The 110,766-nt window shown below is 71.9% G+C and carries 96 protein-coding genes and 7 pseudogenes (1 of these 103 running past the window's edge); 57 read left to right on the forward strand and 46 right to left on the reverse strand.

Going from position 1 to position 110,766, the window contains the following annotated elements:
• Positions 1-931, reverse strand: the 5' portion of a protein-coding gene (locus IE239_RS16270) for an expansin EXLX1 family cellulose-binding protein (protein ID WP_190150035.1). 83 nt of this gene lie to the left of the window's left edge; only the first 931 of its 1,014 coding nucleotides appear in the window; it begins with the start codon at positions 929-931; the stop codon falls past the left edge of the window.
• Positions 932-1,237: 306 nt separating this feature from the next.
• Positions 1,238-2,434 carry a thiolase C-terminal domain-containing protein gene (locus tag IE239_RS16275; RefSeq protein WP_373308109.1) on the reverse strand — a complete coding sequence of 399 codons (1,197 nt, stop codon included), beginning with the start codon at positions 2,432-2,434 and terminating at the stop codon, positions 1,238-1,240.
• Positions 2,435-2,489: 55 nt separating this feature from the next.
• On the opposite strand from IE239_RS16275, the gene IE239_RS16280 reads away from it, so the two are divergent.
• Together IE239_RS16280 and IE239_RS16285 are read left to right on the forward strand one after the other, a co-directional pair.
• Positions 2,490-3,674, forward strand: coding sequence for an acyl-CoA dehydrogenase family protein (locus IE239_RS16280; RefSeq protein WP_190150037.1), 1,185 nt, complete (start codon positions 2,490-2,492; stop codon positions 3,672-3,674).
• Positions 3,671-4,183 (forward strand): nitroreductase family deazaflavin-dependent oxidoreductase, encoded by a 513-nt coding sequence (locus IE239_RS16285; protein ID WP_190150038.1) that lies wholly within the window; start codon positions 3,671-3,673, stop codon positions 4,181-4,183. Before IE239_RS16280 ends, IE239_RS16285 begins: the two co-directional genes overlap by 4 nt.
• A gap of 323 nt (positions 4,184-4,506) precedes the next feature.
• Here the strand turns inward: IE239_RS16285 and IE239_RS16290 are convergent, their stop codons facing one another.
• On the reverse strand, positions 4,507-5,142 hold the full coding sequence (locus IE239_RS16290; protein WP_190150125.1) for a TetR family transcriptional regulator: 636 nt from the start codon (positions 5,140-5,142) through the stop codon (positions 4,507-4,509).
• Between the two features lie 134 nt (positions 5,143-5,276).
• Here IE239_RS16290 and kbpA point away from each other — a divergent pair, with 134 nt between their 5' ends.
• The 3 genes from kbpA to IE239_RS16305 all read left to right on the forward strand — a co-directional run bounded on the left by kbpA (position 5,277) and on the right by IE239_RS16305 (position 9,232).
• Positions 5,277-6,008, forward strand: a complete 732-nt coding sequence (gene kbpA, locus IE239_RS16295) for an AfsK-binding protein KbpA (RefSeq protein ID WP_190150039.1) — start codon at positions 5,277-5,279, stop codon at positions 6,006-6,008.
• A 221-nt stretch (positions 6,009-6,229) separates the two neighbouring features.
• A complete protein-coding gene (gene afsK, locus IE239_RS16300; RefSeq protein ID WP_190150040.1) occupies positions 6,230-8,608 on the forward strand; it encodes a protein serine/threonine kinase AfsK in 2,379 nt (792 codons plus the stop codon).
• Between the two features lie 135 nt (positions 8,609-8,743).
• On the forward strand, positions 8,744-9,232 hold the full coding sequence (locus IE239_RS16305; protein ID WP_229878114.1) for a hypothetical protein: 489 nt from the start codon (positions 8,744-8,746) through the stop codon (positions 9,230-9,232).
• Between the two features lie 11 nt (positions 9,233-9,243).
• On the opposite strand, the gene IE239_RS16310 is transcribed toward IE239_RS16305, so the two are convergent.
• Entirely contained in the window at positions 9,244-9,747 is a 504-nt protein-coding gene (locus IE239_RS16310; RefSeq protein ID WP_229878115.1) for an ATP-binding protein, read from the reverse strand.
• A 189-nt stretch (positions 9,748-9,936) separates the two neighbouring features.
• Between IE239_RS16310 and IE239_RS16315 the strand changes: the two genes are divergently transcribed.
• Positions 9,937-10,851: a helix-turn-helix domain-containing protein gene (locus tag IE239_RS16315; protein WP_190150126.1), complete on the forward strand. Its 915-nt coding sequence runs from the start codon at positions 9,937-9,939 to the stop codon at positions 10,849-10,851.
• A complete protein-coding gene (locus tag IE239_RS42085) occupies positions 10,814-10,945 on the forward strand; it encodes a DUF397 domain-containing protein (protein ID WP_229878116.1) in 132 nt (43 codons plus the stop codon). Before IE239_RS16315 ends, IE239_RS42085 begins: the two co-directional genes overlap by 38 nt.
• Positions 10,946-11,124: 179 nt before the next feature.
• On the opposite strand, the gene IE239_RS16320 is transcribed toward IE239_RS42085, so the two are convergent.
• A complete protein-coding gene (locus tag IE239_RS16320; RefSeq protein ID WP_190150043.1) occupies positions 11,125-11,544 on the reverse strand; it encodes a PIN domain-containing protein in 420 nt (139 codons plus the stop codon).
• Positions 11,541-11,762 (reverse strand): type II toxin-antitoxin system VapB family antitoxin, encoded by a 222-nt coding sequence (locus IE239_RS16325; RefSeq protein WP_190150044.1) that lies wholly within the window; start codon positions 11,760-11,762, stop codon positions 11,541-11,543. Before IE239_RS16325 ends, IE239_RS16320 begins: the two co-directional genes overlap by 4 nt.
• Positions 11,763-12,125: 363 nt before the next feature.
• Here IE239_RS16325 and IE239_RS16330 point away from each other — a divergent pair, with 363 nt between their 5' ends.
• On the forward strand, positions 12,126-12,272 hold the full coding sequence (locus IE239_RS16330; protein WP_229878117.1) for a DUF433 domain-containing protein: 147 nt from the start codon (positions 12,126-12,128) through the stop codon (positions 12,270-12,272).
• A 31-nt stretch (positions 12,273-12,303) separates the two neighbouring features.
• Positions 12,304-12,381: pseudogene (locus IE239_RS42095) on the forward strand (toxin-antitoxin system, toxin component, PIN family protein); the annotation flags it as partial.
• 65 nt (positions 12,382-12,446) lie between these two features.
• Here the strand turns inward: IE239_RS42095 and IE239_RS16340 are convergent.
• From IE239_RS16340 to IE239_RS16355, 4 genes are all read right to left on the reverse strand, one after another.
• Positions 12,447-12,752: a helix-turn-helix domain-containing protein gene (locus IE239_RS16340; RefSeq protein WP_190150045.1), complete on the reverse strand. Its 306-nt coding sequence runs from the start codon at positions 12,750-12,752 to the stop codon at positions 12,447-12,449.
• Positions 12,749-13,108, reverse strand: a complete 360-nt coding sequence (locus tag IE239_RS16345) for a type II toxin-antitoxin system RelE/ParE family toxin (RefSeq protein WP_229878118.1) — start codon at positions 13,106-13,108, stop codon at positions 12,749-12,751. Before IE239_RS16345 ends, IE239_RS16340 begins: the two co-directional genes overlap by 4 nt.
• 159 nt (positions 13,109-13,267) lie before the next feature.
• The gene (locus tag IE239_RS16350; RefSeq protein ID WP_229878119.1) at positions 13,268-14,572 is read right to left on the reverse strand and encodes a sensor histidine kinase; all 1,305 of its coding nucleotides are present in this window, start codon (positions 14,570-14,572) and stop codon (positions 13,268-13,270) included.
• Positions 14,569-15,240, reverse strand: coding sequence for a response regulator transcription factor (locus tag IE239_RS16355; protein WP_190150046.1), 672 nt, complete (start codon positions 15,238-15,240; stop codon positions 14,569-14,571). The genes IE239_RS16350 and IE239_RS16355 overlap by 4 nt, the downstream gene beginning before the upstream one ends.
• An 86-nt stretch (positions 15,241-15,326) precedes the next feature.
• On the opposite strand from IE239_RS16355, the gene IE239_RS16360 reads away from it, so the two are divergent.
• Positions 15,327-16,244, forward strand: a complete 918-nt coding sequence (locus IE239_RS16360; RefSeq protein ID WP_190150047.1) for a hypothetical protein — start codon at positions 15,327-15,329, stop codon at positions 16,242-16,244.
• 135 nt (positions 16,245-16,379) lie between these two features.
• On the opposite strand, the gene IE239_RS16365 is transcribed toward IE239_RS16360, so the two are convergent.
• The 3 genes from IE239_RS16365 to IE239_RS16375 are packed head-to-tail and all read right to left on the reverse strand — an operon-like array spanning position 16,380 to position 18,735.
• The gene (locus IE239_RS16365; RefSeq protein WP_190150048.1) at positions 16,380-17,153 is read right to left on the reverse strand and encodes an enoyl-CoA hydratase/isomerase family protein; all 774 of its coding nucleotides are present in this window, start codon (positions 17,151-17,153) and stop codon (positions 16,380-16,382) included.
• A complete protein-coding gene (locus IE239_RS42965; RefSeq protein WP_190150049.1) occupies positions 17,150-17,566 on the reverse strand; it encodes a Zn-ribbon domain-containing OB-fold protein in 417 nt (138 codons plus the stop codon). Before IE239_RS42965 ends, IE239_RS16365 begins: the two co-directional genes overlap by 4 nt.
• A gap of 23 nt (positions 17,567-17,589) precedes the next feature.
• Positions 17,590-18,735, reverse strand: a complete 1,146-nt coding sequence (locus IE239_RS16375; RefSeq protein ID WP_190150050.1) for a lipid-transfer protein — start codon at positions 18,733-18,735, stop codon at positions 17,590-17,592.
• A 95-nt stretch (positions 18,736-18,830) separates the two neighbouring features.
• Here IE239_RS16375 and IE239_RS16380 point away from each other — a divergent pair, with 95 nt between their 5' ends.
• Positions 18,831-20,438, forward strand: a complete 1,608-nt coding sequence (locus IE239_RS16380) for a FadD3 family acyl-CoA ligase (protein WP_190150051.1) — start codon at positions 18,831-18,833, stop codon at positions 20,436-20,438.
• Between the two features lie 4 nt (positions 20,439-20,442).
• On the opposite strand, the gene IE239_RS16385 is transcribed toward IE239_RS16380, so the two are convergent.
• From IE239_RS16385 to afsR, 4 genes are all read right to left on the reverse strand, one after another.
• Positions 20,443-20,712, reverse strand: coding sequence for a hypothetical protein (locus IE239_RS16385; protein ID WP_229878120.1), 270 nt, complete (start codon positions 20,710-20,712; stop codon positions 20,443-20,445).
• Complete coding sequence (locus IE239_RS16390) at positions 20,705-21,064, reverse strand: hypothetical protein (protein WP_190150052.1); 360 nt, start codon at positions 21,062-21,064, stop codon at positions 20,705-20,707. The genes IE239_RS16385 and IE239_RS16390 overlap by 8 nt, the downstream gene beginning before the upstream one ends.
• Before the next feature lie 346 nt (positions 21,065-21,410).
• Positions 21,411-21,605 (reverse strand): regulatory protein AfsS, encoded by a 195-nt coding sequence (afsS, locus tag IE239_RS16395; RefSeq protein ID WP_190150053.1) that lies wholly within the window; start codon positions 21,603-21,605, stop codon positions 21,411-21,413.
• 263 nt (positions 21,606-21,868) lie between these two features.
• Entirely contained in the window at positions 21,869-24,853 is a 2,985-nt protein-coding gene (gene afsR, locus IE239_RS16400; protein ID WP_190150054.1) for an SARP-family global regulator AfsR, read from the reverse strand.
• Between the two features lie 207 nt (positions 24,854-25,060).
• Here afsR and IE239_RS16405 point away from each other — a divergent pair, with 207 nt between their 5' ends.
• Both IE239_RS16405 and IE239_RS16410 read left to right on the forward strand, forming a co-directional pair.
• Positions 25,061-26,323 (forward strand): amidohydrolase family protein, encoded by a 1,263-nt coding sequence (locus IE239_RS16405; protein ID WP_190150055.1) that lies wholly within the window; start codon positions 25,061-25,063, stop codon positions 26,321-26,323.
• Entirely contained in the window at positions 26,320-27,240 is a 921-nt protein-coding gene (locus IE239_RS16410) for an LLM class F420-dependent oxidoreductase (protein ID WP_190150056.1), read from the forward strand. The genes IE239_RS16405 and IE239_RS16410 overlap by 4 nt, the downstream gene beginning before the upstream one ends.
• Positions 27,241-27,426: 186 nt before the next feature.
• Here IE239_RS16410 and IE239_RS16415 read toward each other — a convergent pair whose 3' ends face one another.
• Complete coding sequence (locus IE239_RS16415; protein WP_229878121.1) at positions 27,427-27,627, reverse strand: hypothetical protein; 201 nt, start codon at positions 27,625-27,627, stop codon at positions 27,427-27,429.
• A 149-nt stretch (positions 27,628-27,776) separates the two neighbouring features.
• On the opposite strand from IE239_RS16415, the pseudogene IE239_RS42110 reads away from it, so the two are divergent.
• Positions 27,777-27,872 (forward strand): annotated as a pseudogene (locus IE239_RS42110) (short-chain dehydrogenase); the annotation flags it as partial.
• A 92-nt stretch (positions 27,873-27,964) separates the two neighbouring features.
• Here the strand turns inward: IE239_RS42110 and IE239_RS16425 are convergent.
• From IE239_RS16425 to IE239_RS16440, 4 genes are all read right to left on the reverse strand, one after another.
• Positions 27,965-30,496, reverse strand: coding sequence for an ABC transporter permease (locus IE239_RS16425; RefSeq protein ID WP_190150058.1), 2,532 nt, complete (start codon positions 30,494-30,496; stop codon positions 27,965-27,967).
• Positions 30,497-30,629: 133 nt separating this feature from the next.
• Positions 30,630-31,397: an ABC transporter ATP-binding protein gene (locus IE239_RS16430; protein ID WP_190150131.1), complete on the reverse strand. Its 768-nt coding sequence runs from the start codon at positions 31,395-31,397 to the stop codon at positions 30,630-30,632.
• A 225-nt stretch (positions 31,398-31,622) separates the two neighbouring features.
• Positions 31,623-32,273, reverse strand: a complete 651-nt coding sequence (locus IE239_RS16435; RefSeq protein ID WP_190150059.1) for a response regulator — start codon at positions 32,271-32,273, stop codon at positions 31,623-31,625.
• Positions 32,270-33,565: a sensor histidine kinase gene (locus tag IE239_RS16440; RefSeq protein WP_229878122.1), complete on the reverse strand. Its 1,296-nt coding sequence runs from the start codon at positions 33,563-33,565 to the stop codon at positions 32,270-32,272. Before IE239_RS16440 ends, IE239_RS16435 begins: the two co-directional genes overlap by 4 nt.
• A 261-nt stretch (positions 33,566-33,826) precedes the next feature.
• Here IE239_RS16440 and IE239_RS16445 point away from each other — a divergent pair, with 261 nt between their 5' ends.
• From IE239_RS16445 to IE239_RS16460, 4 genes are all read left to right on the forward strand, one after another.
• Positions 33,827-34,597 carry an SDR family NAD(P)-dependent oxidoreductase gene (locus IE239_RS16445; protein ID WP_190150061.1) on the forward strand — a complete coding sequence of 257 codons (771 nt, stop codon included), beginning with the start codon at positions 33,827-33,829 and terminating at the stop codon, positions 34,595-34,597.
• 132 nt (positions 34,598-34,729) lie between these two features.
• On the forward strand, positions 34,730-35,848 hold the full coding sequence (locus tag IE239_RS16450; protein ID WP_190150062.1) for an LLM class flavin-dependent oxidoreductase: 1,119 nt from the start codon (positions 34,730-34,732) through the stop codon (positions 35,846-35,848).
• Positions 35,849-35,986: 138 nt separating this feature from the next.
• Positions 35,987-37,717: an N-acyl-D-amino-acid deacylase family protein gene (locus tag IE239_RS16455; protein WP_190150063.1), complete on the forward strand. Its 1,731-nt coding sequence runs from the start codon at positions 35,987-35,989 to the stop codon at positions 37,715-37,717.
• Positions 37,714-39,165 (forward strand): aldehyde dehydrogenase family protein, encoded by a 1,452-nt coding sequence (locus tag IE239_RS16460; RefSeq protein WP_190150064.1) that lies wholly within the window; start codon positions 37,714-37,716, stop codon positions 39,163-39,165. The genes IE239_RS16455 and IE239_RS16460 overlap by 4 nt, the downstream gene beginning before the upstream one ends.
• Before the next feature lie 44 nt (positions 39,166-39,209).
• On the opposite strand, the gene IE239_RS16465 is transcribed toward IE239_RS16460, so the two are convergent.
• The 5 genes from IE239_RS16465 to IE239_RS16485 are packed head-to-tail and all read right to left on the reverse strand — an operon-like array spanning position 39,210 to position 41,223.
• Positions 39,210-39,509 (reverse strand): type II toxin-antitoxin system PemK/MazF family toxin, encoded by a 300-nt coding sequence (locus tag IE239_RS16465; RefSeq protein WP_268254511.1) that lies wholly within the window; start codon positions 39,507-39,509, stop codon positions 39,210-39,212.
• Positions 39,506-39,736, reverse strand: coding sequence for a hypothetical protein (locus IE239_RS16470; RefSeq protein WP_190150065.1), 231 nt, complete (start codon positions 39,734-39,736; stop codon positions 39,506-39,508). The genes IE239_RS16465 and IE239_RS16470 overlap by 4 nt, the downstream gene beginning before the upstream one ends.
• A 30-nt stretch (positions 39,737-39,766) precedes the next feature.
• A complete protein-coding gene (locus IE239_RS16475) occupies positions 39,767-40,162 on the reverse strand; it encodes a nitroreductase family deazaflavin-dependent oxidoreductase (protein WP_190150066.1) in 396 nt (131 codons plus the stop codon).
• A gap of 23 nt (positions 40,163-40,185) precedes the next feature.
• Positions 40,186-40,362, reverse strand: a complete 177-nt coding sequence (locus IE239_RS16480; RefSeq protein WP_190150067.1) for a DUF397 domain-containing protein — start codon at positions 40,360-40,362, stop codon at positions 40,186-40,188.
• Positions 40,363-40,371: 9 nt separating this feature from the next.
• Positions 40,372-41,223, reverse strand: a complete 852-nt coding sequence (locus IE239_RS16485) for a helix-turn-helix domain-containing protein (protein WP_190150068.1) — start codon at positions 41,221-41,223, stop codon at positions 40,372-40,374.
• A gap of 200 nt (positions 41,224-41,423) precedes the next feature.
• Between IE239_RS16485 and IE239_RS16490 the strand changes: the two genes are divergently transcribed.
• From IE239_RS16490 to IE239_RS16505, 4 genes are all read left to right on the forward strand, one after another.
• Positions 41,424-41,864 (forward strand): ATP-binding protein, encoded by a 441-nt coding sequence (locus tag IE239_RS16490; RefSeq protein WP_190150069.1) that lies wholly within the window; start codon positions 41,424-41,426, stop codon positions 41,862-41,864.
• Positions 41,865-41,938: 74 nt separating this feature from the next.
• Positions 41,939-42,214 (forward strand): hypothetical protein, encoded by a 276-nt coding sequence (locus tag IE239_RS16495; protein ID WP_190150070.1) that lies wholly within the window; start codon positions 41,939-41,941, stop codon positions 42,212-42,214.
• The gene (locus IE239_RS16500; RefSeq protein ID WP_190150071.1) at positions 42,211-42,492 is read left to right on the forward strand and encodes a hypothetical protein; all 282 of its coding nucleotides are present in this window, start codon (positions 42,211-42,213) and stop codon (positions 42,490-42,492) included. Before IE239_RS16495 ends, IE239_RS16500 begins: the two co-directional genes overlap by 4 nt.
• A 166-nt stretch (positions 42,493-42,658) precedes the next feature.
• A complete protein-coding gene (locus IE239_RS16505) occupies positions 42,659-43,504 on the forward strand; it encodes an LLM class F420-dependent oxidoreductase (RefSeq protein ID WP_190150072.1) in 846 nt (281 codons plus the stop codon).
• Positions 43,505-43,529: 25 nt separating this feature from the next.
• On the opposite strand, the gene IE239_RS16510 is transcribed toward IE239_RS16505, so the two are convergent.
• Entirely contained in the window at positions 43,530-44,207 is a 678-nt protein-coding gene (locus IE239_RS16510; RefSeq protein ID WP_229878123.1) for a hypothetical protein, read from the reverse strand.
• A 166-nt stretch (positions 44,208-44,373) separates the two neighbouring features.
• Here IE239_RS16510 and IE239_RS16515 point away from each other — a divergent pair, with 166 nt between their 5' ends.
• The gene (locus IE239_RS16515; protein WP_190150073.1) at positions 44,374-46,989 is read left to right on the forward strand and encodes a bifunctional FO biosynthesis protein CofGH; all 2,616 of its coding nucleotides are present in this window, start codon (positions 44,374-44,376) and stop codon (positions 46,987-46,989) included.
• Positions 46,990-47,066: 77 nt separating this feature from the next.
• Positions 47,067-47,654, forward strand: a complete 588-nt coding sequence (locus IE239_RS16520; RefSeq protein ID WP_190150074.1) for a hypothetical protein — start codon at positions 47,067-47,069, stop codon at positions 47,652-47,654.
• A 64-nt stretch (positions 47,655-47,718) separates the two neighbouring features.
• Here IE239_RS16520 and IE239_RS16525 read toward each other — a convergent pair whose 3' ends face one another.
• Positions 47,719-48,258, reverse strand: a complete 540-nt coding sequence (locus IE239_RS16525; RefSeq protein ID WP_190150075.1) for a DUF2165 domain-containing protein — start codon at positions 48,256-48,258, stop codon at positions 47,719-47,721.
• Positions 48,259-48,387: 129 nt separating this feature from the next.
• Here IE239_RS16525 and IE239_RS16530 point away from each other — a divergent pair, with 129 nt between their 5' ends.
• Positions 48,388-49,509, forward strand: coding sequence for an ADP-ribosylglycohydrolase family protein (locus tag IE239_RS16530; protein ID WP_190150076.1), 1,122 nt, complete (start codon positions 48,388-48,390; stop codon positions 49,507-49,509).
• Positions 49,510-49,549: 40 nt separating this feature from the next.
• On the opposite strand, the gene IE239_RS16535 is transcribed toward IE239_RS16530, so the two are convergent.
• Together IE239_RS16535 and IE239_RS16540 are read right to left on the reverse strand one after the other, a co-directional pair.
• Positions 49,550-51,112, reverse strand: a complete 1,563-nt coding sequence (locus IE239_RS16535) for a sodium:solute symporter family protein (protein ID WP_190150132.1) — start codon at positions 51,110-51,112, stop codon at positions 49,550-49,552.
• A 138-nt stretch (positions 51,113-51,250) separates the two neighbouring features.
• On the reverse strand, positions 51,251-52,036 hold the full coding sequence (locus IE239_RS16540) for an SDR family oxidoreductase (protein WP_190150077.1): 786 nt from the start codon (positions 52,034-52,036) through the stop codon (positions 51,251-51,253).
• Positions 52,037-52,113: 77 nt separating this feature from the next.
• Here IE239_RS16540 and IE239_RS16545 point away from each other — a divergent pair, with 77 nt between their 5' ends.
• Entirely contained in the window at positions 52,114-52,953 is an 840-nt protein-coding gene (locus IE239_RS16545) for a hypothetical protein (protein ID WP_190150078.1), read from the forward strand.
• Between the two features lie 63 nt (positions 52,954-53,016).
• Here IE239_RS16545 and IE239_RS16550 read toward each other — a convergent pair whose 3' ends face one another.
• Both IE239_RS16550 and IE239_RS16555 read right to left on the reverse strand, forming a co-directional pair.
• The gene (locus IE239_RS16550) at positions 53,017-55,038 is read right to left on the reverse strand and encodes a DUF8823 domain-containing protein (RefSeq protein ID WP_190150079.1); all 2,022 of its coding nucleotides are present in this window, start codon (positions 55,036-55,038) and stop codon (positions 53,017-53,019) included.
• Between the two features lie 169 nt (positions 55,039-55,207).
• Positions 55,208-57,826, reverse strand: coding sequence for a D-alanyl-D-alanine carboxypeptidase family protein (locus IE239_RS16555; protein WP_190150080.1), 2,619 nt, complete (start codon positions 57,824-57,826; stop codon positions 55,208-55,210).
• Positions 57,827-58,063: 237 nt separating this feature from the next.
• Here IE239_RS16555 and IE239_RS16560 point away from each other — a divergent pair, with 237 nt between their 5' ends.
• The 3 genes from IE239_RS16560 to IE239_RS16570 all read left to right on the forward strand — a co-directional run bounded on the left by IE239_RS16560 (position 58,064) and on the right by IE239_RS16570 (position 60,472).
• Entirely contained in the window at positions 58,064-58,819 is a 756-nt protein-coding gene (locus tag IE239_RS16560) for a GOLPH3/VPS74 family protein (RefSeq protein WP_190150081.1), read from the forward strand.
• Between the two features lie 335 nt (positions 58,820-59,154).
• The gene (locus tag IE239_RS16565; RefSeq protein WP_190150082.1) at positions 59,155-60,012 is read left to right on the forward strand and encodes a helix-turn-helix domain-containing protein; all 858 of its coding nucleotides are present in this window, start codon (positions 59,155-59,157) and stop codon (positions 60,010-60,012) included.
• A 268-nt stretch (positions 60,013-60,280) separates the two neighbouring features.
• Entirely contained in the window at positions 60,281-60,472 is a 192-nt protein-coding gene (locus IE239_RS16570; protein WP_190150083.1) for a DUF397 domain-containing protein, read from the forward strand.
• A gap of 248 nt (positions 60,473-60,720) precedes the next feature.
• Here IE239_RS16570 and IE239_RS16575 read toward each other — a convergent pair whose 3' ends face one another.
• Together IE239_RS16575 and IE239_RS16580 are read right to left on the reverse strand one after the other, a co-directional pair.
• Entirely contained in the window at positions 60,721-61,224 is a 504-nt protein-coding gene (locus tag IE239_RS16575; protein ID WP_229878124.1) for a glutathione peroxidase, read from the reverse strand.
• Between the two features lie 101 nt (positions 61,225-61,325).
• Positions 61,326-62,303: an ArsR/SmtB family transcription factor gene (locus IE239_RS16580; protein ID WP_190150084.1), complete on the reverse strand. Its 978-nt coding sequence runs from the start codon at positions 62,301-62,303 to the stop codon at positions 61,326-61,328.
• A gap of 101 nt (positions 62,304-62,404) precedes the next feature.
• On the opposite strand from IE239_RS16580, the gene IE239_RS16585 reads away from it, so the two are divergent.
• The 6 genes and pseudogenes from IE239_RS16585 (at position 62,405) to IE239_RS16610 (ending at position 74,722) form a co-directional block, all read left to right on the forward strand.
• The gene (locus IE239_RS16585) at positions 62,405-63,682 is read left to right on the forward strand and encodes an MFS transporter (RefSeq protein WP_190150085.1); all 1,278 of its coding nucleotides are present in this window, start codon (positions 62,405-62,407) and stop codon (positions 63,680-63,682) included.
• A gap of 108 nt (positions 63,683-63,790) precedes the next feature.
• The gene (locus IE239_RS16590) at positions 63,791-64,633 is read left to right on the forward strand and encodes a hypothetical protein (protein ID WP_190150086.1); all 843 of its coding nucleotides are present in this window, start codon (positions 63,791-63,793) and stop codon (positions 64,631-64,633) included.
• On the forward strand, positions 64,626-67,853 hold the full coding sequence (locus IE239_RS16595) for an ATP-binding protein (protein ID WP_190150087.1): 3,228 nt from the start codon (positions 64,626-64,628) through the stop codon (positions 67,851-67,853). The genes IE239_RS16590 and IE239_RS16595 overlap by 8 nt, the downstream gene beginning before the upstream one ends.
• 5 nt (positions 67,854-67,858) lie before the next feature.
• Positions 67,859-73,090: a hypothetical protein gene (locus IE239_RS16600; RefSeq protein ID WP_190150088.1), complete on the forward strand. Its 5,232-nt coding sequence runs from the start codon at positions 67,859-67,861 to the stop codon at positions 73,088-73,090.
• A gap of 144 nt (positions 73,091-73,234) precedes the next feature.
• A pseudogene (locus tag IE239_RS16605) lies at positions 73,235-73,663 on the forward strand (BlaI/MecI/CopY family transcriptional regulator); the annotation flags it as partial.
• Between the two features lie 126 nt (positions 73,664-73,789).
• Positions 73,790-74,722 carry a M56 family metallopeptidase gene (locus IE239_RS16610; RefSeq protein ID WP_190150090.1) on the forward strand — a complete coding sequence of 311 codons (933 nt, stop codon included), beginning with the start codon at positions 73,790-73,792 and terminating at the stop codon, positions 74,720-74,722.
• A 124-nt stretch (positions 74,723-74,846) separates the two neighbouring features.
• Here the strand turns inward: IE239_RS16610 and IE239_RS16615 are convergent, their stop codons facing one another.
• Both IE239_RS16615 and xynA read right to left on the reverse strand, forming a co-directional pair.
• Positions 74,847-75,851 (reverse strand): polysaccharide deacetylase family protein, encoded by a 1,005-nt coding sequence (locus IE239_RS16615; RefSeq protein ID WP_190150091.1) that lies wholly within the window; start codon positions 75,849-75,851, stop codon positions 74,847-74,849.
• A gap of 65 nt (positions 75,852-75,916) precedes the next feature.
• Positions 75,917-76,858, reverse strand: a complete 942-nt coding sequence (gene xynA, locus IE239_RS16620) for an endo-1,4-beta-xylanase XynA (protein WP_229878126.1) — start codon at positions 76,856-76,858, stop codon at positions 75,917-75,919.
• A gap of 1,076 nt (positions 76,859-77,934) precedes the next feature.
• On the opposite strand from xynA, the gene chvE reads away from it, so the two are divergent.
• The 6 genes from chvE to IE239_RS16650 all read left to right on the forward strand — a co-directional run bounded on the left by chvE (position 77,935) and on the right by IE239_RS16650 (position 82,641).
• Positions 77,935-79,032: a multiple monosaccharide ABC transporter substrate-binding protein gene (gene chvE, locus IE239_RS16625; protein WP_190150092.1), complete on the forward strand. Its 1,098-nt coding sequence runs from the start codon at positions 77,935-77,937 to the stop codon at positions 79,030-79,032.
• A gap of 241 nt (positions 79,033-79,273) precedes the next feature.
• Positions 79,274-79,684, forward strand: coding sequence for a peptidase (locus IE239_RS16630; protein ID WP_190150093.1), 411 nt, complete (start codon positions 79,274-79,276; stop codon positions 79,682-79,684).
• Between the two features lie 158 nt (positions 79,685-79,842).
• Positions 79,843-80,574, forward strand: a complete 732-nt coding sequence (locus tag IE239_RS16635) for a response regulator transcription factor (RefSeq protein ID WP_190150094.1) — start codon at positions 79,843-79,845, stop codon at positions 80,572-80,574.
• Entirely contained in the window at positions 80,571-82,028 is a 1,458-nt protein-coding gene (locus IE239_RS16640; RefSeq protein ID WP_190150095.1) for a sensor histidine kinase, read from the forward strand. The genes IE239_RS16635 and IE239_RS16640 overlap by 4 nt, the downstream gene beginning before the upstream one ends.
• Positions 82,029-82,138: 110 nt before the next feature.
• Complete coding sequence (locus IE239_RS16645) at positions 82,139-82,372, forward strand: DUF8825 domain-containing protein (RefSeq protein WP_190150096.1); 234 nt, start codon at positions 82,139-82,141, stop codon at positions 82,370-82,372.
• Positions 82,369-82,641 carry a hypothetical protein gene (locus IE239_RS16650; protein ID WP_308435395.1) on the forward strand — a complete coding sequence of 91 codons (273 nt, stop codon included), beginning with the start codon at positions 82,369-82,371 and terminating at the stop codon, positions 82,639-82,641. Before IE239_RS16645 ends, IE239_RS16650 begins: the two co-directional genes overlap by 4 nt.
• Before the next feature lie 182 nt (positions 82,642-82,823).
• Here IE239_RS16650 and IE239_RS16655 read toward each other — a convergent pair whose 3' ends face one another.
• The 3 genes from IE239_RS16655 to IE239_RS16665 all read right to left on the reverse strand — a co-directional run bounded on the left by IE239_RS16655 (position 82,824) and on the right by IE239_RS16665 (position 86,041).
• A complete protein-coding gene (locus IE239_RS16655; protein ID WP_190150097.1) occupies positions 82,824-83,243 on the reverse strand; it encodes a CBS domain-containing protein in 420 nt (139 codons plus the stop codon).
• A 208-nt stretch (positions 83,244-83,451) separates the two neighbouring features.
• Positions 83,452-84,780 carry a phosphoribosyltransferase family protein gene (locus IE239_RS16660; RefSeq protein ID WP_190150098.1) on the reverse strand — a complete coding sequence of 443 codons (1,329 nt, stop codon included), beginning with the start codon at positions 84,778-84,780 and terminating at the stop codon, positions 83,452-83,454.
• Between the two features lie 118 nt (positions 84,781-84,898).
• Positions 84,899-86,041 (reverse strand): site-2 protease family protein, encoded by a 1,143-nt coding sequence (locus tag IE239_RS16665; protein ID WP_190150099.1) that lies wholly within the window; start codon positions 86,039-86,041, stop codon positions 84,899-84,901.
• Between the two features lie 536 nt (positions 86,042-86,577).
• Between IE239_RS16665 and IE239_RS16670 the strand changes: the two genes are divergently transcribed.
• On the forward strand, positions 86,578-87,018 hold the full coding sequence (locus IE239_RS16670) for a VOC family protein (protein WP_190150100.1): 441 nt from the start codon (positions 86,578-86,580) through the stop codon (positions 87,016-87,018).
• 588 nt (positions 87,019-87,606) lie between these two features.
• A complete protein-coding gene (locus IE239_RS16675) occupies positions 87,607-88,512 on the forward strand; it encodes a hypothetical protein (RefSeq protein WP_190150101.1) in 906 nt (301 codons plus the stop codon).
• 207 nt (positions 88,513-88,719) lie between these two features.
• Here IE239_RS16675 and IE239_RS43115 read toward each other — a convergent pair whose 3' ends face one another.
• Both IE239_RS43115 and IE239_RS43120 read right to left on the reverse strand, forming a co-directional pair.
• Entirely contained in the window at positions 88,720-89,385 is a 666-nt protein-coding gene (locus IE239_RS43115) for a hypothetical protein (RefSeq protein ID WP_308435396.1), read from the reverse strand.
• A gap of 459 nt (positions 89,386-89,844) precedes the next feature.
• Positions 89,845-90,003 (reverse strand): annotated as a pseudogene (locus tag IE239_RS43120) (helix-turn-helix domain-containing protein); the annotation flags it as partial.
• Between the two features lie 574 nt (positions 90,004-90,577).
• Here IE239_RS43120 and IE239_RS16685 point away from each other — a divergent pair.
• Positions 90,578-93,019, forward strand: a complete 2,442-nt coding sequence (locus tag IE239_RS16685; protein WP_190150103.1) for a SpoIIE family protein phosphatase — start codon at positions 90,578-90,580, stop codon at positions 93,017-93,019.
• Between the two features lie 616 nt (positions 93,020-93,635).
• Here IE239_RS16685 and IE239_RS16690 read toward each other — a convergent pair.
• Positions 93,636-94,139 (reverse strand): VOC family protein, encoded by a 504-nt coding sequence (locus IE239_RS16690; RefSeq protein WP_190150104.1) that lies wholly within the window; start codon positions 94,137-94,139, stop codon positions 93,636-93,638.
• Positions 94,140-94,511: 372 nt separating this feature from the next.
• Between IE239_RS16690 and IE239_RS16695 the strand changes: the two genes are divergently transcribed.
• From IE239_RS16695 to IE239_RS16705, 3 genes are all read left to right on the forward strand, one after another.
• Positions 94,512-94,880, forward strand: a complete 369-nt coding sequence (locus tag IE239_RS16695; RefSeq protein WP_190150105.1) for a hypothetical protein — start codon at positions 94,512-94,514, stop codon at positions 94,878-94,880.
• The gene (locus IE239_RS16700; protein WP_190150106.1) at positions 94,877-97,381 is read left to right on the forward strand and encodes an SdrD B-like domain-containing protein; all 2,505 of its coding nucleotides are present in this window, start codon (positions 94,877-94,879) and stop codon (positions 97,379-97,381) included. The genes IE239_RS16695 and IE239_RS16700 overlap by 4 nt, the downstream gene beginning before the upstream one ends.
• A 299-nt stretch (positions 97,382-97,680) precedes the next feature.
• Positions 97,681-98,364 (forward strand): hypothetical protein, encoded by a 684-nt coding sequence (locus tag IE239_RS16705; RefSeq protein ID WP_229878127.1) that lies wholly within the window; start codon positions 97,681-97,683, stop codon positions 98,362-98,364.
• Positions 98,365-98,371: 7 nt separating this feature from the next.
• Here IE239_RS16705 and IE239_RS16710 read toward each other — a convergent pair whose 3' ends face one another.
• Positions 98,372-99,709, reverse strand: a complete 1,338-nt coding sequence (locus IE239_RS16710) for a right-handed parallel beta-helix repeat-containing protein (protein ID WP_190150107.1) — start codon at positions 99,707-99,709, stop codon at positions 98,372-98,374.
• An 89-nt stretch (positions 99,710-99,798) separates the two neighbouring features.
• Between IE239_RS16710 and IE239_RS16715 the strand changes: the two genes are divergently transcribed.
• From IE239_RS16715 to IE239_RS16745, 7 genes and pseudogenes are all read left to right on the forward strand, one after another.
• Complete coding sequence (locus IE239_RS16715; RefSeq protein ID WP_190150108.1) at positions 99,799-100,956, forward strand: Dyp-type peroxidase; 1,158 nt, start codon at positions 99,799-99,801, stop codon at positions 100,954-100,956.
• A 254-nt stretch (positions 100,957-101,210) separates the two neighbouring features.
• Entirely contained in the window at positions 101,211-102,113 is a 903-nt protein-coding gene (locus IE239_RS16720; RefSeq protein ID WP_229878128.1) for a helix-turn-helix transcriptional regulator, read from the forward strand.
• 159 nt (positions 102,114-102,272) lie between these two features.
• Positions 102,273-102,554: pseudogene (locus IE239_RS42115) on the forward strand (tyrosine-type recombinase/integrase); the annotation flags it as partial.
• 666 nt (positions 102,555-103,220) lie between these two features.
• Complete coding sequence (locus IE239_RS16730) at positions 103,221-103,619, forward strand: hypothetical protein (RefSeq protein ID WP_190150110.1); 399 nt, start codon at positions 103,221-103,223, stop codon at positions 103,617-103,619.
• A gap of 11 nt (positions 103,620-103,630) precedes the next feature.
• The gene (locus tag IE239_RS16735; RefSeq protein WP_190150111.1) at positions 103,631-104,140 is read left to right on the forward strand and encodes a hypothetical protein; all 510 of its coding nucleotides are present in this window, start codon (positions 103,631-103,633) and stop codon (positions 104,138-104,140) included.
• Between the two features lie 195 nt (positions 104,141-104,335).
• Positions 104,336-105,000, forward strand: a pseudogene (locus tag IE239_RS16740) (serine hydrolase domain-containing protein); the annotation flags it as partial.
• A gap of 302 nt (positions 105,001-105,302) precedes the next feature.
• Positions 105,303-105,785, forward strand: coding sequence for a DUF5994 family protein (locus tag IE239_RS16745; RefSeq protein WP_190150112.1), 483 nt, complete (start codon positions 105,303-105,305; stop codon positions 105,783-105,785).
• Positions 105,786-105,893: 108 nt separating this feature from the next.
• On the opposite strand, the gene IE239_RS16750 is transcribed toward IE239_RS16745, so the two are convergent.
• Positions 105,894-106,088 carry an STAS domain-containing protein gene (locus tag IE239_RS16750; RefSeq protein WP_350818640.1) on the reverse strand — a complete coding sequence of 65 codons (195 nt, stop codon included), beginning with the start codon at positions 106,086-106,088 and terminating at the stop codon, positions 105,894-105,896.
• An 87-nt stretch (positions 106,089-106,175) separates the two neighbouring features.
• A pseudogene (locus IE239_RS16755) lies at positions 106,176-106,277 on the reverse strand (IS5 family transposase); the annotation flags it as partial.
• A 233-nt stretch (positions 106,278-106,510) separates the two neighbouring features.
• On the opposite strand from IE239_RS16755, the gene IE239_RS16760 reads away from it, so the two are divergent.
• The 3 genes from IE239_RS16760 to IE239_RS16770 are packed head-to-tail and all read left to right on the forward strand — an operon-like array spanning position 106,511 to position 110,084.
• Positions 106,511-107,035 carry a PadR family transcriptional regulator gene (locus IE239_RS16760; protein ID WP_190150113.1) on the forward strand — a complete coding sequence of 175 codons (525 nt, stop codon included), beginning with the start codon at positions 106,511-106,513 and terminating at the stop codon, positions 107,033-107,035.
• Positions 107,032-107,724, forward strand: a complete 693-nt coding sequence (locus IE239_RS16765) for an ABC transporter ATP-binding protein (RefSeq protein WP_190150114.1) — start codon at positions 107,032-107,034, stop codon at positions 107,722-107,724. The genes IE239_RS16760 and IE239_RS16765 overlap by 4 nt, the downstream gene beginning before the upstream one ends.
• Positions 107,721-110,084, forward strand: a complete 2,364-nt coding sequence (locus IE239_RS16770; protein WP_190150115.1) for an ABC transporter permease — start codon at positions 107,721-107,723, stop codon at positions 110,082-110,084. The genes IE239_RS16765 and IE239_RS16770 overlap by 4 nt, the downstream gene beginning before the upstream one ends.
• Positions 110,085-110,766 lie beyond the last annotated feature (682 nt).

A 110,766-nucleotide genomic window follows, 5' to 3' on the forward strand; every position in this document is an offset into this window, starting at 1 on the left:
AGATGTCGGTGAGCCGGATCGGGCCGCCGCAGCCGGCGCCGTGCTCGGAGAGGAAGAAGTTGTAGCCGGTGCGCGCCAGCCGGGTCCAGCCCGAGCCCGTGCGGACCTCCAGGCCGGCCAGCGGGTTGCGGTGGCCGAGCGCCTGGATGCCGCACCAGTACTGCGTGGAGCCCGTCTTGTAGCGGATCGAGACGGTGTCGGAGGTGGCCGGGCTCAGCAGGCTCCAGGTGATCGGGATGCGGCCCGTCACGAGCGGCGCGAGCTTGGCGAAGGCCTGCTGGCTGAGGTCGATCTGGCCGACCGCGCAGGGCGCCGGGCACTCGTTGGTGATCCGGACCGTCACGGACGCCCCGCTCGCCGCGCGCACGGACACATACGCGCCGCATGCCTTCGACGTCTCGTAGTCGGCGGTGTTCATCGCCGCGGTCATGACGTCGGAGGTCGGGCCGAAGGAGCAGGCGCCGTTGCCGTCGCCGATGTCATAGGCGGTGGCGACCCCCGTACGGGCGATCCCGGGCCGGATGCGTCCGGCCGACGGCGCCGTCCCGGAAGCCGGGCGGGCGGCGGGTGCGGCCGCCCGGGCGGCGGGCCGTGCGGACGGCGCGGCCGAGGCGCCGGCCGGACCCGTGCCGCTCGGGCTCGGGCTGCCGGAAGCCGAGGAGGACTTAGGCGACGGTGACGCCGACGGTGACGGCGACTCGGCCGCCGGCGCCGTCGTCGCCGGGCTCGCCGCGGCCGTCCCGTTCGCGGCGGTTCCGGCCGCCGCCTCGACCGCCCGTGCCCCGTCGTCGCCCCCGCCGCCGGGGCGGAAGGCCACCACCAGGGACACCACGAGCGCGACGGCGGCCACCGCCACCACGGCGACGACGGGGACGCGACGACTTGTGCGCCGGTCGGGGCGGCGGGAACGTCGGTGCGAGGAACTTGCCACGGATGGATCCTTACGCGAGTCGGCGGAGCACGTCCGGCAGACGGCTTCGGAAAGCGGCGCCTGCCGACTCCCAGTGGCCGCCGGTCGCGCAAAGGTTGCCGCCCGTCTTCATCCTGCGTCCCTGCGGCCCCTGCTGCCCTGCTCCCAGTGCCCCAGTGCCCCAGTGCCCCAGTGCCCCAGCGGCCCCTATCTCCGCGCTCCCCCGTCACCCCTCGCGCCGAGTGGCGCCCCGGTGGCGCCCCCGCGCCCGGATGACGCCCCCGCTGCCCCCTCGCCGCCCCGCTGTCCCCGCGGCCCCCGAAGGTCTCACCCCCGGCCCAGTACCACCGTCCCCGAGGAGCAGAACCAGCCGCCGGTGCCTGAGGCCACCGCGTGGCGGGGGAGGTTGCCGGCGGGGTCCCGCACCTGGCGGGATCCCGCCTCGCCCCTCAGCTGTCGTACCGCTTCGACCAGGAGGAACAGGCCTCGCATGCCGGGGTGTTGGGCCGACAGGCCGCCTCCGTCCGTGTTGACGGGGAGGTCTCCTCCCGTCACCTGGAGCCGGCCCTTCTCCAGGAACGGCCCGCCCTCGCCCTTGGCGCAGAAGCCCAGGTCCTCGAGGGTCACCAGCGTCATGTACGTGAACGCGTCGTAGATCTCGGCGAAGTCCATCTCGTCCGGGCGCAGTCCGGCCCGTTCGAAGGCCAGCCGGCCGCTCGTCGCCGCGGGGGAGACCGTGAAGTCGTCCCACTCGGACATCGAGGCGTGCGAGGCGTGCTCCCCGGTGCCCAGGATCCACACCGGCGCCGTGCGGCAGTCGCGTACGTACTCCTCGGCCGCCAGCAGGATCGCCGCCCCGCCGTCCGAACGCAGACAGCAGTGCAGCTTGGTGAACGGGTCGGCGACCATCGGGCCCGACAGGACGTCGTCGACCGTGATCGGGTCGCGGAACATCGCCTCGGGGTTCAGCGCCGCGTTGGCTCTCGCCTGCACCGCGACCTGCGCCAACTGCTCGATCGTCGTGCCGTACCGGTGCATGTGGCGGCGGGCGGCCATCGCGTACTTGGCGATCAGGGTGTGGCCGTAGGGGACCTCGAACTGGAGGGGGCCGCGCGCGCCGAAGGCGAAGGTGCCGCCGCGGCGGCCCGCCCTGATGTCGGCCCGGGGCGTCGAACCGTAGGCCAGCAGGACGGCGTTCGCGTGCCCGGCGGCGATCGCGTCGGCCGCGTGCGCCGCCATGACCTCCCACGTCGCGCCGCCCACCGAGGTGGAGTCGACCCAGGTGGGGCGCAGGCCCAGGTAGTCGGCGAGTTCGACCGGGGCGAGCGTGCCGAGGCCGGCGGAGGCGAAGCCGTCCACCGTCTCCCGGCCCAGCCCGGCGTCCGCCAGCGCCCGGCGGGCCGCCTGGGCGTGCAGGGCGTAGGGCGTCGCGTCGTCCACCCGCCCGCAGTCGGAGAGCGCGACGCCGACGACGGCCACGTTTCGGTTCCCCGCAGTCAAGTGGGGCCACCTCCCTCTGTGCATCTCGTTCCCGGACTCCTAATATGACGCACCGTCAGATCTGGAGGAAGGGGCGGCCATGGACCCCGGCTTCACCGCCGAACAGGACGAGATCCGCCGCACACTGCGCGAACTGCTCGACAAACGCTGCGGCCCCGAGGGGCTGCGCGCCGCCCTCGACACCCCCGCCGGACACGACCGCGCCCTGTGGGCCGCCCTCGCCGGACAGCTGGGACTGCCCGGCCTCGCGCTGCCGGAGGCCTACGGCGGCGTCGGCTGCCCCCGCACCGACCTCGCCCTCGCCGCCGAGGAGACCGGCCGGGCCCTCGCCCCCACCCCGCTGCTCGCGACCTCCGTCCTCGCCGCGCCGCTGATCCTCGCACTCGGCTCCGACGACCAGCGCGCCCGTCTGCTCCCGCGGGTCGCCGACGGCACGCTGACCGCCGCCCTCGCCGTCCCGGCGCCGGCTCTCGCCACCGCCCTCGCCCTGACCGGGCCGGGCGGCGGCGACTGGTCCGGCGGGGGCCGCGCGGGGGGCGTGCAGGCCCGGCCGGCCGAGGGCGGCTGGCGGCTGTACGGGGAGGCCGCGCAGGTGCTCGACGGGCACAGCGCCGGGCTGCTGGTCGTCGCCGCCCACACCGGGGGGTTCGTACGGTCGCGGACCCTGCTGTTCCTGGTGGCGGGGGACGCCGCCGGGGTCGTCCGGACCCGGCAGACCGCGCTCGACGCGACCCGGCCGCAGGCGCGGGTCCAGCTACGGCACGTGGAGGCCGAGCTGCTGGGGGACGAGGCGGCGGACGTCCCGGGGGCCCTGGCCGACGCCGGTGACTTCGCCGCCGCCTTCCTCGCCTGCGAAGCCGTCGGGGCCGCGGGCCGGGCGCTGGAGCGCACCGTCGAGTACCTCGGGCAGCGGGTGCAGTTCGGGCGGGTCATCGGGTCCTTCCAGGCGGTGCAGCACCGGCTGGCGGACGTGTACGTGCAGATCCAGGCGGCCCGGTCCGCCGCCTACTACGCCGCGTGGGCGACCGGCCGGACGGAGGACGTCGGCGGGCTCGCGCTCGCCCAGGCGCTGGAGGCGCTGCGCCTCGCCGCCGCCGAGGGCGTCCAGCTGCACGGCGGGATCGGTTTCACCTGGGAGCACGAGGCGCATCTTTACTTCAAGCGGGCAGCCGGAGACGAACTGCTGTTCGGGCCGGTACACCGGCTGCGCGCCCGCGCGGCCGAGCGGGCCGCCCTGTTCACGCGGACGGAGGTGACGGTGTGATCGGCGTCCGGCTGGTGCAGAAGGTGTCCTCGACGCGCGTCTTCGCGACGGTCGCCCCTCATGTGATCCCGGCGCTGGACCGGGCCGTCCACCGGCTCACCCGGGGGAAGGTGCTGCTCAGCGCCCAGATGCTGCCGGGGGTGATCCTGACCGCGACCGGCGCGAGGAGCGGCGTGCCGCGCCGGACGCCGCTGGCCTGCATGCCCGGGCCCGACGGCCGGGGCTGGACCCTGGTCGGCTCCAACTTCGGCCGCACCGGGCACCCCGCCTGGACGGCCAACCTCCTCGCCCACCCCGACGCGGAGATCAGCTGGAAGGGCGCCGACGTCCCGGTGACCGCACGGCTGCTCACGGGGGAGGAACGGGCGGCGGTGTGGAAGGAGCTGCTGGCCTTCTGGCCGCCGTACGCGGCCTATCAGGCACGGGTGGAGCGCGAGATCCGGGTGTTCCGGCTCACCCCGAGGAATCCCGCCGGGAAGGCCTCCACCGGGGGCCCTGGTCCCGCCTGATCCGGGCGGGCTGCTCCGCAGCGACGCGCAGCGGCTGTCCGGGGCGCCCGACCGCCTGCCGCGGGCGGCCACCGCCGCCCTCGCCGGCTTCCGGCGGCTCCACGACGAGCGGCTCGCCACCCTGCTGCCGGGCGGGCGGCGGCTGAGGCCGGAGCCGGTCACGAGGCATGTGGTGAAGGACCGGACGCTGCCCGCTCGGCGCGGCGGCGGGTGTTGCCCGCACAGTGCGGCAGGCGGCGGCCCGACCGGGTAAGGACCGGTGAACCGCCGCCTGGAAGACAGGACTTGATCGTAAGAGGGGTGCGCCGTCGCGGGCTTCGCCGCTACTTCGTCGGCTTCTTCCCGGTGATGCCCAGGTGCACCAGCAGGGCCAGGTTCGGCTTGAGCTCAGCCTGCTTCACTCCCCACGTCTGGAAGCCCTTCTGATGCGAGGCGACGGCCGCGAGCATGGCGACCAGCGCGCCGGCGACCGCTGCCGGGTTCACGTCCTTGTCGACCCTGCCCTTGGCCTGCAACTCCGCGACCGTGTCCGAGAGCGAGTTGTTCACCGAGTTGAGGATCTTCATGCGGAGTTTGTAGAAGCGTTTGTCGCCTTCGGCCGCGCCCAGGTCGACCACGCGAAGGATCGCGTCGTTCTTCCGCCAGAACTCCAGAAAGCCGTCGACGAGTTCCTGCGCCGTCTGCCAGCCGGCCTTGCCGACCCAGGAGCGCCCGGCGACCAGGTCGGTCAACTCGGCTCCCTCCGCGGCCATTTGCTCGGCGATCTCCAGGACGGCGCCCTCGACGTCCGGGAAGTACTGGTAGAAGGTCGCGGGTGAAGTGCCCGCCTTCCGGGCGACATCGATGACCTTGACGTCCCGGTAGGGAGAGGAGCTGAGCATCTCGCTGAGGCAGTCGAGCAGCTTCTGCCGCGTCGCCTGCCCGCGCCGACCGGCCACGCGGCCGTCGACGGTACGCACTTGTCCTGTCATGCCGTCAGCTTACCGAGGGGTGATGGGAGCGCGATTCGGCCGACTGCAAATGGGGTGCGCGGGGGCTCGGAGGCGGCTGTGCCTGGTCTGCGGCTTGCGTGAACCGCCGTTACTTTGGCTCCATGGCCGAAAACAGGGCATCGGTGTACGCAGAGGGCGTCCCCTGCTGGGTGGACGCGCAGCTCCCCGACGTGGACGCGGGCAGGCGTTTCTACGGCGAGCTCTTCGGCTGGACCTTCGAGGAGCGGCGGGAGGACCACGGCGACTCCGTGTGGGCACTGCTGGACGGCGAGCCCGTCGCCGCGCTGGCGCACAAGGCCGACGGCCGGATGCCCACCGTCTGGACGGTCTACTTCGCCACCCCGGACGCCGAGGCGACCGCCCGGCGGATCCGGGCGGCCGGCGGGCAGCTGGTGACGGCCCCGACGCCGGTCGGCGGTCTCGGGGTCGCCGCCCTGGCCGCCGACCCCGAGGCCGCGGTCTTCGGGCTCTGGCAGCCCGGCGGCCATCCGGGATTCGGCGTCCGCCACCGGCCCGGCGCGTTCGTCTGGGCCGAGCTCTACGCACGGGACACCGAGGCCGCGAACACGTTCTACGGGCATCTCTTCCACGAGGCGCTCTTCGGCCCCGGAGCGGCCCCGGACTTCGGCCGCGCCCCGGTCGCCGACGTCTTCCCGGAGATGATGCCGCCGCACTTCCTGGTCCACTTCGGCGCCGAGGACTGCGAGGCGGCGCTGGGCGCGGTGAGCCGGCTGGGCGGGCGGGTGCAGGCGGGTCCCTTCACGGCCTCGTACGGCACGGTGGCCGTCGTCACGGACAATCAGGGGGCGTCGTTCGCGCTCCTGGAGCGCTGAACGGGGCGCTGAACGGCGTTCTCGCCGACGGGTCCGTCCCGGGGTGGGAATTTTTTGCCCGGATATGAAATCAGACACCCTGATTGCCCACGGGTTCGCAACCGGCCGCCCGGCCAGGAAGAATCGGGGTGCGTGCCGCCACGGCGGTGCGGTGGTGAGACGCTGCACGGGGCCGTGCGCACAAGTGGGTGGCGCGGCTCGTACGGGGAGGTGGCAGGCAAGTGGTGGATCAGCTGACGCAGCACGATCCTCGGCGGATCGGGCCGTTCGAGGTGCTGGGACGGCTGGGTGCCGGCGGCATGGGGCTGGTCTATCTGGCACGCTCGGCCTCGGGCCGGCGCGTGGCGATCAAGACGGTCCGCACGGAGCTCGCCGAGGACCAGCTCTTCCGCGTGCGGTTCACGCGTGAGGTGGAGGCCGCCAGGGCGGTCTCCGGCTTCTACACGGCCGCGGTCGTCGACGCCGATCCGCGCGCCGCCGTGCCCTGGCTGGCCACCGCGTACGTTCCCGCGCCCTCCCTCGAGGAGATAGTGAACGACTGCGGGCCGATGCCGGCCCAGGCCGTGCGCTGGCTGGCGGCGGGCGTCGCGGAGGCCCTCCAGTCGATCCACGGCGCGGGGCTGGTCCACCGTGACCTGAAACCGTCGAACGTGCTCGTGGTCGAGGACGGCCCCCGGGTGATCGACTTCGGTATCGCGTCCGGAGTCTCGAACACCCGTTTGACCATGACGAACGTGGCCGTCGGCACCCCCGCCTACATGTCGCCCGAACAGGCGAAGGACTCGCGGAGCGTGACCGGCGCGAGCGACGTCTTCTCGCTCGGCTCGATGCTCGTCTTCGCCGCCACCGGCCACCCGCCCTTCCACGGCGCGAACCCGGTCGAGACGGTCTTCATGCTGCTGCGCGAGGAACCGGACCTGGAAGGCCTCCCCGACGAGCTGCGCCCCCTCATCGAGTCCTGTATGCAGATGGACGCCACGGCCCGCCCCAACCCGGCCGACCTCCAGGCCCAGCTCGCCCCCCACCTCTTCGGCTCGGGCTCCGACGACAGCGGCACGGCGTCGGCGTGGCTGCCCGAGAAGGCGGTCGCCCTCATCGAGACGCGCCGTGGCGGCCGTGCGGTGAAGCCGGCCCCCGTGAGCCCGCGCGGCGGTGGCGGTGGCGTGGGACTCGGCCGGCCCGACGCGCCGGCCGTGCCGCCCCCGCCGTCCCACGATCCCGTGGTGCTCGCCCGGCCGGCCCAGCCGCCCGCGCACGTCGGCGCCCCCGACACCGGTCCCGTCCGGCTGGCCGGTGCGGCCGTGCCGATCGGGCCCGGCCCGCGCGTCGCCGACGTACGCGCCACGGCCGCCGTGAAGGCGCCGGTCGCCGAGCCCGGCCTGGTCGCCAACTGGTCCCGCCTGCACCCCGGCGTCAACGGCGCCGACACGGCCCTCCCGGCCACCCAGGGCGCGCCCGCGGAGACGCCCGCGGGCTGGCGGCCCTGGCGCTTCCGCATGTCGAACGACGTGTGGGGGACCCCGTCGGTGGCCGGCGACCTGGTGTACGTCACCTCCTTCGAGGTGCACGCCCTCGACGTGGCCACCGGCCGCCGTCGTTTCAAGACCCGGGACGTGGCCTGGTCGATGGCGGTCGCGGACGGCCGTGTCCACGCCTCCGACGGGCCCACGCTGTTCGCCCTGGACGCCCGCGAGGGGGCAGACCTGTGGCGGCTGTCGACGGAGGCCTGGGTGTACTCGCTCAAGGCCGACCGGGGCACGGTCGTCACCGGCACGCGCGGCGGCGGCGTGCAGGGCTGGGAGGCCTCCAACGGGCAGAAGCTCTGGGAGATCTCCGGCTGCCAGACCGACTTCGAGTCCCCGGAGGCCGGCCCGGTGCTGCACGAGGGCACGGTCTTCGTCTGGCAGGACGCCCGGCTGAGAGCCCTGGACGCCCGCACCGGCGAGGAGCGCTGGGCGTACCCCATCGGCGACACGGCCTCCTGCGGCGGCGTCCCGGTCCGTGTCACCCCCGCACCCGACGGCTACGTCTACCTGTCCGCCGGCACCCGCGTCCTCGCCGTCGACATCGCGAGCGGCATGGTGCGCTGGCACTTCGAGGCGCCGGCGGTCTTCCTGTCCCCGCCCGCGTTCGTTCCCGGCCCGGCGGTCACCGGCGGCGGCGTCTACCTCGCCGACTACCTCGGCACGGTGTACGCCATCGACGCCACCGACGGCCGCGACCGCTGGCGCATCGCCACCGAGGCCCGCTCCTCCGTCGACCCCGTTCTGGTGGCCGCCGGCCATGTCCACGTCGGCAGCGGCAAGGGGCTCTACACCCTGGACGCGGTCACGGGCACGCCCAAGTGGCGCTTCCAGGCGGGCGGCGACATCGTGGGCGCCCCGGCGGTCGCGGAGGGCCGTATCCACTTCGGCTCCACCGACCACCTGCTGTACACCCTGAAGGCCGACGACGGCCGGCTGCGCTGGAAGCTGGCGACCGGCGGCGAGATCACCGGCTCCCCGGTGGTCCGCGACGGCGTCGTGTACGCGTGCAGCAAGGACCGCTGTGTGTACGCGCTGGACGCGGAGAAGGGCACGGGCACCGCGCGGACGGCGTAGCCCGGTCGTCCCCACGGTGTCCGGGACGGCCGCCGCCCGGGGACGGCCCGGTCGCCCCGCGGTGACATGGCCGTGACAGGCGGTGTCTAACCTGTCCGTATGGATCGACGGGGGCAGAGACTCAGGTTCGCAGCGGTGGCGACGTGCGTCGTCCTGGCGCTGACCGGCTTCTCGACGGGAAGAGGCCACGGCCACGGCAGCAGCCACAGCGGTGGGGACGGCGGATGCAGCAGCTCCGGTCAGGACCACGACAGCTCGTCGTCGAGCGGCGGCGCCTCCGGATCGCGGTACCACGACTACGACCGCCAGGACGACGATGACGACGACACGGGCGGCGGCTCCGGCTCGTCGACCCTCCAGGACGCCACGGTCCGGCTGATCGACTGCGCGAGCCCGAGCAGGGCCTACGCCACCGTCGAAGTCACCAACCCGAACGCGACCAGCGCCTCCTTCACCGTCACGGTCGCCTTCCTCGACGCCGGTTCCGGCGAGGTGGAGGAGCGGACCGAGGACGCGTACGTCGCCGGGAACGGCACGGAGACGGTCAAGGTCGGTCTGTCCGCCCCCGGCGTCGAGGCGAAGGTCGACCACTGCGCCGCGGAACCGTACGCACCGGCGAACTGACCGCCCGCCTCTCACCGGGCCGCTGCCTCCGTCGCGGACGCCTCCGTCACGGACACCTCCGCCCACACCGTCTTGCCGACGGGCAGGCGGGGAGCCGTCCCCCACCGCACGGCCAGCGCGGCCACCAGGAGCAGCCCCCGGCCGGACTCGCCCTCCGGACACGCGGAGGGCGGGACGGCGGGCGGGACGGCGGGCGGGACGGCGGGCGGCCGCTTCGCGGCGGCGGCGTCCGCGACCTCGACACGCACCAGCCCCGCGGCCGCGTCGAAGGCGAGCCGGAGGCCGAAGTCCCGTCCGGGGAGCCGCCCGTGGAGCGCCGCGTTCGCCGCGAGTTCGCCGACCACGAGGGCGACCGCGCAGGACGCGTCCGAGGCCGACGGGTGACCCCACTCCTCCATGCGCCGTACGGCGAACCACCGGGCGAGCCGGGCGCCTCGCGGCGTGGAGGCGAACTGCTCGGCGAACGAGGGGAGTTCCCTCGGCGCGTGGTCCGAAGCGGTCGTTCCTGTCAGCACGGCTCGTCCGTCCTTGTCTTCCGTGTCCTCTGCCGAACCCGGGACGTCTCGAGGTGTGCACGAGTCGTCACGTTCCGTTCTCAAGAGTCGGCCGATCGCCCTACGCTCGACAGGTGACACGGCATTACTTTTCACCCCGTAAGGAACGGACGTGACGCTTTGGCCAACGGAATTGATCCCAGCGTGTCGATGGCGGCCCTCTTCGGCGCACGGGTGCGCAGGCTCCGTACGGCGGCGGGCCTGACCCAGGCCGAACTCGGCGACCGGACCCACGTGGTGAGCACACGGATCACCCAGATCGAGCGGGCGTCCGGCGCGAAGCCGACGCTGGACCTGGCGCGTGCGCTGGACACGGTCCTCGGCGCGGACGACCTGCTCGTGGAGCTGTGGCCGTACGTGTACCGGGAGGCGTTCCCGGACTGGTCGCGCAAGTTCATGGAGTACTCGGCGCGGGCGGTCGCCATCAGGCAGTACGCGGCGCACGTGGTGCCGGGCCTGTTGCAGACGGAGGACTATGCGCGGGCGGTGCTCAGCCTGGACGCTCTGTTGGACGGCGAGGAGCAGTTGGAGGAGCGCGTCACGGCTCGTATGGGACGGCAGGAGCGGCTGAACTCGCCCGACAGGCCGGAGCTGTGGGTGATCCTCGACGAGGCGGTGCTGAGACGTCCGATCGGCGGCGACGCCGTGATGCGGAAGCAGTTGGCGCGGCTGCTCGACGCGGCCGCGGCTCGTCACATCACCGTGCAGGTACTGCCGTTCGATCAAGGCGGGCACGAGGCGATGGGCGGCTCGCTGACGGTTCTGACTCTGCCGGACGGCTCGGAAGTGGCCTACACAGAGGGTGCGGACTATGGCCAACTCATCGAAGCACCAGCCGATGTCAGCCGCTACAAGGTGATTTACGATCGGCTGCGGGCGGCAGCCCTGCCCCCGATCATGTCACTGGACATGATCCGGTCCACGTTGGAGGGCAACTACCGTGGCGCGAATCTCCCGTCCCGATCCGAACGGCGTCGCCTGGCGCAGGAGCAGCTACAGCAATCAAGCGGGCGGCGACTGCGTGGAGGTGGCCGACGGGTTCCGGGCCGTCGTCCCGGTCCGTGACAGCAAGGCCCCGCAGGGTCCGGCGCTGTGCTTCGGGGCAGCCCCCTGGACGGCCTTCATAGACCAGTTGAAGGCGGGACGCCCCCGTACCTGAGACGACCGGCCGCCGACCGCGTTCCGGGCTCACCGGACCCTTGTCCACGAGGGTCCGGCGGGCCGCCGGCCTCCTGAAAGAACCGGGGGAAAGCGCGCCTTTGGCGCCCGGGCGGGGGCGGCCCTGGACAAGCGGCAACCGGCGGGAGCGCGTGATGACCCACAGTGGTCAGCGGATCCTCAGAAGCCCGGAACGCTGCGTACGTTCCGCTCGGCGACATCGGGCAGGAACCGCGCGACAGTGACGAAATCGGCGTCGTCATGCAGGACGACCAGGCCGTGGTGCGCGGCGGTGGCACAGATCATCAGGTCGAGTGGACCGGCCGCGCCGAGGGCTCCTCGCTCGGCGAGCGTGTGCTGGGCCGCGTCGACCCAGTCCCACAACCGCTTCGGCAGCGGCACGTCAGGGTAGAGATCGGCGAACATCTGCCCCATGGCCTCGTACTCCACGGCGTTGCGGGCCGAGCGCCGGAACTCGGCTCGCTGGGCGGCGCACGAGCCGATGGCCTGGAGCGTGGTGGTCTCCAGCCACGCGTCCCTCAGCTGCTCCTCACGCAGCAGGCGCCACAGGCCCGAGGAGTCGAGCAGGTAGTGGATCACGCGCCGCCCTGCTTGTCCTCGGCGCGGTGTCGCTGCCAGCCGTCATAGTCCCACTGCTGGGCGGCGCGGAAGTGCTTGGCCACGAGCGCTGCCCGCTCATGGCGTTCGGCGTACTCGCGGAGGGCGGCATTGACCACGTCCTTCTTGGTGCCGCCGCCGGCGACGCGCATGGCCTTCTCCAGGGCGTCGTCATCAAGATCGATCGTCGTCACACTCATACTGGACTCCTTTATTCAAGAGCAACATCGATTATATATATCCACCGCCGACCTGCGCGCTTCATCCGGAATCCGCTCACCGGACCCGGGGCTTCTCCCCCCGACCGCTTCCCGAACAACTCCGCCTGTGCTCCTCGCCCGGCAGATTCCCCAGGGCGATGAGGTGCGGGGCCTGGGCGAACGCCGTCGCGCGGGCCGCCTCCTTCGCCGCCCACAGGGCCCGCACCGTGCCCTGGACGCCGGCGGGGCCGGGCGTGCGGCGGTCTCGGCCGCCGCCTGAGCCAGATCGACATCGGTGCCGATCAGTGGTTCGCCGGCGTCGAGCCGGGCGAGGAGCAGCCCCAGGTTCGGCCAGGGCTCCCCGTGGTGGCGGCCAACCATGTCTCGGTCAAGGCGATCACCGACCTGTGGGAGGCCGGGGAGAGCGTCGAGGACATCGCGTACGACTACGCCATGACGCCTGAGCAGGTGGACGCCCTCTGCCAGGCAGTGGTGAGCCTTGTCGCCTGAGTTCTTCCTCGACCGCAATCTCGGGCGTCGCGTGGCGGAAGGGCTGAGGGCGTGCGGCTGGACGGTTCACCGCATCGGCGATGTCTTCCCCGACGACGGACAGGACGTGCCCGACGAGGAATGGATCACTCACGGCCTCGACCGGTCATGGGCGCCCCTCTCGAAGGAACTGCCTCACAGCCTCACGGAAAGGTTCCCAACGGTGGCTGTTATGGTCAGCTCGCCGCCGATCGCGTGCAGGTATGCGGCCATGGTCGAGGTGTCCAGGCGGGCGAGGCCCCGCTCGATCTGGCTGATCCGTCCCTGAGTGACCCCCATGGCCTGGGCGACCTGTACCTGGGTGAAGCCTTGCGCCTTGCGGAGGGCGGCCAGTTCATGGCCACGCTCGGCGTCGACCATCTCCGCCTTGATGGTGTCGATGCGCTCGCGCTTCTCGGAGGTGATGTCGGCCGTCAGGTCGGCCATGGTGCCGAGTTTCATCTGCTCTGCCCTTCCTTCTTCTCCTGCTCCAGTCCCTCAAGGTAAGCCGCGTACTTGTCGTCCGCTTCCTTGACGGCCTTGGGATACCAAGCTGCCCACTGCCGACCGGCTGCTTTGTTGCCGGCCACCAGGAAGATGGCTCGCCGCTCCGGGTCGAAGACGAAGAGCATGCGGATACTCACGGTCCCGCCGTTGCGTGGGCGCAGTTCCCGCATGTTCCGGTAGCGACTCTTCTCGATCGCGCCGACCGTCGGGCGGCGGAGCGCCGGACCCACTTCCTGGAGTCTTTCCAGAGCGGCTATCACATGGAGATGGCTGTCCGGGTCTTCCGCCGAAAGAACCGGGGAAGGTTCCACATGGTGAACCTCGGACGGAGTTCTCACAGGAAACCCGGCCGAAGGACTGGCCCGCCGAGCAACGCGCAGTGCCGCTGTCGCGCCGGCAGGCGGGTGACTCAACGGGCGGGCGGCAGCCGTCTGCAAACACTGATGTGACACTGTCGGGGAGAACAACCATTACCTCCGCGTCGCCCCGGTCCGGCCGGATCGGATCCTTCTGTCTGCGGGCCGGCCGGTCGGGCTGTTCGGTCCGTCCGGCGTGGTGATGCGGAACGACAGGTGCGCACCGTGCGGTGTGTCCTGGACCGCCAGGGTGCCTCCGTGGGCGGTGGCGATGTCGCGGGCGATGGCCAGGCCGAGTCCCGATCCGCCGGCGTCACGTACCCGGGCCTCGTCCAGTCGGTAGAAGCGCTGGAACACCCGTTCACGGGAGGCGGCCGGGATGCCCGGGCCGTCGTCGATGACGTCGAGCCCGTCAGCCGTGACCCGGATGGTGACCTGGGAGGCGGCGTGACGGACCGCGTTGGCGACGAGGTTGGCGACCATGCGTTCCAGGTGCGAGCGGGAGCCGGTCACGATGACGTCGGACTCCAGCTCCAGCGCGATCTTCACGGGGGCCGGGCGTGCGGCGGTCTCGGCCGCCACCTGAGCCAGATCGACATCGGTGCCGGTCAGTGGTTCGCCGGCGTCGAGCCGGGCGAGGAGCAGCAGATCACCGGTCAGCTCCTTGATACGGGCCACGTCGGTGAGTGCTTCGGTGACGAGGCCGGGTGCCTGCGGCATCCCCAACTCGAGTCGGGCGCTCAGTGTGGCGACCGGGTTGCGCAGTTCGTGGGCGGCGTCGGCGACGAACTGCTTGTGCCGCTCGACCGCGGACTCCAGCTGGCCCAGGGTGACGTTCATGGTCCGGGCCAGGCGTGCCACCTCGTCGCGGGTGACGGGCTCGGGCACCCGACGGTGGAGGTTCTTGGCGGTGATGTCCGCGAAGGTGGCCCTGATCGATTCCACGGGGGCGAGCACCCGGCCCATCAACTGCCATGTCATCACGGCCATCAGCACCACCAACGCCGGGACACCCACCAGGAGCAACTGCTCAAGCACGCCGAGGGCCATCCGCACGGGCGCCAGCGAGACCCTGGCCTTCACCGTCACCGGGCCGTCGGTGGTGACCACGACGGTGCTGGCGGTGGCGTAGCCGTCGGCCACGACCACCTTCTCCTCGCCCCGGTCGGCGCCGTTCCCGCTCTTTTCCGGTGTCGGCTCCGCGCCGCCGACCCCGCCGGGTGGAGCCGCGACGACGGGCGGGTCCTCCTCGAGCGCCGCGGCACTGGCCCTGACCTTTCGGACGGCCTCGTCGGCGACGCCGCCCTGCAGACTGTCGCGCAGCGTGAGGATCAGCACCAGGGAGGCCGCGGTCAGCACCGTGGCGACCATGACGGACGCGGCCAGGGTCACCCGCATCCGCACCGACAGCCGGTTCACGGAAGTTCCAGAAGATAGCCGCTGCCTCGTACGGTCGTCAGGGTGCGGACTCCGAACGGCGCGTCGATCTTGCGGCGCAGGGCACTGATATAGACCTCGACGATGTTGGGATCGCCCTCGAAGGCGAAGTCCCAGGCGTGCTGAAGCAGTTCCGCTTTGGTCACCACCTGGCCGGCCCGGCGGCACAGCAGATGCAGCACCGCGAACTCCTTGGGAGTCAGTGCTATGTGTACGCCGCCGCGCCGGGCGCATGCCGCCGCCGGGTCCACCTGTAGATCCCCCACCTCGATGACGGCGGGCCGTTCCTGCGCCCCGCGGCGGACGAGCGCCCGCAGCCGCGCCAGCAGCACCGCGAAGGAGAACGGTTTGGCCAGGTAGTCGTCCGCGCCGCTGTCCAGTGACTGGACCTCGTCGAGTTCACCGTCCATCGCGGTCAGCATCATGATCGGTGTCCAGTTGCCGGCTTCGCGCAGCTTCCGGCACACGGCGAAGCCGTTGAGGCCTGGCAGCATCACGTCCAGCACGATCGCGTCGTACCGGTGCTCGCCGGCCATCCAGACGGCCTCGCCGCCGTCACCGACCACGTCCACGGCGAAACCCTTGTCCACCAGTCCGGACTTGATGACGTCGGCGAGTCGTTGTTCGTCCTCGACCAGAAGCAAGCGCATCCGCTCAGTTTCCGCCATGCGACCTGAAGAAATCCTGAAGACGCCCCTCAGGAGGTTTTCAGGTACGGCCCGGAAAGCTTGCCGCCATGAACACGACCTCAAGCTTCCGTGTCATCCGTCAGGCGGCGGCCGGTGCGCTCGCTGCCCTTGTGCTCGCCGGATGCGGGACCAGCATGGCCGCCACGGACCCGGACCGGAACAGCGCCTCGCCGAACGCTCTCTCCGGTATCTGCGCGGCCTCCACGCAGCGAAACGGCATCGTGCACTGCACGGAACCGTTCGCGGGAAAGAAGCCGATCCGACTGCCGAGCGACCCGTCCCGCACACAGCGCTACGGAGCTGTCAAGGGCGGCGGATCGAAGTTCCACACCCGCGGCGGCGATCTGCCGCTCTCCGCTGCCGTCGCCAGGCAACTGGAAGCGGACATCGAAAACCGCCGCCGCGCCTACGCGAACACGATCTACCTCGCGGTGATCTCCCAGGGCGCCGTCACCAAGATCAAACCGGTCGCGGACATCGAGGAGAACGCCGTCCTTCGTGCCGCCTTCGCCGGGCGGGCCATGGAGGGCGCCATCGGTGTCCGCACCCGACAGGGTGACTACTCCCTTCGCGAGACCCTTCCCGTCCGTATCGAATTCGCCAAGTCACCGGTCCACGGGAAGCTGACCGGAAGGATCACCAACGCGACCAGGGCCGTCCGTAGCGCCAAGGGCTCCTGCTTCGCCCCGCTCAACCGCACCCGGGCGAATCCTCTTGCCGGTGTGTTCACAGCCAAGATCGCCATCGAGCGTGCCTTCTCCATGCACGCGCCGTTCGACGACGAACTCCTCCTCGAGTGGTCGAGCGACGTCAGCAACATGGGCTCCGCGTACTACCCGAGCATCGCGACCCTGCTCGGCGGGGACCCCCTGGGCCGGACCTGGGAGACGATGCTCCACGGAACACCGTCGGCCGGCCCGCCCGTCGACCTTCGCCTCGTCAACGGCGGCGGTGGAACCTGCTGACGACATGGCCGAACAACCATCCGTCCCCGTCGTGATCGACCCCAGGTTCGGCCAGGGCTCCCCGTGGTGGCGGCCAACCATGTCTCGGTCAAGGCGATCACCGACCTGTGGGAAGCCGGGTTCTTGCTGGTCCTCTCACCGGACCCGGGGCCGTGACGCCGACCGCTTCCCGAACAACTCCGCCTGCTCCTCGCCCGGCAGATTCCCCAGCGCGATGAGGTGCGGGGCCTGGGCGAACGCCGTCGCGCGGGCCGCCTCCTTCGCCGCCCACAGGGCCCGCACCGTGCCCTGGACGCCGGCGGGCGGATACCCGGCGACGACGGCCGCGCAGGCGACGGCCGCCCCCGACGCGCCGCCCGCCTCGGTGACTTCGGAGACCAGGCCGACCTCGTGGGCGCGCCGTGCGGAGATCCGTTCCGCCGTGCCCATCAGCATCATCCGCGCGACCTCCCCGTAGGGCATGCGCTGCGCCAGGAGCACCGACTCGTAGGCGCTGACCATCCCGTAGGTGGTGTGGGGGTCGAAGAAGACGGCGTCGGCGCCCGCGACGACGAACTCGCACTCCCCGAGCAGGTAGAAGGCGCCTCCGCAGGCCATGCCCTCCACGGCCGCGACGACCGGCTTCCACAGGTCGTTCGCCTTGGGGCCGACGGTGAGCAGCGGATCGTCCTGCATGAAGGGGGAGCCGGGCTGCGGGACGACGGCGTCCCGGTCGATGCCGGTGGAGAACGCCCGCCCTCCCGCGCCGGTCAGGACCGCGGCCCGCACCCGGTCGTCGAAGCGCAGCCCCCGCCAGACGGAGCGCAGTTCGTCGGCCGTGGCGAGGTCGATGGCGTTGAGTCTCTCCGGCCGGGCGAGGGTGACGACGGCGACGCCGGTGTCCTCGTCGACGTCGAGGCGCACGCTCACGGCCGCTCCAGGACCCAACTCGGCAGTCCGTCGCCGTCGAAGACGACCTGGACGCGGGCGCCGATCCGGATCCGGTCGGGGGGGAAGGAGTCCAGGGCGGCTCCCGGTGCGCTCACCAGGTTTCCCACCAGCCGGATCCGGGGCGTCTCGGCCAGCTCGACGACGATCACGTTGTAGGGGGCCTGCGCCGCGTACTCCGGCAGCAGGGGCGGGTGGGGGACGACGTAGGACCAGATCCGCCCGCGTCCCGAGGTGCGCCGCCACTCGCTCGCGAAGGACCGGCAGTGCGGGCAGCAGGGGCGGGGCGGGAAGCGGGGCTCGCCGCAGTCGGCGCAGGTCTGGACGCGGAGCTCGCCCCGGGCGGCGTACTCCCAGAAGGGGGCGCCGTCGGGGTCGGTGACGGGGGTGAGCATCGTGGGGTCAACTCCTCGGGCTCTCAGTTCCTGAGCAGCAGGGCGGAAGTCGGGACGCCCTCGCCGGCGGTGACGAGACAGGCCGCGGCGTCCGGCACCTGGGCGGTGCTGGTCCCGCGCAGTTGCTTGACGCCTTCGTTGATCAGGTTGAAGCCGTGGACGTAGGCCTCGCTCAGCCCGCCCCCGCCGGTGTTGATCGGCAGCCGCCCTCCGGTCTCCAGCGCGCCGCCCTCGGTGAAGGCGCCTCCCTCGCCGCGCCCGCAGAAGCCGTAGCCCTCCAGGGAGAGCGGCACGAGCGGGGTGAAGGCGTCGTAGATCTGGGCGACGTCGACGTCGGCGGGGGTGAGGTCGGCGTGCTTCCACAGGTGCCGGGCCGCGGTCCAGGCGGGTCCGGTGAGCGGGTCCTCGTTCCAGTAGTTGACCATGCCGTGGTGCTGGGCGGGAAGGCCCTGGGCGGCGGAGTGCACGTAGACGGGCCGGCTCCGGCAGTCCCGGGCCCGTTCCCGGCCGACGATCACGCAGGCCAACGCCCCGTCCGTCTCCAGGCAGTTGTCGTAGAGGCAGAGGGGTTCGCTGATCCAGCGGGCGGTCATGTACATCTCGCGGGTGAGCGGACGTTCGTACATGATCGCCGCCGGGTTCTGGTTGGCCCGGTTGCGGCAGGCGAGGGCGACGTTGAAGAGGTGGTCGCGGGTCGCGCCGTACTCGTGCATGTAGCGGCGGGCCAGCATGGCTATCTCGTCGGCGGGCCGCAGCAGCCCGAAGGGCCGGGTCCACTGGGCCGGGGTGGGCAGCTGGACGGCGGTGTTCGTCCACGGGCGCGGTCCGCTGCCCCGCTTGCGCGAGCGCCAGGCCACCCCCACCGTCGCCTGCCCGGCGGCGATCGCGGCGGCGAGGTGCGCGACGGTGGCGCACGAACCGCCGCCGCCGAAGCCGGCCTTGCTGAAGAAGGTGAGGTCGCCGAAGCCGACGGCCTTGGCCAGCTCGACCTCGTCCGTCTCCTCCATCGTGTAGGAGGCGAGCGCGTCGACCTCGTCCGGCGCGATGCCCGCGTCGTCGAGGGCGGCGAGGACGGCCCGGCAGGCGAGCGTCTTCTCGGACTCGGGGAGGTGTTTGGCGAAGGGGGTCTGGCCGATGCCGACGATGGCGGTGGCGTCCTTGAGGGTCACGCTGCGCGCACCTCCGCGATGCGATATGACGGCTGACAGTGCGTCAGGTTACAGCTAATCTGACGGGTAGTCAGCTACCGGCGGGGAGACGTGTGATGCGCGGTGACGTGGAGTGGGGCAGCATCCCGGGCCTGGTACACGCGGCGGCCGAGCGGCACGCCGACGCCGAGGCGGTGGTGGAAGGCCGCACCCGGATCTCGTACGCCGAACTCGGCGCCCGCGTGGAGCGTGCGGCGGCGGCCTGCCTGGCGAACGGGGTCCGGCCGGGCGACCGGGTAGGAATCTGGGCGCCGAACTCGCTCGACTGGATCGTCGCGGCGCTGGGCGCCGTGTCGGCGGGGGCGGTGCTGGTGCCGGTCAACACGCGCTTCAAGGGCGCCGAGGCGGCCGACGTGCTGCGCAGGAGCGGGGCCGGGCTGCTGTTCGTGACCGGCACGTTCCTCGGCGCCTCGTACGTGGCGTCGCTGCGACGGGCGGCCGGGGAGGGGCCCGGCACGGGGCCGCTGGGGGGCCTGCCGGAGCTGGACCAGGTGGTCGTGCTGGCGGACGACGCCCCGGCGGACTTCCGCACCTGGAAGGACTTCCTGGCGAGCGGCGAGGGCGTGGGGCGGGCGGAGGTCCGCGAGCGGGCGGACGCGGTGCGCGGGGACCAGCCCTCGGACATCGTCTTCACCTCGGGCACGACGGGCCGCCCCAAGGGCGCGGTGATCACGCACGCGCAGACTCTGCGGGCCTACGGGATCTGGACCGACCTCGCGGGACTGCGGCGCGGCGACCGCTATCTGATCGTGAACCCCTTCTTCCACACCTTCGGCTACAAGGCGGGGGTGATCGCCTGTCTGATGCGGGGCGCGACGATGATCCCGCAGCCGGTGTTCGACGTGGACGCGGTGCTGGCCCACGTGGCCTCGGAACGCGTCTCGGTGCTGCCCGGCCCTCCGACGCTCCACCAGTCCCTCCTGGACCACCCCGCCCGCGACCAGTACGACCTCTCGGCGCTGCGGCTGGTGGTGACGGGCGCGGCGGTGGTCCCGCTGCGCCTGGTGGAACGGCTGCGGCGCGAACTCGGCGTGGAGACGGTGCTGACGGCGTACGGCCTGTCCGAGGCGAGCGGCATCGTCACGATGTGCCGGCGCGGCGACGAGCCGGACGTCGTCGCCACCACCTCGGGCCGGGCGATTCCCGGCACGGAGGTGAAGGTGGTCGACGAGCGAGGCGGCGAACCGGCCCCCGGCACGCCGGGCGAGGTGCTCGTGCGGGGCTTCAACGTCATGCGCGGCTACCACGAGGACGCGGCGGCCACGGCGCAGACGCTGACCCCGGACGGCTGGCTGCGCACCGGCGACGTGGGCGTCCTGGACGCCGCCGGCAACCTCCGCATCACCGACCGCATCAAGGACATGTTCATCGTGGGCGGCTTCAACGCCTACCCGGCGGAGATAGAGCAGCTCCTCGGTCTGCACCCGGACGTGGCCGACGTCGCCGTGATCGGCGTCCCCGATCCCCGGCTGGGCGAGGTGGGCAGGGCGTACGTGGTCCGCCGGCCGGGCGCGGTGTCGACGGCCGACGACCTGATCGCCTGGGCCCGCCGCGAGATGGCGAACTACAAGGTGCCCAGGTCGGTGGAGTTCGTCCCCGCCCTGCCCCGCAACGCGAGCGGCAAGGTGGTGAAGGGGGAGCTGAGGGGGTCGGGAACCGCGTGATGCGTCAGGCGGGCCACACGGTGACCTGGAGCACGTAGACGCACTCGTGCCGGGGGACGGTGAGGTAGAGGAACATGCCGCCGGGCACGTAGGCGGTCTGCACTCCTTCACCTGCGCCTTGATAGGCGCTTCCGTCCAGGTGCAGAGCCTCGGCTGCCCGGACGATCTCCTCTGCCCGCTTCTCCACCTCGATGACGAAGGCGGGGGGAGCCGGGGTCCCTCCGCCGATGACCTGAGTCTCGTCCGGGTCGTATTCCCAGTGCCAGTCAGCCACGGGCGAGCGACTCCCTCGCCCAGACGTGAAGGGCGTGGATCTCGTCCATGGCGTCGCGCCATGCCGGCCGGTCCCGGTCGACGCTCTGCGCCGTGTACTCGGCCGCGCGGAGCCGGGAGGCTGTCGACGGGATCCGCGCGATCTCGATCGCGAGGGCCCACGACTCGAGGAACTGGGTGATGGGCCCCAGGCTGCCCGTGCGGGCAGCGAGTGCGATCGCCTCATCCTTCTGGCGTTCCATCTCCGGCAGGCGGTGAGGGGCCACCTGGGCCAGAGCGACGCGAAGGGCCGCGGGGGTGCGCTCGGGCCGAGACACGAGTGGCCCGTCGGGTTCCATGTGCTGCGCGGTCATCCTGCTCCTCCATGGGCTGTACCAAGCTCACGGTACGACAGAGACAGCCGGTCACGCAGGGGGCTCGGCAAGGCGGTCGAGGGAGAGCTGCGGGGGCTCGGCGGGCGTCACCCGGGGGAGTGATGGGGGTGGTGATCCCGCCCGCACCGTGCGTCGCGCCGTTCTCCTGGTCGCCGGAGACAAGGCCGCTATGCGCGGGCCCTGGGCGGGGAACTGCGGGTCGTCGCGGACTTCGGGGACACGCAGTACACGGTGGCCTGAGCGGGCCCCGTCCCGCTCCCCCGCACGCCTCGGCCGCGGCGGCGCCCCCTCCGCGCCGCCGCGGCCGATCCCCGTCGGGTGTGGCTCACTTGCCGCCCAGGCCCAGGGCGGGCGGGGCCGGCATCGCGTTGTTCAGCGCGACGATCTGATCGTCCTCGGTGGCCGGCTCGCTGGGCATGGCGTTGTTCAGCGTGGTGATCGTCTCGTCCTGGGCCGTCGGCTCGCTCGGCATGGCGTTGTTCTGCGGCGAGACTTCCGCGGCCTTGTTCTGGTCGCTCATGGTCCTGGGTTCCTCCGTTGCTGTGACGAATGAGGAACGCCCGTCCGGAAGCCTCCCCCGAGGGCTTCCGGACGAGCGCTCGGAGCCGCACAGTAACCGGTGGGCTCCCGGCCGGACCGTCTGCCCCCCGACGCGACGGTCTGACTCGTCAGACAGTGCACGAGGGCGATAAACAAACGCTGAACGCCCCGCCGTTACGGTCCCGAACGTCCCGCAGGTACGGTCCCGAAGGCCGCCGCCGGTACGGTCCCGAGCGGGCGCGGTCATCCCGTGGAGGTGGGTGTGAGGAGCGCGCGGGCGTCGTCCGCCTCCGGTGCGCCGCTCTGCTCGTAGAGGCTGAGCGCCTCACGCCAGCAGGCCCTGGCCCGGTCCGCCTGGCACAGCTCGGCGAGGGCCCGTCCCAGCAGGGTCAGGACGTTCCCGCGCATCCGGTCGCCGCCGATGCAGCCCAGGGTGAGGGCCAGTTCGGCATGCTGCGCGGCCTGCGCGGGGCGGCCCGCGGCCAGGTGCACCTGGGCGATGCGGAAGTTGGTCACGCCCTCCCACAGCCGCTGCCGGTGTTCGTGGAAGATGTGCAGGGCCTCGGCGAAGTCGGCGAGCGCCTCCGTGTGGCGGCCCGCCTGGGTCAGTGCGACCCCCAGCGCGAAATGGCTGTTGGCCAGGCGCACCGACCGGCCGATCTCGCTGTGCGCGGCGAGGCCCCGCTGCGCGATCTCGACCGCCTTGGCCGTCTCTCCCATGCCCAGGTACGCGCGGGACAGGTTGCCCAGAGCGGTGGCTTCGAAGGGGCGGTTGCCCGCCGCCCGCAGGCCTTCGAGAGCCTGGTCGAAGAACACCTTGCCGTCCGCGAACCGGCCCTGGTGCAGACAGATCAGCCCGCGGTTGTTGGCCACCCAGCTCACGGCGGTGGCGTCCCGCGCGCGGTCCGCGAGTTCCATGGCGACCCGGGCCTCGTCCTCCGACTGCTGGATGCGGCCGGAGACCAGGAGCACATCGCTGAGCACCGTCCGGGCCCTGCCCTCCGCCCGCCGGTCGTCCATCGCCCGGGTGGCCTCGCAGGTGGCGCGCGCCGTGGTCTCGTACTGATGCGAGTTGGCCCCCGACTCGGTCAGGTCCTTGGCCGCCCACAGCAGGTCGACGGCCTGCCGCAGCCGTTCCGTGCCCGCCGCCTGCCGGACGCAGGCCAGCAGCGGACCCGCCTCCGTGTACAGCCAGTCGAGGGCGGCCGTCGCCTCGGTGAAGCGCAGCCCCGGGTAGCGCGTGGGCTCCAGGTCGTCCACCAGCCGGTCCCTGGGGTGCTCGATCACGTACACCTGCGCGGTCGTCGCCAGGTAGAAGTCCAGCAGCCGTGACAGCGCGGCCCCCCGCTCCTCGGGCCGGGTGTCGCGCTCCGCGCATGCACGCGCGTAGAGCCGTACCAGGTCGTGGAAGCGGTAGCGGCCGGGGGCCGCGGACTCCAGCAGGGAGGTGTCCACCAGGGACTCCAGCAGGTCCTCGGCGTCCTCCGGCGGCAGGTCCAGGACGGCGGCGGCCGCCGCCAGGGAGATGTCGGGGCCGTCCGCCAGGCCCAGCAGACGGAACGCGCGGGCCTGGGACGGATCCAGCGCGCCGTAGCCGAGCTCGAACGTGGCCTTCACGGCGAGGTCGCCGGCCTGGAGCTCGTCCAGTCTGCGCCGCTCGTCGGCGAGCTTCGCCGCCAGCACCGACACCGTCCAGGTGCGGCGGGCCGCGAGGCGGGACGCCGCGATGCGGATGGCCAGCGGCAGGAAGCCGCAGGCCGCCACCACGTCCAGGGCGGCCTCGCGCTCCGACGCGACCCGCTCCTCGCCGACGATGCGGGTGAACAGGACGAGCGCCTCGTCCGGGGACATCACGTCCAGGTCGACCAGATGGGCGCCCGCCAGGTCGACCATCCGGACCCGGCTGGTGATCAGCGCCGCGCAGCCCTCCGTGCCCGGCAGCAGAGGGCGTACCTGGGCGGCGTCCTTCGCGTTGTCGAGCAGCACCAGGACCCGTCGCCCGTCGAGCACGGAGCGGTACAGCGCCGCCCGTTCCGCCAGGGAGTCCGGTATCGCCGAGTCGGCCGTGCCGAGCGCCCGCAGGAAGGAGCCCAGCACGGTCTCCGGCTCGGCCGCCCGCGCCCCCGCCCCCTGGAGGTCGACGTACAACTGGCCGTCGGGGAAGGCGGAGCGGGCCCGGTGGGCGAGGTGCACGGCGAGGGTCGTCTTGCCGACGCCCCCGATCCCGGCGAGCGCCGACACGGCCATCACCCGGCCCGTCCCGTCGCCCCCGCCGGGCCCGGACGCCGCCGCCAGCACCTCGCCCAGCTCCCGCACGAACGACGAGCGCCCGGTGAAGTCGGGCACGGTCGCCGGGAGTTGGGCGGGGCGGACCTGCACCACCGTGGGCTGCTCGGCGGGCGCGGACGGCTCGGCCAGCTCCGGGTCCGCCTGCAGGATGCGGCGCTGGAGCTCGCGCAGTCCCGCGCGCGGATCCACCCCCAGCTCCTCCGCCAGCAGCCGCCGGGTGTCGGCGTACACCGCGAGCGCCTCCGCCTGCCGGCCGCTGCGGTACAGCGCCAGCATCAGCAGCTCGCGCAGCCGCTCGCGCAGCGGGTACGCGGCCGTCAGCGCCGTCAGCTCCGAGACGGCCTCCGCGTGGCAGCCCTGCTCCAGGTCCATGTCCAGGCGGGCTTCCAGCAGCCCGAGCCGCCACTCCTCCAGCCGGACGCGCTGGGCCTCGGCGTAGGGGCCGGGGACGCCGGCCAGGGCCTCACCGTCCCACAGGCCCAGCGCCCGGTTCAGCACCTCCCGGGCCCGGCCCAGGTCACCGGCCGCCCGCGCCTTCTCCGCCTCGGCCGCGTGCTCCTGCGCCACCGCCAGGTCCAGGGCGCCCTGGCCCAGCCCGCGCACCGCGTACCCGCCCGACTCGCTCACCAGGACGCGCGGGTCCAGCGCCTTGCGCAGCCGGGAGGCGTACGTCCGCACCGCCGCCAGCGCCTGCGAGGGCGGGTCCTCGCCCCACAGGGCGTCGATCAGCTCGGCGGCCGTCGCGGTCCGGCCCTCGCGCAGCAACAGGGCGGCCAGCAGCGCGCGTTGCTGGGGGGACCCGGTGGCCAGCTGTTCGTCGCCGCGCCGGGCGCGCACCGGGCCGAGCACATCGAAGCGCAGCGCGGCCGGCTCCCCGGGGGAACCGGGGCGCCTCTGCTGCGGCACGCGTGGGCCGCCGTGCTCTGCGCGGTCGTCCATCAGGGCTCCCCTTAGGCATCCGAAGTACTCGCCCAGTTTGCCCTGTCCGCGCCAAGACCGTCAGCTGCGCGAGACGCCGATCACAGCGCGGCTCACCGGAGTTCACCGACCTTTCACACGCGCTGTGCGCACATCCGGTCACAGTCGATCACCGGCGGTGGCCGCAGGTTTGCTGACGGGTCGTCAGATCAGCGCTACCGTGCCCCCATGGACACCTCAGCGACCGCCTCGCCCGCCGTCCCGGCGACCACCGCACCGCTGCCGCTCATCATCTCCGTCGACGACCACACCGTGGAGCCGAGCACCGTCTGGCAGGACCGCCTGCCGAAGAAGTACCTCGACGTCGGCCCGCGCACCGTCCGCGCCCCGCTGAAGGAGATGACCTTCCTCGGCGGACGCTTCAAACCCGTCATGGGCGAGCCCGGCGACGACGGCCCGGTCGGCGACTGGTGGGTCTACGAGGACCTGCGACGCCCCCTCACCCGCCTCGACACCGCCGTCGGCTTCAGCCGGGACGAGATCAGGCTGGAGGTCATCACCTACGAGCAGATGCGCCCGGGTTCCTACGACGTCCCCTCCCGGCTCGCCGACATGGACGTCAACCACGTCCAGTCCGCCGTCTGCTTCCCCACCTTCCCGCGCTTCTGCGGCCAGACCTTCACCGAGGCCGCCGACCGCGAGCTGGGCCTGCTGTGCGTGCGCGCCTACAACGACTGGACGGTGGAGGAGTGGTGCGGGCCCGCGGCCCGGGGCCGGCTCATCCCCCTCACCCTCGTCCCGCTCTGGGACGCCGAACTGGCCGCGGCCGAGGTGAGGCGCAACGCGGCCCGCGGGGTCCGGGCGGTCGCCTTCTCCGAGATACCCCCGCACCTGGGCCTGCCCTCCGTGCACACCGACTACTGGGACCCCTTCCTCGCCGCCTGCGACGAGACCGGCACGGTCGTCGCCATGCACATCGGCTCCAGCAGCCGCATGCCGTCCACCTCCGAGGACGCCCCGCCCGCCGTCGGCTCCACCATCACCTTCGCCAACTGCTGCTTCTCGATGGTCGACTGGCTGATGAGCGGCAAGTTCGAGCGCTTCCCGAACCTGAAGGTGATGTACGCGGAGGGCCAGATCGGCTGGATCCCCTACATCCTGGAGCGTGCCGACGTGGTGTGGGAGGAGAACCGCGGCTGGGGCGGCGTCGCGGACAAGGTCCACCGGCCGCCGTCCGAGCTGTTCGCCGACCACGTCTACGGCTGCTTCTTCGACGACGCCTTCGGGCTGCGCAACCTCGACTCCGTGGGCGTGGGCAACGTCCTCTACGAGACGGACTACCCGCACTCCGACTCCACCTGGCCGAAGTCGCGGGAGGTCGCCGAGGCACAGATGGGCCACCTCGCCCCGGACGTGGTCGAACGGATCGTGCGGGGCAACGCCATCGAACTGCTGGGGCTGACCGAGGACGGCCTGTGGAGCCCCCGGTGAGCCTCGCGTACGGCATCCAGCTCCCGGTCCAGTCCCAGTCGACGATCTACGCCGAGCCCTGGGAGGCCGACGCGGGCCCCGCCGACCTGGTCGAGATCGCCCGCGCCGCCGACCGGGCCGGCTTCGCCTACATGGCCGCCTGCGACCACGTGGCGATCCCGCGCCGGCTCGCCGACGCCATGAGCACCGTCTGGTACGACCCGGTGGCCACCCTCGCCCACGTCGCCGCCGTGACGACCCGCGTGCGCCTGCTCAGCCACGTGGCCGTCGTCGGTCTGCGCCACCCCCTCGTGACGGCCAAGCAGTACGCCACCCTCGACCACCTCAGCGGGGGCCGGCTGGTCCTCGGGGTCGGCGCGGGACACGTGCGCGAGGAGTTCGAGGCGCTGGGCGCGGACTTCGAGCGGCGCGGCGCGGTCCTGGACGAGACGATCGACGCCCTGCGCGCCGCTCTCGGGCCGCAGGAGTTCCCCTCCCACCACGGCAAGGCGTACGACTTCGAGGGGCTCGGCCAGCGGCCCCGCCCCGCGCAGGCGCGCGTCCCCCTCTGGGTCGGCGGATCCTCCCCGGCCGCCGTGCGCCGGGCCGCGCTCAGGGGCGACGGCTGGCTGCCCCAGGGCGACCCGAGGGACCGGCTGCCCGCGCAGATCGAGCGGATCCGCCGGCTGCGCGCCGAGGCCGGAGCCGAGGGACCGTTCACCGTGGGAGCCATCACCGAGCCCCTGTACGTCGGGACGCCCGGGTGGGACGTCGGCCGCCGCACCCTCACCGGCTCCCCGCAGGCCCTCGCCGCATCCCTGCGCGCCTACCGGGAGATGGGCGTCGACCAGATCCAGGTCCGGTTCCGCTGCCGGACCCGCACCGAACTCGTCGACCAGATAGTCGAGTTCGGGGCGGAGGTGGGGCCGCTGCTGTAGGCGCCGTCCAGCAGCGGGGACAGCGGCACGGGGGCCGGTCGTGAGCGTTCGGCAGCCGCTCGCCGTCATGTCCGCCCGTGCTCGTGCGCTCCCGTGCCTGACCGTCGGGCTCGTCGCCGTCGGGGCCGACCCGACAGGTCCGGATGGTCAGCCGGGACACCCGGCCCTCCGGCCGGCGCCCGGCCTTCACCGCGCCTCGCGGCCCGTGCCCGGCGCGTGGCAGGAGCACGGGCAGCGGGACATCAGCAGCAGACCCGTGGCGCCCGGCAGCGGTACGTCGGACGTCTGGCGACAGCGCCGGTGCGGGTCCTCGTGACCGGGCCGCCCGGCGAGCGCGCACTCGGCGACCGGCGCCGGGTCGGCGCCCGCCTCCGGCGCCCTCACCACGCAACCACCCTTTCCGCGCGGACGGCATTCCGGCCGAGCCGGTCGAGGCCGCTGCCGAAGTCGGTGGCGAGGGCGAGCACGATTCGCTGCGGCGACTGCCCGGCCCGCTCCCGCTCGACGGCGACGAAGTAGGGGCGCACCAAAGGGGAGGCCTGGTCAATAACGCCGGCATCCTGCGCTTCAACGCCCTCACCGGCACGCCTCTCGACGAGTTCGTGCAGGTCGTGCAGGTCAACCAGGTCGGCTGGGAGTGCTCGGGGGAATGCGCCGGGCGGCGCGCGTGGCGGCGGTGGAACCAGTCCGACCGCCACCCGGGTACCAAGCCGTCCCGCGCGTCTCAGTCCGCCTTGAGGGCGGTGAGGACGTTCAGCCGGGCCGCCCGGCGGGCGGGCCAGAGTCCCGCCACCACGCCGACGAGCGCGGCGCCCGCGAGGGCCGCGGCGATGCGACCCCAGGGGACGACCATCTCGTACCCCTGGATGCTGTCGGAGACCATCCTGCCCGCGGCCCAGCCGAGGAAGATGCCCGCGCCGATACCCAGAAGAGCCCCGAACAGCGAGATGAGGACGGACTCCAGGTGAATCATCCGCCTGGTCTGCTCGGGCTGGAGCCCCACCGCGCGCAGCATCCCGATCTCACGGGTGCGCTCGAACACGGACATCGCGAGGGTGTTGACGACTCCCAGGACGGCGATCACCACGGCCATGGCCAGCAGCCCGTACAGCATGTTCAGGAGCAGGGTGATGGCCCCGCCACCGGCGGAATCGGCCAGGTCGTCGGTGTTCCGCAGCCGGATGAGGGGGTTCTGGTCGAGGGCGCGCTGCAGGGACCGCCGTACCGTCTCGCCGTCGCCGTCCTTGGTGTGCACCAGGACCGAGGTGTCCTCGATCTCCTTCAGATGGGGCTGGAGGGTGGCGAGCGGCATCATGGTGGTCGGCAGGAATTCGTCGTTGTGGTAGATGCCGCCGATCCGCAGGGTGTCCCGGCTGCCGTCGCCGTAGACCACCGGAACCCGCCGGCCCATGGCCAATCCGTAGGTGTCGGCCGTGGTGGTGTCGATCAGCAGGTTCTTGCCGCCGCCCGCGCCCAGTGCCGCGAGCGACCCCGACGCGAAGCTCGGGTCGAGGAGGTCGCCGATGCTCCGGGCGTCCACACCGGTCAGGTTCAGCTCGTTGTCGCCCATCCGGACGACGCTCTGGCGCCGCGGGCTCAAGGAGGTCACGGCCGTGGACTTCGCCAGGGCGTCATGGACCGACGCGGGCAGGTAGTCGCTTTTCCTCGACGAGATCTCGAAGTCGGCCGTGACGGTGTTCTCGGCCCGCTGGTGCAGCGATGTCGTGGCGGATACCGCGACCACCGTGAGGCCGGTGACCATGGACAGCCCGATCATCAGAGCCGAGGCCGTGGAGGCGGTGCGCCGGGGATTGCGCCGGGCGTTGCCCAGGGCAAGCGTGCCCGGGACACCGAAGCGGCGCAGGAGGGGCCCGGCCAGGGCGATGGCCGGGCCGGAGAGCGCCGGGGTCACCACGATGATGCCGATGAGCAGCAGGGCGGACGGGAAGAGGACGATGGTACGGCCCGTCTCGCCGCTGGACGCCGCGAACACCACGCCGAGCACACCGATCACGATCAGGGCGACACCCAGGGCGTTGCGCCTGCGGAGACTGCGGGCAGGCGGGGGTGTGTGGAGCGTGGACAGGGCGGCCACGGGAGGCACGGAGGCGGCGCGGCGGGCCGGCAGACAGGCGGCGAGCATGGTGACGACGACACCCACCAGGAACGAGACCAGCACGGTGCCCGGCGCGACGACCAACGGCCCGTCGGGGACGCCGGATCCGGTGGACGCGAACAGTTGCCGCATGGCCATGGCCACGCCGATACCGAGGAGGAACCCCGCGGCCCCTGCGCTCAGCCCCAGCAGGGCGGCCTCGATGAGGACGGAGCGGGTCACCTGGCGGCGTTCGGCGCCGACGGCCCGCATCAGGGCCACCTCCTGCGAACGCTGGGTGACCAGCATGGTGAAGGTGTTGCCGATGACGAAGATGCCGACGAACAGGGCGATGGCCGCGAAGACGAGCAGCACCTGGCCGAGCCCGTCCGTCCCCTCGGCGGCCTCGGCCCGCTGCTGCTCGCGCAACTGCGCACCCGTGCTGATCTCGGAGTCCTTGGGCAGCAGGTCGCGCGCCTCGGTCGCGAGCCGCTGCTCGGAGGCGCCGCGCTCGGCGTTGAGGGAGAAACCGTCGTACTGACCCGGCTTCAGCAACAGATTCTGCGCGGTGGCGTTGTCGAAGAACACCGCGGTGCCGCCGGAGCCGGAGGTGTTGTCGGTGCGGACGATGCCGACGAGTTTCTTGTGCAGCACCGGTCCGTCGATGGCCAGCCGGACGGTGTCGCCCACCTTGTAGCCGCCCTGGTCGGCGGTGCTGGTGTCCACCAGTACCTCGTCGGGCCCGGTGGGGGCGCGTCCGGTGATCAGCGGGTGGCGGTCGTCCTTGCCGTCGGCCTGGGGGAAGTAGTTGCCCGCCATGGACACCTTGTCCTCGGCGAGGGGGCGGCCGTCCTTCGCGGCCACGGCGGCGAACCCCTTGACGGAGCCGGTCACGGACGCCACGCCGGGCAGCCGTTGCAGGCGCCGTAGCGTGTCCTCCCCCGCGGTTCCGGGCTCGCCGGATTCCTGGTCGAACGGCGGTGTGACCTGGACCGAGACGTTGCGCAGGGTGGTGAGGTAGCGCTCCTTGTAGGCGTTGCCGACGGTGTCGGTGAAGACGAGGGTGCCCACGACGAAGGCGACGCCGAGCAGAACGGCGACCATGGTCATCAGCAGGCGGGCTTTGTGCGCAAGGACGTTGCGCAGGGCGGTGCGGAACACGGGCGGCCTTCCGGGGGGTGCCGGGTGAGGGGTGCTCGGGAACGGGACGCGTGTCAGGCACGGGGCGTACGCGCGTCACTCGGGGCGTACGCGCGTCAGGCGCGGTGAGCGGACGTCAGGCGTGGCGCGGGCGTCAGACCTGGTGCGCGGGTGTCAGGCGTGCCATCCGCTCCAGGACGGCCTCGGCGGTGGGCGCGTGGAGTTCGTCGACGATGCGCCCGTCGGCGAGGAAGACGACGCGGTCCGCGTAGGAGGCGGCGACGGGGTCGTGGGTGACCATGACGACGGTCTGGCCCAGCGCGCTCGTGGAGCCGCGCAGGAACTCGAGGATCTCGGCCCCGCTGCGGGAGTCCAGGTTGCCGGTGGGCTCGTCGGCGAAGACGATGTCGGGCCGCCCGGCCAGCGCGCGGGCGACGGCGACGCGCTGCTGCTGGCCGCCGGAGAGCTGGCCCGGCCGGTGGTCGAGCCGGTCGGCCAGGCCGACGGTCTGGACGATGCTCTCCAGCCAGGCCCGGTCCGGCTTGCGGCCCGCGATGTCCATGGGGAGGGTGATGTTCTCCACGGCGCTCAGGGTGGGCAGCAGGTTGAACGCCTGGAAGACGAAGCCGATGCGGTCGCGGCGCAGCCGGGTGAGCTGACGGTCGTTCAGGGAGCCGATCTCCGTGTCGCCGAGGCGGACCGACCCGAACGACAGCGAGTCGAGACCGGCCATGCAGTGCATCAGGGTGGACTTCCCCGATCCGGAGGGACCCATGATCGCGGTGAACCGGCTCCGGACGAAGCCGACCGTGACCGCGTCGAGGGCCACCACACGGGTGTCCCCCGTGCCGTACACCTTCGTCAGGTCGGTGGCGTGGGCCGCGTAGCTCTCCGGGGCGGAAGGGGGCAGGGTTGCGTGCATGCCGATCCTCGGTGGACGCTCGATGGATTGCCCCTCCTGGCAGAGGGTGTCGCCGCTGATGACGACCTCCATGAGCCTCCCGCCCGGCCACCCGCCGGCGGATCCCCCGAACATCCGGCACCGCATCCCCCGATCGGGGGAGATCGCCGCGGGACCGCCGTTCCGGCCCGACCGCGATGACCGCCGGGGCGCTGCTCCGGCGGGACCGCTCCTACGGCGCGATCGCTATTCGGCACGCCCCGAGCGGAAGGCCCAGGCCGCGACCTCGACCCTGTTGCGCAGGCCCAGCTTCGCCTGGACCGACCCCAGATGCGTCTTGACGGTGCTGGGCGCGATGTACAGCTCGGCGGCGATCTCCGGGTTGGTCAGTCCGCGGGCGATGCCCTGGACGACCTCCTCCTCGCGGTCGGTCAGCGGTTCGGCCGGCTCGGCCGCGCCGCGTCGCCGCGCCTGGGTGAAGTGCTGCAGCAGACGGAGGGTGATCTGCGGGGCGACCATGGCGTCCCCGCGGACGGCCGCCCGGACGGCCTCGGTCAGCAGCACCGGACCGGCGTCCTTGAGGAGGAAGCCCGACGCTCCGTTCGACAGCGCCGTGTAGACGTACTCGTCGAGGTCGAAGGTGGTGACCACGACCACCTTCGGTGCTCCGGGACGACCGCCGCCGGCCAGTCGGCGGGTGACCTCCAGACCGTCGGGCGGAGGCATCCGGATGTCCACGAGACACACATCCGGCCTCAATTCGCGGGCGAGCGACAAAGCCGAGGCCCCGTCGGCGGCCTCGGCCACCACCTCCATTTCGGGCTCGGCCGACAGCACCATGCGGAACCCGGCACGCACCAGATACTGATCGTCCGCGACCAGGATGCGTATGGTCATGCCGTCCTGCCCTCCCGTAGCCGCAACCCGGATCGTACGGCGTGCCGCCCGTGGGCACGGGCGTTCCGTGAAGCCTCGTCGGGGTGCAGCGGTACGGAGGCGTGGACCCGCCACCCGCCTTCGGGCCGGCGCCCCGCCTCGAAGGTGCCGCCGAGCAGCTCGATCCGCTCCCGCATGCCCATGATGCCGAAGCCGCCGCCGAGCCGTCCGAGGCTGCCGCGGTGTCCGGACGGAGAGCCTTGTCCGTCGTCCTCGACGACCAGTTCGGCGTGGCGTGCCGCGACCCGGGCGGACACGTCGACCGACCGCGCTCCGCGCGCATAGCGCTGGGCGTTGGTCAGGGCTTCCTGCAGGACGCGGCTCAGTCCGCCGGTGACCTCCGTGGGGACGTCCCCCGGCAGCTCCTGTCCGAGGTCCAGCCGGATCGGCAGTCCCGTCGCCCGTGCCTCGTCCACGATGCGGGTCAGCACCTCGCCGAGGTTCTCCGGATGCCGCGGGGTCTCGTCACCGCGCATCGAACCGACCAGACGCCGCATCGACGTCAGCGCCTCGCCGCCCGCGTGCTCGACGGCCTCGAGCATCTCGTTCAGCATCCGCGGGTCGTGGGTGCCGCGGCCGGTGACATGGCGCACGGCCTGCAGCTGCACCACGATCGCGGTCACCTGATGGGCCACGGTGTCGTGCAGGTCGCGGGCGAGCGCGAGCCGTTCCTCCTGCCGGACCAGCTGTCCGGTGCGTTCCTGTTGGACGTCGTAGAGGCGCAGCACCAGGCCGCAGACGAAGGCCAGGGCCAGCTCCAGCAGGGTGCTTTCGAAGAATTCGCCGGGATCCGAGTCCCGCAGCACCGGGACGGAGAACACGCTGATGCCCAAGGCCGCCACGATCACGGGGACCCACCGGGGCGTGCAGCGGCGCACCGCCACGGCGAGGAGGACCAGCAGGCCGATGAGTTCGCCGCCGCTGCTCTCGCTGGTCACCATGTTCACCGGCAGCAGGCGGTAGGCCACCGTGGCCGCGAAGGTTCCGGCGCAGGCCACCAGCGCGACCCGCGGGACCCATCGGGAATCGCGCACCAAGGCCAGTACGGCCATCGCCCCTGCCAGGGCTCCGGAGCAGACCGGCACCCAGTCCCCGACGAAGGCCTCCTTGTCGAAGGCGGGGTCGAAGACGATCCGTGCCCGCATGTCGTCATAGACGGAGAAGAGGAACAACAGCGCCAGCGCCGAGATCAGGGTCCGCACCGGCCGGCTTCGGTATCCGGCACGCCGACCGGAGGACACGGCTATTCGCATCCGCGTCACCCTACGCACCTACGGCGGCGAATACCGCCCGCCTCCCGCGCGCGGGTCTGTGGCATGGGCGCGTACCGGGCGTCGCGCACCCGCTTCGGCGTCCGGCACGAGGGGTCCGGCGGACCCCCGGTGGCTCCGTGGGGTGTCCGGGGCGGGGGATCGCCGGTGTGTCGATTCCCTCGTAGTCGACCCTATCTGACGCATCGTCAGTTTCAGCGGTACGATGCTGAGCTCCAGTGATGCGATGCGAAGGGGTTCGGCATGGGAAAGCTCGACGGACGCGTCGTCCTCGTGACCGGCGCCGCGCGCGGCCAGGGGGAGCAGGAGGCCCGGCTGTTCCGGGCGGAGGGGGCCGAGGTGGTGATCGCCGACGTCCTGGACGAACAGGGTGAGGCGCTCGCCGCGGAGATCGGAGCGCTGTACGTCCACCTCGACGTGGGGCGGGAGGACGCCTGGCAGTCGGCCGTGCGCGCCGCGCGGGAGGCCCACGGCCGGATAGACGGTCTGGTCAACAATGCCGGCATCCTGCGCTTCAACGCCCTCACCGACACGCCTCTCGACGAGTTCATGCAGGTCGTGCAGGTCAACCAGGTCGGCTGCTTCCTCGGCGTCAAGACGGTCGCGCCGGTGATGACCGACGGCGGCACGATCGTCAACACGGCGTCGTACACCGCCGTGACCGGGATGGCGGCGGTGGGCTCGTACGCGGCGACCAAGCACGCGGTCCTCGGTCTCACCCGCGTCGCCGCCCTGGAGCTCGCCCCGCGCGGCATCCGGGTCAACGCGGTCTGCCCCGGCGCGATCGACACCGCCATGTCCAACCCGTCCCTGCTCGACCCGGACGCGGACCGGGAGGAGACCGCCAAGGCCGTCGACGGGCTGTACCGCAAGCTCGTGCCGCTGGGCCGGATCGGCCGCCCGGAGGAGGTCGCCCGGCTCGCGCTGTTCCTCTCCTGCGACGACTCCTCCTACATCACCGGCCAGCCCTTCGTGATCGACGGCGGGTGGCTGGCGGGGGTCAGCGTCGTCTGAGGCCTCATCTGACTGCACGTCAGGTATTGACCCTCCGTGCGGGGGGTGCGACAGTCGGGCCACTGAACTGACGGATCGTCAGAAGTGCTGTGAGAAACCATGGGACATCAGAACCGGGGACGGTGAACCTCCGTGGAATTCGGGCTCTTTGTACAGGGATACGTGGGCAAGCGCGGTGAGAGCGACCCGCTCGCCGAGCACAAGGCGCTGATGGAGGAGACCGAGTACGTCATCCAGGCGGACAAGTCCGGCTTCAAGTACGCCTGGGCCTCCGAGCACCACTTCCTGGAGGAGTACTCGCACCTCTCCGCCAACGACGTCTACCTCGGCTACCTCGCCCACGCCACCGACCGCATCCACCTCGGCTCGGGCATCTTCAACCCGCTCGCCCAGGTCAACCACCCGGTCAAGGTCGCCGAGAAGGTCGCCATGCTCGACCACCTCACCGGCAACCGCTTCGAGTTCGGCTCCGGCCGCGGCGCCGGTTCCCACGAGATCCTCGGCTTCCTCCCCGGCATCACCGACATGAACCACACGAAGGAGATCTGGGAGGAGACCATCGCCGAGTTCCCCAAGATGTGGCTCCAGGACGAGTACGCCGGCTTCCAGGGCAAGCACTGGCAGCTGCCGCCGCGCAAGATCCTGCCGAAGCCGTACGGGAAGTCGCACCCGGCGATGTGGTACGCGGCCGGATCCCCGCCCTCGTACGCGATGGCCGCGAAGAAGGGCCTCGGGGTGCTGGGCTTCAGCATCCAGAAGGTGTCCGACATGGAGTGGGTGCTGGAGCAGTACAAGACGGCCGTCGTGAACGCCGAGCCCGTCGGCGACTTCGTCAACGACAACGTGATGGTGACGACGACGGCGATCTGCGCGCCCACGCACGACGAGGCGATCCGGATCGCCGTCGAGGGCGAACTGCACTACCTGCCCTCGCTCGTGTTCCGCTACCACGACACCTTCCCGCGCCCCGAGGGCTTCCCCGCCTGGCCCGAGACGCTCCCCGAGTACAACGCCGAGTTCGTCGAACTCCTCATCGAGGAGGAGCTGCTGATCTGCGGCGACCCCGACGAGGTGACGCGGCAGTGCAAGCGGTGGGAGCAGGCGGGCGCGGACCAGCTGTCCTTCGGGCTGCCGGTGGGCGTGCCGAAGGAGCAGACACTGCAGACGATCCGGCTGATCGGGGAGCACGTGATCCCGAGGATCGACACGGATCCCGTCCACCGGACGACGCGGTTCCGGCAGGGCGCGTAGTCGCTGTCGCGGCCTGTGGGCGCGCTGTCGCCGTCGGGGTGCGGGTCGATCCGCGGCCGCGAGCCCGTCGTGGCCGGTCGCGCAGTTCCCCGCGCCCCTGAGCGGTGCCGCCCGCAACGGAGTTGAGGAGGAGCTCTCATGCTCGATCACGTCATCAGGGGCGCGACCGTCGTCGACGGGACCGGCGCGCCCGCCTTCACCGCCGACGTCGGGATCCGCGACGGACGGATCGCCGTCGTCGGGACGGTCGCCGAGGAGTCCCGTACCGCAGAGGACGCCGCCGGGCTCGTCCTCGCGCCCGGCTTCGTCGATCCGCACACGCACTACGACGCCCAGCTCTTCTGGGACCCGTACGCCACCCCCTCGCTCAACCACGGCGTGACCACGGTCGCGGCCGGGAACTGCGGCTTCACGCTCGCACCGCTCAACCCCGCCCGCCCCGAGGACGCCGACTACACCCGGCGGATGATGTCCAAGGTGGAGGGCATGTCCCTGGTCGCGCTGGAAGAGGGCGCGCCCTGGAATTGGCACGGGTTCGGCGAGTACCTCGACGCCCTCGAAGGGCGGATCGCCGTCAACGCCGGGTTCATGGTGGGGCACTGCGCCCTGCGCCGGTACGTGATGGGGCCGGACGCGGTGGGCGGACAGCCCAGCGAGGAGCAACTGGACCAGATCGTACGGCTGTTGCACGAGGCGATGGACGCGGGGGCGTGGGGCTTCTCCACCACCCAGTCGTCCACCCACTCCGACGGCGACGGCCGGCCCGTCGCCTCCCGGCACGCCCTGCCCGCCGAACTGCTGGCGCTGTCACGGGCCGTCGGCGAGCACGAGGGCACCCAGATCGAGGCCATCGTCGCCGGCTGTCTGGACCAGTTCAGCGACGCCGAGATCGACCTGTTCGCCGAGATGAGCGCGGCGGCCGGACGTCCCCTGAACTGGAACGTCCTCACCGTCGACGCGGCCGTCCCGGAGCGGGTGCCCCGGCAGCTCACGGCGAGCGAGCGGGCCCGCAAGGCGGGCGGCAGGGTCGTGGCGCTCACCATGCCGATCCTCACGCCGATGAACATGTCCCTGGGCACGTTCTGCGCGCTGAACCTGATCCCGGGCTGGGGACCGGTCCTGAACCTGCCCGTCCCGGAGCGGATCGAGAGGCTGCGGGACCCGGCCGTGCGGGCCGAGATGCTGCGGCGGGCCGACTCCCGGGAGGCGGGCGTCTTCCGGCGGCTGGCCGACTTCGGGCGGTACGTCATCGGCGACACCTACAGCGCGGCGAACGAGGGCCTCACCGGCCGGGTCGTCCGCGACATCGCCGCCGAACGCGGCCTCGACCCGTTCTCGTGCCTGGTCGAGATCTGCGCGGCCGACGAACTGCGCACGGTCCTGTGGCCGATGCCCACGGACAACGACCCCGACTCGTGGGCGCTGCGCGCGCAGACCTGGAGCCATGAGGACGTCCTGCTCGGCGGCTCCGACGCGGGCGCGCACCTGGACCGGATGTGCGGCGCGCCGTACACCACCCGCTTCCTGGGCGACTGTCTGCGCGGCCGAAGGCTGGCCGGTCTGGAGCAGGCGGTGAAGATGCTCACCGACGACCCGGCGCGGCTCTTCGGCCTGCGGGAACGGGGCCGGATCCAGGAGGGCTTCCATGCGGACCTGGTCCTGTTCGACCCGGAGCGGATCGACGCGGGCAAGGCCACCCTGGTGCACGACCTGCCGGGTGACAGTCCGCGGCTGGACTCGAAGGCGATCGGCGTGCGGGCCGTCTGGGTCAACGGCGTGGCGGTCATCCGCGACGACGTGGTGACGGGCGCGGTGCCGGGCCGGGTGCTGCGCTCGGGCCGGGACACCCGGACGGTGAGCACGAGGTGAGCGAGGGGCAGCGGCTGTTCATCGACGGCGCCTGGCGGGAACCGGACGGCGGCCACTACGAGGTCGTCGACCCGGCCACCGAGGGGACCGTCGGGTGGGCCCCCGAGGCCTCCCCGGACCAGGCCCGCGAGGCGTGCGCTGCGGCCCGCGAGGCGTTCGGCCCGTGGTCGCGCACCCCGGCGGAGGAGCGGGCGGCGATCCTCGGCCGGGCGGCCGACATCGTGCGGGCCCGGCTGCTGCCGTACGCCGAGCTGGCCCGGGCGGAGACGGGCGCGACGACCGGCACCGCGCGCGGCATGCAGGTCGGGGTGGGTGCGGCCCGCTTCCGGCGCTACGCGCGCGTGGAGCCCGCCGAGTGGCCGGTCCCGCCGCAGATCAACGAGGCGGGCCCGATGGGGAGGGCCGGGGTGATGGGCGCGCTGGCCGTCCGCCAGCCCGTCGGCGTCGTCACCTGCGTCACCTCCTACAACAACCCGTGGGCGAACCCGGCCGGGAAGATCGCCCCCGCCCTGGCGATGGGCAACACGGTCGTGGTCAAACCCGCCCCGCAGGACCCCCTGTCCGTCTACCGGATGGCGGAGGCCCTGGAGGAGGCGGGCGTGCCGCGCGGGGTGGTGAACGTCGTCTCGGGGCGCGCCGTCGGGATCGGCGAGACGGCCGTGTCGTCGCCGGACGTCGACATGGTGAGCTTCACCGGCTCCACGGCCGTCGGACAGCGCATCGCCGAGGTGTGCGGACGGCAGATGAAACGCCAGCTGATGGAGCTGGGCGGCAAGGGCGCGGCGGTCGTCCTCGACGACGCGGACGTCGCCTCGGCGGTCGCGGGCATCGGCACCACGTTCTCCTTCTACAGCGGCCAGATCTGCACGGCCCCGACGCGGGTGCTGGCACAGCGGGGCGTGTACGACCGGCTGGTCGAGCAACTCGTCTCGTACGCGGGCCGGTTGAAGGTCGGCGACCCGAGGGAGGCGGACACGGTGGTCGGCCCGGTGATCTCGGCCGCGCACCGGGACCGGGTCGAGTCGTACGTCGAACTCGGCCGCAAGGAGGGCGCGGTGGTGGTGACGGGCGGCGAACGCCCGCCGCTGGAGCGCGGCTTCTACGTCGCCCCGACCCTGCTCGCGGACTGCGCCAACGGCATGCGGGTGGCCCGGGAGGAGATTTTCGGCCCGGTGGTCGTCGTCATCCCCTTCGACGAGGAGGAGGAGGGCGTCGCCCTCGCCAACGACAGCGACTACGGCCTGATCGACTACGTGTGGTCCGCGGACGTGGCGAAGGCGTTCCGGGTGGCCCGGCGGCTGCGGGCCGGCGGCGTCGGGATCAACACCGTCGGCCGCAACATGGAAGCGCCGTTCGGCGGCTTCAAGAGGAGCGGCGTCGGCCGCGACGTCGGCTCGTACGCGCTGCACGCGTACAGCGAGGTGCAGGCGATCGTCTGGCCGGGGTGAGCCCGGCCGGACAACGGGCCCTCGGGCGGCCTGCCCGCCCGGGCTCACAGGTCGAGCACGGCACGCAGTCCGATCTCGACGGCTTCCATGACCCGCTCGCCCACCGGGCCCAGATCGTCGGTGAACCGAACGGCGGACAGGGTCCGGAACTCGCCCAGCACGATCGTGCCGACCGAGGGCGAATCCACCGGGATGTCCACGAGTGTCGGCTCCCGTACCTGCTGGGGGTAGACCAGCACGCAGGTCGCCGACTTGTGCTGGGTGTTGAGTGCGTCGGACGAGATCACCAGAACGTGTGCAGGCCCTCCGGCAAAGGACAACGCGTAGACATGGCCACGTTTCACCGGCCCGCCACCCGGCCCCAACGCTCCAAGGTCGCCTCTTCGCTTTCGGCGGGCTCAGCGGCCGTCGTCACTATGCCGGCCTCCGCGCGCACACGCTCGGACCTTCCCAGCTCCTCGGAGAGCATCTGCCGACGCAGTATGCGTGCCGTGTAAGCAGAGGCGTTGCCCTTGGCCTTCACGAAGGCCGCCACGTCGTCGGGCAGGCTCATCGTCATGTTCACCGTCATGCCATCATCATACGGCGTCCATGGCGACCGTCATGTCTCCAGGTCCACCCGCACCGTGAGTAGCCCCGTGCCCAGCGTCCGCACCGCCGCGCTGTTGGCGCGGGGGAGGGTGCGCAGGCGGGCGACCGGGTCGTCGTCGGGCATGAGGTGGGCGGTGCCGGAGTGCCAGCGTCCGCCGATGCGTACCCGCACCCGCGGGTCGGCCTGGATGTTGCGGACGTACTGCGACCGCTCCCCGAACTCCGAGACCAGCCAGAACGTGTCGCCGACCCGGCGGCCGCCCAGCGGGGTGCGCCGGGGCAGGCCGGAGACGCGGCCGGTGGTCTCCAGGAGCGTGTGGAACGGCAGCCGGCGCATGAGCGGGTTGGCGAGGTACCGCTGGAAGGCGGTCGTCGCGCGAAAACGGAAGTCACTGGGGCTGGACATCGTCCGCGGTGCTCCTTTCCGGGTCACCGCGCGCTGACGGCGTCGAGCAGGGCGGCGAAGGCGGCGGGGGTGGTGGTGAGGACGGTCCGGGCGGGGTCGGCGGACTCGGTGAGGTGGATGGTGTCGGGGGCGGCGGATATATGGACGCAGGATTCGCCTTGCCCGCAGTAGGAGGACTTCTGCCAGGTGTGGGTGTTCATCTGTTCCCCTCACAGGTCGTGGATGAGGTCGTTGATGAAGTCACGGGACTCCGATGGATCCAGTGCTACGCGCTCCATGCGGTCAAGCAGGATGCGGTACATCTCCAACTGTGCCTCCGCGTATACGAGCACAGGTCCGTGCGACTGATCCAGCGAGACCGTGTCGAGACGGGGCACAGGGCCGGACGCGTAGTGGATGTTCTGCCCGGACCCCGGATAGGCGCCGATGGCGAACGGGATCACACGGACGCTGATATGGCCCCGTTCGCTCTGTTCCACCAGATGCTCCAACTGTCGCTTGGCTGCGGAGCAGCCGCCGACGGGTACACGGAGAGCGGCTTCGTGGACGACGGCGCGGAACGGGATCGGATCGTCGCGGTCCAGTAGGGCCTGGCGCTGGAGCCGGTGGCTCACACGCAGCTCGACGTCCGAGGGGGAGAATTCCGGCACGACCTGCCGGAAGATCTCGCGGGCGTGGTCCGCGGTCTGGAGCAACCCCGGGATGTGGGCGGTGTTGGCGGACCACAGCGCCGTGGCGTGATGTTCCAGTTCAGCGATGTTCAGGAGTGAGGGTGGAAGCACATCCCGGAACGTCTCCCACCAACCGCGTGTCCTGTCGGATGCCATGTCCACAAGGGCATCGATGAACACAGGGTCCGAGCACGTGTACGCGTGGGCCAGGGCCCTGACCCGCGAGGGGCTCACGCCGAATCGACCGGACTCCACATTGCTGAGCTGCCCCTGGCTGGTGCCGAGAGTGCGCGCGGCCTCCGTCGCCGTCAGACCTGCGCGTTCCCGCATCTTGCGCAGTTCCACCGCGAGTCGGATACGGCGGGCGGTGAGAGGGGGTCTTGCGGCCACGTGCGCTCCTCCTGGACGCCTGTTCCATTCTGGGCCACCCGCATGAGCTAAATGCGAGTGGAGTATCTCGGGTTCTGGCAAATGTAATTTGCAGAGCCTCTATCTTCATTCCTGGGCCCCCGCCCGGAAGCGCACCGTGGGACGCCGCGGCATCGACACCAGGCACCCGTCCAACTCCCCTCAGTGACCGGAGACTTCCGATGGCCACCGTATCCCCGTCCTGGAACTACACCCTGCACCTTCCCCGCGATCCCCGCGCACCCGGTGTCGCCAGGGGCGCCCTCAGGCTGATCCTCGCCGCTCACGGGCTGCCCGGCCTCACCCCCACCGCGGAGCTCGTCGCGGCGGAGCTGCTGGCGAACTCGCACGTCCACACGGAGGGTCCGTACGCCCTCCGCCTGATGTCGACCCGCCCGGGCGGGGTCCGCGTCGCCGTCTGGGACGCGGACCCGCGCGTCCCTCCCGGCTTCAAGGGAGACCCCCTCGACGCCGTCCCGCCGGTCGACGCCGAGAACGGCCGGGGCCTGCACCTCGTGCGGGCGTGCGCGGACGAGCTGGGGGTGTCGGTGCTGCGCCGCCTGGGCGCGTCGAAGGGCGGCAAGCTGCTGTGGGCGGACTGCGGGGGCGAGCCGAAGTGCTGAGTACGCGCTGCCCGGTCCGGCGGAGCGGCACCATACTGGGAAGTGGAGTCATGCCCGTTCACCAGGAGCAGACGATGAGCGCACAGCCCGAGCACGGCTGGGGAGCGATGCCCCTCCCGGAGATCCGGACCGTGGACGACCTGCGCGGCGCCCTGAGCCGCTACGGTTTCCCCGGCGACCGTGAGCGCTTCGAAGAGGAACTGGCGGCGGCCATAGGAGCCTCTCCGACCAATGACTTCGACGGCGCGGCGGCGGTGGTGCGGGCCTACCGGCACCGGATCCTGATCCGGAACTCGCCCGAGGTCATGGCAGCTCTCGAGGATGCGCGCACGGGGGAGGGCAAGGCGTGAGCGAAGTCCCGCTGGAGGAGGCCGAGCCCGCGCGGAAGGCGTTCGGCGATCTGACGGAGGGGGAGCGGGACGCCGTCCGGGAGGCGCTCGCCGTGATCGCCCGCGATCCGACGGCAGGCCGCGAGATCCCGGGTTGGCGGCCACCGTCCGTGGAATACACCTACACGACACCCCTCGCCCGCGACTCGGCCGAGGCGATCACGGTCGTGTACACGCACACTCCGGGCATGGGGGTGACGGTCGTCTACTACTTCCGTGACCCACAGGTGGTCGACTGAGTCGCCCCTTCCACGGGGCACCCGCGCGGAGTCGGCGCTCAGGGATCGTGTCTCGGCGTCGATGCCGACCAGTCGGTATGGACACGTGGCCCCTCTGCCGGTACAGATGAGGGCGCCGTCCGCGACGACGCCGTCGATCGAGCCGTACGCAGTGAAAGGGCCGCCCATGCGCATCGCCGTCACGATCTTCCTCACCGACGAGACGATCACCCCCGTCCGTCTCGCCCGTGAGCTGGAGGAACGCGGGTTCGCCGGGCTCTATCTGCCCGAGCACACGCACATCCCGGTCGAGCGGACCACCCCCTACCCCGCCGGCGGCGACCTGCCCCGCGAGTACGGCCGCACCCTGGACCCCTTCGTAGCCCTCGGGCAGGCGGCGGCCGTGACGGAGACGCTCGGCCTCGGCACCGGCATCACGCTCGTCGCCCAGCACGACCCGATCGACCTGGCCAAGCAGATCGCGACCGTGGACCACCTCTCCGGCGGGCGGCTCACCCTCGGGCTCGGTTATGGGTGGAACGTCGAGGAGGCCGCCGACCACGGCGTCGAGTGGCGTACCCGGCGCGAGCTGGTCCGTGACCGGATGCGGCTGATGCGGGCGCTGTGGGCGGACGAACCGACCGCGTACGAGGGCGAGTTCGGGAGCGTGCGCGCCAGCACGGCGTACCCCAAGCCCGTGCAGAAGCCGCGCGGCCCGGTCACCGGCCCCCGCACCCTGATCGGCGGGGCCGCCGGACCCAAGCTGTTCGCGCACATCTGCGAGTACGCCGACGGCTGGCTGCCGATCGGCGGACGCGGCCTGTCCGAGTCGCTGCCCGTGCTGCGCTCCGCCTGGGCGGACGCCGGCCGCGCGCCGGAGGCTCTCCAGATCGTGCCGTACGCCGTCCAGCCGTCCCCCGGCAAGCTCGCGCACTACGCGGAGCTCGGCATCGAGGAGGTCGTGGTGCAGCTGCCGCCGGCGGGCGAGGCGGAGGTGCTGGGGCTGCTCGACGGGTTCGCCCCCTTCCTGTAGGCGGCCCCCGGCCGGGCCCGCGGACTCAGGGCGTCGACGGATGCAGGTCGGGCGGCGTCAGATCGTCGCCGGGCCTGTCGTCGCCGTCCCCCCGGCCGGGGTCCACGGCGCAGGCCATGGAGGCTCCGCCGGTGAAGTAGCCCCGGTCGGCGGACCACTTGAACCACATCCGCTCCTCCCCTTCCGAGCGGGAGGCCTTCAGGGCGCGGTCGCCGGAGACGTCCTCCCGGTACGAGGTGATGTCCCAGCCGGAGTCCTCGAGATGGTCCCGCAGCCGGCGCAGACCGGCCCGCGCCTGCCCGGCGGGGACGTGGTCGAGGGCCCAGCTGTGATGCATGCGGTAGGCGCCGTCGACCTCCTCGTCCGTCAGACCGCCCCGGTAACAGGCGTCCGAGCCGAAGGTGTTCTCGGCGGAGACGCCCGGCTGCCCGGCGCCGGGCCCGAGGGTGCGCGTGAACCCGAGGACGCCGTAGGCCTCCTGGGAGCGCTCGGCCGCGCGGCTCGCCATCGCCTCGGGAGCGGCGCGAGGGAAGTCCGACGCGTCCTTGGTCACGACGGCGATCCAGACGACGAAGGCGAGAAGCAGGAGCAGCGGCACGGCGAGGAGCACGGCACAGCCGAAGCCGACGGCCCGCGCGGCGGTGCGGGTCCGGGTCGGGGCGGGGGAGACGGCGGGGACGGTGGGGGTGTTCTCCTGGGACATGCCTGGACCGTAGGCGGACGCGGCGCCCGGGACATCGGTACGCCCGCGCACCGGCCCTGGGTGCGGATACTCACGTGCGGGTGCGGGGCCGAGGACGGGGGCGGGGTGGGCGGTCGAGTCGGCGGGCCCGCCCCTTGCTGCGAAAAGGTGATCGTATGCTCGAAGGATGACGATTCCCGCGAGCTCCGGTACCGGCCCCGGCTCGACCCCCGGCCCGTCCGGCGGCCCCACCGAGAACTCCATGCGGCGCGCCCTCAAACGGGCCCGGGACGGCGTCGCGCTCGACGTCGCCGAGGCCGCCGTGCTGCTCCAGGCGCGCGGCGAGGCGCTGCGAGACCTCGCCGCCTCCGCCGCCCGGGTGCGGGACGCCGGCCTGGAGGCGGCCGGCCGGCCCGGCGTCATCACCTACTCGAAGAGCGTCTTCATCCCCCTCACCCGGCTGTGCCGGGACAAGTGCCACTACTGCACGTTCGTCACCGTCCCCGGCAAGCTGCGCCGCGCCGGGCACGGGATGTTCATGTCGCCCGACGAGGTGCTCGACATCGCCCGCAGGGGCGCGGCCCTCGGCTGCAAGGAAGCCCTCGTCACCCTCGGCGACAAGCCCGAGGAGCGGTGGCCCGAAGCCCGGGAATGGCTCGACGCGCACGGCTACGACGACACCATCGCCTACGTCCGCGCGATCTCCATCCGCATCCTGGAGGAGACGGGGCTGCTCCCGCACCTCAACCCGGGCGTGCTGTCCTGGACCGACTTCCAGCGGCTGAAGCCCGTCGCGCCCTCCATGGGCATGATGCTGGAGACCACCGCGACCCGGCTGTGGTCCGAGCCCGGCGGCCCGCACCACGGCTCCCCGGACAAGGAGCCCGCCGTCCGGCTGCGCGTCCTGGAGGACGCCGGCCGCTCCTCCGTCCCCTTCACCTCAGGGCTGCTGATCGGCATCGGCGAGACGTACGAGGAGCGGGCCGAGTCCCTGTTCGCGCTGCGCAAGGTCTCCCGCGCCTACCACGGCGTCCAGGAGCTGATCATCCAGAACTTCCGCGCCAAGCCGGACACCGCGATGCGCGGGATGCCGGACGCGGAACTCGACGAGCTGATCGCGACGGTGGCCGTCGCGCGGCACGTCATGGGCCCGTCCGCCTGCCTCCAGGCCCCGCCCAACCTCGTCGACAGCGAGTACGGGCGGCTGATCGGCGCCGGGGTCGACGACTGGGGCGGGGTGTCCCCGCTCACCATCGACCACGTCAACCCCGAGCGGCCCTGGCCGCAGATCGAGGAACTCGCCGAGAAGTCCGCCGCGGCCGGCTTCGAACTGCGCGAACGGCTCTGCGTGTACCCGGAGTTCGTGGGCCGCGGCGAGCCCTGGCTGGACCCGCGGCTGCTCCCGCACGTGCGCGCGCTGGCCGACCCGGAGACGGGACTCGCCCTGCCGGACGCCGTCGTCGAGGGCCGCCCCTGGCAGGAGCCGGAGGAGGTGTTCGTGCCGTCCGGCCGTACCGACCTGCACCGCACCATCGACACCGAAGGCCGCACCGCCGACCGGCGCGACGACTTCGACGAGGTGTACGGCGACTGGGCCGCCCTGCGCGAGGCGGCCGCCCCCGGCATGGTCCCCGAGCGCATCGACACCGACGTGCGGCAGGCTCTCGCGACGGCCGCCGACGACCCGACGAGGCTCACCGACGACGAGGCCCTCGCGCTGCTCCACGCGGACGGCCCGGCCCTGGACGCCCTGTGCCGCGTCGCGGACGACGTCCGCCGCTCGGCCGTCGGCGACGACGTCACGTACATCGTCACGCGGAACATCAACTTCACCAACGTCTGCTACACGGGCTGCCGTTTCTGCGCCTTCGCGCAGCGCCGCACCGACGCCGACGCCTACACGCTCTCCCTCGAGCAGGTCGCCGACCGGGCCCGACAGGCCTGGGACCTGGGCGCGGTGGAGGTCTGCATGCAGGGCGGCATCCACCCGGACCTGCCCGGCACGGCCTACTTCGACATCGCCAGGGCGGTGAAGGAACGCGTCCCCGGCATGCATGTGCACGCCTTCTCGCCGATGGAGGTGGTCAACGGCGCGACCCGCACCGGCCTGTCGATCCGCGAGTGGCTGACGGCGGCGAAGGAGGCGGGTCTCGACTCCATCCCCGGCACGGCGGCCGAGATCCTGGACGACGAGGTCCGCTGGGTGCTGACCAAGGGCAAACTGCCGACGGCGACCTGGATCGAGGTCGTCACGACGGCGCACGAGGTCGGTATCCGGTCGTCCTCGACGATGATGTACGGCCATGTCGACCAGCCCCGCCACTGGCTGGGCCATCTGCGGACCCTCGCCGGCATCCAGCAACGCACGGGCGGCTTCACGGAGTTCGTCACGCTGCCGTTCATCCACACCAACGCGCCGGTGTACCTGGCGGGCATCTCCCGGCCCGGCCCGACCATGCGGGACAACAGGGCGGTGACGGCGATGGCCCGGCTCCTGCTGCACCCGCACATCCCCAACATCCAGACCAGCTGGGTCAAACTGGGCGAGCAGGGCGCGGCGGAGATGCTCCGCTCGGGGGCCAACGACCTGGGCGGCACGCTGATGGAGGAGACGATCTCGCGGATGGCGGGCTCGTCGTACGGCTCCTACAAGTCGGTCAGGGACCTGATCGCGGTCGCGGACGCGGCGGGCCGCCCGGCGAGGCCGCGCACGACGCTGTACGGCGAGGTGTCCGAGGAGCGCCGGCGGGCCGCGTCGGCGTCGGACGGGCACCTGCCGGAACTGCTTCCGGTACTGGACTGAGGGACAGCCCTACGGGATCCCCACAGTACGATGATCGGACCCCTCGTGGTCGGGGGGTCCCGTAGCTGAGGAGATGCGTGCCCGTGCCTGCCCGACGGCTTCCCTCCTGGGCCTGGGTCACCGGCCTGACCGCCGGTGCGATCGCCGCGGTCGTCGTGCTGACGGCGCAGGCCGAGAACGGCCCGCACCCGACGGCGTCGGTGGCGAAGGGCCCGAAAGCCTCGGCGTCCGCGAGCGCGAAGCCGTCGGCCGCGCCGAAGCCGTCGGCTCCCTCGCAGGCCGCCACGGTCCCCGAGAAGTCGGGCACGGGCCGCCGCGTCGTCTACTCGCTGGGGCAGCACCGCGTCTGGCTGGTCGACGCGGACGACACGGCCCGCCGCGCCTTCACGGTCTGGCCGGGCACGGTGAACCCGGCCGTCGGCAGCTACACGGTGTCCGTGCGCAAGGACGCCGTCACCGGCTCCGACGGCGTGGCGATCGAGCACGTCGTCTACTTCTCCGCCGCGTCCGGCGTGAACATCGCCTTCTCCAACGCCGTCGACGGCTCCTCCCCGCCCCCGGCCGCCGCCGGCGCGCAGACCGGCGGCATCCGGATGGCCAAGGCGGACGGCACGGCGCTGTGGGCGTTCGGCGAGACGGGCACGAAGGTCAGGGTCGTCGACTAGGGACCACGGCCCTCGGGGCCGGGAACCGAGGTCACCGGCGTTCATGGTCACCGGTGTTCCGATGTCAGGGACGGGCGTCGTCCTGGCGGGCCGGCAGATGGTTGACGATCAGGACGACGCCGGCGAACAGGAACGCCCGGGTCGCCGCGTCCAGTCCGTTCCAGGTCTTCGACTGCCACATCGCGAACCACTCGCCGCCGATCGCGATGAACCCGGCGCCGAACAGCAGCATCACCATCACCAGCCCGTACGTGGACACCGTACGGGCGCGTATGTCGTCCCGCCGCGCCCAGAACCAGGTGCCGGCGGCCAGCACCAGCCCGGCGGCCGTCTCCCACACGATGATCGCGACGTAGGCGGCGTCCTGGAGGCCCTGGCTCGTCACCGCCCGCCACATCAGGTCGTCGTCCCCGAACGTGTCGTCCATCGCCAGCACATGCCGCACGAACTGCCGGTTCGTGCCGAAGTCGGTGATGTTGCCGAAGGCGACGAGCAGCAGGTAGAGGGCGACCGTGCCGGTGAGCAGGGCGGCGGTGAGGGGAAGCACACGTGAGGCGTGCGCGCCGCGCGCGGTCGGGGTGGGGGTGGGGGTGGGGGTGGTCATGCGGGGCTTCCTACCCCGCGAGGTCTCCACGACCCCTCCACGCGACAGGCCGCGCCCGGGGCGGGAACCCGGACGTGTTCGATTACAGTGACGAATGTCGTACGTACGGACGGTGGCCGGGAGGACGTGGTGGGTGCGACTGCCGGGCCCGTCTGGGGCCGCGCCGAACAACAGGACTTCCGCAGCCGGGTGCGCGGCACGCTGCTCGGCGCGGCCGTCGGGGACGCGCTCGGCGCCCCCGTCGACGGGCTGGACGCCGAGGAGATCCGGCGGGGACACGGGCCCGAGGGCGTGGTCGACCTGGCCCCCGCCTACGGGCGGCGCGGCGCGGTCAGCCACCTCACCCAGCTGACCCTCTTCACGATGGACGGCCTCATCCGCGCCCAGGTCCGCCGGGACACCGGCGCCTGGCATCCGCCGACCGACCTGCACCGCGCGTATCTGCGCTGGGCCGCCACCCAGCGCGACTGGGGCCCCGACCTGCGCCGCAAGGACAACGGCTGGCTGGCCCGCGAGGAGTGGCTCTACGTCCGCCGCGACCCGACCCGGACCCTGCTGCTCGGGCTGGGCGACGAGGTGATGGGCACGCTCGACTCGCCGAAGAGCCCGGCCGCGGCCGGGCCGGAGGTCGTGCCGCGTTCGGTGCCGTTCGGGCTGCTCGTCGGCTGGGAACCGCAGCTCGTCGCGCAACTGGCCGTCGAGTGCGCGGCCCAGACCCACGGTCACCCCACGGCGTGTCTGTCGGCGGGCGCGTACGCGGTCACCGTGCACGCGCTGGCCCGCGGCGAGAGCCTGGACGGCGCGGTGCGGCACGCGCTGGCCCTGCTGTCCGCGCGGCCGGGGCACGAGCCGGTGTCGGAGGCGCTGCGGCACGCGCTGGGCGCGGTGCGGCAGGGGCTGCCCGGCCCGGCGAGGGTGGAGAAGCTGGCCGGGCCGGGGACCGCGGAGGCGGTGCTGTCCGGCGCCGTCTACTGCGCGCTCGTCGCGCAGGACGTCCGGCACGGGCTGCGGCTCGCGGTGAACCACGGCGCTCCCTCGGCGTCGACCGCGGCCGTGGCCGGCGGCCTCCTGGGCGCGCTGCACGGCGAGACGGCCCTCCCGCCGGCCTGGCTGGCCGAGCTGGAGGGCCGTCCCACGATGCTGGAGCTGGCCGACGACTTCGCCATGGAGATGACCCAGGGACCGGCACTCCACAACGCCGCCGGGGCGTCTCCCGGCTGGCTGACCCGTTACCCCCGCGAGGCCTTCTGACCCAGGGCCGGGGCCGCCCGCCGTCCCCGACGGGCGGCGGTCACTCCTTCGCCGCCGTGGAGACCTCGTCCCGCCGGCCCGGGAGGGGCGCCGCGGCCGAGGAGCCGCCGTCCGTGTTGACGGTCTCGATGACCGCGAGCCGTTCCGGGGTGTCCTCGGGCTTGAGGAAGCCGATCAGGATGTAGAGGACCAGCGACACGGCGAGCGGGATCGACACCTGGTACTGCAACGGCACCCCGCCGTCGACGTTCCAGTTGATCGGGTAGTTGACCAGCCAGAAGGCCAGCAGGCCCATCGCCCAGCTGGTCAGCGCCGCCGTCGGGCCGGAGCGGCGGAACGGGCGGAGCAGGCCCAGCATCATCGGGATCGCCATCGGCCCCATCAGACCGGCCACCCACTTGATGACGACGGTGATGATGTCCTTGAAGGCGGGGGAGTTGACCTGGGTGGCCGCGGCCATCGACAGCCCGAGGAAGACTACGGTCGTCACGCGTGCCGCGATCAGCCCCGACCGCTGGTTCCACTCGCGCGCCCTGGCCCAGATGACCGGCGCGCAGTCCCGGGTGAAGACGGCGGCGATGGCGTTGGCGTCGGAGGAGCACATCGCCATCGTGTGGGAGAAGAACCCGACGATGACGAGCCCCAACAGGCCGTGCGGGAGCAGCTGTTCGGTCATCAGGGCGTAGGAGTCGGAGCCGTCGGGCTTGTTCGACGTCACGAGCAGCGGTGACATCCACATCGGGTAGAACAGCACCAGCGGCCAGACCAGCCACAGCACCGCCGACAGCCGCGCCGACCTCTCGGCCTCCTTGGGGCCGGCCGTGGCCATGTACCGCTGGGCCTGGTTGAGCATCCCGCCGTTGTACTCGAAGAGCTTGATGAAGAGGAACGCGAGCAGGAACACGGTGCCGTACTGGGCGACCAGCGGCTTGTCGTGGCCCTGGAGCGCGGGCTGGTCCCAGGCCTCGGTCACTCCGATGCCCTTGTCGTTCAGCTTCAGCACGACGGCGACCAGCATGGCCACTCCGGCCAGCAACTGGATGACGAACTGGCCGAGTTCGGTCAGCGCGTCCGCCCACAGGCCGCCGATCGTGCAGTAGACCGCGGTGATCGCGCCGGTGATGAGGATCCCCTGGTTGAGGGAGAGCCCGGTGAACACGGACAACAGGGTCGCGATGGCGGCCCACTTGGCCCCCACGTCGACGATCTTCAGCAGCATCCCGGACCAGGCGAGGGCCTGCTGGGTTTTGAGGTCGTAGCGGTTCTTCAGGTACTCCAGCGGGGAGGCCACCCCCAGCCGGGACCGCAGCCGGTTGATGCGCGGCGCGAACAGCTTCGAGCCGACCGCGATGCCGAGGGCGATGGGGAAGGACCAGGTGACGAACGAGGTGACGCCGTAGGTGTAGGCGATGCCCGCGTACCCGGTGAACATCACCGCGCTGTAGCCCGACATGTGGTGCGAGATGCCGGACAGCCACCAGGGCATCCTGCCGCCGGCGGTGAAGAAGTCGCTCACGTCGTCGACGCGCTTGTGCGACCAGACGCCGATGGCGATCATCACGCCGAAATAACCGATGAGCACGGCCCAGTCGAGACCGTTCATGTGCGCCCTCCCGTGGTTCAGCCCGGCGTTCGGCTCGGCGCTCATCGTGGGCGCTGTCGCGTGAACACGACAAGTAACCGTCGGGTCAAAGGGAGGTAAAAGAATTCTGTATGGTGTCCTGCGTTCATCTATGTGAACTCAGCGCATCAGCTCCCCGGCGTTGACCAGCAACGACTGTCCGGTGATCGCCCGCGCCCGGTCCGAGGCCAGGAACACCGCGGCGTCCGCCACATCCCCGTCCGTGGCCAGTTCGGGCAGTGCCATCCGCTCCGCGAGCCGCCCGAGCACCTCCTCCTCCGGCACCCCCTCGGTGTGCGCGGTGAACTGCACGTACGCCTGCACCGGCGGCCCCCACATCCAGCCCGGCAGCACGGTGTTGACCCGGATCCGGTACGGCCCCAGCTCGCGTGCGAGGGAGTACATGGCGCTGGTCAGCGCCCCCTTGGAGGCCGCGTACGCCGCCTGCCGCACCTGCGAGGGGGCCGCCACGGCGGACTGCGTCCCGATGAACACGACCGACCCGCCGCCCGCCTTCAGCGCCGGCAGGCACGCCCGGGTCATCCGCAGGCTGCCCAGCAGGTTCACGTCGATCACCGACTGCCAGGTGGCGAAGTCCGCGTCCTCGATCCCGCCGAAGTACGAGTCCCAGGCCGCCACGTGCACCACCGCGTCGATCCCCCCGAACCGCTCCCGCGCCAGCTCGGCCAGCGCCTCGCACCGGGCCTCGTCGGTGACGTCGGTGGCCCGGTACGCCGTGCGCGTCCCCGTGGGATCGATCTCGGCCGCGCTCTTCGCGAGGTGCGCCTCGGTCCGCGCCCCGAGCACGGCGTTCCCGCCGTCCCGCACGACCGCGGCGGCGACCTGGTGACCGAGTCCGGCGCCCACCCCCGAGACGACGACGGTCCTGCCGTTGAGCAGTGACATCGGGACCTCCCTGACCCTGGCGCATTGTCTGACGGAGCGTCAGAGTATGGGCCAGCCGCCGAGGAAGGGGAAGACGCGTGAGTGACGAGACCCGCAGCGAGACGTACGCCGAACTGGCCTCCGTGGGCCCCTACGGGGTGCGCCCCGGCCACGCCCTGATCACCATGGTCGAACCGCACCCCGGCCACGAGTACGCCTACAACCGCTGGTACGAGGACGACCACTACTACGCCGGCGCGATGGCCATGCCCTGGATGTACGCGGGCCGCCGCTGGGTCGCCACCCGCGACCTGCAACTCCTGCGCCGCCCCGAGAAGTCGGCGATCGCCCAGCCCGTCACCGCGGGCTGCTACCTCTCCACCTACTGGATCACCGACGGGCGCTACGACGACCACATGAGGTGGACGGTCGCCATCAACAAGCGCCTCAACCGCGACGCCCGCGTCTACCAGGACCGCACCCACGTCTTCACGGCGTTCCAGGACCACGAGACGACGGTCTACCGCGACGGCGCGGCGGGCCCGCGCGACTTCCACGCCCTGGACCACCCCTACGCCGGTCTCGTGCTCGAGGTGATCGACGCCGACTCGGCGCAGCAGCGCGCCGAACTCCTGGAGTGGCTGCGCGCCCGCCACCTCCCCAAGCAGGCGGCCGGCTCCCCGACGGCCATGGTCACCGTCTTCCGCCCCACCCCGCTGCCCGGCGACCGCATGACCTACGTCAGGCAGGTCGAGGGCGTCGACACCCGGCTGACCCTGCTGTGGTTCCTGGAGGCGGACCCCAGGGACTGCTGGGAGGGGCACTTCACCGGCCTGGAGGAGACGGTGGCCGAGTCGGGCCTGGGCCGGGTGGAGCTGGTCGCGCCGTTCATCCCCACGGTGCCGGGCACCGACCGGTACGTGGACCGGCTCCGCTGACCGGGGCGGCCGGGGTCAGCAGTGCGGCCGGGGAGGCCGGGGAGGCCGGGGTGAGCGGGGCGGTCAGAGCCGGTCCTTCAGCTCGTCCGGGCAGGGCGTCCCCCGCGGCAGCTGGTAGGGGGCCGCCAGCCGGTAGGTCCCCGCCTTCGGCGCGAGCAGCACCGTCCACTTGTCGCCCTCGGTGTCCTCCTGCGTCTCGAACAGGCACCCGTTGACGTTGTCGTACGTCTTCGGTTCCCCCTCCGTCCGGTCCTTGGACTCCGGCGTCTCCTGCGGCGGCTTCAGGCTCTTGCCCTGCGCGTCGACCACGCTCAGCCACGGCGAGTACGGGATGCGGATCAGGATCCGCCCCGCCTTCTTCACGTCGATCGTCATCTCGCCCTGCTCGGCGCGCTGCACCACCGCGTTCGGCTCGGCCAGCGGGGCGGGATCCACGACCCGGAACAGCTGCCAGTTGGCGTCGCCCCAGATCTGCTCGAGATACGGCAGCCCCCGCTGCACCAGCTCCCGCTCCCGTTCGCCCCCGTCGCCGTCCAGCGCCTCCTTGGGGACGACGACGTAGTGCACCGCCCACCGCTGGAGCCAGTCGTGGTAGTTCGCGGAGTTGAGGGTGTCGTCGTAGAAGAGCGGGTTGCGCTCCATGTCGGCCTGGCGGTTCCAGCCGCGGGCGAGGTTGACGTACGGCGCGAGCGCGGAGGCCTCGCGGTGCGAGCGGGCCGGGACCACCTCCACCCGTCCCCTCTCCGCGCCGACCCCTTGCAGCTCGTTGACGAGCGGGGCCAGCTCACGCGCCCAGGAGGCCGCCGGGGTCGTGCGGACCACGTCGTCGACCGACTTGAACCCGATCCAGCCCACGAACACCAGGGACGACAGGACGATCGCGTACCACTTGCGGCTGCGCGGCACGGCGAACGGCAGCGCGGCCATCAGCACCACACCGGTGAACAGCATCGCCAGACGCGTGATGTTGGACCCGATCTGCGAGCTGATCAGCCACACCAGCAGCACCCCGAGCCCGTACACCGCCGCCGTGATCCGCACGGTGCGCCAGTCGGGCGGGACGACCGCGAAGACCGCCACCGCGCACAGCAGCGGCAGACAGGCCGAGCCGAAGGACATCGGCTGGGTGCCCGAGAACGGGAACAGCCAGGCGGACAGGGCGACGACCGCCGTGGGCGCGAGGCCGAGCGCCCACGCGCCCGGCCGTCGCTTCTGCAGGAACATCGCCACGGCGACCATGCCCACGAAGAGCCCGGCCACCGGCGAGCCCATGGTGGCCAGCGCGGCCAGCGGCGCGGCGCACAGCGCCTTCGCCCACCGTTTGTAGCGCCAGCGGTGCGGCCAGCAGAACACGACGGCGACCGCGGCCAGCGCGAACATGTTGCCGAGCCCGAACGTGACCCGCCCGGAGGCGGCGTTGCACAGCAGGGCGAAGATCCCCGCCAGCGCCGGCCACAGCGGCTTCTTCACCGGCCGGCAGCGCAGCAGGATGAGGGTGAGCAGGCCTGCCGAGAGCGTCCCGGCGATCATCATCGTCGTCCGGACGCCGAGCACGGACATCAGGTACGGCGACACCATGCTGTACGACACCGGGTGCATGCCGCCGTACCAGGCGAGGTTGTACGCGGAGTCGGGATGCCGGCCCACGAACTCGGCCCACGCGTCCTGCGCCGCGAGGTCGCCGCCGCTGTTCGCGAACGTGAAGAACCAGACGAGGTGCAGAACGCCGGACAGCGCCGTCATCGACAGCACCGGGTGGCGGCCCAGCGGGCCGCCCAGCCGGTCGAGGGCGGATCTCAGGCGGGACGTCCCGCGCGGCGGGTCCGTACGGCCGGCGGCCGCGCGGCCCCCGGCCCGGTCGTCGCGGCCGTCGTCCTCGCGGTCCCGGGCGGGCCCCTGCTCGACGTCTACCACGCGGTCCGCCGCGGGGCCGTCGGCCGCCGGGTCCGCCGCCGGGGCGGCCGCCGCGGCTGTCGCCGGGTCACGGTCGTGCTCGCCCGACTGGGGTGCGGGCAGCCTTGGCCGCGAGCCGACGTCCGGTCCCGGACCTGTCTCGTCGGCGCGTGTCGGCTCCGCAGTGGCCACCTGAAGGCACTCCCCGTGTCCCGTCTTCTGTTCTCGGTCGCGTCCTGTTCGCGTCCGCTTCACGGCTGTGCCCTTGCGGCCCGCGACTGTCCCGTTTCGCGACGCTAGCACGCACCCCGCCGGGCGGCTGCCCGACGGGGTGCGGAGAGGTACGGACGCGACGGCGGCGTCAGCCGAGACGTGTCAGCTTGTCCGAGAAGCCCGGCTCGCTCAGGTCGGACCGCAGGGCGACCGGCACCTTGACGGCCCCGCTGGTGCCGTCCCCGACGGTGAGCGTCCCCACCTGGGCGCCGGCCTTCGCGGTGTGCGGCACCTCGGCGGCGGTGAACGACAGCCTCACCGTCATGCCCGCCCAGCCGACCGCCGGGACGTCCTTGGTGATGACGACCGGGGTCTGTCCGCCGAGCTGGTCGTCCACGTACCCGACGACGTCGCCCTTCTTCAGGATCTTCGCCGAGGTGAGCGCGTCCTGGGCGGCGAGCAGCGCCGTCTGGCTGACCGCGTTGACCGTCTCCAGGATCGGCGCCTTGTGCTGGCCGAGGATCGCGCCGACGAGGGTCACCGTCTGCCCGTCGACCTTCTTGCGCGAGGCGAAGAGCAGGTTGCCGCCGGCGGCGGTGGTGCTGCCGGTCTTGATGCCGATCGCGCCCATGTTGAACGGCAGCGTGTTGTAGTTGGGCCAGTTCTTGCCGGACGGGTCGTCCCAGCTGGCCGCGCTGGAGATGGAGACCAGGGCCGGGACCTTCACGAACGCGCGGCCCAGCTTCACCTGGTCCTCGGCCGTGGAGACGGTGGTCTCCTTCAGACCCGAGGGGTCGGTGTACGTCGTGTTCGTCATCCCCAGCTCCCGGGCGGTGGCGTTCATCTTCTTCACGAACGCCGCCTCCGAGCCCGCGTCCCAGCGCGCGAGCAGCCGCGCGATGTTGTTGGCGGAGGGGATCAGGACGGCCGACAGGGCCTGGTGCTCGGTGAGGTGCTGGCCCGCCTTGACGGTGTTGAGCGTCGACTCGTCGCCGGTGACGTCGTAGCCGCCCTCCTTCTCCGCCGTCGCGTCGACCTCGATCTTCGGCCCTTCCTCCCCGGCCTTCATCGGGTGTCCCTTGAGGATGACGTAGGCCGTCATGGTCTTGGCGACCGAGCCGATGGCCACGGGCGTCTGCTTGCCGAAGCTGCCCATCGTGCCGACGCCGTCGGCGTCGATCCAGCCCTGCCCCTCACCCGGCCACGGGAGCTGCGTCTTGCCGCCCCCGAAGGTGTAGGAGTCCTTCGCGGTGAGGGTGAGCGCGGTCGCGGGCAGCGGTCGCGCGGCCTGCACGATCGCAAACACGATCACCAGCAGGAGGACCAGGGGCGTCCAGATCTTGAGCCGCCGGCGGAGCTGGCGCAGGGGCGTGGGCGGGGGCGGCGGGGTGTTCGTCAGCTCGGCGAGCAGGTCCAGCGGCGGCTTCGGAGGCAGCGGCTGCTGGGTGGTCCGCTCGGGGCCGACCTGCGGGACGAACGCGGTGACGTCGGCCTGCGGGGGCGTGAACGGCTTGACCGCGGGCTTCGGCGCGCGGGGCTCGTCGAGCGGCTTGAGCGCGACGAACCTGCTCGTCCGCTCGGCGGGAGCCTCGTCCGTGGACTTCGCCTCGGCCTTGTCGCTCTTGTCGCTCTTGTCGCTCTTGTCGGCCTTGTCGGCCTCGTTGTCCCTGTCGGCCTTGCCGTCCTCGCCGTCCTCGCCGGAGGCGGGCCGGGCGGCCCCGCCGAGCTTCAGCATGGTGGTCGGCTGGTCGACGGCGGGCTTGGGCCGGGGGGTCTTGAAGACGGCGGTGGGCTGGTCGACGTGCGGCTCGCCGGTCTCGCCGTCGGCCTCGGCGTCCGTCTTGGCGTCCGTCTTGGGTTCGGTCTTGGCGTCGGCGGGCGCGGCGGCTTCGTCGGGCCTGTCCGACTCGTCCGGGGCGTCGGCCTTGCCGGTCCCGGTGCCGGTGTCGGCGACCTCGGCGGACTTCTCGCCCGTGGCCCACTTCGGCGCGGGCTTGGAGGTGGGCCGCGCCTCTGTCGTCGGCTTTCCGGACGCGGGCCGGTCGGCCGCCTCGGAGACGCTCGCGGAGCTTTCCTCCGGGGCCGTGGCCGTGTCGGCGTCCGTGTCGGTGTCCGTGTCGGTGTCCGTGTCGGCGTGGGCGTCCGCGTCGGCGGAGCGCTTCTCGTCGGACTTCCCGTCCGCCGAGGACGCCCGCTGGGCCACCGCCGCCCGCGAGTGGGCGTCACCGCCCCCAGGAGCCGCTTCGGCGGTCTGCGAGGCGCTCTCGGCCTCCTCCGGGTCCTCGGCGCTCTCCGCGCCCCCGGCGTCACGGCCTCCGGCTTCGGCGGCCGCCGGCTGCTCGGCCGGCTCGTCCGCGTCCTCGTCCCCGTCCGTCCTGGCCGCCGGAGACTCGTCCTCGGGGGCTTCGGCGGCCTCGGGCTCGTCCGCCGCTCCGGGTACCCCAGGCTCGTCGGCTCCGCCGGTCCCTCCGGTCTTGTCGGACTCCACGGACTCCACGGACTCGCCGGACTCGCCGGACTCCACGGACTCGCCGGACTCGCCGGTCTCGCCGGTCTTCAGGTCCCGTACCGAGAAGACCCGGGTCGCGGTGTCGACGCCGCCGCGCGCCGCGGACGAACCGCCGTCCCGTGCCACCGCGACCCGCGGATCGCGGATCTCGCGGGGGTCACGGGACTCGCGTGCTTCGGGAACCGTGCCCGCGCTCCCCGACGTCGGTTCTGCCGACGACTCGCGCTGCTTCGACCTGTCGGGGGACTCGCCCGCCACCGATGCCTCCTCCTGTGCCGCACGCCGTCCGCGCGCCTGCCGAACCGTGAACCGCCCGCCCCGGACCCGCCTCGCGGCGCTGTCCGAACCATGTACCAGTGTCCTGTGTAGAGGGCTTGGCTCCTGCGGTAGACGAGAACGACATACCTACTGGTTCCACTACAAACAGGTCACGCACCCTCGACAGATGAATGTGAGAGGGGTCACCCTGTCATTCATCCACGCGGGGAGGCATGGATGGGCAGGAGCCGCAGAACGATTCCGGAAGAGCTTCTACTGCTGGCGTTGGACCCGACCACGGGTACCACCGCACAGCCGCAGTCGCTCGACCTTGGTCTGGCCGGAGCACAGCTAGTGGAGCTGGCGCTGGCCGGGCGGATAGCCCCTGACGGGGATCGTATCGCCGTGGTGTCCCCACGGCCGACTGGAGATCCGACACTGGACTGCGCGTTGGAGTTGCTGCGAAGGCGTGGCGCTCCCGTACGGGCCGTCCACTGGATCGGCGGGCCGCGTCTCGGGCTGCGCCAGACCTACCTCTCGCATCTGGAACGGTGCGGCATGGTGCATGCCGTGGCGGGCCAGATGTGCGGAGTGCTGCCGACGACTCGCTATCAGGCGACGGACACCGACATCAGCCGGGAGATAAAGGCCCGGCTGGACTCCGCGATCCGCACCGGCGTGCCGCCGGACCCGCGGACCGCGGCGCTCGCCGCACTGGCGCACGCGGTCGGCCTCGGCAAGCACCTGTACCCGGGCAACGAGGGACGCTCGTCCCGCTCCCGGCTGCGGGATCTGATCAGGCACGACCCGATGGGCGGCCTCGTGGCGCACGCCGTGATGGACGTCCAGAACGGCGCGGGGGCACAGCCGCGTCGCAACCAGCCACCCGCCGGCCGCCAGGCCGGACCGGGAGCGGGGCCCGCTCCGGAACCCGCCCGTGGCGTTCCGGCGCAGCCGCACCGCGGTTCCATGGCGCGTGTCGTGGCCCACTGAGCCGCAGTCCCACCGGCGCCGCAGGGCGCTGCGAGGCGCAGCCGGGCACCACAGGGAACCGCAGGAACCGCGGAGACACCGCGCACGCAGGACCGCACCATCGCACCATCGCAGGACGCAAGACCGTTCGGGAGCCGCCGCGGACCGCGCGGGGTGGTGCGACACACCGCCCCGCGCGGACGCATGTCGGCGCCGGTGGGACGCTGGTCCGAACTGGCGTGTACCGGCCGCATAACCACCGTTTTCCAGCGGTAGAAAGCACCTTGGTGGCAGTCTGCTCAACAGCAGATACGCAAAGTGTCAGTTGCAGACACGCAGCCGGAGGTGCACGTCCCGTGGCGTCCAACGTCAATCCCACTGTCAGGCGACGCCGGTTGGGCCAGGAGCTGCGCCGGCTCCGTGAGCTCAAGGGCATGACGGCCGAGGAGGTCGCCGAGCGCCTGCTGGTGTCCCAGTCGAAGATCAGCCGGCTGGAGAACGGCCGGCGCAGCATCAGCCAGCGCGACGTCCGCGACCTGTGCGGGGTGTACGAGGTCGAGGACCAGCGGATGGTCGACTCGCTGATGGAGATGGCCAAGGACTCGCGCCAGCAGGGCTGGTGGCACGCTTTCGGTGATGTCCCCTACAGCGTCTACATCGGCCTGGAGACGGACGCGGCGAGCCTGCGCGTGTACGACCCGCAGATCGTGCCGGGGCTGTTGCAGACCCGTCAGTACGCGGAGGCGCTGATCTCGGGCGCGCTGCCGGAGACGGCCCCCACGGAGATCGAGAAGCGCGTGCAGGTGCGGATGCGCCGGCAGGAACGTGTCTCCTCCGGAGAGAACCCCCTGCGCCTGTGGAGCGTGATGGACGAGTCGGCGCTCCGAAGGGTCGTCGGCAGCCGCGAACTCATGCGGGGTCAGCTGGAACACCTCGTCGAACAGTCCCAGCTGCCGCATGTCACGGTGCAGGTGATCCCCTTCGACATGGGTGCGCACCCCGGTCTCAACGGCCAGTACGCGATCCTCGAGTTCCCCGACACCGCCGACTCCAGCGTGGTCTACATCGAGGGCGTCACCAGCGACCTCTACCTGGAGAAGCCGAACGACGTGCAGAAGTACAGCGTGATGTACGAGCATCTGCGCGCCCAGGCCCTGAACGTCGACCAGTCGCGCCAGTTCATCGCCGACATCGCCAAGGGGTATGTGCCGTAACGCCGTTCGCGATGACGGATGTTCGGGACGACCGACGACCGACGTCCACGCGGGAGGCGGCGCATGGTACGCCCTCCTCCCGGGAGGACGGAAGTTTCCATTGGGATATGTCATCCGGTCGAGTGAATAGTCGCTTCGTCAGTCGATGTTGGCGAGTAGCGTCGATCACGCCATCGAGCAACAAGGTTGGCGTGAACGCGCCGCGTGGCCGCAGTGGGGTCCGTGGTGCCGGGACAGTTACTCAACAACTGCACTACGGAGCAAAAACATGGCAATTCGTCAGGGCAGCGCGCACGCGTGGACCAAGTCCTCCTACTCCACGGGCAACGGCGCATGCGTCGAGGTCAAGTCGCCGGCCGTCCAGGCCCTTCTCGTCCGGGACTCCAAGGTCGAGGACGGCCCCAGCCTGGTCTTCCCCGCCGACGCGTGGAGCGACTTCGTGGCCTCGGTCAAGGCATAGGGCGGAGGACTTCCCGTCCTCCGGCCGCCGGTCGTCCGTCACCGGTCGTCCGTCACCGGTCGTCCGTCGCCGGTCGTCTCACCGGGGCGTCGGCACAACTGCACAGGAACCGCCCAAGGGCCCTCTCGTCCAGATCGCCGTCCTAGCCGAGAGGGCCCGGTGGTGTATCAGGAGCCGCTGCGCGGAGGCCGCTGACCTCGTCGACGTGCGCCGGGCTCCGTCGCGGGCTGCGGCCCGCGGGACGGAGGTCAGCTCAGCTGGTCCTCGATGGCGGCGACGACCTCGGCGGACTCGGGCTCGGTCTGCGGGGAGAAGCGGGCGACGACGGAGCCGTCCCGGCCGATCAGGAACTTCTCGAAGTTCCAGCGGATGTCGCCCTCATGGCCCTCGGCGTCCGCGAACCCGACGAGCCGCTGGTACAGCGGGTGCCGGTCGTCGCCGTTGACCTCGACCTTCTCGGTCAGCGGGAAGGTCACGCCATAGGTCGCGGAGCAGAACTCGGCGATCTCCTCGGCGCTGCCGGGCTCCTGCCCGAGGAACTGGTTGCAGGGCACGCCCAGCACGGTGAAGCCCTGGGCGGCGTACCGCTCCTGGAGCCGCTCCAGACCCGTGTACTGCGGGGTGAGGCCGCACTTGGAGGCCACGTTCACCACGAGCACGGCCTGGCCCGCGTACTGCGAGAGGTCCGCGGAACCGCCCTTGAGGGCGTCGATCTGTACGGCGAGGGGGGAGGCGCCGGCATGAGTAGTCATGCCCCGGATGCTAGTCCCGGCCTGGCCCGCTCCCCGCCCCGGCCCGGCAGCGGCTGCGTCGCGGCTCGTGACCCTTCACGGGTGGTGGCCGCTGGTGAGAATCAGGGGAGGGGAGCGGCTGCCTCCGTCAGGGTCGTGCCTGCCGGGGTCCGGGAGTACAGCACCGAGCGGCCCGCGCGGCGGCGTTCCACCAGGCCGGCGTCCAGGAGGACCCGCAGGTGGCGGCCGACCGAGCCCAGGCCCTGGCCGGTCAGGGCCACCAGCTGGGTGGTGCTCAGGGGCGCGGCGAGGAGCACCAGCACCGTGGCCCGGGCGGGGCCCAGAAGCGTGCCCAGCGCGTCCGGGACGGCGTGGGCGCGGTCCCGGCGGTCCTCGGCGAGCGCGCCGGAGCACGGGTAGACCACGGCGTACCGTTCCCGCCCCTCCCAGGCCACCCAGCCGGTCTTCGGGGTGACCGGCACGAACAGCAGCTCCGCGCCGGAGATCTCGCGGGGCGGGTACTCGTGCAGGTTGACCTGGAAGCGGCTTTCGCCGAGCCAGCGCGTGCCCGGGCGCAGCGAGTCCAGCACGGCGGCCCAGCCGCCCCGGCTGACCAGCGCGGTCCGGGCCACGACGTCGGCCTCCAGGATGCGCCGGCGCCGCTCCCAGTACGGGCGCACGTCCGTCTCCCACACGTGCTCCAGCAGCGCGGCCGCCCGCTCGGGCAGGTCCTCCCGGTCCAGGGCCGCGGGGAGCGGGCCCGCCAGGGACGTCCGCAGATGGGCCCGGGCCGCCGCCGGGTCCGCCGCCCGCACCCGGGCCACGCCCTCCTCGAAGCTTTCGCCGTCCCTCGGCGTCGGCGTGAGGAAGTCCGCGATCCAGCTGCGGCCGAGGCCCGCCCGCACGAGCAGTGCGGTCACCGGGTCGGCGGCCAGCGCCGCGCGGTAGCCCGGGAGGTGGGAGCGCAGCCAGTCGTGCTCGCCGGGGTGGGTGCCCGCTGCCGCGTGCAGCAGTTTCAGGCTCGCGAAGGTCTCGGCGAGCGGCGAGAGCACGAACCGGCTGCGGGCCAGGGTGTCGGCGTTCACCTGCCACCAGCCCATACCCGCGCACACCTCCCATGGCCGTCCCCCACGGCGCACGAGGTTTCGCGGGCCGGCGAAACAATAACCGGGCTCCCCGGACCCGCCCCAGACTCCGGCCCATGACCGGCTTCTCCTACCACCAGCTCTTCCGCGTCCGCGAGTTCACCCCTCTCTTCCTATCCTCCGCCGCCCACACCGCCGCCCAGACGGTCAGCGGGCTCGCCCTCGGCACCCTCGTCTACCGGGCCACCGGCTCGCCGCTGCTGTCCGCGGTGAGCATGTTCGGGCCGTCGCTCGCGCAGGTGCTCGGCGCGACCGTCCTGCTCTCGGGATCCGACCGGCTGCCCCCGCGGTCGGCGCTGACCGGCCTCTCCCTCGCCTTCGCCGCCGCGGCCGCCCTCATGGCGCTGCCGGGGCTGCCGACCTGGGGCGTCTTCGCCGTCGTCCTCGTCCAGGGTCTGGTCGCCTCGCTCGGCGGCGGCGTCCGGTGGGGGCTGCTGAACGAGATCCTCGGCGGGGCCGAGGGCGGCTATCTGCCGGGGCGTTCGCTGTTCAACATGATGAGCGGGCTGATGCAGATCACCGGTTACGCGACGGGCGGCGTGCTCGTGACCGCTCTCTCCCCGCGCCCCGTCCTCCTGCTCGCCGCCCTGCTGTACGCGGCCTCGGCGGTCGTCGCCCGTCTCGGGCTGACCTCCCGTCCGCCGCGGGCCTCCGGCCGGCTGTCGGCCGCGGCGACCCGGCGCGCCAACGCCGCCCTGTGGTCCTCCCGCCCCCGCCGCCTCACCTACCTGGGGCTGTGGCTGCCCAACGGCCTCGTCGTCGGCTGCGAGGCACTCTTCGTGCCCTACGACCCCGGGGCGGCGGGCACGCTGTTCGCGAGCGCCGCCGTGGGCATGCTGGCCGGTGACGTGCTCGTGGGCCGTCTCCTCCCGCCGGCCCTGCGCCCCCGCCTCGCCACCCCGCTCCTGCTGCTCCTGGCCGCCCCCTACACCCTGTTCGTCCTGCACCCCGCCGTTCCGCTCGCCGCGGCCTGCGCCGCACTCGCCTCCGTCGGCTTCGGCGCGAGCCTGGTGCAGCAGGAGCGGCTGATGGCCCTCACCCCGCCCGAACTCAGCGGCCACGCCCTCGGGTTGCACTCGGCCGGGATGCTCACCTTGCAGGGAGTGAGCGCGGCCCTGGCGGGCGGGGCGGCCCAACTCACCTCGCCCGCAACGGCGATGGCCGCGATGGCGGGCCTGTCGGTCGCGGTGACGCTGGCGTTGAGGTTCGCCGCCCGCACCGGGACACGCCCGGACGCGCCCGTCACCGCCGACGACCCCCGGCTGCCCCCGACTGCGGCCCCCCTCCGCTCACCTGCGCCCTTGCCGGTGAAGGAGACGCGTGACGGCCGGTGACGGCCGTGGTCGGCCCCCGGTGGTGCGACGAATTCGCGCAGGCTCGGGTATCGGGGCGGCCCGCGTCGTCATAATCGTGGCCAAGGACCAATCGGGGGTGGTGGTTTCATGGCGGACGTCGTCGTCGTGCACGGAATTTTCGCCAACAGGTCGAGCCGCGACGAGATGCGCGACACATGGCTTGCGGCATTGCGCGAGGGGCTGGAGAACGTGCGGTACCGCGAGGCCGACAGCCTCACGATCGAATGCGTTTTCTACGGTCATCTCTACAACGACGGGAAAGCGGGACCCTCCTGGCAGTACGAGGTCGGGGACCTCGAGCCCGGACTCGAGCGGGAACTGCTGATCGCCTTCGCGGAGAGCATCGACGATCCCGCCCGCGACGATCCCGCCCGCGACGAGGCGGGCAAGGCCGGATACGCGCCGAGAAGCGTCCAGTGGGCCATCGATTTCCTCCAGGCCCGCAAGGTCCTCGGCGGCACGAACGCGAGGATTCTCGGGTTCGTGAAACAGGTGGCCCGCTATCTGCGGGACCCGGAATTCAAGAAGAAGGTGCAGGCCGAGTTCAGCGCCGCGATGGAGAGCGGGCCCCGCGTCGTCGTCGCGCACTCGCTGGGCAGCGTCGTGGCCTACGACTGGCTGCGGTCCCATGGGCCGACCTCCGCGAAGACCCTCGTCACCCTCGGCTCACCGCTGGGACTGCGACCCGTCCTGCGGGAACTGCACCCGTATCTCGACGCCTGCCCGGCCCCTTGGCCGCCCGGCATCGACACCTGGGTGAACGTCGCCGCGAAGGAGGACGCCGTCGCCACGGTCAAGAAGCTGAACGGGCTGTTCGCGGGGGAGATCCGCGACCTGACCGCGGCCAACTCCCGCGGCACCGCCCACGACGCGCTCGTCTACCTGAAGAACGTCCGCACCGCCGAGTCGGTGAAGGTGGCTCTTGGCTGAGCGGGCGGGGTACTTCTGCATCTCCGGACGCCCGGCCTACGGCGGTGACTTCGACGATCTGAAGCTGTTGCCGCGGGAGGTGCGGGACGTCCGCCGGGAGCTGAGGGCTCTCGGACTGACCGAGCCGTTCGCCGGAGCGGGCGGGCCCGCGGAGGGGGACGCCCTCTCCCACCTGGACCTCTACGACGCCCTGTACGCCTGGAGCCGTCCCGCGGCCGGGGACCCGGACACGCCGCCGCCCGCGCGGACGGCGACCCTGGTGATCTACGCCACCGGTCACGGCTACCAGCTGGAGAACGAGTGGGCGCTCGTCCCGCCGGACCACGCCGATCCCCTCGACCCCCGGGCCATGCTGCCGCCCGCCGCGCTGCTCGCGGCCCTGAAGGACCGCGCCGACCTCGCCCAGGTCCTGCTCGTCCTGGACGCCTGCGGGGCCGCGCCCGGCGGGGAGCAGGCCCTGCTGGACGCCCTGGAGAAGTCCCGCTACCGGCCGCTGGACGGACAGTTCGACCTGTGGGTCGTGGCCGCCGCCCGGCGGGCCGAGACGGCTCAGCAGACCGTGTTCTCCGACGCTTTCACCGCGGCGCTGCGCGCCGCCGCCGTCCCCTCGGCCGACCAGCCGCATCTGGACCTGACCCGCGTGATGGAGTCCGTCCGGAAGGACCTGGCGGCGACCTCGCAGGGGGCGCGGATCGTCGCCGGGTACGAGGACCCGCGCTGCCGGGCCCTGCCCAACCCGCTGTTCATGCCGCCGGACCCGCCCGACTGGCTGCCGGGCGGCTGGAGCCGCAGCTCGCGCGGGGTGCACAGCCAGGACGCGCCCGGCTGGTACTTCACCGGACGCGACCGCGCGCTGCGCACCGTCCTCGACCATCTCACCGGCGTGGGAGCCGCTCCGCCGCTGTGGCTGACCGGCTCCCACGGCAGCGGCAAGACCGCCGTCCTCGGCCGGGTCGTCACCACCGCGACCGCCGCACTGCGCGACGCGCTCCCGGTCGTGGCCCGGCGGGGCGTCCTGCCGTCCGGCGACCTCGCTCTGGCCGCGGTCGACGCGCGCGGCCGCACCGCCGAGCGGCTGGCCGACGAGATCGCCCGCGCGCTGAAGCTCGACGCCGGGGGCGTCGCCGGTCTGCTGGCCGCGCTCGGCGGCGGCAACGGCGGCACGGTGCGGGGCGTCGTCGTCGACCACGTGGACGAGGCGGACGGGCCCGCCGCCGTACTGGCCCGCCTGGTGGAGCCGCTGGCCGCGCTGCCCGACGTCCGGGTGGTCCTCGGCGCGGCGCGCCCGCCGTCCGGCCCTGCGGCCGGGCCGGCCGTCGACCTCGACGACGGGGCGCACCGCGGCCCCGAGGCGGTCGGCGCGTATCTGCGGACCCGGCTCGCCTACGGCGGGCACCTCCCGCCGGAGGCCGCCGGGCCCCTGGAACGGCTCTGCGGCGGCTGCTTCGCGGCGGCCGTCACGGCGGCGGACGTCGTGGACCGGGAGCGCGCCGACCCGGTCGACCAGGCGTCGAAGGCCGTCGTCGAGCGGCTCGACGGCCTCTTCCGCCGAACGCTGGGGGACTTCCTCCCGCCGTCGGCCGCGGGCGCGGCGGCCGACGTCCTGAACGCGCTGTGCTCCTTCCACGACGGCCTCTTCCTGGACCTGCCGACCTGGGCCGCCGTCACCGCCCGCCACGCCGGCGTCCCCGTCACGGCGGCGGAGCTGGCGAGCTGCCTCGACGCCTGCCGGAGTTTCCTCGTGCGCCGCGAACTCACCGGCCGCCGGCCCGGCGACGCGCACGACGGCCTGCGGCCGCGCCACCAGCCGGCGCCGCCCGGGGGGCAGGGGCCTCACAGAGCCGTGCTGCACCGGCTGGTCGACGAGGTCGGCCCCGCTGACACGGCCTCCGGCTGGGAGCGTGTGCCGGCCCATCTGCTCGACATCCTGGCCGCGGCCGCCGCCGATCCGGGCGCCGACGCGGGCTCCCTCCTGGACGACCCCGGCTTCCTGCTCGCGCTGCCGCGGCCCACCATGACCCGCACCGTCAAGGCCCTGAGCGGCGGGGACCGGGCGGCGCGGGCGGCCGTGCGCAACGCCGAGCCGCGGCAGGCGCAGCCGCACCAGCGCCGCTTCGCCCTCGCGCTGGCCGCCACCCGGCAGGGGCTCACCCGCCTCGCGCACGCCGTCGGGCCCGTCGACGCGCCCTGCGGAACGCTGGAGGTGCGCTGGGCGCGGCCCGGGGCCCGCGAACGGCAGTCGATCACGCGGGTGTCCGCAGGCGGGCGGCCCGGCCCCGGTTCCGTCGTCACCGCACACGACGACGGCACGCTGCTGTGGTGGGACGGCGGCAGCGGCGAGCCGGGGCCGTCCCGGCAGCTCGCGGGCCGTGTCACCGCGCTGAGCGCCCTGGAGACCGACGACGGCGTCGACGCGCTCGTCGTCCTGGCCGACGGCTCGGTGCTGCGCTGCGCCCCGGACGCCGCCGCGCCCGACCAGGTGCTGCGGGCGGGCAAGGGCGTGCTGCCGGGCCCCTGCGCGGGCCACCCGGCCGGTTTCCTCGCGATGGGCGACGACAAGACCGTCGAGATGCTGGCCGTGGGGGCGTCGGGGGCCGAGCTGCTGGGCCGGGAGCTGCTGCGGGAGACGGTGGTCGCGACGGCCGTGGCCGGTCCGCCCGACGACCCGGTCGTCTGGGCGGCGACGCTGGACGGCGTGGTCCACCGCTGGTCCCCGGCCGCCGGGGGCGCGCCGCGCAGGGTCGGGCGGTGCCCGAACCCGGTCCGGCTGGCGGCCGCCGCGGACGGCGGGACGGCCGTGATCGTCGACACGGACGGCGGATGCACGTTCGTCGGCGGCGCGGCGGCTCTCGCGGGCGCGTCCCTGGCGCTCCCGCACGATCTGCGGGCGGTGCATCTGACACCCGACTGGTTCGTCGTCGCGGGCGGCCACCGGGACGGGAACTGGCTGGACACGTACGGCGTCACCGATGGCACCAGGGCTCGCTGGCCGCTGGACGGGTTGCCCACGGGTGTCCTCTCCCACCCTGCCGGGGGAGGGGAGCCCGCGTCCGACGGCGAGGCCGGGTCCGACGGAGCGCACCCGTCCGACGCGGGCCGCGCGTCCGCCGGGTGGTACGGGTCCGCCGGCCTGCTGGTGGCGACCTCGCGCGCGCCCGCCCTGCTGCGGGCCCGCACCCACCGACGGCACGGCATGTCACGGAACGGCCGCAGGAGGTAACCCTCATGACAGTGTCGCCCCCCTCCCCGGCCACCGTGCCCGACACCGCGTTCGTCCGCGACCGGCTGGTCTGCCTGCTGATGTCGCTGAACCGCATGGCCGCGCGGGATCTCACCGAGGAGGAACTCGCCGCGCAGACCGCGGAGTCGGGCCTCGCGGACGGCTGGCTCGGCGAGCTGTGCGACCGGCCGGACCGCGACGCCGTTCTGGCCTCCCTGCCCGCGTGGCTGACGGTCGCCGACGACAGCGGCCTGGCCGTCCTCGTCGAGGTGGCCTCGGGCGGGTCGGCGACGGCGGGCCCGGCCGCGGCGTCGGACGAGGACGACGCCCAGGCCGCTGCCGCTGCCGCTGCCGCTGAGGCGGATGCGGCGCGTGAGCGGATGCGGCGGCTGCTCCCGCTGCTCGGCGGGGAAGTCCCGGACCAGCTGGCGGACTTGTGGGCCGACTGCCCCGCCCGTCCCGCACAGGACGGTCCCCCGGAACGGGACGGGGCGGCGCGCTCTCCGCTGCACGCGGCCGTGGCCGACGGGGCCGGCGGACGTGTCGCGATCACGCTGGCCGACGCGTCGGATCCGGTCGGCGGGGCCGGCTGGGTCAGGCCCCTGGCGTGGGCCGGGCCGTGTCTGATCCAGGCCCGGGACGCGGTCGTCGCTCTGCTGAGCGGGTTCGGCGGCGTCGAGGCCGGAGCGCGTCCCGCACTCCCGGTGGGGGTGTGGCCCGCCGCCCACCTCCAGGACCAGGCCGTCGGACTCGGCTACGCCCTCGACGCCCTCGCCGGATTCACCGGGCTGCCCCGGCCGGATCTGCCGGCCGTCGGGGTGCCGGCCGGCGGGCAGACCCTCGCGCCGATGACGGACGCCGACCTGACCGGCCGGGTCGAGGCGCTCGCGCTGATCGGCGTCACCGAACTCCTCGCCCCCACCGCGCGGGGCTGGGTGAGGGCGGGCCCCGGCGGTGTGCGGGAACCGGTGCCGGGCGTGTCCGCCGCCCTCACCCTCGACGGGGCCGCCACCGCCGTCTGGGGCGAGGCGTGGACCGAGTGGAAGCATGCCCGGCACCGCGAGGAACTGCTCGCCCTGGGCTGGGTGGTCCAGCCGCTGGAGGCCCGGCCGGACGACGCCCTGGTGAAGCAGGTCGCCGACCTCCGCGAGATCTTCCACGGCAAGGACCCGAAGCCCAAGGCGAGCGCGGCGACCACGGAGAGTACGGCGGGCGGGGGCGGAAACGGTCTGAACGGCCGAAACGGCGGCAAGGCCGGCAAGGCCGGCAAGGGTGCCAAGGGGAACAGGGAGGGCGACGGGAGCGGGGGGAGGAAGGGCCGGGAGAGCGGGCGGGCGAGACGGGTGGTGGCTGTCGTCGGCGGCACCGTGCGCAGCGGCAAGAGCACCATCGCCCGGCTGCTCGCCCAGGACCTGCGCGGACGTGGCTGGCAGGTCCAGGCGTTACGGTCCACCCGGGGTGAACTGCCCGACCGCGACCCGCTGATCGAGGCCGCCCGGCGGGCGGTCGCGCTGACGGAGCGCGAGGAGGGCCGGCCCTGTCTGCTGATCCTGGACGGGCTGCTCCCCCTCCAGGGCGGCAACAGGGCGGTGGACGAACTGCTGCCGCTGGTGTCGGAGGCCGTCCACTGCAGTGTCCTCGCCCTGCTGGAGTACGACGTCTCCGCGAACTTCGAGTGGAGCACGGACAGCGTGGACGTCGTCCCGGCCGTCGTGGGCGGGCCGCATCTCGAGGACTTCGTCAAGGCGGTGGCCCTCGCGCGGCCGGGCGAGGCGAAGAGCGAGGCCGGCCTCGCCGAGGTGCGGCGCGGCGACGGCAGCCGCGATCTGGACCGGATCATCAGGGTCATGACCAACGGGGGAAGGGAGGACCCCGTCCTCGTCTGCTTCGGCGGCCTCGGAGTCGCCCAGCAGAACGCGGTGGCCGACATGGCGGCGGCCTCCCTGATCCACTCGGGCGTCCCCGCGGAGACGCTGGCCGACCTCACCGAGGAGGAGCGCGAGACCCTCGGCGTGGAGACCCTCGACGGACAGGGCCTCATCAGGATCCCCAGCGTCGAGGACAGCACCCGGATCCTCCAGCGCGTCCTGCAGATCCAGGAGGAGATCGACGCGGGCGACGACCGGGAGGAGCCCGACCAGGTCCCCGTCCCGGGTCCGGAGCGGCTGCGCGAGCAGGTCGTCGAGCGGCTGCTGCCCCGGATCGAGGCGCTGATGCGGCACGAGCGCGGCGAGGTCCTGCCACGGCTGCTGGGAGCCCGGCTCTATCACGCCGAGGTGGCCGCCGAACTGCTGAAACGCACCCACCACGGCGCTTTCGCCGAGTGGCTCAGCCGGGCGCAGGCCGCCGAACTGGCCCGCTGTCTCTCAGCGCTCGGCAACTCGCTGAGCGAGGACATCGGCAAGGACGTCATCCTGGAGTTCACCAAGCGCCTCGAGGACGAGCCGGCGACGCTGCGCCTGTTCGACCTGGTCACCGTGATCCGCGGCATCCGGCACGCCATGTCCACCGGCGCGCTCGCCCTGAAACACGTCGTGGCCTGGCTGCACGCGCAGGTGAACGCCGTCCTGTCGAGCGGGGAGGGCACCGCCCAGGAGCGGCTCCACCTGCTCGACCGGATCGAGTGGTTCCAGAACGCCGACCTCGACGAGATCGTCGTCAAGCGGGTCGCCGAGGTCGTCACCGGCCTGGACCCCTCCCGCCCCGCCGACTACTTCCTCGTGCTGCGCGCCCTGCGCCTGCAGCGACGGCTGTGGCGGCGGGTGGCGGACGACGTCGCGGTCCACTACGAGGACGCCGCCGGCTACCACCCCGTCGATCAGGAGCCGGGCCCCGAGGAGCTGGTCGCCTACCAGCCCCGGGCCGAGGACGGCTTCGCGGTGATCCTCGCCGGGATGATGCTGCGCCGGCACGTCGAGCGGACCGAGTGGTCCGCGATGATCGACGAACACCGGGACCTCCTCCAGCCCGCCCTGGACGCCAGCAGCCCGCGCGACGTGATCACCGCCCTGCACGAACTGCGGCGCACCTCCGGCATGCACCGCAACGAGATCTTCAAACGGGCCATCGACACCCGTCACGACAACGGCCGTTACCTGGGCGCGCTGCGCGCGCTCGTCCGCCGCGCCACCCCGATGGAGACCGTGGAGCTGCTGCGGGTCGTGCAGGGTCTGCACGCCTGGTGCGCCTGTCTGCTGCTGTCGGCGGAGACCCGCGGCCTGGTGTGGACGCAGGACAACGATCCCGACGAGTCGCTCGTCGCGCGGCTGGTCGACGCGACGAAGAACGACCCCAAGGCGGCGGGCATGCTGCTGTCCGTGACGCACGCGGTGGAGAGCCCCTACCACCAGAGCGGCCAGAGCTTCGCCCAGCGGCTGGGCGACGGGCTCGGCGAGGCGACCGTCCTCGAATGGCTGGTCAAGGACCCCCGCCCGTCCGTGAAATACCACCTGGTCAAGGGGTTGTGGGAGGCGCAGGTCGGCTACCGGGAGCGGTGCCTGGAGCAGATGGTGGAGATCGTCGCGCTGGCGCTCACCACCTCCCGCCGCGTCTGGGGCCCCCGGCTCGCCCTGTGGATCGGCGCGGACCCCGAGTTCGGTCCGGGGTTCCTGCACGACCTGCGCGAGCGGGTCGGCATCGACGATCTGCTGGTCGGCATGAGCGTGTGGTCGCCGCCGGACGCGCAGGCCGAGTTCCACCGCCTGGCCCGCGCCCTCTACCCGACGGCCGCGCTCCGCTACGCCCAGACGTTCCACGCCGGCGAGCTGGCGCAGCGGCTGGCCAACGCCTCGTCCGTCGCCGTCGCCGAGGCCTGCCGCGAGATCGCCCGCACGATGCGGCACACCGACGGCATCTCCGGAGCGGCTCTGCTGAAGGCGACCGGCCGGCTGATCGGGCGGCCGCACGTATGGACGGACCGGCTCGACACCGTCCGGACGGGGGAGGAGTTCACCCAGTTCCTGAGCATCGTCAGCGACATCGACCGGGGGTTCGTGCGCCGTCTCCTCGGCGAGTACGGCGAGCGCACGATGCGCACCGCCGTCCAGGAGACGGAGGAGCTGAGACTGGTGTGGAAGACGCGCTCGGCCATGTACCAGAACCCGCTCGCCGCCACCGGCATGCTCTCGGTCCTGGAGCAGATCGCCGAGCTCGGCCGGGCCGTCTACGCGCGGCTCTCGGACGACGCCGTCCTGATGAAGATCTTCACCGACGAACTGCAACTGCTGCAGAACCCGTCGGAGCAGTACATGGCCGCCCTGCACCTGGCGCGGATCGGGATCGGCCCCCACCACCGCAACGCCGACTGGACCGAGACGACCTTCGAGCTGAAGAAGCGGCTCATCACCACGTTCTCCAACCCGCGCGTCATCCGGGACGTCCTGCGTACCGTGGCGCTGTGGGAACGCCGTTGGGCGGTCGAGCTGGTGGACAGGATCGAGCTCGGCAAGATGGAGCGCCGCCTGCGGCTGGGGCTGATCGCCGACCTGCAGCCGACCGTCGGCCTCGCCGCGCTCCTCATCAGTCTCGGCGACGAGGGCAAGGCCTCGGCCACGCTCGACATGCTGGAAGGGGTCGGCTGGGAGCGGGTGGTCGAGCGCGTCGACCTGCCGTCGGCGGTCCTCCTGCTGCGGCTGGTGGGCCAGTTGCGGCCGCATCACGGCGGCACGGTCGCCTCGGCGGTCAACGCCCGGGTCGTCACGCTGCCGGCCCGTGAGATCGTCCTCGACGACCGGGCCATGTGGCGCGAGGTGGGCCACGCCTGCCAGGCGCTCGCGGCGGCCGGCCGGCCGGTGCAGGGCATGGGCGGCCTCCCGGCCCGCGAACCGCTCCTCGCCGACGCCCCGGCCGTCTCGCGCGCCCTGCACTGGTTCCCGGCCACGCCCTGGCGGGCCCGTTACCGGACGCGGGCCGTCGAGCGCCTGATCTCCCATCCGCCGCGCTCCGGCGGCGACCTTGCCCTCGCCCTCGCGGGAGCCGCCTCCGCCGGCCGCCTGACCGACCTCCTCGCCGTCCTCCCCGATCTGAAGCCGCTCGCGGCCGCCGGCACCAGGGACCTCGCCGACCTGACGGAGTTCGCCGGTCACCACCCCGCTCTCGCCGCCGTCCTGCGCCCGTACCACGCCCTCTTCGACGCCCATCTGCAGTCCGCGACGTCCGTGGCGTCGCTGGACACGCGCCGTCTGCGCCTCGGCATCACGGCCGTCGCGGCCGGCACGACGTTCGACGACGCGGGCTGAACGAGCGCGCCGGCCGGGCGGCTCCCGGACGGGCGGGCCGGCCGCCCGGGGCCGTGCGGCGGCCGACGACGGGCCGCGATGCTTCTACGATGCTGTAGAGAAGGCGTCCCGGCAGAGGTCCGGCAGACGGCCGGCGTCTATACGATGGCCGACCGGACAACGGACGCGGCGAAAAGGAGACTGGGCGTGACGGATCACCGGCGGCGTCCCCCGCGGCGGGCGCAGGGCGAGCTGGAGGCGTCGGTCCTGTCGGCGCTGCGGGAGGCGGACGGGCCGGCGACGGCCGGATGGGTGCAGGAACGGCTGGGCGGCGGCCTCGCCTACACCACGGTGATCACGATCCTGACCCGGCTGCTCGCCAAGGGCGCGGTCACCCGCGAGCGCAGCGGCCGCTCCTTCGCCTGGCTGCCCGCCTCGGACGAGGCGGGCCTGGCCGCCCACCGGATGCGCAGGGTCCTGGACGCCGAGCGCGACCGCGAGGCGGTGCTCGCCAGCTTCGTCACCGGCCTCGGCCCCGAAGACGAACGGCTGGTGCGCGAACTGCTCGCGCAGCAGCCCTCGGACGACGCCGACGCCGACGCCGGTGACGATGCCGCCGACGCCGCCCCCTCACCTGCCGGACGGCCCGCGCAGCCGCATGCCGAACGACGCGCGCGGTCACGTCCCCGGCCCGGCACGGACGGGGAAGACTGACGCCGCATGGGGCTCTTCGTCTTCCTGCCGCTCGTCCTCCCGCTCACGGCCTGGCCCGTCACCCGGCTCGCCGAACACCATCTGCATCCCCGCACCGCGACCCGGCTGCTGAGCGGCTTGGCCGCCGTGATGGCCGTGTGCAGCACGGTGTGCCTGGGGCTGCTGATGGTGGTCGGCACGGCGCAACTGCCCGGCAACCCCCTGCCCGACGGATGGTCGGACCCGGAGGTGCGCGAGGCCGTCCCCTACGACGAGTTCGCCGGCAAGGCGGCCATCCCCGCGCTGCTGGCGGTGGCCCTGAACTGCGGCCGCACGCTGTGGCGGCACCGCAGGGTGTGCCGCCTGGCACACCGGGCCCTCGCCGGACTGCCGCTCACCGAGGTCGCCGTCCTGCCCGACGAGACGCCGTACGCGTACGCCCTGCCCGGCGGCCGCCGGGACCGGATCGTCGTCACCACGGCCCTGCTGGACCACCTTCAGGCGGCCGAGCGCCGTGCGCTGTTCGCCCACGAGCGGGCCCATCTGACCGCCGGCCACCACCGCCACCTGCTCGCCGTGCGGCTGGCCGCCCAGGCCAACCCGTTCCTGCGGCCACTGCGGACGGCCGTCGCCTACACCGCCGAGCGCTGGGCCGACGAGGACGCCGCCCGGGCCGTCGGCAGCCGTCGCACCGTGGCGCGCGCGATCGGCAGGGCCGCGCTGGTCTCCCACGGCGCGCCCCATGTCACGCTCGCGGGCTTCGCCGCGCCGGGGCCCGTGCCGCGCCGGGTGACGGCGCTGCTCGGGCCCGCCCCGGCGGTCCGGCGCCGCCCGTCGCTCTTCACGGCCGCGGGCCTGGCGGTCTGGGGAGCCGCCGCGGGGGCGGCCGTGTCGGCGATGTCGTCGGCGAACGCGGCCGTGACCATGCTCGTCATCCTGCACGCGGCGACGCCCCTGTGACCGTGCCGGGAACACGGACCCGCGTGCCGGGAACGGCCCCGCGCATCCAGCTCTCCTCGTCCGCGACGACGACGGCCAATTCACGTGGCTGCGGATGAAGCAGCCACGTGAACCGGCCGGAGGATCAGCTCGCGGTGCAGGAGACGGTGGGCCAGGTCCAGTTGCCGTTGGGCTGGACGGTGACGCCGAAGTTGTTGCCGCTGCCGTTGGGTTTCGCGGTCATCACCTGGGCGCTGGGGTAACTGGCGCTGACGTTCCAGGTGGAGAGGACCTTGGCGGGAGAGGGGATGTTCATGGTGACGGTCCAGTTGCCGGCTCCGCTGACGGCGACGTCGAGGTTGTACCGGTCGCCCCACTGCTGACCGGCGGAGAGCGTCGCGGTGCATGTGTCCCCGCCGCCCCCACCGCCGCCACCGCCGCCGTCGGGGGCGACGGCGCGGCCGGTCTGCGGGGAGATCATCCCGGCGCACAGGCCGCGGCCCGCCAGCCCCTGCGCGATCCGCGGGATCGCGGCGATCGTGTTGGCCGGCCAGTCGTGCATGAGGATCACCTGGCCGTTGGTGAGCCGGCCCGCGGCCTGCACGATCGCGTCGGTGCTCGCGCCGTTCCAGTCCTGCGAGTCCACGTCCCAGATGATCTCGGTCAGGCCGTACTTCGCCTCGACGGCGCGCACCGTGGAGTTGGTCTCGCCGTACGGCGGCCGGAACAGCCTCGGCGTCCCGCCGCCCGCGCCGGCGATCGCCTGCTGCGTGCGGGAGATCTCCGAGTCGATCTGCGCCTGGCTCTGCTGGGTCAGATGCGGGTGCGTGTAGCTGTGGTTGCCGACCCACATTCCGGCGTCGACCTGGGCCCGCACCTGGGACGGGCGGGACGCGGCGTACTGGCCCTCGTTGAACATCGTGGCCCGCAGCCCGTTCTGCTTGAGGGCGTTGAGCAGGGTGGACGTGCTGCCGGACGGGCCGTCGTCGAAGGTGAGCCCGACATATCCGTTGCAGGCGGCGGCCTGCGCCGGAACGACGGCCTGCGCCGGAACGGCGGCCTGGACGGTGAGGGTGCAGGCGGCGGCCGTCGCGAGGACGGCCAGCCTCGTGACCAGGGCGCGTAAGGAGAGTCGTGGTCTGATGCTCATACGGAGTGGTCCTCCAGCCTGAGGCGAGGGTGCGGGAGTCAGCTCGCGGTGCAGGAGACGGTGGGCTAGGTCCAGTTGCCGTTGGGCTGGACGGTGACGCCGAAGTTGTTGCCGCTGCCGTTGGGTTTCGCGGTCATCACCTGGGCGCTGGGGTAACTGACGCTGGTGTTCCAGGTGGAGAGGACCTTGGCGGGAGAGGGGATGTTCATGGTGACGGTCCAGTTGCCGGCTCCGCTGACGGCGACGTCGAGGTTGTACCGGTCGCCCCACTGCTGACCGGCGGAGAGCGTCGCGCTGCATCCGCCGCCACCGCCACCGCCGCCGCCCGAACCGGCGCCACCCACGGTGATGTTGGAGCTGCCGCTGCTCTGGTAGCCCTCGGTCGCGAGGATCATGTAGTAGTTGAAGCTGCCGAGCGGCATACCGGCCCGGGCCCAGGCGTCGAAGTGGTTCCCGGTGGTGATGGTGCCGCCCGTGCGCTTCGACTGCCGCACGCTCCAGTACTGGTCGAAGGTCTTGTTGCCCTCGACGGACGGGGCGTTGTACCGCGTCGTCTTGTAGATGTCGTACGTACCGCCGTCGCTGGTGACGGTGCCCTTGTACGTTCCCGTGGGCCGGAAGGTGCCCCAGTTGTCGACGATGTAGTACTCGACGAGCGGATTCGACGTCCACCCGTAGAGGGCCAGATAGGCGTTGCCGGACGGGTTGAAGGAGCCCGAGTACGTCACGCTCCTGCGTCCGCCGTTGCTCCAGCCCTTGCCGGCGACGAAGTTGCCGGTGTTGCGCCAGGACGTGCTGTAGGAGCCGCCGGATGCCAGGTTCATGGACACGCTGCCGGGCGAGTCGGTCCAGAACGAGTAGTAGTAACCGTTGTTGGTGCCGGTCTGGTTCGTGGTGACGACCGTGTCGGCGTACGCGGTGCCGGGCGACGTCAAGGCGGCGAGGGCGACCATGACCGTGGTGCAGACGGCGCTGAGGAACAGCCTGAAACGTGCGGGTGCGTTCATGTACGTGTTTCCTCCTCGTCCTCGTGGGGCGGCCCCGCCCGACAGGCGGAGGCGGCCCCTCGGATTGACCGTCAGTTTTGGTATGGCCCTGCCGACTGTCAATGCTTTCGGCACCCATTTCGAAACATTCGTAAAGGGGTTCAGCCCTCAATGCCCGTGTTTCCGCTGTTCAATCGGGTGTGGTGAGGGGGTCGGATGTGAATGCTCCCGCAAGATCCTTGCGGTGGGGATCGAGGACTGGATCAAGAATTCCGAATGTTTCGAAGCTTTTCCGGTCCGCCCTGTCACGCCGTCGACGCCCCCGGTTCGCCGCTCGCCCGGCCCCGGCCCGCTGCCCGCCCCGGCCTTCCCGACGTTCTTCCGCCCCTCTTCCCCCGCCGCTCCTCCCTTGTTCCTCAAACCGTTTCTCGAACCGTTCTTCGAACTGTTGTCGTTCGTCCCGTTGACACCATGCGCAACCCCTCTTACTGTCACGCCCATACGCCGACCATGCGACGGCATTTGGAACGGTTGAAGGACAAGTGCCTTGCGCGCCAACGATGCAGCCCCCGCATGGTCGGAGCGCTGTGACGTGCCCTGGCGCGTTTGCCGCCGTACGCCGTCGCGATCACGAGAGCCGGCGAGACCGGTCTTCCCCGCCGCACCGACGCGCCGACCACCCATCCGCGCGGTCCCAGGGTGCTTGACGGCAGGCTCGCGACCGAACCGGCCGGCACGGCCTGCGGTCGTGCCGACGGGACTCTCCGCTCGTCCACTTCTCGTGAACCCCGAGCACGCCACGGCCGCCGACGACCTCGGCCCCCCGTGCGCACCTTCGCAACCGCCGGGCGGATCCGCCGCGGCGCGTCCCTCTCCCCACCTGGAGTTCGGCCTGTGCAGGGCGCCCGGCGCCCATCCGTGCGCGCGGTCCCCCGAGGGGCCGTACCCGGCCGGGAACGGGGGCACGGCGTGTCCGGCGGATGCTGCCCCGCCACCGCGATCCGCCGTCCCCGGTTCCGGGCGTCACCGTCGTCCCCCTGTCACCGCCCGGCACGCCGTCCTCCTCTCAACGACGAGAAGAACAAGGAACGATCACCATGCGCAACCGAAGAGCCGTCCTCGCCACTCTCGCCGGGGCCGCCTCCCTGGCTCTCACCCTGTCCGCCTGCGGACAGACCACGGCGGGCGGCGGCAAGGCCCGCTCGGGTGAAGGCACCATCGGCATCGTCATGCCGACCCAGGCCTCCCAGCGCTGGGTCACCGAAGGCAAGACCATGGTCGACGACCTGAAGGGCAAGGGATACGACGCCAAGCTGGTCTACGGCGAGGACAACCCGAAGACCCAGGTCGCGCAGATCGAGAAGCTGGTCCAGGACGGCGTCAACGCGCTGATCATCGCCGCCATCGACAACAAGTCGCTCAACGGGGTCCTCCAGCAGGCCGCCGAGGCGAAGATCCCGGTGATCTCCTACGACCGGCTCATCCTCGGCACCCCGAACGTCGACTACTACGTCTCCTTCGACAACGAGCAGGTCGGCCGGCTCCAGGCTCTCTACATCATCGACCAGCTCGGCCTGGAGAAGGGCAAGGGCCCCTTCAACATCGAGCTGTTCGCCGGCTCCCCCGACGACAACAACACCCAGTTCTTCTTCGACGGCGCCATGCACCTGCTCCAGCCGTTCATGGACAGCGGACAGCTGGTCGTCCGGTCCGGCCAGACCACGCTCGACAAGGTCACCACCCTGCGCTGGGACGGCCCCACCGCGCAGAGGCGCCTGGACACCATCCTCGCGCAGTCGTACCGCAGCAGGAAGGTGGACGCGATCCTGTCGCCGTACGACGGCATCTCCATGGGCGTCCTGGCGGCGCTGAAGGCGGACGGCTACGGTTCCGGCAGCAAGCCGCTGCCGATCATCACCGGCCAGGACGCGGAACTGCCCTCGGTGAAGTCGATCATCAAGGGCGAGCAGTCGCAGACCATCTACAAGGACGTCCGCGAACTCGCCGGGGTGGCGGTCGACATGGCCAACGACATACTCAACGACAAGACCCCGACGGTGAACAACCGGCGCTCCTACAAGAACGGCGTCAAGGCCGTTCCGGCCCGCCTGCTCCAGCCGACGAGCGTCGACAAGAGCAACTACGAGTACGTCCTGGTCGCGGGCGGCTTCTACAAGGACTCGCAGCTCAGGTAACGGCGCGACGGCCACGACGCAGCCCGGGCAGCCGCTCGTCCCCCTGCCCGGGCACCGCGGTCCTCTCCCGCGCGAAGGCAGGCTTCTGCGCGAAGAATTGGTGGTCTGCTGGGCCGGCGCTCTCCGTTCGCCGGGCTGTCTCTGGACGTGGTCTTCCTAGGGTCGTGGGTGTCCCCCCGGAAGGGCCGACGACCGGTCTTCCGGCCTCTCCAGTGATTCCCCAGTGTTTGGAGACACCCTCATGCCTGCTCTGCCCCGCCGCGCCCTGCTCGCCGCTCCCGTCGCCGTGCTCATGTTCGCGCTGGCCGCCTGCGGCGGATCCGACTCCGGCTCCGGCAGCTCCGGCGCGGCCGCTCAACAGCAGGCCCAGAGCGCGGGCGGCGCCGAGGCGGCGGGCGAGGCCGGTGACGCCGACGACAAGAAGGAGCCCCCGCTGACCGGGGACGTCAAGCAGAAGGCCGAGGCCGCCGCGCTGGCCGCGTTCCCGGGCACGGTCGTGAAGTCGGAGGAGGACGCCGAGAAGCCCGGCATGTACGCGGTGGAGGTGAAGCAGGCCGACGGAACGTCGGTCGAGGTCTACCTCGACAAGTCCTTCAAGGTGTCCGACACCAAGAAGGAGGGCACCGAGGAGGCCGAAGGCTCCGACGGCTGACCTTCCCGCCAACCGTCCGGCCGGCAGGTGACCACTCCCCGCACCGTCCGGCCGGGCGGTATCCGCGCTTCCACCGTCGTCCCGTACGTCTCCCCGGCCCCAGGCGGCTTCCCGTGAACCCTCCGACTGCCCTGGCACGCCTGTGCGAGCCTTGCGCCATGCGCCTGCTGCTCATCGAAGACGACGACCGGATCGCCGGCCCCCTCGCCGAGGGACTCGGGCGCTACGGGTTCACCGTGGACCACGTCCGCACCGGTGCCGCCGGGCTCGCCGACACCGGTGCCGCACCGGACCTCGTCCTCCTCGACCTCGGTCTGCCGGACATGGACGGCCTGGACGTCTGCCGCAGCCTGCGCGCCCGCTCCGCCGTCCCGATCATCATGATCACCGCGCGGGGCGAGGAGGCCGACCGGATCGTCGGTCTGGAGCTCGGCGCGGACGACTACCTCGCCAAGCCCTTCGGGGTGCGGGAGCTGATCGCCCGCATCCGCGCCGTCACCCGCCGCGCGGGAGCTCCCGCCTATGCGGCGGCCGGGCATGCGGACGTCCCCGGCACGCGGCCGTCGGCCTCCGGCGCCCAGGCGGTCGGTCCGCTGACCGTCAACCGCCGGACCCGCGAGGTCCACCTGGACGGCCGGCCCGTCGCCCTGACCCCCAGGGAGTTCGACCTGCTCGCCTTCCTCGCCGGGGACCCCGGCACGGTCCACTCGCGCCAGCAGATCATGGACACGGTGTGGGACCCGCACTTCTTCGGCCCCACCAAGACCCTCGACGCCCACGTCGCCGCGCTGCGCCGCAAGCTCGGCGATCCCGGCTGGATCACCACCGCCCGGGGAGTCGGATTCCGTCTGACCGTCCCCGAGGACCGAACCGGTGAGGCGGGCGGATGACCCGGCGTCTGCTGCTCAGTTACCTCGCCCTGACCGTCCTCGTCCTGGCGGGCCTGGAGATCCCCCTCGGTTTCCTCTACGCCCGCGGCGAGACCTCCCGGGCCTCCCAGAACGTGGAACGCGACGCTTCGATGCTCGCCGAGATCACCGAGGAGGACATCGAGAACGGCGATCTCGACGCGCTGCCCGGCGTGGTCGGCGAGTACGCCGGACGCACGGGCGGCCATGTCGTCGTCACCGACAGACGGGGTGTCGTCCTGGCCGACTCCGACCCGGCCGGCCGCACCGGGGTCACCCTCGCGGCACAGCCGGACATCGCCCGCGCACTGGGCAACCGGCCCACCGTCACCAGCACCACCGACGACGACGGCGACGACGTCCTGTCGGCCACCGTGCCGGGCGCCTCGGGCACCACCGTTCGCGGCGCCCTGCGCCTGACCTACCCCCTGTCCGAGGTCGACGCCCGGGTCCATCGCATCTGGGGCGTTCTCGCCCTGGTCGGCGCGTGCATCCTCGTCGCCGTCGCGCTGGTCGCCTTCAGCCTGGCCCGCTGGATCACCCGCCCGCTGCGCACCCTGGAGGCCGCCACCGCCCAGCTCGCCGACGGGCAGCTCGCCACCCCGCCCGACGCGACCTCCGGCCCGCCCGAACTGCGCAGCCTCGCGGCTTCCTTCAACCACACCGCCACGCGGCTTCAGCACCTGCTGAAGGCTCAGCAGGCGTTCGCCTCCGAAGCGTCGCACCAGTTGAAGACCCCTCTGACGTCGCTGCGGCTGCGGCTGGAGAACTTCGAGCCCTGCCTCGACCCCCGCGCCCACGGAAGCCTGGAAGAAGCCATCGGCGAGGTCGAACGGCTCGGCCGCATGGTTCAGGGCCTGCTCGCCCTCGCCCGCCTGGAGAACACCGCCACCACCCCCGAGCCCGTCGACATCGACGCCGTTCTGGCCGACCGCGTCGCGATGTGGGAGCCGCTCGCCGCCGAGCAGTACGTCGCCGTCGACATCACGGGCCCGCCCGTCGGCCGGGTGTGGGCCATCCCCGGCGCCCTCGAGCAGATCGTCGACAACCTGCTCGCCAACGCCCTGCGCGTCTCCCCGCCGAGCACCACCATCACGCTCCACCGCACCCCCGGCGCCGTGCTCGACGTCATCGACGTCATCGACCAGGGACCCGGCATGTCCGAGGCCGACCGCGAACGGGCTTTCGAACGCTTCTGGCGCGCTTCCGACACCCGTCACGACGGCACGGGCCTCGGCCTGCCCATCGTCCGCCACCTCGTCGACGCCTCCGGCGGCGCCGTCACCCTGCACCCCGCTCCCGTCACGGGCCTCGACGCCCGCGTACGGCTGCGGCCGGTCGGCGCCCACGCGCCCCGGCGTCCCCTCGCGACGGACGACGCCGTACAGACGCCCAGGAACCTCAGCCGCCGGCCCCGGACGACCGGACGGCGCTGAAGCAGCGGCCGGGCGGCCACCTGTCCCTGTCCCTGTCCCTCGGCGCCTCGGCCGTCGGGGCCTCGGCCGTCGGATGGCTCAGGAAATCGAACACATGATTGAATACTGTCATGCGACGGTTCCCCGACGATCTCGTCCGAGCGCAGCAGGAGTGGAGCGCCGCCTATCGGCAGCTCGCTGCCGGACCCGGTCGTACCGAGTCGCGGCGGCGTCTGCTCCGGCTGTCTGCTGCGGTGTTCTTCCACCCCTACTGGCAGCGGCGACGTCCCGATCCCTCCGCGTGGCGGGAACTGAGACGCCTGGAGGGCCCGGCGTCGGATGTGCGCGGGCGGCTCACCGGATGACGCGCCGGAACGCGGGACCGTACGCCTCCGACGACCCCGGAGAGCTGCCCGGACCGAGCCGCGTGATCGTGCATCCGCCCGCCCCCGCGGGCGGCCGGCGCGTTCGCGTGGACGGCGAGATCCTCGGGCTGGCTCACCACGTCGTCGACGTCGCGGAGTTCCTCCGGCGTGCCGGTCTGGAGATCGACCCGGCGGACATAGCGGGCTCACCCTGGATCGACTGGCGCGGAGTGGGGCCCGAGCACTGGGGCCGCGAGCCGGACGACTGACCGCAGAGGGCGGGAACGCCGACGCCCGCGAGGGGCGAGAGGGAGCGCGAGGGGCGGGGGCCAGGGGCGATAGGTCGCCGGGCTCCGCCGCCGGTCGCGAGCCGCCCTGCGCCCTGTCCCGCCCTCTCGAACCATCCCGCCCTCTCGACTGTGCCAGTGTCGAGGCTCGAGGCGAAGACCCGTCAGCGCTTCGCGCAGACGGCCTCGACGAACTGGCCCACCTGCTCCTCGGACAGGTGACGTGCGAGGTCCGCCTCGCTGATCATCCCGACGAGGCGATGGTCGTCGACGACCGGCAGCCGGCGGATCCTGTGTTCCTCCATGGCCTGGAGAACCTGGCCGGCCCCGGCCCCGGCGTCGATCGTGACCGGCTTGCCCTGCTCCAGCTGGCCCGCGGTCATGGTCCGGGGGTCCTTGCCCCTGGCGACGCACTTCACGACGATGTCGCGATCCGTGATGATTCCGTGGAGCCGATCGTCGGCACCGCAGATCGGCAGCGCTCCGACGTCCAGTTCCTTCATTCTGCGCGCCGCGTCCTCAAGCGTTTCGTTCTCCTGGATGCAGGTGGCTCCGGCGTGCATGATGTCCCGGGCGGTGGTCATGGTCGTCTCCTTAGGGCGTCGAAGGCGGCGCGGGGGAGAGGCCACGGAGTCTGGCCAACCCCGGCCGGTACTCCTCCAGACCAGTGTGAGCGCCGGGCCCACCCCGCGCATGCCGGGGGAGAGGCGGCCGCGCGGGACGGGCCGTCGGTGACCCCGTGCCAGGTCTCAGCCCTCAGGTGCCGCACGGGCGCCGGAGCGCACGTCCGGTTCAGCGCGCCGCATGCGAGACCGGTGCCATGTGGTCGGTGAACCAGTCACGGGCCAGATCGGTGACCTTCTCCAGGGCGCCGGGTTCCTCGAAGAGGTGGGTCGCGCCGGGGACGACCGAGAGCCGGCTCTCGCAGCGCAGCCGGGCCTGGGCGTCGCGGTTGAGGTCGAGCACCAGCTCGTCGTGGCCCCCGACGATCAGCAGCGTGGGCGCGTTCACGGCCGGCAGCCGTGGGCCGGCCAGGTCGGGCCTGCCACCCCTGGAGACGACCGCGGCGATCCGCGCGCCGGGCTCCGCGGCCGCCCACAACGCGGCGGCCGCGCCGGTGCTCGCACCGAAGTAGCCCACAGCCAGCCCCTGGGTCTCCGGCAGACCGCGCAGCCAGCCGGTGGCGTCCGCCAGCCGCCCGGCCAGCAGCCCGGTGTCGAACACGTTGGCCCTGTCCGCCTCTTCCTCCTCGGTGAGCAGGTCGAACAGGAGAGTGCCGAGCCCGGCCCGGTTCAGCCCGAGCGCCACGAACCGGTTGCGCGGGCTGTGCCGGCTGCTGCCGCTGCCGTGCGCGAACAGCACCACACCGGTCGCGCCCTCGGGCAGGGTCAGCTTCCCGCGCAGCACCGTCGCACCGGCCCGCACATCCACCTCCCGGTCGTCCGGCCCCGAGTGCCGCGGCCCCGTCCGGCGGGCGCCCGGCGGACGGGCCACGGCCTCTTCCAGACACGCGACGACCTCGTCGTCGTCCGTCTGGGAGAAGTCGGCGTAGAACTGCCCGATCGCGTAGAAGTCCCACGGGGTGTCCAGGCACACCAGTTCGTCGGCGTCCTCGCCGAGCCGTGCGGCCCAGTCGCGCGGCGCCACGGGGACGGCGAGCACGATACGCGCCGCTCCCCCGGCACGGGCGATCCGGCAGGCCGCACGCGCCGTGGACCCCGTGGCCACCCCGTCGTCGACCACCACCACCGTGCGGCCCTGTGTGCCCACCGGTTCCCGCCCCGCCCGGTAGCGCCGGGCCCGGCGCTCCAGCACCTCCCGCTCACGCGCCTCCACCTGGGCCAGCTCGTCCGGGGCGACACGCGCGGCGCGCATCACGTCATCGTTGATCACACGCACGCCGCCCTCACCGATGGCTCCCATCCCCAGCTCCGGCTGGAACGGCACGCCCAGCTTGCGCACCAGGCAGACATCGAGCGGCGCGCCGAGCGCCTCCGCGACCTCCGCGGCGACCGGCACCCCGCCACGGGGCAGCCCCAGCACCACCACCTCGGCACCCTTCAGATGCCCCAGCCGGGCGGCCAGCTGCCGACCGGCATCACGACGATCCCTGAAGAACACGACCCGACCTCCTCGTCCGGAGGAACACGACGGGCGACACGCGCCCCGTACCTCCATCCTCGACCCCGCGGCACCGGACGCGCATCGCCACACGACCCGCCCGGGCGCCGGCCCGCGGTCACCGGCCGTCACGCCGGCCGGGGGACGTACGCATCAACCAGTTCACCGTCCGGCTGACGTCCGAGAGCGAGACGATTCCGACGAGCCGGCCCTCGTCCACGACCAGCACCCGGTGCTCGGCGCCCGGCTCCATCCGCGGCAGCAGATCCGCCAGCGGGCTGTCCGACCCCACCACGTTGACCTGCGACAACGGCACCATCACCTGTCTGACGGACATGTAGTGCGCCTCGGTCTGCGGCAGCTGTCTGGCACGGTCGAGGGTGATCAGCCCGACCGGTGCCCCGTCGTCGGTCACCGGGAACGCCGAGTGGCGGTAGCGGTAGCGCGGGTCGGTGAGGAATTCCGCGATGGTGACGTCCGCCGCAACGGTGACAGGTCCGGACGTCATCGCCTCCCGTACCGGCACACCGGCGAGCGCCCCGCGCAGCTGGGCCTGCTGCCCCTCGGCGGTGGCGGTCGCGATGAGGAACCAGCCGATCAACGCCAGCCAGAGGCCGCCGAACGCGCGGCTCGTCAGGAACGTGATCACGCCGAGCGCCACGAGCAGCCACCCGAAGACCCGCCCCGCGGCGGTCGCCCCGGCCGTCGCCCGAAGCCGGTCCCCCGTGCGCCACCACAGGAAGGCGCGCAGCAGCCTGCCCCCGTCGAGCGGCGCGGCGGGTACCGAGTTGAAGATCGCGAGCAGCACGTTGATGCCGGCGAGCCAGGCCGCCATCTCCACCACGATCCCGGACGCGGACGCCCGGTCGAGCAGCCAGGCGCACAGGGCGAAGAGCCCGCCCAGCAGGAGGCTGACGAGGGGGCCGACGCCGGCGATCCTCAGTTCCGCGCCGGGACTGGACGCCTCGGTCTTGAGCCGGGCCGCTCCGCCCAGCAGCCACAGCACGATGTCGTCCACCTCGACGCCGTTGCGCCGGGCCACGACGGCATGCGCCAGCTCATGGGCGAGCAGGGAGGCGAAGAAGACCACGGCGGTGCAGAGGCCGGCCGCCCAGTACACCGCCCGGGCATGCCCCGGATACGTCTCCGGGAGGCGGCCCTGCGACAGGCCGAACGCGATGATGCCGAAGATGAGCAGCACGCTCCAGTGCACGCCGATCCGGACTCCCGAGATCCGTCCCAGAACGAACGTCGCTTTCACCGAGCTCTCCCCTCCTCACGCCTCCTCGAGCCTCCACAGGCCGTCATCCACAGGCCGTCATCCACAAGGCAGCCGTGCCGTCCGGCCACCGCTTCGGCTCACCGCCGAACCGCCGTCCGTCTCGTACCGTCGGAGATGAAGCGCGGTGTGCGCGCCACGCCGTTCGTCGCTCGCACGCTCGCCCCGGAATCCCGCCGCGCGGATCCTGCCCACTTCCAGTACACCCTCGGGCCCGCCGCATCGCGCGCCGACCGGGCCTGGAGGCGGGGAGAGCACGCGTCGGAGGCGGGGAGAACACCGAGGGCTCGGACCGGCGGCGCAGACGACGGGAGACGCGTCGACCGTCGAAGCCGAGCGGGAAGCCGTGTGATCTTCCTGAGGCGCGATCCGGATTTCCTGTGGTTCGACGGTCCGCGGACGTCGAGAATGTGCTCCCCGCTCCGTCCCGGTCACATCAGCGGTGGTCACCACCGGCCGGACGAGGAACACGAGGAACACGAGGAGCACGAGGAACACGAGGAAGAGGGAGAACCGTCATGGCGATTCAGCGGATGGACAACGTCGGCATCGTCGTCGAGGACATGGATGCCGCTGTCGCGTTCTTCGTGGAACTCGGTCTGGAGCTGGAAGGCAGGGCGGAGGTCGAGGGCCTCTTCGCCGACCGGTGCACGGGACTCGACGGCGTCCGCTGCGACATCGCGATGCTCCGGACCCCCGACGGTCACAGCCGGCTCGAGCTGGCGAAGTACCGCAGCCCCGCGGCGACCGGCGCCGGGCCGCGCAACCGGCCGCACAACATTCTGGGCACGCACCGCGTCATGTTCGCCGTCGACGACATCGAGGACACCGTTGCCCGCCTGCGTCCGCACGGAGCCGAACTCGTCGGCGAGATCGCCCGGTTCGAGGACAGCTATCTGCTCTGCTACCTCCGCGGCCCGGAGGGCGTCATCGTCGGACTGGCCGAGCAACTGAGCTGACCAGTGCTCTGCACCGCGCCCTTGCACCGACATCGATGCGGCAGACGGCGACGGACCAGGGCGCGAAGGCGGTGTGTCGGGGCGGATCAGCGGGTTGTACGGATCACCACGGTGAGGCCGGTGGCGGCTGACTCTGTCCGGGCCGGGGGTCGGCCGAGAGGACTCGAGGGCGTCTCCCCATCCCAGGAAGGCGTCTCAGGCAGTGCTTGTTTGCGCAGCTCAGGGTGGGTGGGATGGTTGCGGCGTTGCGAGTTGGGCGGTGGTGGTTGCGGTGGGTCCCCGGTGCCTTTGAAGCTGTGGGTGTCGCACCGGCCGGGATGGATTTGAGGGCCCCGGTAGCAGCCTGGCGACGACTCCCGCCTTGTGCCTGGGTGCCCGACGTGCGGCATCGGCGTCCTGCGGCGCCCGCCGCCCCGCGATCCCGGGGGCGGGAACATCCGGGCGACTCCTGCCCGCTCGGGCGGCAGGCCGTCATGTCCCCGGATCGGACGCCGACGGGTGGCGAGACGTCGGCGGGCGCGTTCGGCGGAGAGCCGGCGCGGGCCGGGAGCGACCCCATACGGACCACGAGAAGAAGGAAGACACGACATGAGCAGGAACACCCACCCACGCCGTCGTCCGGGCCGCCGCGCGGCCGCCGCCGGGCTCCTCCTGGCCGTCGGGCTCGGTATGTCGACACAGGTGACGGCACAGGCCGCCGCCCCCGCCACCGCGAAGGCGTCCGCCGCGCTGCGGTCGGTCAGTGGCTTCAACGGTGACCTGGTGACCCAGGTCGCCGACTTCTACGGCGCGTACGTCGACGCGAAGGACGACCCCGCGGGCCCGGACACCGCGCAGGTCAAGGCGTTGCGCGCGCACTACCTGACGCCCGCTTTCGCCGAGCGGCTGGCGGCTTGGGAGAAGAAGAACAAGGTGGACGGTGTCCTGCGCACCCGGCACGTTCCGGTGGACTGGACGGTGAGCGAGAGTGACAACGGCCTTGAGGTCGTCGTCACCCTGACCTTCGGCGGCGGGGAGTCGCCGACGACGACGACCAGGCTCGTCGTGAAGCATGAGCCGGGCAGCGGCATCACCGACATCCGCACCACGCGCATCGCCCCCGCGAGGGCGTCCGCGGCGGTGCGGTCGGTCAGTGGCAGGACCGGTGACTCGGTGACCCAGGTCGCCGACTTCTACGGCGCGTACGTCGACGCGAAGGACGACCCCATGGGCCCGGACACCGCACTGGTCAAGGCGTTGCGCGCGCACTACCTGACGCCCGCTTTCGCCGAGCGGCTGGCGGCTTGGGAGAAGAAGAACAAGGTGGACGGTGTCCTGCGCGCCCGGCACGTTCCGGTGGACTGGACGGTGAGCGAGAGTGGCAACAGCCGGGAGATCGTCGTCACCCACGCCTTCGGCGGCGGGGAGTCGCCGACTGTGAGGACCAACCTCGTCGTGGAACTGGAGCCGGTGTTCGGCGACGTCACCGACATCCGCACCACGAGCGCCCGCTGACGACGCAGCCGCTCCGCCCGGTCCGCTTCCGGCTTCGGCCGGGAGCGGCGGACACGATGGTGTCTGCGCCGGGGATGTGAAGCCGGACCAACGCGCGAGGTGGGCGGCCCCTCCCGGCCTCGCCCCGATCCCATCGACGGCGGGGCCGGACAAGGCCCCGCTCCCGCCGGTCGTGCTGCCCGGCGGGCTGCGTGCCCTGTCGCTTCGTCAGTCGCCGGTTCCCGCCATGTTGGCGGCGGGGATCGGGACCCAGCGGCCGGGGTGGTGATAGATGCGGTCGTACCGGTAGCCCGGCAGTCCTCTGGTACTCGTGCTGCGGAAGGGGCGGCCGTGGTCGTCGATGCGGACCGTGCCGGTGCGGCCTTGTGAGGACCAGTCGAGGTCGAGGTACCAGTCGCAGGTACAGGACTCGGTGAGCGCGGAGACCACCAGGACTTCGGGCTCCTGCAGGGACACCCGGTAGGGGAAGTCGATCGCGGGGAGTGGCGTGCCCGCCGCGTTGTCGCCAGGCATCGAACGGGCCAGGGGCTGGTGCGCGTCGAGGTCCACGGAGAAGAAGCGGGGGATGATGCCGGCGCCGCAGCCGGAGCTCAAGGAGTAGACGATGCCCCGGCCGGCGGCGGGGGCGGCGCGGTTGACGACGCGCACGTACAGGGCCTCCAGGACGACGGCGGCGGAGCCGCGTCCCTGCACCGTGATCCGCAGACCGGTGGTGCCCCCGTGCACCGCCCGCTGGGAGGCGACCCACCCCGCGATGTCCTCCGGGTGCGGCGGCGGCGGGACCTGCCGCGGTGACCGGGCGACGACGTAGTCTTCGCCGCAACCGGTGAGTCCGAGTGTGTGGAAGTTGGCGGTCCAGGTCAGGGGGGCCATCGGTGGGGCCGTGCCGACGCTTGCCCGGTTCCGCTCGGGGTTGCCGTCGCGTGTGGCCGACACGGAGGGGGGTCCGGCTGCGGATGCGCTGAGGCCGAGGAGCGCGGCGACGAGCGAGGCCGCCAGTGCCATCGAACGCACGGGTCGTCGTCGGGGGCGCCCGACGTGGAGCCGCGGCCGGGGCGGTGAGGTTGGCTCGGGGCGCTGGTCGGCAGGTGAGATTGGCCTGGGCGCCTCCACGGCCGGGCTGCGGCCGCTCGCAGAGACGGCCGATGCGGCCTCGCCTGCCGGGACGATCGATGCCGGTGCGCCAGTGGCGGTGTGGGGCGGCGGTGCCTGCCGGGCATTTGATGGGCGTGGTCGATGCCGCGCGGCGTCGGCCATGATCCACCGGCGGTGCAGCTCCGTGCGTTCTTCGGGGGAGGCGCCGCAGAGTGCGGCGAACCGCTCGACTCCAGCTGAGTCCTGCGGAACTGCTTCTCCGGAGCAGTAGCGGTGCAGGGTGGAGGCGTGCACGTCCAGTCGGCGGGCCAGTGCCGCGTAGCTGCGGTCGGTACGCTCCTTCAGCCGCCTCAGCAGTAACGCGAACTCCGCTACATCATCGTGGATCGAATCCATGTGGTCCGTACTCGTATCCGTTTGTCGACCTGTGCAGGCCTGCCCTGAGGGGGCACGGTATCCCTGGCGCTCCCCCTGTCTGCACGCCCGATACGCCTGGGACGGTTCCAGGGTCGCGAAGCGCGATCTTGTTCACGATCTCCGCGGTACGGGCAACACCGTTGCCTCGACCGCCGGTGCCTGCACCCGTGAGTTCTGATCGAGGCTGTGACCTGCGAAAATGTCGGCTGCAGGGTGATTGGCCACACCACGAGAAGCGACACGACCCCTCCGTGGTTGTCACGCGTTCGCGAGCTCTCCCGGCCTCACGTGTGCTGAATGCGTTCCGGGGCAGCCTGCCCGGCAGGTGCTTCGCGTTTCGATACGTGGCCTCCCGGAGCCACTTCCCTTGCGACAGGTATGTGGCCGATCGGGTGCGGCATCCTCAGCGGTGCCGTACGTCGACCTGCGTGTGCGCGCGAGGAGAGATACAAGTGAGAAAGGAGCCGACACGACGGTACGTCGTTTCGCCGCTTTGCGGTCTCTGCTGAGTTCTTCGCAGCCCCCGGGGAGCCCGGGGCAGGACGGGCGATGAATGGACATGGAGAATGCCGACCCTCTGGGAAACGGCCTCGATCGGTTTCCGGATCAGGTCACCTCGGCTACCGCGGTCGTCGACGCGCGGGGGATCGTGACGGGGTGGAGTTCCGGCGCACAGCGGTTGCTCGGGTATCCGTACGAGGAAGTCGTGGGGCGTTCCGCGGCACGTCTGCTCGGCGGGAAGGCCGACGCCACGGGGCGTCTCTCCGCGGTTCTCGACGGGCGGAGCGGGCCCACTCTGCTGCGGCACCAGGGTGGCCGCTTCATGGAAGCCGAGGTGCAGGCGTACGCGTCACTCGACAGCGAGGGCAACGCACAGTGGCTCGTCGTGGCCACGCCGCCACAGCAGCCGCGTCGGGAGCCACGTCCGCACGAGGACGAGGCGACGACAGAGGAAGCGTTCGCACAGTCCAACCTGCCTGTGATGATCTACGACGCCGAGTTGCGGGCCTTGCGGGGGAGCGCCGGCGCGGCTCGCGAACTGGGTCTCGCGGAGGAGCAGATGCGCGGTCGGCGCGTCACCGACATCCTGCCTCCGCACATCTGCACCACGGTCGAAGAGGGCATGCGCCGGGTGTTCGAGACAGGAGAACCGGAGCGGTTCCAGGTGCATGGCCGACCGCGGCGCGGAGCCCGCGACAGACACTGGGCCGTCTCCGTGTCCCCCCTGAGGAACCCGACAGGACAGGTGCGACACGTGCAGGTCATCGCGCTCGATGTCACCGAACAGCACCGGGCCCGCGAGCGGCTCGTCCTGCTGAACGACGTCAGCGCACAGGTGGGCAGCACCCTCGACGTGATGCGCACGGCCCAGGAGATGGCCGACGTGGCGGTGGGGCGGCTCGCCGACTTCATCAGCGTCGACCTGCTGGACGGACTGTTCCGCGGCGTCGAGCCCAGGCCCTCCGCCACGGGCTCCGTCGCGCTGCGCCGTGCAGCGCAGCGGTCCGTCCTGCCCGGCACCCCCGAGTCGGTGGTCCAGCCGGGCGACGTGGACTACTACCCGGAATCCTCGCCCCCCGCCCGCTGTCTGCACACGGGTCAGTCGTCGCTGCACCGCGCCCTGGACGAAGCCATCGGGAGCTGGCAGGTCGCCGACCCCGAGCGCGCGAGGAAGGTCCGTGACTTCGGGATGCACTCGATCATGGTCGTCCCGCTGCGCGCCCGCGGCATCACGCTCGGCGTGGCCGTACTCGTCCGCCACCGCCGCCAAAACTCCTTCGACGAGGACGATCTGCTCCTCGCCGAGGAGATCGCCGCACGCGCTGCCGTGGCCGTGGACAATGCCCGACGCTTCACCCGCGAGCGGACCACCGCCCTGGCCCTGCAACGCAGCCTGTTGCCACAGCGGCTCCCCGTCCAGGGGGCCGTGGAAGTGGCTTACCGCTACCTTCCGGCCCGGTCCCGGGCAGGGCTGGGCGGCGACTGGTTCGATGTGATCCCGCTGTCGGGCGCCCGGGTCGCCCTGGTCGTCGGAGACGTGGTGGGTCACGGCCTGCACGCCTCCGCCACCATGGGCCGGCTGCGGACCGCGGTACGCACGCTGGCGGACGTCGACCTGCCCCCCGAGGAGCTCCTCGTCCATCTCGACGACCTGATCACCCACCTCAGGGCGGAGGAGGACTCGGCAACGGATCCCGAGCTCGAGATCCTCACGGATCTCGTCGCCACCTGTCTGTATCTGGTCTACGATCCGGTGTCGCGCCGTTGCACCGCCGCCGGCGCGGGCCACCCCCCGCCGGCCGTGGTCACGCCCGACGGCAAGGCCGAGTTCGTCGATCTTTCTGTCGGCCCGCCGCTGGGAGTGGGAGGGCTGCCTTTCGAAGCGGTCGAATGGGAAGTGCCCCGGGGCAGCCTCCTCGTGCTCTACACGGACGGCCTTGCCGAGGTCCCCGAACACGACCTCGGCAAAGGCATGGCGCGGCTGCGCCGGCGCCTGGAGCGCCCCGCTGACTCGCTGGACGCCACCTGCGACGACCTGGTCCAGACTCTGCTCCCCGCAAAGCCGAGGGATGATGTCGCACTGCTCATCGCCCGAACCCGGGCTCTCGACGCCGGCCAGGTGGGCACCTGGGAGCTGCCTTCCGACCCCGCCGCCGTGGCCGACGCCCGCGACAAGGTCGCCCGTCGCCTCGCGGACTGGGGCTTGGACGACGTGGTCTTCACCGCCGAGCTGGTGGTGAGCGAGCTGGTCACCAACGCGATCCGGTACGGCACCCCTCCCGTTCAGCTTCGCCTGATCCGCGATATTGCGCTCATCTGCGAGGTCTCCGACAGCAGCAGCACCGCGCCGCACATGAAGCGAGCGCGGATGTTCGACGAAGGCGGGCGCGGCCTGCTGCTCGTCGCTCAGTTTGCCGAACGGTGGGGCACACGCCACCGGGCCGGAGGGAAGTCGATCTGGGCGGAGATCGGTGTTCAGGACGAGCGGTCATGAGGGTGTCCGCCCGCCTGCGGCCACGCGCCGCCCGCGGGAAAGCCGCGGCCGAGCCCGAGCCCGAGCCCGAGCCCGAGCCCGACGAGACCCAAGAGCCTGACGCGGAGCCTGTGGTGCCTCGCGGGCCGCCCCGCCACGTCTGGGGCCTCGCGTGCGGATGGCCGCCGGCCACCCCTTGACCGCTGCTGACCCCTGCATCTGCACGGCTGCGGCATGGCGACCTCTTCGTCCCCCAGAGCTCGGACGGGAGTTGGGCCCTGAGCCAGTGGGCCTTGGACCTGCTCTGATGGTCCGCAGACGTTCGCGGACGTCAGCCGTTGTGCGTCTGCGTCGTCACGCGGTCAGCCCCTCACCCGCTCAACGGCCGGTCGCCGACAGGTGCGTTGATGCTCCTATTGCCTGTCAGTGCTTGCGCCTATGGTCTCAAGGGCGCGGTCGGCTTCCGGGGGTTCCAGCTCTGCAGGAATGGTTTCATCCCCGACCTGTCCGGGGGCGGCTCGGAGACTCGTCCGGGACCCAACCGACGGCCGGGCTTCGTCGATGGCCACGGCATGACCTGCCAGCGCCGGCCGCGCACCCTTCACTCCGTCCGGTCACCGTGTACAACGGCGGGCGGTCACCCGGCGGCAGCCGGCCGACGCCGCAGCTCTTCCTCCGAGACGTCTTCCACGTGGGTCAGGAACACCCACATGTGACCCGAAGGATCCTTGAGGATGACGGTGCGGTCACCATGGAACATGTCGGTCGGTGGCTGGAGGATCTCGGCGCCGGCGGCCTCTGCGCGCTTCGCCAGGCTGTCGACGTCCGGCACGAAGACATGCAGCGTGACGGACGTGCCTCCCCCGAGCGCGGTGGGCGCGGCGAAGGAACCGGCCTCGGCCTCGTCCACGCTGGCGTCGCCCAGCATCAGCACCGACCGTCCGACGGTGATCTCGGCGTGCAGAATCCCGCCGCGCGGAGCATCGATCCTGAACTCCTCGCGAGCGCCGAACGCCCGCCGGTAGAAGTCGATCGCCGCGGCGGCGTCGTCAACCATGATGTGCGGGATCACCGCATAGCGATATCGGTCGGGGATCTCGATACGAGCTGTGCTCTCGGCGCGAGCTGTGCTCTCGGCCATGACGAACCTCCTTGAACGGCGCCGCCGGTCTGCTCCTGCGGCCCTGGAACGAACCTAGAAGCTCAACTTTGGTTGAGGTCAACCACCGATGCGCCCCCAGGAGGCGGGCATCGGTGCGGACCTGACGATGGGCGCTCCCGCCATCCTGTCGGGCCATGTCGCCCTGTCATGGGGGAGTGAGTCCGGCGGACCCCGGCGGCGGCCGTTGCCGCCGCGGACGCCGGCACGCCTGCACGCCTACGACGACCGGGCCCTCGGTGCACCCCTGGAACTCAACGGGCCGAATTCGGCCATCACATCGGCGTCGCGCATTATTCCGGTCATCATTTTCTCAACGCTTCCGGAATTATCGATGGATCCCGACGGATCCCGATGGATGCCAGAGTTCTGGTGGTGACGGTGAGTCTCCAGCGCATAGAATATTGCGCGCTGCTCGCGACAGCGGTCGGTGAGGTCGGCGACGGGGATGCCGTGATTGAACTGCAAGAACACACAGTTCAGGGCGGTTCTTTCCAAGATCCTGAACGCGCGTTCGCTTTCCCCGGTATCCGGCGTTTACAACTCGCCCACAATATCCTCGAACGATCACCACAAAGCGGTCCACGCGATGACGGTGGACCCTTTTTCCTGTCCGTGGCGCTCGTGGCAGGCTGCCGCGCCCGGGGCCGCGAAGGGGACGTGCAGCGCGAAGCGGATGCTTCGTTTCTCATGACAAGAGACGTGTGGAGTGTGATGCCATGAAACGAGTCGGCGAGAAATCGCGCCGGTCGTCCCGCAGGCTTGCGGGGCCGCTGGCGCGCGTAGGGTTATCCGTTCTCCTGCTCGCAGGCGCCGGGCTGGGAGCGGCGGCCGGACAGGCTGCCGCTTCGACCGCTGACGGCACGCTGACGGTCGAGGTGCTGCGCGACTTCTTCGGCACCGGCGTGATCAACGCGACGATGGACGTGCCGCAGCGGGGCATGAAGGTGAAGATCTCCGACCCCGCCGGGCACGATGTCACCGGCGTCACGGATGCCACCGGAAAGGTCGTGGTGTCGCGGTCGACGGCGCTGAGCGGCGGTCAGTACCGCGTGGACGTCAGCATCCCGCCGCCGTACAGCGGTTACCTGCGGGCGGCGCCCGCGTCGACGGCGGAGAACCACTTCGACAGCTTCACGTCGTTCGTGGATGTGTCGGACGGAAAGAACGCCTCGGTGGTGACGGGGGTGTGGAATCCGGCCGACTACGCGCTGCCGGACTCACGGTATTTCGTGCCGGTCCAGAACGGCGCCACGGGAACGGACACCCGGGCCCTGGTGGCGTTCGGGACGAAGACCCGCGGCACCTGTCCTGCCGATGTGTCGTGCCCGGCCACGCTGGCCACGCAGGCCCAGGTGGGTACGACGTTCGGGTTGGCGTACGACAAGTACCGCAGCCGGCTGTTCCAGAGCGCGTTCGCCCGCCGCTACGCCCCGTACGGGCCGAAGGGCGCCGGCGCGATCTATACGGTGCCGGTCAGCGGCGGGGGTGCGCCCGAGCTGTTCACGCGGGTGCCGGGCTCGGCGGTGACACCGCACGACACCGCCGACATGAACAAGGATCCCGGGTTCGTCGACGCACCGGGCAAGGAGAGCATCGGCGGCCTCGCGCTGTCGGAGGACGGCTCCACGCTGTATGCGGTGAACCTGCTGACCCGCAGCCTCGTGAGCTTCGACGCGACCGGGGCCACCGCCTCGGCGCCCAAGGCCACGGTGCCGATCCCGGACCCGGGGTGCGCGAGCCCCGGCGACTGGCGGCCGTTCGGTCTCGCCGTCCACGACAACAAGCTGTACGTCGGCGGTGTGTGCAATGCGGAGAGCACGCAGCAGCGCGCGGACCTGAAAGCCGTCGTCCACACCTATGACGGCAAACGGTTCACCGCAGTGCTGACCCACGCGCTCACCGACAAGCGCGGCACCGTCTTCACCGGCGCCGGCAACGTCGACCAGGCCACCCACTGGAACCCGTGGAACACCAGCCTGGCCACGTGGGACGCACGGAAGCTGGGCGGCGCCTTCATCGATCCGCAGCCGGAGCTGGCCTCCCTCGCCTTCGGTCGCGACGGTTCGATGATCCTGGGTTTCCGTGACCGGTTCATGGACGTGCTCAGTGCGAAGGGGCTGGATCCCCGCCCGGGGAACACCACGCCGGAACTCGGCATGTCCGGGGGTGACATCACCATGGTGTGCACCACTCCCACCGGTGGATACGCGTGGGAAGGCACCGGAAACTGCCCCGACCACGCCACCCCCGCCAACGATGACGGCCAGCCCGACGGCGTCGTCGAATACTTCCCGGGCGACTTCTTCGTCGGCGGGCACCAGGAGACCGCGCTGGGGTCGGTGGCCTACATCCCGCAGCAGCAGTGGGTCGTCAGCACGGAGTTCGACCCGACCGTCAACATCGAGACCGCCGGAACCGGTTACCACGACATCACCACCGGTCAGGGCCCGGGCAACGCTCCGAACGCCAACGCGTACCAGTTCATCGGCCAGGAACAGAACGGGTTCGGCAAGGCCGGCGGGCTCGGTGACATCGCGTACGCGGCGGCGAACGCGCCGATCCAGATCGGCAACCTCGTGTGGTTCGACGGCGACCACAACGGCATCCAGGACCCGGCGGAACCGCTGCTGCCGGGGGCGACGATCAACCTGCTGGACGCGGGCGGCAAGCAGGTCGCCACGACCAGGACCGATGCCGCCGGTGAGTACTACTTCGGCGGTGTCGGCGCCGCGTACCAGCTCACGCCGGGTGCGAAATACACGGTGCAGTTCGACGTGTGCACCGCGGACACCAGCAAGGTGCCCGGCCGGCCTCCGACGAGCGAACTGCGGTTCACACTCCCGCGAGCCGGTGCCAACCGTGCGCATGACTCCAACGTGACGCCGCCGCACACCGGTCGCTCCTGCAACGGCGCCGCGCCCGTCACTGCGCCGGAGAAGCCGGGCGGGGTCGATCACACGATCGACGCCGGGGTCTACCTCCCGAAGGCGAAGCCGACACCGTCACCGACGCCGACCCCGAGTTCGCCGTCGGCCTCACCCCCTGTCTCCACGCCGCCGCCCGCGCCGCCCGCCGACAACCCGGACGGTGGGTACTCGGGTTCGATGGCGCACACCGGTACGTCCGGACTGCCGCAGACGATCGGCCTCGTCGGTCTGCTGGTGGGCGCCGGTCTGGGCATCGCGTTCCTGAGCAGGAAGCGTCGCGCCCAGAAGAACTGAGCGCACCGAACAACAGTGATCTGCCTGCCCGCGGTCCGGATGACGCGGGCGGGCAGATCACGTCCGGCCGGTCCACGAGGGCCGGCCTTGGCGTCGTGTGTCACGGCACCGCCGAGTGCCGTCGTGACCGCACGGCGGCCGAGCGGTGGGGATCGAGAGGGTGAATCACAAGAGTGTCAGCGTCGAGCCGCATGCGGAGCGGGAGAATCCGGCAAGCTCTACCGGGTCGTGCGACCGGAAGGCGCCGATGGCTGCGGCCACGCTGGGCGGCATCCGTCATCGGTACAGCGGCCGTCGCCGTGGGTGCCGCGTTCCTGCTCGCCGGCGGCGGCTCCGGCTCCAGCGGTCCGCGCGCACTGACCTCGGACGAGGCGAACCGGCTGGCGATCACGCGGTTCCGCAACTACGAGGCGCACGGCCGCGCGGTGACGATCACGGTGCCGGGCACCGTCGGCGAGCTGATCGTCACCGGATCCGTCGACTACCGGGGCGAGATCGGTTACGGCGTGGTGCACGGCACCGGGCGCGACACGTCCAGCGACGGGCTGATCCAGTGGACGGCCGATTCGGTGTTCGTCCACCCGATGGCGAACGCCCCGGCGCACGCACCCACGTCACCGCCCGGCTCGGGCTGGTACAGCCGTGCGCTGCAGTCGTCCGGCAACTCGCTGGACAGTTCGCTGTTCATCGCCCTCCGTCTCGGCAGCGACCGGCCGGACAACGCCGAACTGCTCCCGCAGAACGGCGCTGCCTGGTGGGGACGAGACCAGGTGGACGGGCATCCGGTGGACGTCATGACCGGGCCGTCCTCCCGCGACCGCTCCGGCACGGCGGGCAACGTGCGCTACTGGGTCGGCCCGGACGGAACCATGTACCGGGTCCGGGCCGGTGTGGGTTCCGCGTCGCAGCCCGTGGTCATCGATTTCGACACCCAGAAGTACGTTCCGGTCAGGCCGCTCCCCGGAGTTACCCCGACGCGGTAGCCGCCGTTCAGGGCATCTGCACTCGTGCGCCCGAGGCGAGCAGGGACGCCGACGGCAGGGGGATGCCCGCCGTGTCCGGCAGGGCCGGAACCGCCGGGACGGCGGTGGCGCCCCTCGTGAGGGCGTCGGGGAACTGCGGCTGCGGGCCAGGCGCCGCGACCTCGGTGAAAGGGATGCCACCGGGTGCCGTCGGCGTCGCCCACCGGCCGGCCGGCGAAAGCGACCCGGCCGAAAGCGGGCAGGACGCGATGGTCGCCAGCCGTGCGGGCACGGTCGTGCGCAGATCGTTGCCGCGCAGGCAGTTGCCCCGTCCCCGGGTGGGGGTGGGGAACGTCCAGCCGATGTCGACGCCGTTGCCGGTGAACGTGTTGTCCACGACCTGATTGCCGACCGGAGGAATGTCGGTGGTCGAGGTGATGACCAGCCCGGCGCTGCTGTTGTCGGCGACGCGGTTACGGAAGAACCGGTTGTCACTGCCGCCGTCGACGCCGATGCCGGTACCCCACCCGCCGTCGGCCTGCTCCGGGGTGGCCGTCTGCTGGTTGGCGGCGATCAGATTGCCCGCGATGACGGCGCCCTGCTGCGGGAGCAGCTTCTCCTGGTGGTCGGAGTCGGTGGTCAGGCCGACCCGGTTGCCGACCAGGCGATTGCCGACCACGAACATGTCGCCGCTGGCGTTGGTGCCCTCGTAACCGACCGCGTTGAGTTCGGCGACGTTGTCCCGCACCACGACGCGACACGGCTTGCACTGCCCGACATAGATCCCCGAGTCGGCTCCGCCCGACGCGTACGAGTGCTCGATGACACCGTTCTGCGCGGAGAACGCGTAGATGCCGTACAGCCCGTTGCGGGTCGCGGTCACGTACGAGACCAGGAACGACTTCAGGAAGGTGACGGGCTCGTCGCCGGTGTCGTAGCCGCCGCTTCGCCCCGGAAGCCCGGCGGCGGCCTTCGCCGAACCGGTGACCAGGACCCCGTTCTGCGTGTTGTTCTGCACGGTCAGGTTCTCCACGGCCACCCCGGGCGCCGCGACCACGACACCGTTCGGCTGCTGCAACCGCCCGTCGATGACGACCTTGTCCCGGGAGGCGCCGCGAAGAGTGATGCGGGCCGTGCCGATCCTCACCGACTCGTGGTAGACGCCCGGCGCGACCAGCACCAGGTCACCGGGCCGGGCCAGGGACACCGCATCCGAGATCGTCGGGGCATCGCCAGGCACGCGGATCGTCACGTGCGCACCCGCCGGTCGTCGGCCTTTGCCCGATCCGCCGTCGCCGCCGCAGCCGACCACAAGCGTCAGGGCGCCCAGTACCGCCGCCACCACGCGAAGAGCTGATCGAGGCATGATCCCCAGTCTGACATGACGCCCAATTCCCCGCCCGAAAACGCGACGTTGCCCGGCACCCGTGATTTCGGTGTGGCACTCTGCACACCATGCACCGAGCCGATCACGACCCGTCACGCCGCACGTTCCTCAATGCCACCGGCGCTCTGACGGCCGCCGGTCTGACGGCCGGGTGCACATCGGACTCCGCCCCGCCAGGCCGGCACGCCCCTGGTGCGGCGGCCGCACTGAAGCCGGTTGCGGCAATGGGCCGCCATCAGGCAGGCATCACGCTCCCGCAGCCGGCCCAGGGCAACCTGCTCGCCGTGGTGGCCGACCTCGGCGCCACCGTGGCTCCCGGCCCGTTACTGGCTGAACTCGGCCAGGCCATCAGCACACTCACCACGGGGACCGACCCGCGCCTGCTGGGCCTGCCGCCGGGCGACCTCACGGTGACCGTCGGCGTGGGCCCCAGGCTCGTACGCACCGCCGGTGCCTCGCTGCCCGGCGCGGCCGACCTCCCGCGATTCTCCCGCGAACGGATCGCCCCACAGGCACGCGGCGGAGACCTGCTGATACAGATCTGCGCCGGCGACGCGCTGCTCCTGCCGGTCGTGGCCGCCGCGCTCCTTCACCAGGCCGGCGACCGCGTCCGCGAACGCTGGCGGCAGTCCGCACGCCGCGGTGCGAACGTGCCTGTCGGCAACGGCCTGACCGCGCCGCGAAACCCGCTCGGTTTCATCGACGGCATCGTGGGCCCGCACACGGGTGCCGAACAGCAACGCGACCTGTGGCTGGCCGGACCCCCTGCCGTCGCCGGCGGAACCCTCGCCGTACTGCGGCGCATGGAACTCGACGTGCCGCGGTTCGCCGCCCTGTCCGTGGCCGAGCAGGAAGCGGTCTTCGGGCGGCGCCGGGCCAGCGGCGCCCCCCTGTCCGGCGGCCCCGTCGCCTCGGGCCCCGACCTCGGCGCCAAGACACCGGACGGACGCTATCTCGTCCCGGCCGACGCCCATGTGCGCAGGGCCCACGCCACCGTGGTCGGCGTCGGCCTCATGCTCCGCCGCTCCTACAGCACCGACGATCCCGCCCCCGGCCTGCTCTTCGTCAGTTTCCAGAACGACGTGCGGACCTTCACCGCCACCCTCACCCACATGGACACCTCCGACGCGCTGCTCCCGTTCACCACCACGACGGCCAGCGCGACATTCCTCATCCTCCCCGGCTTCGATCGGCAACACCCGCTCGGCTCCGGCCTGTTCGGCTGACCACGCTCGGTCGATCACGCCGCACCTGCGGCTTCGACACGAAGGGCGCTGGTACCTCGAGGCCGTCCCCGACCGCGGCGACCCGGCCGTCATCAAGCACGTCATGGCCGCCCTGCGCAACGCCGTCATCGGCGCACTCCGCGCGACTCGGCACACCAGGCAAGGGGGTTCTGACAGTACCTGGATCACCGGGGTCTCCCAGACGTCCAGAACGCCTGTCAACCTGGTTGAGTCGAAAGCGCCGACAGCACTCCATGGACACGCACCGCAGCTTTACCCCGTCAGTTCAATTCAGCTGCCCCGAATGCGCGACCGTGTCGACGCGTTGTTCCACAGAGGCGGGCCTGCCCGCTCACGGCGGCAATCGTCGGGTCAAAGGTCTGCGCCGCGAGGAGGTGGCGCTACTGGCGGGGGTGTCGGTCGACTACTACGTGCGCATGGAGCGCGGCAGCCTCGCCGGCGCCTCCGATGTCGTGCTCGACGCGTTGGTCTCTGCCTTGCAACTCGACGAGGCCGAGCGCGACCACCTGTTCAGCCTCGCGCGCCGGTCCAGGGCGCCCGGCGGCCCACGTCGGCGCAGGCCTGCCGTGACGGTGCGCTCGACGCTGCAGCAGGTGCTCGACGCGATCTCCGATGCGCCGGCCTGGATCTGTAACGGACGTTATGACGTGCTCGCCATGAATCAACTCGCCCGCGCGCTGTTTTCACCGGTGCTGGCCGACCCGCGACGGCCCGCGAACACGACGCGGTTCGTCTATCTGAACCCCGAGGCGGCCAGGGATTTCTTTGTCGACTACGACCAAATCGCCGGTGACGCCGCCGCGAAGCTACGCATGGAAGCCGGCCGCAATCCGCACGACGAGGAGCTGATCGCCCTGGTCGGCGAACTGTCGACGCGCAGTGAGCTGTTCCGGCAGCGGTGGGCGTCTCAGGACGTGCGGCTGCACCGGTCCGGACGCAAGCGGGTGCACCATCCGATCGTGGGCCGGCTCGACTTGGACGTCGAGTCCCTGGAACTGCCCGCCGAACCCGGCCTGCACCTCAACGTCTACACCGCGCCCGCGGGCACGCCGACCGCTGACAATCTGGCGCTCCTGGCGTCGTGGGCGGCCACCCGACAGACGCCGGCGACCGAACTCGAAGCACACAACGGATAGTCCAACCCCTTCAGTCGCACCAGGGTCCGCCTCCCCGACCAGCGCGGACAGACCACACTGGTCAGCCAGCCGCACCACCGGCTCCAGCCCGCCGTACGGGAGCAGGTTCGGATCATCGAACGCGGATGAGACCGTCGCCGCGGCATGGGAGATGGCAACCGCCCGCTTCCGCTCCCGGTCATGCGCATCGCTCCGCTGCGCCGGCGCCGGATGCGGCAGGTGGCTGCCAGGCAGCGTGCGGGGGAGTCGTGGGATGACGGCGGCCACGTCTTCGCCACCCGGAACGGCCGTCCGGTCGAGCCGCGCAACGTGTACCGCTCCTTCACCCGGGGCGCCGAGTCCGCCGGCCTCCGCGTGATCCGGCTGCACGACGTCCGGCACGGGTGCGCCAGGCTCCTGACCGCTGCCGGGGTGGATCCTCGCGTCGTGATGGAGATCCTGGCGGAGGTGGATGCCGCGCGGGGGCGAGTCGAGCGGGCCCGGGTGGGGCGTGAGGAGCTCGTGTCGGCGCCGGCGGAGGAGGGCACGGTTGATACGCCGGTTTCCGTGCCTTCGGATGGCGAGGTGGTGACCGCTGCGGGATCGAGCGGCTTGGGTGTGGTGCATGGCGAGCGGCCGCCGGTGTGGCGGTCGGGCATGGGCGAGGAGGTGCTCAGCGGCCTGTACCGGGAGGTGTTTGCCGCTGCGGTGGCTGCTTCGGGGCCTGTGAACGGGGTGGAGCTGACGCGGGCGGTGGGCCGGGAGGCCGAGATCAAGATGATCACCCGCACCGCAGGCTTCGAACGAGATCCGGTTTGCCACAACGCACTGAGTGCCGGCCTGGCGGGCTGGGGATACGGCTGGGACAGTAAGGAGTTCCATTCCGCTCTCGGCCTCTTCGTGCTCGGCGGAAGCTTCATCGGCAAGTCGAAGCTGACGAGGAGCATGCTCCGCAGAGCAGGCATCGACGAGAGGGTCATCGGTGAGAAGATCGTGGACATCGGCTACGACGTCACGACTACCGTGATCGGCATCTTCACCTGGTAAGCAGCCCGCACAGACGCGTGGACGGGGCGAGTCGCAGGCTTGCCCCGTCCACGCGGTTCCGCAGCACCTAGGGGGTCTTCCGTGTTCAGTTTCTGGTCCTCCACCACTGGTTGGTGGATCGCGGCTGCCGCGGTGGCCATCGTGTTCGGCGCGGTCATGCAGTCCTGGGCGACGACGAGGAAGTGGAAGGTGTTCCTCGCGACAGTCCCCGGCTTGGCCGGCTGCCTTTCGGCGGTCGGGGACACCGCGATGCGGGGCGAGGGTGTGCAGACGGCGCTGCAGATCTACACCGTCTGGATGCTGGGCCTGCTGATGGCCATGGCCGTCTTCACCAAGTACATCCGACGCCAGGTGGCCCTGGTCCGCGCCGGCGGAACGATGGAGCGCGCGACGCCCAAGCACGTCATGGTCTTCCTGGGCACCTGCTTCGCCGTCACCCTCTTGACGGCCGCCGCGCTCGGCACCCTCCTCGACATCTGACGGAGCGTCTCATGCCTTTGGCTTTGTGGGTCGTTGCTGTCCTGATCCCCGAGATCGTGCTCTCCTGCCTGCTGTTGCGCTGGCTTCCGGACCGACGTGAGTGGCCGATACCGCTGCTGATCCCGGTTCCGGCGATCGTCGTGGTGGCGCTTCTCATTCGGTACGTGGCGCAAGAGCCCTGGCCCGGCACGCTCGCAGCGTGTGCCGGCTTCCTGTGCGGTCTCGCCCTGGCGCTGCTGCCGTTCCGGGGCTGGGTGTCGTCGTGGACCCTCCCGGTGCACGGGAACGAACGGCTGCGCTGGCGTGAGGTGGCCTTGGTGGCTCTGAGCGTCGCCACTCCGGTGTCGACGACGCACACGAAGGCCGCGACGGGCAAGGCGTTTGCGCCGCGTGAAGTGGTGCGCGAGCGAGGGAGGTTTCCGTCGGCGATGGGTGTGGCCTTGCTGGTGCTTCCGGTGCTCTGCGCGGTGGCGGCGGGCTGGGCCGTGGATGCGGTCGGCCTGACGGTCGTCCGCCCCTGACCGGGCGCAGTTGGTTCCCGTGGCGAGGCAGTCGAGCATCGAACTGCTGGTGGTGTACTGAATTGGCGGCTTCGTCACCGTCACCATGATTCGCGTGGGCGGGTGACGCTCGTCGTGCGCGTCGATGCCGAATACCTCTGAGCAGAGGTCAGTTCCCCTGTCATTGAGGGCAGCACGGCTGCCAGGACGCACGGTATGACGACGATCAACGGTGAGGTCGCGCCCGGGTTCGAACCGGTCCGCGAGGCGTTCGCAGCGAACTTCACCCAGCACGGGGACATCGGCGCGGCCGTGTGCGTCTACTTGCACGGCCGGCCGGTGGTCGACCCATGGGGTGGTGTCGCCGATTCCGAGACCGGTCGTCCGTGGGCGCAGGACACCTTACAGCTGGTCTACTCGGCAACCAAGGGGGCCACGGCGACCGCGGCGCACATGCTGGTGGAGCGCGGCATGCTCGACCTCGACGCCCCGGTGTGAAGTATTGGCCGGAGTTCGCGGCGAACGGCAAGGCGGACATCCCTGTGCGCTGGCTGCTGTCCCACCGGGCCGGTCTCGTCGCCCTGGACGAACCGCTGCCGCTGGCCGAGGCGCTGGCCTGGGATCCCATGGCAGCGGCGCTGGCGGCCCAGTGCCCGCAGTGGACTCCGGGCACTGCGCACGGGTATCACGGGCGAACTTGGGGCTGGCTGGTCGGCGAGGTGATCCGCCGAGTTTCCGGCCGCTCGCCGGGCACCTTCTGCGCCGACGAGATCGCGGGCCCGCTCGGGCTGGACTTCTTCATCGGCCTGCCGGCGAGTGAACGCGAGCGACTCAGCCGCATGGCGTACCAGCGCCCGGCCGTCGACCTCACCATCGGTCCGGGGCCTTTTGCCTGGTGCCCCCGGCAGGATTCGAACCTGCGACACCCGCTTTGGGAGTTTTCCCCGAATGGGCCTGCGACCTCGGGAAACGCTCGCTGCAGGTCGCCTGGCCTGGGAAAACACTCCTCCGTAGTTCTCGTTTGTTCACGGGGTTTCCCGGCCTCATGGGTGCTGGATCCGTTCCGGATGGGGCCGGTCGACAGAGGGCGATTCGGAGACGCCGGCTCGCGTGGCACCTGGAGTAGCGTGGCAGGTGCGAGGCGGTCCCGTTGTCGCACCTGCCCCACAGACGGGTGGTCCTCATGACCAGCTCGGATACATCTCCTGTTCCCCGGCGTCTTCCCGGCGGTGTCCACGAGGCTGTGCGGCCGGGTTGCGCGCTTCTCCGGCTGGAGACGATCCCATCACGTGAAGGTGTCCTCGATGGTGCGTGGTGGCCGCGCTCGCGGGACATGGGCGCCGAGCTGCCCGCGCTGCTGAGTGCCCTCGTCGCCCACCTCGGCCCCGTGACCCGCGTGGGGCTGGACACCACAGCTTGGGAAGATCTCCCGACGCGCATCGTCGTGGACGACCGCGTGGTGCACATCGATTCCTTCCCGGTCGGTGACGACACGGTACTGATCACCCGGGGCGACCGGGACATCTTCTCGCTGCTGGTGGTCCCGCCCGACGCGGCACCGGACGCCGCCCGCGCCGCGATGGCCCAGGCGGTCCGGGCCGACAACATCAGCCAGGCGGAACAGATCCTCATCGACACCGGGAGCGGGCGCGGAACGTCGGGCTGACGGGCGGCGCGGGGCGCGACCGGCGCACGGCTCGACCGGCGCACGGCTCGACCGGCGTACCAGCGCTCTCCGCCCGGCGGCCCGTTCCCTGGGGCGCTTCTGCCGACGTCAGGCCCGCTGGGGGCGCGCCCCTCCCGGCCTCATCGGGTAGAGCAGACCATCGGAGCCCGTGTCCACGAGCAGTCGTTCGGTCTGCGGGGAGGGGTGGTGCAGCAGGAGGAACGCCTGGGCCTCGGCGGCATGCTCCGACACGTCGAGGAAGACGTGCAGGCCGCTGTCGTCACAGCGGTCGACGGTGGTCAGTGCCCTTCAGTGTCTTGTTTCGACAGCGACCGCCAGTCGCCGCCGGCCAGCCGCACTTCCCCTGCTTCCACTCACCCACGGTCCGCCCCCCTCCGTGCGCCGCTCGGCCCGCCAGGCGCTGAGCACAGGCTCGATCAACTCCCAGCGGGCATCGGACAGATCACTCGGATACGCACGACGTTCGGCCATGACCCGGGCGTACCGCCGGTCAGGGACATACGCCCAGGCGTGCAGCGCGACCAGCAGGAGCACGCTCTACCGGCATTCTGGGATGAGACAGGCGCACGCTGTATTCGAACCGAGACGACCCGAATTCCCAACTCCCTCGCCTGCGCTGTCGTACGCCCCGCCACGATCTGCACGCACCGTGTATACATGCCATGTATACGCGATATGTATACACGGTGTGTAGAGTAGGGGTCATGTCCATCGGTCACACCCTTTTAGGGCTCCTGGAGGCCGGCCCGCGCCACGGCTACGACCTCAAGCGGGCCTTCGACGAGAAGTTCGGTCACGACCGGCCGCTGCACTACGGCCAGGTCTACTCGACGATGTCCCGGCTGCTGAAGAACGGTCTCGTCGAGGTCGACGGCATCGAGGCGGGCGGCGGCCCCGAGCGCAAGCGCTACGCGATCACCGACGCCGGCATCACCGACGTACAGCGGTGGCTCGCGACCCCGCAGAAGCCGGAGGAATACCTCCAGTCGACCCTCTACACCAAGGTCGTCCTCGCCCTGCTCACCCGGCGCGACGCCGCCGAGATCCTCGACACCCAGCGCTCCGAGCATCTGCGCAGCATGCGGATCCTCACCGACCGCAGGCGCAAGGGCGACCTGGCGGATCAGCTGATCTGCGACCACGCCCTGTTCCACCTGGAAGCCGACCTGCGCTGGCTGGAGCTGACCGCCGCCCGACTCGACACACTCCGTGAGGCTGTGACCCCATGACGACTTCTCTCCCTGGTTCCCTGCTCACCGGGCACGACCTGCGCAAGGCGTACGGCCCGACCCATGCGCTGGACGGCGCCGAGTTCTCCATCCACCCCGGCGAGGTCGTCGCCATCATGGGCCCCTCCGGCTCCGGCAAGTCCACGCTGCTGCACTGCCTCGCGGGGATCGTGCCGCCCGACTCCGGGTCGATCACCTACAACGGGCGTGAAGTCACGACGATGAGCGATGCCCAGCGCAGCGCGCTGCGCCGCTCCGAGTTCGGCTTCGTGTTCCAGTTCGGTCAGCTGGTGCCCGAGCTGACCTGCGTGGAGAACGTCGCCCTGCCGCTGCGGCTGAACGGCTCCTCCCGCAAGGACGCCGAGCGGTCGGCGCTCGGCTGGATGGAGCGCCTGCAGGTCGACGACCTCAAGGCCAAGCGTCCCGGCGAGGTCTCCGGCGGCCAGGGCCAGCGCGTCGCTGTGGCCCGGGCGCTGGTCACCGGACCGCGCGTGGTGTTCGCCGACGAACCCACCGGCGCGCTCGACTCCTTCAACGGCGAGCGCGTGATGGAGCTGCTGACCGAAGCGGCCCGCTCGACCGACGCCGCCGTCGTCCTCGTCACCCACGAGACACGCGTTGCCGCTTACTCCGACCGCGAGGTCGTCGTCCGCGACGGCAAGTCCCAGGACATGGAGCGCGCCGTATGAGTCCCCGTCAGTGGGTCGCGGATCTGACCCTCGGGGCACGCTTCGCCGTCGCCGGCGGACGCGAGGGCTGGATCCGGATGACGCTCACCGCCGTCGGCGTCGGTATCGGCGTGGCACTGCTCCTGCTGTGCACCGCCCTGCCCAACGTGTTCGCCGCCCGCCACAGGGTGGAGGAGGCCCGCTACGACAACACGTTCCTGTACGGCGACAAGGTCCCGGCGAAGGCCGACGACACCTTCCTGATCGCCGAGACCGACACCACCTGGCACGACGACGACATCCGCGGCCGCGTCGTCGAGCCCGAGGGCAAGCGCGCACCGCTGCCTCCAGGAGTGAGCAGCTTCCCGGGCAAGGGCGAGATGGTGGTCTCCCCCGCGCTCAGGGACCTGCTCGCCTCGGACGGCGCCAAGCTGCTGCGGGAGCGGCTGCCCTACAAGATCACCGGCACGATCGGCGAGAGCGGACTCATCGGCTCCCACGAACTGGCCTTCTACGCCGGCGCGTCAGGGCTGAAGCTCACCGACACCTCCCCGGTCCACCGGCTGCCCCGGTACGGCGAACCGGACACGACGGACGAGGCGTCCGAGAAGACCGATCCGGTGCTGCTGCTCATGATCCTGGTCGTGTTCGTGGTGCTGCTGACCCCGGTCGCCGTGTTCATCGCCGCCGCCGTCCGCTTCGGCGGCGAGCGCCGCGACCGCCGGCTGGCCGCGCTGCGCCTGGTCGGCTCGGACAGCGGCATGACCCGGCGGATCGCGGCGGGCGAAGCACTCGCCGGATCCCTGCTCGGCCTGGCCGTCGGCGCCGGCTTCTTCCTCCTCGGCCGGCAGACCCTCGGCACCACCGAGGTACTGGGCGTGAGCGTCTGGCCCAGCTACCTCGACCCCTCCCCCGCGCTGGCCGCGCTGGTCGCGGTGGCGATCCCGGTCGCCGCCGTGCTCGTCACGCTCCTCGCGATGCGCGGCGTGGTGGTGGAGCCGCTGGGCGTGGTGCGCGCGGCCAAGCAGCGCCGCCGCCGGCTGTGGTGGCGGCTCCTGCCGCCGCTGGCCGGCCTCGCGATGCTCTACCCGTTGATCGGCAAGGGCCACGAGAACGGCAACTTCAACCAGTACCTCGTCATCGGCGGCGTGCTGCTGCTGCTGATCGGCATCACCGCGCTGCTCCCCTGGGCCGTGGAGGCCGTAGTCGTCCGCCTCGGCAAGGGCGCGCTGTCCTGGCAGCTCGCGGTACGGCGGCTGCAGCTGAGCAGCGGAACCGCCGCACGCATGGTCAACGGCATCGCCGTCGCCGTGGCCGGAGCCATCGCCCTGCAGATGCTGTTCACGGGGACGCAGAGCCAGTACACCAAGGCCACCGGCAAGGACCCCGCCCGGGTCCAGATGCAGGTCGACTTCAGCGACCGCAAGCCGCTGTCCGGCGTCGAGCGCGAATTCACCGGCACGAAGGGGGTGCGGGCCGCGGTGGCCCTGGCCATCTCGCAGTACGGGGACGCGCGCAGCGACCCGCCGAACACCAACGGCCTGACGGTGGGCAGCTGCACCGCCCTGCGCGAACTCGCCACGCTGCCCTCCTGCAAGGACGGCGACGTGTTCGTCACCCGCACGAGGACCGGCTACGAGAACCCCGACAACGCCGAAGAGATCGCCGTGGTGAAGCCCGGCCGGCAGCTCTACATCGACCCGTCGCTCAGCGACGCTACCGAACGGGGCCTCGAGCTGCCCTGGACGGTGCCGGCGAACCTGCGGGTGGTGGACGCGCGCAAGGACTCCCTGAGGAACGCCAACAGTCTGCTGGTGACCCCCGCCGCCCTGCCCGCCAAGGCCGCGCCCGCGTTGTTCTCCGACGGGGTCTACCTGCGTCTGGACCCCTCGGTGCCGGAGTCACGCGAGTACGTGCGTAACGCCGTCGCCCGGATCGATCCCCTGGCCCGCGCCTACGGCTGGTCGGCGACCAGCGAGGACGTCAAGTACGCCTCCATCCGCACCGGTTTGTTCGTCGGGTCCGCCTTCGTGCTGGCGCTGATCGGCGCGAGTCTGCTGGTCTCCCAGCTGGAGCAGCTGCGCGAGCGCAGGAAGCTGCTCTCCGCGCTGGTCGCCTTCGGTACCCGGCGCCGCACGCTGAGCCTGTCCGTGCTGTGGCAGACGGCCCTCCCGGTCGGACTCGGCCTTCTCCTGGCCGCGACGGTGGGTATCACCCTCGGCTCGGTGCTGCTGAAGATGACCGGTACACCAGTGGCCATGGACTGGGCGAGCGTCCTGACCATGACCGGCGTGGGCGCGGCCGTGGTCGCCGTGGTCACGCTGCTCAGCCTGCCGCCGCTGCTGCGGATGATGCGCCCGGAGGGCCTGCGCACGGAATAACCCCTCACACATCCCCGAGGTCGGCTCCTCCTGCCAGGAGGAGCCGACCCCTGCACGCGGGCAAGCCCGGTCGGCATCAGCGCAGTCACTGTCAGGACAACCTCGGCGCACAGCAGGATCCGCACCGCCGCGAGCAGTAGACGGGGTTCGACCGCCGGTCCACCCCGGCCGCCCAAGTGGCCACGCACGCGCTGGGCGTGCCCTGGGGTGCTTGCGCAACCGGCGGTCCCGGCGCCACTGCCTGGAACGACAGGCCGCGGAGCAATACACCGCATCCGGCCGTGCTTCCGGCCTCAGCCGTTCACCGCGGCCGCTGCACACCCGCTCTCCGGCCTGCCCGAGGTCCTCGGACACCCCGCCCGCCTGGGCCCCGAGGTACTCAAAACCGGGGATCGAAAACGGGCACTCAGCGCTGCTCTCCGGGGTGCTGACGGCCGAGCAGGTCGAGCAGGTGTACAGCGTCGCTCGCCAGCGACCGGCTTGGAGCCAGGTCTGAGCCAGCCTGTCTCAGACGCCATCCGCTTACCGTTCGGTAGGCTTGATCAGTCGAACAGGGTTCCTGTTCGGGTGATCTCTCGATGGTCAGGGCATAGCGGCAGGGCCTCTTGGTAGCTCGGGGTTGCGATCCCAACCGAGCAGTACCAGGAGGCCCTGTTGTCGCAGTCTGTCGCGCTTGCGTCCG

The sequence above is a fragment of the Streptomyces humidus genome (assembly GCF_014649655.1).
GTDB classification, from domain to species: domain Bacteria; phylum Actinomycetota; class Actinomycetes; order Streptomycetales; family Streptomycetaceae; genus Streptomyces; species Streptomyces humidus.

Coding starts and splice junctions, on each gene's coding strand:
- IE239_RS16275 (WP_373308109.1), bottom strand. CDS start 2,434: ATGCACAGAGGGAGGTGGCCCCACTTGACTGCGGGGAACCGAAACGTG.
- IE239_RS16280 (WP_190150037.1), top strand. CDS start 2,490: ATGGACCCCGGCTTCACCGCCGAACAGGACGAGATCCGCCGCACACTG.
- kbpA (WP_190150039.1), top strand. CDS start 5,277: ATGGCCGAAAACAGGGCATCGGTGTACGCAGAGGGCGTCCCCTGCTGG.
- IE239_RS16315 (WP_190150126.1), top strand. CDS start 9,937: ATGGCGGCCCTCTTCGGCGCACGGGTGCGCAGGCTCCGTACGGCGGCG.
- IE239_RS16325 (WP_190150044.1), bottom strand. CDS start 11,762: ATGAGTGTGACGACGATCGATCTTGATGACGACGCCCTGGAGAAGGCC.
- IE239_RS16340 (WP_190150045.1), bottom strand. CDS start 12,752: ATGAAACTCGGCACCATGGCCGACCTGACGGCCGACATCACCTCCGAG.
- IE239_RS16355 (WP_190150046.1), bottom strand. CDS start 15,240: ATGCGCTTGCTTCTGGTCGAGGACGAACAACGACTCGCCGACGTCATC.
- IE239_RS16360 (WP_190150047.1), top strand. CDS start 15,327: ATGAACACGACCTCAAGCTTCCGTGTCATCCGTCAGGCGGCGGCCGGT.
- IE239_RS42965 (WP_190150049.1), bottom strand. CDS start 17,566: ATGCTCACCCCCGTCACCGACCCCGACGGCGCCCCCTTCTGGGAGTAC.
- IE239_RS16380 (WP_190150051.1), top strand. CDS start 18,831: ATGCGCGGTGACGTGGAGTGGGGCAGCATCCCGGGCCTGGTACACGCG.
- IE239_RS16390 (WP_190150052.1), bottom strand. CDS start 21,064: ATGACCGCGCAGCACATGGAACCCGACGGGCCACTCGTGTCTCGGCCC.
- afsS (WP_190150053.1), bottom strand. CDS start 21,605: ATGAGCGACCAGAACAAGGCCGCGGAAGTCTCGCCGCAGAACAACGCC.
- afsR (WP_190150054.1), bottom strand. CDS start 24,853: ATGGACGACCGCGCAGAGCACGGCGGCCCACGCGTGCCGCAGCAGAGG.
- IE239_RS16405 (WP_190150055.1), top strand. CDS start 25,061: ATGGACACCTCAGCGACCGCCTCGCCCGCCGTCCCGGCGACCACCGCA.
- IE239_RS16430 (WP_190150131.1), bottom strand. CDS start 31,397: ATGCACGCAACCCTGCCCCCTTCCGCCCCGGAGAGCTACGCGGCCCAC.
- IE239_RS16435 (WP_190150059.1), bottom strand. CDS start 32,273: ATGACCATACGCATCCTGGTCGCGGACGATCAGTATCTGGTGCGTGCC.
- IE239_RS16440 (WP_229878122.1), bottom strand. CDS start 33,565: ATGCGAATAGCCGTGTCCTCCGGTCGGCGTGCCGGATACCGAAGCCGG.
- IE239_RS16445 (WP_190150061.1), top strand. CDS start 33,827: ATGGGAAAGCTCGACGGACGCGTCGTCCTCGTGACCGGCGCCGCGCGC.
- IE239_RS16455 (WP_190150063.1), top strand. CDS start 35,987: ATGCTCGATCACGTCATCAGGGGCGCGACCGTCGTCGACGGGACCGGC.
- IE239_RS16470 (WP_190150065.1), bottom strand. CDS start 39,736: ATGACGGTGAACATGACGATGAGCCTGCCCGACGACGTGGCGGCCTTC.
- IE239_RS16475 (WP_190150066.1), bottom strand. CDS start 40,162: ATGTCCAGCCCCAGTGACTTCCGTTTTCGCGCGACGACCGCCTTCCAG.
- IE239_RS16480 (WP_190150067.1), bottom strand. CDS start 40,362: ATGAACACCCACACCTGGCAGAAGTCCTCCTACTGCGGGCAAGGCGAA.
- IE239_RS16490 (WP_190150069.1), top strand. CDS start 41,424: ATGGCCACCGTATCCCCGTCCTGGAACTACACCCTGCACCTTCCCCGC.
- IE239_RS16495 (WP_190150070.1), top strand. CDS start 41,939: ATGAGCGCACAGCCCGAGCACGGCTGGGGAGCGATGCCCCTCCCGGAG.
- IE239_RS16505 (WP_190150072.1), top strand. CDS start 42,659: ATGCGCATCGCCGTCACGATCTTCCTCACCGACGAGACGATCACCCCC.
- IE239_RS16510 (WP_229878123.1), bottom strand. CDS start 44,207: ATGTCCCAGGAGAACACCCCCACCGTCCCCGCCGTCTCCCCCGCCCCG.
- IE239_RS16515 (WP_190150073.1), top strand. CDS start 44,374: ATGACGATTCCCGCGAGCTCCGGTACCGGCCCCGGCTCGACCCCCGGC.
- IE239_RS16525 (WP_190150075.1), bottom strand. CDS start 48,258: ATGACCACCCCCACCCCCACCCCCACCCCGACCGCGCGCGGCGCGCAC.
- IE239_RS16535 (WP_190150132.1), bottom strand. CDS start 51,112: ATGAACGGTCTCGACTGGGCCGTGCTCATCGGTTATTTCGGCGTGATG.
- IE239_RS16540 (WP_190150077.1), bottom strand. CDS start 52,036: ATGTCACTGCTCAACGGCAGGACCGTCGTCGTCTCGGGGGTGGGCGCC.
- IE239_RS16560 (WP_190150081.1), top strand. CDS start 58,064: ATGGGCAGGAGCCGCAGAACGATTCCGGAAGAGCTTCTACTGCTGGCG.
- IE239_RS16570 (WP_190150083.1), top strand. CDS start 60,281: ATGGCAATTCGTCAGGGCAGCGCGCACGCGTGGACCAAGTCCTCCTAC.
- IE239_RS16575 (WP_229878124.1), bottom strand. CDS start 61,224: ATGACTACTCATGCCGGCGCCTCCCCCCTCGCCGTACAGATCGACGCC.
- IE239_RS16580 (WP_190150084.1), bottom strand. CDS start 62,303: ATGGGCTGGTGGCAGGTGAACGCCGACACCCTGGCCCGCAGCCGGTTC.
- IE239_RS16585 (WP_190150085.1), top strand. CDS start 62,405: ATGACCGGCTTCTCCTACCACCAGCTCTTCCGCGTCCGCGAGTTCACC.
- IE239_RS16590 (WP_190150086.1), top strand. CDS start 63,791: ATGGCGGACGTCGTCGTCGTGCACGGAATTTTCGCCAACAGGTCGAGC.
- IE239_RS16600 (WP_190150088.1), top strand. CDS start 67,859: ATGACAGTGTCGCCCCCCTCCCCGGCCACCGTGCCCGACACCGCGTTC.
- IE239_RS16610 (WP_190150090.1), top strand. CDS start 73,790: ATGGGGCTCTTCGTCTTCCTGCCGCTCGTCCTCCCGCTCACGGCCTGG.
- IE239_RS16615 (WP_190150091.1), bottom strand. CDS start 75,851: ATGAGCATCAGACCACGACTCTCCTTACGCGCCCTGGTCACGAGGCTG.
- xynA (WP_229878126.1), bottom strand. CDS start 76,858: ATGAACGCACCCGCACGTTTCAGGCTGTTCCTCAGCGCCGTCTGCACC.
- chvE (WP_190150092.1), top strand. CDS start 77,935: ATGCGCAACCGAAGAGCCGTCCTCGCCACTCTCGCCGGGGCCGCCTCC.
- IE239_RS16630 (WP_190150093.1), top strand. CDS start 79,274: ATGCCTGCTCTGCCCCGCCGCGCCCTGCTCGCCGCTCCCGTCGCCGTG.
- IE239_RS16635 (WP_190150094.1), top strand. CDS start 79,843: ATGCGCCTGCTGCTCATCGAAGACGACGACCGGATCGCCGGCCCCCTC.
- IE239_RS16640 (WP_190150095.1), top strand. CDS start 80,571: ATGACCCGGCGTCTGCTGCTCAGTTACCTCGCCCTGACCGTCCTCGTC.
- IE239_RS16645 (WP_190150096.1), top strand. CDS start 82,139: ATGCGACGGTTCCCCGACGATCTCGTCCGAGCGCAGCAGGAGTGGAGC.
- IE239_RS16650 (WP_308435395.1), top strand. CDS start 82,369: ATGACGCGCCGGAACGCGGGACCGTACGCCTCCGACGACCCCGGAGAG.
- IE239_RS16655 (WP_190150097.1), bottom strand. CDS start 83,243: ATGACCACCGCCCGGGACATCATGCACGCCGGAGCCACCTGCATCCAG.
- IE239_RS16670 (WP_190150100.1), top strand. CDS start 86,578: ATGGCGATTCAGCGGATGGACAACGTCGGCATCGTCGTCGAGGACATG.
- IE239_RS16675 (WP_190150101.1), top strand. CDS start 87,607: ATGAGCAGGAACACCCACCCACGCCGTCGTCCGGGCCGCCGCGCGGCC.
- IE239_RS43115 (WP_308435396.1), bottom strand. CDS start 89,385: ATGGCCCCCCTGACCTGGACCGCCAACTTCCACACACTCGGACTCACC.
- IE239_RS16685 (WP_190150103.1), top strand. CDS start 90,578: ATGGACATGGAGAATGCCGACCCTCTGGGAAACGGCCTCGATCGGTTT.
- IE239_RS16690 (WP_190150104.1), bottom strand. CDS start 94,139: ATGGCCGAGAGCACAGCTCGCGCCGAGAGCACAGCTCGTATCGAGATC.
- IE239_RS16695 (WP_190150105.1), top strand. CDS start 94,512: ATGGATGCCAGAGTTCTGGTGGTGACGGTGAGTCTCCAGCGCATAGAA.
- IE239_RS16700 (WP_190150106.1), top strand. CDS start 94,877: ATGAAACGAGTCGGCGAGAAATCGCGCCGGTCGTCCCGCAGGCTTGCG.
- IE239_RS16710 (WP_190150107.1), bottom strand. CDS start 99,709: ATGCCTCGATCAGCTCTTCGCGTGGTGGCGGCGGTACTGGGCGCCCTG.
- IE239_RS16715 (WP_190150108.1), top strand. CDS start 99,799: ATGCACCGAGCCGATCACGACCCGTCACGCCGCACGTTCCTCAATGCC.
- IE239_RS16720 (WP_229878128.1), top strand. CDS start 101,211: ATGGACACGCACCGCAGCTTTACCCCGTCAGTTCAATTCAGCTGCCCC.
- IE239_RS16735 (WP_190150111.1), top strand. CDS start 103,631: ATGCCTTTGGCTTTGTGGGTCGTTGCTGTCCTGATCCCCGAGATCGTG.
- IE239_RS16745 (WP_190150112.1), top strand. CDS start 105,303: ATGACCAGCTCGGATACATCTCCTGTTCCCCGGCGTCTTCCCGGCGGT.
- IE239_RS16760 (WP_190150113.1), top strand. CDS start 106,511: ATGTCCATCGGTCACACCCTTTTAGGGCTCCTGGAGGCCGGCCCGCGC.
- IE239_RS16765 (WP_190150114.1), top strand. CDS start 107,032: ATGACGACTTCTCTCCCTGGTTCCCTGCTCACCGGGCACGACCTGCGC.
- IE239_RS16770 (WP_190150115.1), top strand. CDS start 107,721: ATGAGTCCCCGTCAGTGGGTCGCGGATCTGACCCTCGGGGCACGCTTC.